The sequence below is a fragment of the Burkholderia dolosa genome, from assembly GCF_902499135.1.
GTDB lineage: Bacteria > Pseudomonadota > Gammaproteobacteria > Burkholderiales > Burkholderiaceae > Burkholderia > Burkholderia dolosa.
Genome location: NZ_CABVPR010000008.1, coordinates 1 through 113,686, shown reverse-complemented (window position 1 = coordinate 113,686; position 113,686 = coordinate 1). Strand labels below are relative to the sequence as shown.

The 113,686-nt window shown below is 66.6% G+C and carries 100 protein-coding genes and 4 pseudogenes (1 of these 104 cut by a window edge); 65 read left to right on the top strand and 39 right to left on the bottom strand.

The window, feature by feature from the left end; all coding sequences use genetic code 11:
- Positions 1-473, top strand: partial view of a tyrosine-type recombinase/integrase gene (locus tag BUB20358_RS06220; protein ID WP_006767018.1) — the 3' portion only. Its footprint begins 466 nt before the window's first position; 473 of the gene's 939 nt are visible here — the last part of the coding sequence; its start codon lies off the left edge, out of view; it ends in the stop codon at positions 471-473.
- A 34-nt stretch (positions 474-507) separates the two neighbouring features.
- Here BUB20358_RS06220 and BUB20358_RS06215 read toward each other — a convergent pair whose 3' ends face one another.
- The 3 genes from BUB20358_RS06215 to BUB20358_RS06205 all read right to left on the bottom strand — a co-directional run bounded on the left by BUB20358_RS06215 (position 508) and on the right by BUB20358_RS06205 (position 2,552).
- Positions 508-987, bottom strand: coding sequence for an RES family NAD+ phosphorylase (locus tag BUB20358_RS06215; protein WP_006767019.1), 480 nt, complete (start codon positions 985-987; stop codon positions 508-510).
- The gene (locus BUB20358_RS06210) at positions 984-1,439 is read right to left on the bottom strand and encodes an Xre family toxin-antitoxin system antitoxin (protein WP_006767020.1); all 456 of its coding nucleotides are present in this window, start codon (positions 1,437-1,439) and stop codon (positions 984-986) included. Before BUB20358_RS06210 ends, BUB20358_RS06215 begins: the two co-directional genes overlap by 4 nt.
- A gap of 471 nt (positions 1,440-1,910) precedes the next feature.
- Positions 1,911-2,552: an HD domain-containing protein gene (locus BUB20358_RS06205; RefSeq protein WP_006767021.1), complete on the bottom strand. Its 642-nt coding sequence runs from the start codon at positions 2,550-2,552 to the stop codon at positions 1,911-1,913.
- A 223-nt stretch (positions 2,553-2,775) separates the two neighbouring features.
- Here BUB20358_RS06205 and BUB20358_RS06200 point away from each other — a divergent pair, with 223 nt between their 5' ends.
- Together BUB20358_RS06200 and BUB20358_RS06195 are read left to right on the top strand one after the other, a co-directional pair.
- Complete coding sequence (locus BUB20358_RS06200) at positions 2,776-3,741, top strand: GlxA family transcriptional regulator (RefSeq protein ID WP_035975460.1); 966 nt, start codon at positions 2,776-2,778, stop codon at positions 3,739-3,741.
- Positions 3,742-4,139: 398 nt separating this feature from the next.
- On the top strand, positions 4,140-4,451 hold the full coding sequence (locus BUB20358_RS06195) for a DUF4148 domain-containing protein (protein WP_006767023.1): 312 nt from the start codon (positions 4,140-4,142) through the stop codon (positions 4,449-4,451).
- 72 nt (positions 4,452-4,523) lie between these two features.
- On the opposite strand, the gene BUB20358_RS06190 is transcribed toward BUB20358_RS06195, so the two are convergent.
- A complete protein-coding gene (locus BUB20358_RS06190; protein WP_046377155.1) occupies positions 4,524-4,757 on the bottom strand; it encodes a hypothetical protein in 234 nt (77 codons plus the stop codon).
- Here BUB20358_RS06190 and BUB20358_RS06185 point away from each other — a divergent pair.
- Positions 4,756-5,469, top strand: coding sequence for a dienelactone hydrolase family protein (locus BUB20358_RS06185; RefSeq protein WP_035976038.1), 714 nt, complete (start codon positions 4,756-4,758; stop codon positions 5,467-5,469). The genes BUB20358_RS06190 and BUB20358_RS06185 overlap by 2 nt on opposite strands.
- A gap of 188 nt (positions 5,470-5,657) precedes the next feature.
- On the opposite strand, the gene BUB20358_RS06180 is transcribed toward BUB20358_RS06185, so the two are convergent.
- The gene (locus BUB20358_RS06180; protein WP_035975461.1) at positions 5,658-6,599 is read right to left on the bottom strand and encodes a LysR family transcriptional regulator; all 942 of its coding nucleotides are present in this window, start codon (positions 6,597-6,599) and stop codon (positions 5,658-5,660) included.
- Between the two features lie 184 nt (positions 6,600-6,783).
- Positions 6,784-8,082, bottom strand: coding sequence for an adenylosuccinate synthase (locus tag BUB20358_RS06175; protein ID WP_006767026.1), 1,299 nt, complete (start codon positions 8,080-8,082; stop codon positions 6,784-6,786).
- Positions 8,083-8,223: 141 nt separating this feature from the next.
- Between BUB20358_RS06175 and gcvA the strand changes: the two genes are divergently transcribed.
- Positions 8,224-9,129 (top strand): transcriptional regulator GcvA, encoded by a 906-nt coding sequence (gcvA, locus tag BUB20358_RS06170; RefSeq protein ID WP_006767027.1) that lies wholly within the window; start codon positions 8,224-8,226, stop codon positions 9,127-9,129.
- 270 nt (positions 9,130-9,399) lie between these two features.
- Here the strand turns inward: gcvA and BUB20358_RS06165 are convergent, their stop codons facing one another.
- Positions 9,400-9,711: a hypothetical protein gene (locus tag BUB20358_RS06165; protein WP_035975462.1), complete on the bottom strand. Its 312-nt coding sequence runs from the start codon at positions 9,709-9,711 to the stop codon at positions 9,400-9,402.
- Between the two features lie 2,060 nt (positions 9,712-11,771).
- On the opposite strand from BUB20358_RS06165, the gene BUB20358_RS06160 reads away from it, so the two are divergent.
- Complete coding sequence (locus tag BUB20358_RS06160; protein WP_006767029.1) at positions 11,772-13,088, top strand: replication initiation protein; 1,317 nt, start codon at positions 11,772-11,774, stop codon at positions 13,086-13,088.
- A gap of 91 nt (positions 13,089-13,179) precedes the next feature.
- On the opposite strand, the gene BUB20358_RS06155 is transcribed toward BUB20358_RS06160, so the two are convergent.
- From BUB20358_RS06155 to BUB20358_RS06145, 3 genes are all read right to left on the bottom strand, one after another.
- On the bottom strand, positions 13,180-14,208 hold the full coding sequence (locus BUB20358_RS06155; RefSeq protein WP_006767030.1) for a ParB/RepB/Spo0J family partition protein: 1,029 nt from the start codon (positions 14,206-14,208) through the stop codon (positions 13,180-13,182).
- A complete protein-coding gene (locus tag BUB20358_RS06150) occupies positions 14,201-14,896 on the bottom strand; it encodes an AAA family ATPase (RefSeq protein ID WP_006767031.1) in 696 nt (231 codons plus the stop codon). Before BUB20358_RS06150 ends, BUB20358_RS06155 begins: the two co-directional genes overlap by 8 nt.
- Before the next feature lie 1,413 nt (positions 14,897-16,309).
- Positions 16,310-17,425, bottom strand: coding sequence for an MBL fold metallo-hydrolase (locus tag BUB20358_RS06145; protein ID WP_035976040.1), 1,116 nt, complete (start codon positions 17,423-17,425; stop codon positions 16,310-16,312).
- Positions 17,426-17,508: 83 nt separating this feature from the next.
- Between BUB20358_RS06145 and BUB20358_RS06140 the strand changes: the two genes are divergently transcribed.
- From BUB20358_RS06140 to BUB20358_RS06130, 3 genes are all read left to right on the top strand, one after another.
- On the top strand, positions 17,509-18,162 hold the full coding sequence (locus tag BUB20358_RS06140) for a TetR/AcrR family transcriptional regulator (protein WP_006767033.1): 654 nt from the start codon (positions 17,509-17,511) through the stop codon (positions 18,160-18,162).
- A gap of 202 nt (positions 18,163-18,364) precedes the next feature.
- Positions 18,365-18,856, top strand: a complete 492-nt coding sequence (locus BUB20358_RS06135; RefSeq protein WP_006767034.1) for a flavodoxin family protein — start codon at positions 18,365-18,367, stop codon at positions 18,854-18,856.
- 511 nt (positions 18,857-19,367) lie between these two features.
- Positions 19,368-20,021, top strand: a complete 654-nt coding sequence (locus BUB20358_RS06130; protein ID WP_006767035.1) for a ProQ/FinO family protein — start codon at positions 19,368-19,370, stop codon at positions 20,019-20,021.
- A gap of 401 nt (positions 20,022-20,422) precedes the next feature.
- Here BUB20358_RS06130 and BUB20358_RS06125 read toward each other — a convergent pair whose 3' ends face one another.
- The 6 genes from BUB20358_RS06125 to BUB20358_RS06100 all read right to left on the bottom strand — a co-directional run bounded on the left by BUB20358_RS06125 (position 20,423) and on the right by BUB20358_RS06100 (position 26,398).
- Positions 20,423-20,848 (bottom strand): TOBE domain-containing protein, encoded by a 426-nt coding sequence (locus BUB20358_RS06125; RefSeq protein ID WP_035975464.1) that lies wholly within the window; start codon positions 20,846-20,848, stop codon positions 20,423-20,425.
- Between the two features lie 164 nt (positions 20,849-21,012).
- Entirely contained in the window at positions 21,013-22,527 is a 1,515-nt protein-coding gene (locus BUB20358_RS06120) for an efflux transporter outer membrane subunit (protein ID WP_006767037.1), read from the bottom strand.
- Complete coding sequence (locus tag BUB20358_RS06115) at positions 22,524-23,507, bottom strand: efflux RND transporter periplasmic adaptor subunit (RefSeq protein ID WP_006767038.1); 984 nt, start codon at positions 23,505-23,507, stop codon at positions 22,524-22,526. Before BUB20358_RS06115 ends, BUB20358_RS06120 begins: the two co-directional genes overlap by 4 nt.
- A 5-nt stretch (positions 23,508-23,512) precedes the next feature.
- Complete coding sequence (locus BUB20358_RS06110; protein ID WP_006767039.1) at positions 23,513-23,725, bottom strand: DUF1656 domain-containing protein; 213 nt, start codon at positions 23,723-23,725, stop codon at positions 23,513-23,515.
- A 34-nt stretch (positions 23,726-23,759) separates the two neighbouring features.
- A complete protein-coding gene (locus BUB20358_RS06105) occupies positions 23,760-25,922 on the bottom strand; it encodes an FUSC family protein (protein WP_006767040.1) in 2,163 nt (720 codons plus the stop codon).
- Positions 25,919-26,398: a MarR family winged helix-turn-helix transcriptional regulator gene (locus BUB20358_RS06100; RefSeq protein WP_006767041.1), complete on the bottom strand. Its 480-nt coding sequence runs from the start codon at positions 26,396-26,398 to the stop codon at positions 25,919-25,921. The genes BUB20358_RS06105 and BUB20358_RS06100 overlap by 4 nt, the downstream gene beginning before the upstream one ends.
- A 435-nt stretch (positions 26,399-26,833) precedes the next feature.
- Here BUB20358_RS06100 and ehuR point away from each other — a divergent pair, with 435 nt between their 5' ends.
- The 9 genes from ehuR (at position 26,834) to BUB20358_RS06055 (ending at position 36,838) form a co-directional block, all read left to right on the top strand.
- Positions 26,834-28,246, top strand: a complete 1,413-nt coding sequence (gene ehuR, locus BUB20358_RS06095) for a MocR-like ectoine utilization transcription factor EhuR (protein ID WP_006767042.1) — start codon at positions 26,834-26,836, stop codon at positions 28,244-28,246.
- A gap of 107 nt (positions 28,247-28,353) precedes the next feature.
- Complete coding sequence (gene eutB, locus BUB20358_RS06090; protein ID WP_035975465.1) at positions 28,354-29,319, top strand: hydroxyectoine utilization dehydratase EutB; 966 nt, start codon at positions 28,354-28,356, stop codon at positions 29,317-29,319.
- A gap of 1 nt (position 29,320) precedes the next feature.
- Positions 29,321-30,325: a cyclodeaminase gene (locus BUB20358_RS06085; RefSeq protein WP_035975467.1), complete on the top strand. Its 1,005-nt coding sequence runs from the start codon at positions 29,321-29,323 to the stop codon at positions 30,323-30,325.
- Between the two features lie 10 nt (positions 30,326-30,335).
- A complete protein-coding gene (gene doeA / locus BUB20358_RS06080; RefSeq protein ID WP_006767045.1) occupies positions 30,336-31,544 on the top strand; it encodes an ectoine hydrolase DoeA in 1,209 nt (402 codons plus the stop codon).
- Between the two features lie 4 nt (positions 31,545-31,548).
- Positions 31,549-32,580, top strand: coding sequence for a N(2)-acetyl-L-2,4-diaminobutanoate deacetylase DoeB (doeB, locus tag BUB20358_RS06075; RefSeq protein ID WP_006767046.1), 1,032 nt, complete (start codon positions 31,549-31,551; stop codon positions 32,578-32,580).
- 1 nt (position 32,581) lies between these two features.
- The gene (locus BUB20358_RS06070; protein WP_006767047.1) at positions 32,582-33,052 is read left to right on the top strand and encodes an Lrp/AsnC family transcriptional regulator; all 471 of its coding nucleotides are present in this window, start codon (positions 32,582-32,584) and stop codon (positions 33,050-33,052) included.
- Between the two features lie 123 nt (positions 33,053-33,175).
- Complete coding sequence (locus tag BUB20358_RS06065; protein ID WP_035975468.1) at positions 33,176-34,654, top strand: NAD-dependent succinate-semialdehyde dehydrogenase; 1,479 nt, start codon at positions 33,176-33,178, stop codon at positions 34,652-34,654.
- Between the two features lie 20 nt (positions 34,655-34,674).
- Positions 34,675-36,069 (top strand): aspartate aminotransferase family protein, encoded by a 1,395-nt coding sequence (locus BUB20358_RS06060; protein ID WP_006767049.1) that lies wholly within the window; start codon positions 34,675-34,677, stop codon positions 36,067-36,069.
- A 544-nt stretch (positions 36,070-36,613) separates the two neighbouring features.
- Positions 36,614-36,838 carry a hypothetical protein gene (locus tag BUB20358_RS06055; RefSeq protein WP_123806789.1) on the top strand — a complete coding sequence of 75 codons (225 nt, stop codon included), beginning with the start codon at positions 36,614-36,616 and terminating at the stop codon, positions 36,836-36,838.
- 397 nt (positions 36,839-37,235) lie between these two features.
- Here BUB20358_RS06055 and BUB20358_RS06050 read toward each other — a convergent pair whose 3' ends face one another.
- Positions 37,236-38,621: an MFS transporter gene (locus tag BUB20358_RS06050; RefSeq protein ID WP_006767050.1), complete on the bottom strand. Its 1,386-nt coding sequence runs from the start codon at positions 38,619-38,621 to the stop codon at positions 37,236-37,238.
- A 282-nt stretch (positions 38,622-38,903) separates the two neighbouring features.
- On the opposite strand from BUB20358_RS06050, the gene BUB20358_RS06045 reads away from it, so the two are divergent.
- The gene (locus BUB20358_RS06045) at positions 38,904-39,191 is read left to right on the top strand and encodes a DUF1330 domain-containing protein (protein WP_006767051.1); all 288 of its coding nucleotides are present in this window, start codon (positions 38,904-38,906) and stop codon (positions 39,189-39,191) included.
- A 20-nt stretch (positions 39,192-39,211) separates the two neighbouring features.
- Here BUB20358_RS06045 and BUB20358_RS06040 read toward each other — a convergent pair.
- Positions 39,212-39,475 (bottom strand): annotated as a pseudogene (locus tag BUB20358_RS06040) (DAK2 domain-containing protein); the annotation flags it as partial.
- A 15-nt stretch (positions 39,476-39,490) separates the two neighbouring features.
- The gene (locus BUB20358_RS06035; RefSeq protein WP_174484779.1) at positions 39,491-39,628 is read right to left on the bottom strand and encodes a hypothetical protein; all 138 of its coding nucleotides are present in this window, start codon (positions 39,626-39,628) and stop codon (positions 39,491-39,493) included.
- Positions 39,629-40,094: 466 nt separating this feature from the next.
- Between BUB20358_RS06035 and BUB20358_RS06030 the strand changes: the two genes are divergently transcribed.
- From BUB20358_RS06030 to BUB20358_RS06000, 7 genes are read left to right on the top strand one after another with little or no spacing between them, the layout of a single operon-like run.
- On the top strand, positions 40,095-43,100 hold the full coding sequence (locus BUB20358_RS06030) for a type VI secretion system Vgr family protein (protein WP_006767052.1): 3,006 nt from the start codon (positions 40,095-40,097) through the stop codon (positions 43,098-43,100).
- Positions 43,100-43,969, top strand: coding sequence for an ankyrin repeat domain-containing protein (locus tag BUB20358_RS06025; protein WP_006767053.1), 870 nt, complete (start codon positions 43,100-43,102; stop codon positions 43,967-43,969). Before BUB20358_RS06030 ends, BUB20358_RS06025 begins: the two co-directional genes overlap by 1 nt.
- Positions 43,970-44,012: 43 nt before the next feature.
- The gene (locus tag BUB20358_RS06020) at positions 44,013-44,456 is read left to right on the top strand and encodes a hypothetical protein (protein ID WP_035975473.1); all 444 of its coding nucleotides are present in this window, start codon (positions 44,013-44,015) and stop codon (positions 44,454-44,456) included.
- 60 nt (positions 44,457-44,516) lie between these two features.
- Positions 44,517-44,975 carry a DUF1795 domain-containing protein gene (locus tag BUB20358_RS06015; protein WP_006767054.1) on the top strand — a complete coding sequence of 153 codons (459 nt, stop codon included), beginning with the start codon at positions 44,517-44,519 and terminating at the stop codon, positions 44,973-44,975.
- Between the two features lie 21 nt (positions 44,976-44,996).
- Positions 44,997-49,235, top strand: coding sequence for an RHS repeat-associated core domain-containing protein (locus BUB20358_RS06010; RefSeq protein ID WP_035975475.1), 4,239 nt, complete (start codon positions 44,997-44,999; stop codon positions 49,233-49,235).
- 6 nt (positions 49,236-49,241) lie between these two features.
- Complete coding sequence (locus BUB20358_RS06005) at positions 49,242-49,805, top strand: imm11 family protein (RefSeq protein WP_035975476.1); 564 nt, start codon at positions 49,242-49,244, stop codon at positions 49,803-49,805.
- Positions 49,771-50,031 (top strand): hypothetical protein, encoded by a 261-nt coding sequence (locus BUB20358_RS06000; RefSeq protein ID WP_046377156.1) that lies wholly within the window; start codon positions 49,771-49,773, stop codon positions 50,029-50,031. The genes BUB20358_RS06005 and BUB20358_RS06000 overlap by 35 nt, the downstream gene beginning before the upstream one ends.
- 27 nt (positions 50,032-50,058) lie before the next feature.
- Here BUB20358_RS06000 and BUB20358_RS05995 read toward each other — a convergent pair whose 3' ends face one another.
- Positions 50,059-50,946 carry a LysR substrate-binding domain-containing protein gene (locus BUB20358_RS05995; RefSeq protein WP_035975477.1) on the bottom strand — a complete coding sequence of 296 codons (888 nt, stop codon included), beginning with the start codon at positions 50,944-50,946 and terminating at the stop codon, positions 50,059-50,061.
- A 151-nt stretch (positions 50,947-51,097) separates the two neighbouring features.
- Between BUB20358_RS05995 and ydiJ the strand changes: the two genes are divergently transcribed.
- Positions 51,098-54,145, top strand: a complete 3,048-nt coding sequence (gene ydiJ, locus BUB20358_RS05990; RefSeq protein ID WP_035975478.1) for a D-2-hydroxyglutarate dehydrogenase YdiJ — start codon at positions 51,098-51,100, stop codon at positions 54,143-54,145.
- 75 nt (positions 54,146-54,220) lie between these two features.
- On the opposite strand, the gene BUB20358_RS05985 is transcribed toward ydiJ, so the two are convergent.
- Positions 54,221-54,523: a hypothetical protein gene (locus tag BUB20358_RS05985; RefSeq protein WP_006767057.1), complete on the bottom strand. Its 303-nt coding sequence runs from the start codon at positions 54,521-54,523 to the stop codon at positions 54,221-54,223.
- An 83-nt stretch (positions 54,524-54,606) separates the two neighbouring features.
- Entirely contained in the window at positions 54,607-55,761 is a 1,155-nt protein-coding gene (locus BUB20358_RS05980) for a branched-chain amino acid ABC transporter substrate-binding protein (RefSeq protein WP_006767058.1), read from the bottom strand.
- 822 nt (positions 55,762-56,583) lie between these two features.
- Here BUB20358_RS05980 and BUB20358_RS05975 point away from each other — a divergent pair.
- Together BUB20358_RS05975 and BUB20358_RS05970 are read left to right on the top strand one after the other, a co-directional pair.
- Complete coding sequence (locus BUB20358_RS05975) at positions 56,584-57,252, top strand: hypothetical protein (RefSeq protein ID WP_006767059.1); 669 nt, start codon at positions 56,584-56,586, stop codon at positions 57,250-57,252.
- The gene (locus tag BUB20358_RS05970; RefSeq protein ID WP_006767060.1) at positions 57,242-57,715 is read left to right on the top strand and encodes a hypothetical protein; all 474 of its coding nucleotides are present in this window, start codon (positions 57,242-57,244) and stop codon (positions 57,713-57,715) included. Before BUB20358_RS05975 ends, BUB20358_RS05970 begins: the two co-directional genes overlap by 11 nt.
- A 160-nt stretch (positions 57,716-57,875) precedes the next feature.
- Here BUB20358_RS05970 and BUB20358_RS05965 read toward each other — a convergent pair whose 3' ends face one another.
- A complete protein-coding gene (locus tag BUB20358_RS05965; protein WP_035975480.1) occupies positions 57,876-59,048 on the bottom strand; it encodes a porin in 1,173 nt (390 codons plus the stop codon).
- A 91-nt stretch (positions 59,049-59,139) separates the two neighbouring features.
- A complete protein-coding gene (locus BUB20358_RS05960) occupies positions 59,140-61,026 on the bottom strand; it encodes an ABC transporter ATP-binding protein (RefSeq protein ID WP_045552345.1) in 1,887 nt (628 codons plus the stop codon).
- A 309-nt stretch (positions 61,027-61,335) separates the two neighbouring features.
- Between BUB20358_RS05960 and BUB20358_RS05955 the strand changes: the two genes are divergently transcribed.
- The 6 genes from BUB20358_RS05955 to BUB20358_RS05930 all read left to right on the top strand — a co-directional run bounded on the left by BUB20358_RS05955 (position 61,336) and on the right by BUB20358_RS05930 (position 65,804).
- Positions 61,336-61,902 (top strand): TetR/AcrR family transcriptional regulator, encoded by a 567-nt coding sequence (locus tag BUB20358_RS05955; protein WP_006767063.1) that lies wholly within the window; start codon positions 61,336-61,338, stop codon positions 61,900-61,902.
- Between the two features lie 226 nt (positions 61,903-62,128).
- Positions 62,129-62,554, top strand: a complete 426-nt coding sequence (locus BUB20358_RS05950; RefSeq protein WP_006767064.1) for an organic hydroperoxide resistance protein — start codon at positions 62,129-62,131, stop codon at positions 62,552-62,554.
- Positions 62,555-62,621: 67 nt separating this feature from the next.
- Positions 62,622-63,650, top strand: a complete 1,029-nt coding sequence (locus BUB20358_RS05945) for an alpha/beta hydrolase (RefSeq protein WP_006767065.1) — start codon at positions 62,622-62,624, stop codon at positions 63,648-63,650.
- 601 nt (positions 63,651-64,251) lie between these two features.
- A complete protein-coding gene (locus BUB20358_RS05940; RefSeq protein WP_006767066.1) occupies positions 64,252-64,626 on the top strand; it encodes a CidA/LrgA family protein in 375 nt (124 codons plus the stop codon).
- Positions 64,623-65,357: an LrgB family protein gene (locus BUB20358_RS05935; protein ID WP_006767067.1), complete on the top strand. Its 735-nt coding sequence runs from the start codon at positions 64,623-64,625 to the stop codon at positions 65,355-65,357. Before BUB20358_RS05940 ends, BUB20358_RS05935 begins: the two co-directional genes overlap by 4 nt.
- 144 nt (positions 65,358-65,501) lie before the next feature.
- A complete protein-coding gene (locus BUB20358_RS05930; protein ID WP_035975481.1) occupies positions 65,502-65,804 on the top strand; it encodes a hypothetical protein in 303 nt (100 codons plus the stop codon).
- Between the two features lie 195 nt (positions 65,805-65,999).
- Here the strand turns inward: BUB20358_RS05930 and wrbA are convergent, their stop codons facing one another.
- Positions 66,000-66,602 (bottom strand): NAD(P)H:quinone oxidoreductase, encoded by a 603-nt coding sequence (gene wrbA, locus BUB20358_RS05925; RefSeq protein ID WP_006767068.1) that lies wholly within the window; start codon positions 66,600-66,602, stop codon positions 66,000-66,002.
- Positions 66,603-66,663: 61 nt separating this feature from the next.
- Positions 66,664-67,389 (bottom strand): pirin family protein, encoded by a 726-nt coding sequence (locus BUB20358_RS05920; RefSeq protein WP_006767069.1) that lies wholly within the window; start codon positions 67,387-67,389, stop codon positions 66,664-66,666.
- Between the two features lie 127 nt (positions 67,390-67,516).
- Here BUB20358_RS05920 and BUB20358_RS05915 point away from each other — a divergent pair, with 127 nt between their 5' ends.
- The 8 genes and pseudogenes from BUB20358_RS05915 to BUB20358_RS05880 all read left to right on the top strand — a co-directional run.
- On the top strand, positions 67,517-68,407 hold the full coding sequence (locus BUB20358_RS05915; RefSeq protein ID WP_035976045.1) for a LysR family transcriptional regulator: 891 nt from the start codon (positions 67,517-67,519) through the stop codon (positions 68,405-68,407).
- Between the two features lie 110 nt (positions 68,408-68,517).
- Positions 68,518-69,483, top strand: coding sequence for a dTDP-4-dehydrorhamnose reductase family protein (locus BUB20358_RS05910; protein ID WP_006767071.1), 966 nt, complete (start codon positions 68,518-68,520; stop codon positions 69,481-69,483).
- A gap of 249 nt (positions 69,484-69,732) precedes the next feature.
- The gene (locus BUB20358_RS05905; protein ID WP_035975482.1) at positions 69,733-71,082 is read left to right on the top strand and encodes a reverse transcriptase family protein; all 1,350 of its coding nucleotides are present in this window, start codon (positions 69,733-69,735) and stop codon (positions 71,080-71,082) included.
- Between the two features lie 342 nt (positions 71,083-71,424).
- On the top strand, positions 71,425-71,754 hold the full coding sequence (locus tag BUB20358_RS05900; RefSeq protein WP_035976047.1) for an H-NS histone family protein: 330 nt from the start codon (positions 71,425-71,427) through the stop codon (positions 71,752-71,754).
- 270 nt (positions 71,755-72,024) lie between these two features.
- Positions 72,025-73,269: an MFS transporter gene (locus tag BUB20358_RS05895; RefSeq protein ID WP_006767074.1), complete on the top strand. Its 1,245-nt coding sequence runs from the start codon at positions 72,025-72,027 to the stop codon at positions 73,267-73,269.
- Positions 73,270-73,597: 328 nt separating this feature from the next.
- Positions 73,598-73,945: a hypothetical protein gene (locus BUB20358_RS05890; RefSeq protein ID WP_123806787.1), complete on the top strand. Its 348-nt coding sequence runs from the start codon at positions 73,598-73,600 to the stop codon at positions 73,943-73,945.
- Positions 73,946-73,962: 17 nt separating this feature from the next.
- Positions 73,963-74,661, top strand: a complete 699-nt coding sequence (locus BUB20358_RS05885) for a carboxymuconolactone decarboxylase family protein (RefSeq protein ID WP_081293519.1) — start codon at positions 73,963-73,965, stop codon at positions 74,659-74,661.
- 126 nt (positions 74,662-74,787) lie between these two features.
- Positions 74,788-75,150, top strand: a pseudogene (locus tag BUB20358_RS05880) (LysR family transcriptional regulator); the annotation flags it as partial.
- Positions 75,151-75,328: 178 nt separating this feature from the next.
- Here BUB20358_RS05880 and BUB20358_RS05875 read toward each other — a convergent pair.
- Positions 75,329-75,868, bottom strand: a complete 540-nt coding sequence (locus BUB20358_RS05875; protein WP_035975486.1) for an Ohr family peroxiredoxin — start codon at positions 75,866-75,868, stop codon at positions 75,329-75,331.
- Between the two features lie 460 nt (positions 75,869-76,328).
- Between BUB20358_RS05875 and BUB20358_RS05870 the strand changes: the two are divergent.
- From BUB20358_RS05870 to ampC, 9 genes and pseudogenes are all read left to right on the top strand, one after another.
- A pseudogene (locus BUB20358_RS05870) lies at positions 76,329-77,339 on the top strand (LysR family transcriptional regulator).
- Positions 77,340-77,442: 103 nt separating this feature from the next.
- On the top strand, positions 77,443-78,291 hold the full coding sequence (locus BUB20358_RS05865; RefSeq protein WP_052688635.1) for a DedA family protein: 849 nt from the start codon (positions 77,443-77,445) through the stop codon (positions 78,289-78,291).
- Positions 78,292-78,814: 523 nt separating this feature from the next.
- Positions 78,815-79,459: a substrate binding domain-containing protein gene (locus tag BUB20358_RS05860; protein ID WP_223297005.1), complete on the top strand. Its 645-nt coding sequence runs from the start codon at positions 78,815-78,817 to the stop codon at positions 79,457-79,459.
- 160 nt (positions 79,460-79,619) lie between these two features.
- Positions 79,620-80,375 (top strand): SDR family oxidoreductase, encoded by a 756-nt coding sequence (locus BUB20358_RS05855; protein WP_035976059.1) that lies wholly within the window; start codon positions 79,620-79,622, stop codon positions 80,373-80,375.
- 205 nt (positions 80,376-80,580) lie between these two features.
- Positions 80,581-81,768, top strand: a complete 1,188-nt coding sequence (locus tag BUB20358_RS05850) for a beta-propeller fold lactonase family protein (RefSeq protein WP_035975487.1) — start codon at positions 80,581-80,583, stop codon at positions 81,766-81,768.
- Positions 81,769-81,783: 15 nt separating this feature from the next.
- Positions 81,784-82,023, top strand: coding sequence for a hypothetical protein (locus BUB20358_RS05845; RefSeq protein WP_162487087.1), 240 nt, complete (start codon positions 81,784-81,786; stop codon positions 82,021-82,023).
- 442 nt (positions 82,024-82,465) lie between these two features.
- On the top strand, positions 82,466-82,900 hold the full coding sequence (locus BUB20358_RS05840) for a hypothetical protein (RefSeq protein ID WP_035975488.1): 435 nt from the start codon (positions 82,466-82,468) through the stop codon (positions 82,898-82,900).
- Positions 82,901-82,960: 60 nt separating this feature from the next.
- Positions 82,961-83,296: pseudogene (locus BUB20358_RS05835) on the top strand (alpha/beta fold hydrolase); the annotation flags it as partial.
- Between the two features lie 200 nt (positions 83,297-83,496).
- Positions 83,497-84,666 (top strand): class C beta-lactamase, encoded by a 1,170-nt coding sequence (gene ampC, locus BUB20358_RS05830; RefSeq protein WP_006767083.1) that lies wholly within the window; start codon positions 83,497-83,499, stop codon positions 84,664-84,666.
- Positions 84,667-84,925: 259 nt separating this feature from the next.
- Here the strand turns inward: ampC and BUB20358_RS05825 are convergent, their stop codons facing one another.
- Genes BUB20358_RS05825 through BUB20358_RS05810 form a run of 4 tightly spaced genes read right to left on the bottom strand, consistent with a single transcriptional unit; the run spans position 84,926 to position 88,607 of the window.
- Positions 84,926-85,708: an ABC transporter substrate-binding protein gene (locus BUB20358_RS05825; RefSeq protein ID WP_006767084.1), complete on the bottom strand. Its 783-nt coding sequence runs from the start codon at positions 85,706-85,708 to the stop codon at positions 84,926-84,928.
- 49 nt (positions 85,709-85,757) lie between these two features.
- The gene (locus BUB20358_RS05820) at positions 85,758-87,194 is read right to left on the bottom strand and encodes an FAD/NAD(P)-dependent oxidoreductase (protein ID WP_035975491.1); all 1,437 of its coding nucleotides are present in this window, start codon (positions 87,192-87,194) and stop codon (positions 85,758-85,760) included.
- Complete coding sequence (locus BUB20358_RS05815; RefSeq protein ID WP_035975492.1) at positions 87,191-87,490, bottom strand: (2Fe-2S)-binding protein; 300 nt, start codon at positions 87,488-87,490, stop codon at positions 87,191-87,193. Before BUB20358_RS05815 ends, BUB20358_RS05820 begins: the two co-directional genes overlap by 4 nt.
- Complete coding sequence (locus BUB20358_RS05810; protein WP_006767085.1) at positions 87,483-88,607, bottom strand: NAD(P)/FAD-dependent oxidoreductase; 1,125 nt, start codon at positions 88,605-88,607, stop codon at positions 87,483-87,485. Before BUB20358_RS05810 ends, BUB20358_RS05815 begins: the two co-directional genes overlap by 8 nt.
- A 149-nt stretch (positions 88,608-88,756) precedes the next feature.
- On the opposite strand from BUB20358_RS05810, the gene BUB20358_RS05805 reads away from it, so the two are divergent.
- Together BUB20358_RS05805 and BUB20358_RS05800 are read left to right on the top strand one after the other, a co-directional pair.
- The gene (locus BUB20358_RS05805; protein ID WP_006767086.1) at positions 88,757-89,671 is read left to right on the top strand and encodes a LysR family transcriptional regulator; all 915 of its coding nucleotides are present in this window, start codon (positions 88,757-88,759) and stop codon (positions 89,669-89,671) included.
- A gap of 182 nt (positions 89,672-89,853) precedes the next feature.
- Positions 89,854-90,204 carry a cupin domain-containing protein gene (locus tag BUB20358_RS05800; protein ID WP_035975493.1) on the top strand — a complete coding sequence of 117 codons (351 nt, stop codon included), beginning with the start codon at positions 89,854-89,856 and terminating at the stop codon, positions 90,202-90,204.
- Between the two features lie 68 nt (positions 90,205-90,272).
- Here BUB20358_RS05800 and BUB20358_RS05795 read toward each other — a convergent pair whose 3' ends face one another.
- Together BUB20358_RS05795 and BUB20358_RS05790 are read right to left on the bottom strand one after the other, a co-directional pair.
- Entirely contained in the window at positions 90,273-90,677 is a 405-nt protein-coding gene (locus BUB20358_RS05795; RefSeq protein ID WP_006767088.1) for a cupin domain-containing protein, read from the bottom strand.
- A 4-nt stretch (positions 90,678-90,681) separates the two neighbouring features.
- Complete coding sequence (locus tag BUB20358_RS05790) at positions 90,682-91,161, bottom strand: carboxymuconolactone decarboxylase family protein (RefSeq protein ID WP_035975494.1); 480 nt, start codon at positions 91,159-91,161, stop codon at positions 90,682-90,684.
- 648 nt (positions 91,162-91,809) lie between these two features.
- Here BUB20358_RS05790 and BUB20358_RS05785 point away from each other — a divergent pair.
- From BUB20358_RS05785 to BUB20358_RS05775, 3 genes are all read left to right on the top strand, one after another.
- Entirely contained in the window at positions 91,810-93,384 is a 1,575-nt protein-coding gene (locus tag BUB20358_RS05785) for an efflux transporter outer membrane subunit (protein WP_006767090.1), read from the top strand.
- A gap of 33 nt (positions 93,385-93,417) precedes the next feature.
- Complete coding sequence (locus tag BUB20358_RS05780; protein WP_035975496.1) at positions 93,418-94,734, top strand: HlyD family secretion protein; 1,317 nt, start codon at positions 93,418-93,420, stop codon at positions 94,732-94,734.
- 99 nt (positions 94,735-94,833) lie between these two features.
- Complete coding sequence (locus BUB20358_RS05775; protein WP_035976063.1) at positions 94,834-96,402, top strand: DHA2 family efflux MFS transporter permease subunit; 1,569 nt, start codon at positions 94,834-94,836, stop codon at positions 96,400-96,402.
- A gap of 38 nt (positions 96,403-96,440) precedes the next feature.
- Here BUB20358_RS05775 and pdxR read toward each other — a convergent pair whose 3' ends face one another.
- Positions 96,441-97,973 carry a MocR-like pyridoxine biosynthesis transcription factor PdxR gene (gene pdxR, locus BUB20358_RS05770; RefSeq protein WP_035975497.1) on the bottom strand — a complete coding sequence of 511 codons (1,533 nt, stop codon included), beginning with the start codon at positions 97,971-97,973 and terminating at the stop codon, positions 96,441-96,443.
- A gap of 192 nt (positions 97,974-98,165) precedes the next feature.
- Here pdxR and BUB20358_RS05765 point away from each other — a divergent pair, with 192 nt between their 5' ends.
- Positions 98,166-98,909: an SDR family oxidoreductase gene (locus BUB20358_RS05765; RefSeq protein WP_006767094.1), complete on the top strand. Its 744-nt coding sequence runs from the start codon at positions 98,166-98,168 to the stop codon at positions 98,907-98,909.
- A gap of 94 nt (positions 98,910-99,003) precedes the next feature.
- Positions 99,004-100,041 carry a LysR family transcriptional regulator gene (locus BUB20358_RS05760; protein WP_035976064.1) on the top strand — a complete coding sequence of 346 codons (1,038 nt, stop codon included), beginning with the start codon at positions 99,004-99,006 and terminating at the stop codon, positions 100,039-100,041.
- A gap of 1 nt (position 100,042) precedes the next feature.
- Here the strand turns inward: BUB20358_RS05760 and BUB20358_RS05755 are convergent, their stop codons facing one another.
- Positions 100,043-100,240: a hypothetical protein gene (locus BUB20358_RS05755; protein WP_035975499.1), complete on the bottom strand. Its 198-nt coding sequence runs from the start codon at positions 100,238-100,240 to the stop codon at positions 100,043-100,045.
- A 164-nt stretch (positions 100,241-100,404) separates the two neighbouring features.
- On the bottom strand, positions 100,405-102,558 hold the full coding sequence (locus BUB20358_RS05750) for a glycoside hydrolase family 28 protein (RefSeq protein ID WP_045552346.1): 2,154 nt from the start codon (positions 102,556-102,558) through the stop codon (positions 100,405-100,407).
- 511 nt (positions 102,559-103,069) lie between these two features.
- Here BUB20358_RS05750 and BUB20358_RS05745 point away from each other — a divergent pair.
- The 6 genes from BUB20358_RS05745 (at position 103,070) to BUB20358_RS05720 (ending at position 109,924) form a co-directional block, all read left to right on the top strand.
- The gene (locus tag BUB20358_RS05745) at positions 103,070-104,056 is read left to right on the top strand and encodes a TRAP transporter substrate-binding protein (protein WP_035976070.1); all 987 of its coding nucleotides are present in this window, start codon (positions 103,070-103,072) and stop codon (positions 104,054-104,056) included.
- Positions 104,053-104,625 (top strand): TRAP transporter small permease, encoded by a 573-nt coding sequence (locus BUB20358_RS05740; protein ID WP_006767097.1) that lies wholly within the window; start codon positions 104,053-104,055, stop codon positions 104,623-104,625. The genes BUB20358_RS05745 and BUB20358_RS05740 overlap by 4 nt, the downstream gene beginning before the upstream one ends.
- A 5-nt stretch (positions 104,626-104,630) precedes the next feature.
- Positions 104,631-105,983, top strand: a complete 1,353-nt coding sequence (locus BUB20358_RS05735) for a TRAP transporter large permease (RefSeq protein WP_035975500.1) — start codon at positions 104,631-104,633, stop codon at positions 105,981-105,983.
- An 88-nt stretch (positions 105,984-106,071) separates the two neighbouring features.
- Positions 106,072-107,163: a lactonase family protein gene (locus BUB20358_RS05730; protein WP_035975501.1), complete on the top strand. Its 1,092-nt coding sequence runs from the start codon at positions 106,072-106,074 to the stop codon at positions 107,161-107,163.
- Positions 107,164-107,336: 173 nt separating this feature from the next.
- Positions 107,337-108,896, top strand: a complete 1,560-nt coding sequence (locus tag BUB20358_RS05725) for a methyl-accepting chemotaxis protein (protein ID WP_006767099.1) — start codon at positions 107,337-107,339, stop codon at positions 108,894-108,896.
- Positions 108,897-109,099: 203 nt separating this feature from the next.
- Positions 109,100-109,924 (top strand): alpha/beta fold hydrolase, encoded by an 825-nt coding sequence (locus BUB20358_RS05720; protein ID WP_006767100.1) that lies wholly within the window; start codon positions 109,100-109,102, stop codon positions 109,922-109,924.
- A 36-nt stretch (positions 109,925-109,960) separates the two neighbouring features.
- Here BUB20358_RS05720 and proP read toward each other — a convergent pair whose 3' ends face one another.
- From proP to BUB20358_RS05705, 3 genes are all read right to left on the bottom strand, one after another.
- Positions 109,961-111,430 (bottom strand): glycine betaine/L-proline transporter ProP, encoded by a 1,470-nt coding sequence (gene proP / locus BUB20358_RS05715; protein WP_045552377.1) that lies wholly within the window; start codon positions 111,428-111,430, stop codon positions 109,961-109,963.
- Positions 111,431-111,971: 541 nt separating this feature from the next.
- Complete coding sequence (locus BUB20358_RS05710) at positions 111,972-113,039, bottom strand: porin (RefSeq protein WP_035975503.1); 1,068 nt, start codon at positions 113,037-113,039, stop codon at positions 111,972-111,974.
- Positions 113,040-113,263: 224 nt separating this feature from the next.
- Positions 113,264-113,686: AMP-binding enzyme (locus tag BUB20358_RS05705; protein ID WP_425125543.1), on the bottom strand; the 423-nt coding region annotated here is incomplete at its 5' end.

Sequence of the window (113,686 nt, the reverse complement as noted above, 5' to 3'; positions counted from 1 at the left end):
CGCTGCTGCTTGCGACTGGCATCACGTCGGCCGAGATTCGCGCGGCGACGTACGACGCGCTCGATCTCGACGCAGAGCCGCCGACGCTTTCGGTGCCGCGGAATCGCGCGCGGCCGGCCCGCACGATCGAACTCGCGCCGTTCGCGCGCGCACCGCTTGCTGCGTGGCTCGCGCACTCGGCGGACAGGCCCGCATCGGCGCTGTTGTTTCCCGCCCCGCGCGGCGGTGGTGCGATGAACGACATGTTTCTGCTGCTCGTCGTGCGCGACGCGCTGACCGCGGTCGGCTTCCAGGCGACCGACATGAGCCCGCGCGTGCTGCGGAACACGTACGCGCGACGTCAGCTGCTGGACGGCTGCACCCATGCGGACGTCAACGCGAGGCTCGGGCTCGTCAGCTCACGAACGATCACGCGGATCCGCCACACACTCGCGCCGGATGGCGCCGCACGCCGCGCGGCAACGGAGCGCTGATCGGGCGTGCATATGCGCCGATGCGCAAGCCCGATCATTCGCCGGGATTCGACTGAATCAGCCGCAGGATGCGGCTGTCGTACGGCGATTGCATGATTTCGACGATGCGCGCGTGGGACGCGGCCGGGTGCAGCGGATTCAGCAGGAAGTTGTGTGCATGCGGCACGACCACGCTAGGCACCCGCAGCAATGCGCTCGGTTGCGTATGCAACCATTCGGTGCCGGCGCTGCGCGTCCAGTCGACGTTCGTGCGCCAGTCGGCCGGCGCGTCGTCTTCGGCAATCTCGGCGACGTCGATCGACTCGGGCACTTCGATGCGAAGCAACTGATATCCGCTCGGCAATTGACCGACGGTCGCGATCTCGAAGTGTACGAGCGTTTCGAGCAACGCAAGCGCGGGATGCTCGGCGAGATACACGACGGGCTGACCGGCAAAATGCCAGCGGCCGCCCGCGCGCAATCCGCCGATCCCTTTCAGATCCGCGTAATTGCTGATTCTCCACAACGTCGTCAAGCGAAGTAGCCCTCGTCGATCTGCGTGAGCGCTTCTTCGACGAGACGCGCGCCATGCTCGGTGCTCGCCATGTCGAGCGACGTGCGGCCGCCGAAGCGCTGAAGTCCGTTACGCAGCCACGCCATCGCCTTGTCCTGTTCGCCGAACGTGGCCGTTGCCTGCGCAACGATGCGCGCGAGACGAATCGCCTTGTCGGATTCCTCCGGCGACAGGCGTTCGTGCGCCTGCCGACGATGGCTCAATGTACGGCGCGGGATGATGAAGGCCAGTTCGTCGGATTTCAGGCCGCGCTCTGACAGCCGATCGATCACCGAGACATCCACGCGCGCGCTTGCCAGTTCGGCAAGGTCGGCCCCGGAACGGACAGGGACGGCCAGCAGTTGTTCGAGAATGGCGAATTCGGCTTGTCGCGGATGCGCGATGCCGGAAGGGTGAAAAGCGATGGTGCTCATGATGCGTCCTTGGCAATTTGCCCAACTATTATAGGCGTTTTGCCGAACGCATGCTCGTTTCACCGGAGAAGCGCGGGTGAACGCTGTCCCATGGTGGGAGATCGGCCGGGTTCCCGTTGGCAGCGGCGTTCAAGGGCGCGAATCGGAGATTCGCCTTGGAGGATCGTGGCTGTTGTTCAGTATATAAAGTCCAGGCATTCGTTACATCGTTGTCACGTAACAACCTTTTGCTTCGAAATTATTAGAACCATATCGTCGAAGTCCTCGTAACGTCGCTACCGGTACGCGGCTGCTCATACGTATCAGCCACCCGCCGTCGTATCGGGAACACGTCGGCGACCCATCGCGCCGATGCGTTCCCGCGATGCCTGTTCTTGCCGTCTCCGCTCCAGTCGCCGATGCGGATACTTGGCCGTCCGCACGACGCCATTGCCGGCATGCGCAATTAAAGAACTGGCGCAACGGCAATAGTCAGCCCGCCCATGCGGACGATCGGATCACGCTGCAGAAGTTGCCCGCGTGGAAATGCGGATCCTTGTCGGCCAGCACATCGGCCTTTACGTTGCCGAACGTCGTGTGGGGCTTGTGCTTGATGCCGTCGTAGAACGTTTGAATGATGTCTTCCTTGAAATGCGGCGTGCGCGGATGCGCGCAAACGACGGCTTCTCGTTCGACGTCGCTGTATTCCGAATATGCGAGACCGAGCACGTCCATCTCGACGCCGGCCGTCACGAGCGCTACGACCGGATGCATGTGCTGCGGAATGCCCGGCGTCGTGTGCAGCGCGATCGCAGTCCATACGACATCGATGTCCTGCTGCGAGATGCCCTTGCTCTTCAGGAAATCGCGAGCGGCGTTCGCACCGTCGACCTCGAAGCGCTCGCACGCACTGCTGTGCCGATGCGTGAGCCCCATGTCATGGAACATGCAGCCGCAATACAACAGCTCGGGATCGTATTTCAGCCCTCGGCGCTGCCCGGCCAGTGCAGCGAAGTAATACACGCGACTGGAGTGATGAAACAGCAACTCGGACTCGGTATCGCGTACCAGTTCGGTGATCTCGCGAGCCAGTTGGCTGTCGGGGATGGTGATGCCGGCGATATTGACAGTCATGATCGACCTCCATTGAACACACGATCAATTTTCCGGCCTCCCGCACATGTCATCAATCGACGTATCACGCCAAATTCTGCCATTTTGCGTGAACGACCGCCACGGCCGCGGGAACCGCGAACGAACACGCAGCCCGCGATCGCAGCGCCATGCCGGCACGTTCCGACCGCATCTATACTGCTACGCGTCACATTCGACACATCGCCACAACGCGCAACCGATCATGCCGAAGGTCGTTGGTATTTTTGCCGTCCCGGGCGTCCAGCTGCTCGACGTCTCCGCTCCGCTCGACGTATTCGCCCAGGCAAATGCCGAGTGCGGCAAGCCGTTCTATACGTTGCGTGTCATCGCGAGCGAGTCCGGTCCGATCCGCAGTTCGTCCGGCGCGCAACTGCTTGCGGACTGGATCGTTCCCGACATTCCCGAACGCATCGATACGCTGCTCGTCGCCGGTGCGCCGAGTGCCGGTCACGTGGCATTACGCGCCGACGTGCTCGCGTGGCTGCGCTCCGCCGCAGTGCAGAGCAGGCGGTACGGCTCGATCTGCACCGGCGCGTTCATCCTCGCTGCAACCGGGCTGCTGAAAGGACGCCGGCTCACGACACACTGGGCCGCTGCCGACGCGCTCGCCGAAGCCTATCCGTCGCTTGCCGTCGACGCCGATGCGCTGTACGTACGCGACGGCAAGCTGCGCACCGGCGCCGGCGTGACGGCCGGACTCGATCTCGCGCTCGCGCTGGTCGAGGAAGATCTCGGCCGCGACATCGCACGGCGCGTCGCCGCGCAGCTCGTCATGTTCTTCAAGCGTCCGGGCGGGCAATTGCAGTTCAGTCGCAAGGGAGAGGCGCGGCCGGCCGGACGTTCGGTTCTTCAGGAAGTGCAGCGCTGGGTCGCCGCCCATCCGGAACTCGAGCATTCGGTGGCCGATCTCGCAAAGCATGCGGGCATGAGCGCACGCCACTTCGCGCGGCTTTTTCGGGCGGAAGTCGGCATGACGCCGGCCGCTTGGGTCGAAGCGACCCGGATCGCAGCCGCCCGCCAATTGCTCGAGAACGGACACGACACGCCGAAACAGGTCGCCGCGAAATGCGGCTTTGCGAATGTCGATACGCTCAGGCGTTCGTTCGCGAAGCACGTCGGGATCACGCCCGCCGAATATCGGAAGCGTCAGGCCGTCTTGATCGAGTGATGCAAACGCTCGTGGACGCCCGACACGAAGCGGGACGGCGCTCGCCGAACCCCAATGCCCGTCGCATCGGCACGGCTCGATATCGCGTCGCTGATCATTCAGCGGTCCGTTTAGACGATCGTCGACGCCGCACAGCGACGCGCGATCCGTCGCGTACGCTCACGTCGCCGGTCCGCCGTCGGCTAACGCGGCGAACACGCGCATCACGCCGGCATATTTACGCCCCACACGTCGCCGGTAATCGTCCGACATGACCGCCGCTCCCCGCCGACTGTTTACCGTGTGACAACAGTTATTCATCAGAACGTGTATTTCCGACCGGTAGCGCGATCGCTACGATGCGCTCAACCGCTCGACGCAACACGCGACGCGCGAAGTCTACGAAACCGGAGGTCAACATGAAGTCGTTCGTCTACGCTGTCGTCGCCGTCACCACCCTGTCCGCGTCGTATCACGCATTCGCGCAGTCGAATTCGTCCGGACAGCTCACGCGCGAGCAAGTGCGCGCGGAACTCGTCGAGCTCGAACACGCGGGATACAAGCCTGAAGTCTCCGATCCCTACTATCCACAGGCGCTTCAGACTACACAGGCGCGCGTGACAAACACCGACGCAGCCGGCTACGGCGCGCAATCGGCAGCCGGCGTGCGCGCCGGCCGGGCGACCGCCGTCGGACAAAACCCGCGCGACTCGATCTATTTCGGTCAATAAGCGAAGCGGCCCATGCGCGCGTTTGCGCATTTCATCCGATACGCAGCGATCGACGCACCACCCCGCTCCCGTTCATCGGGGCGGGGTGATGCGTTTTTGGGCGTGCAAGATACGCAAACGCATGCTCGGGCGAAGCCGCTCGCCGCGGAACCGCTCGCGCAGCCTCTGCGCGTTTGCGCATAGAATGGCCGCGTGGTCGGCGCCGGCCGAAGCGTGCGCGCACGGAACGTCGAATCGGGCAACCTCATGCGCGCGCTGGCCGCCCGATGCCGCACTCATCGCATTTTTGAAAAGGAGCGGTTTCATGTCTCAAACTTCCGGTTCCACGATCACGTTTCGCCGCCCGGACGGCCAGGAACTGCACGGGTATCTCGCCACGCCGGAAAAGACCGAGGGCGCACCCGCAGTCGTCGTCATTCAGGAATGGTGGGGGCTGAACGACCAGATCCGCGGCGTCGCGGATCGACTCGCGCGCTGCGGGTACTTCGCGCTGGTGCCCGATCTGTATCGCGGCAAATCGACGGTCGAAGAAGAAGAAGCGCATCACCTGATGACCGGGCTCGATTTCGGCGACGCGGCTTCGCAGGACATTCCGGGCGCCGTCCAGTATCTGAAGACGCGCGCGTCGCGTGTAGCGATCACCGGCTTCTGCATGGGCGGCGCACTCACGCTGCTGTCGCTGCAGTTCGCCGACGCGGACGCTGGCGTCACGTGGTACGGCTTCCCGCCGCTCGATTATCTCGATCCGTCGAAGATCAAGGTGCCGCTGATGGGGCACTGGGGTACGCAGGACGCGTTCTTTGCGATCGATCAGGTCGATGCGCTCGAGAAGAAGCTGACCGAAGCGAAGGTCGACATCGAATTCCACCGCTATCTCGCGCATCACGCGTTCGCAAACGAAACGGCCGTCGGGAACGGACGCATCGCCGGTACGCAGTTCGATCCGGTGTGGTCGCAATTGGCGTGGGATCGCACGCTGACGTTCTTCGGGCGCACACTGTGGGGTCAGCAGCGGTAACGTCACGCGCAGTGCACGCGCGATCCGGTCGAGCTGTTTCGGTCGCGCGGACCGGATAGCGGGCGCGCATCCGCGCGGCACTTACAAACTATCTCGCGGAAAAAGCAACGCCACGGATCATCGTCCGTGGCGTTGCTTTTTCGGCGCGTGTAATGCGCGGCAATCGCATCACACGCGCCGCACCACGCTCACGCGTTGCACGAGCCGCGCAGCGCAGCCTCGTCGGTCGCCAGCATTTCCGGCACGCATTCCCGCAGGAAATCGACGAACGTGCGGATCTTCGCGTCGAGGTATTGTCGCGACGCATAGAGCGTGTAGACCGTCAGCTTCTGCAGCCGATATTCGGGCAGCACGCGAACGAGCGCACCACTCGCGAGCGCGGGCAGCGCAGTCGACATCGGCACTGCGCCGATCCCGACGCCCGCGCGCAGCGCGGCGCCGAGCGCTTCGGCGAGGTTCACCTGGAAATCCGGCAGCGGCAGTTCGAACGTCTCGCGACCGTCAGGGCCATCGAGATGCCAGCGATCGCGCGGAAAGATCGGCGTGACGATCTGCAGGCATGCGTGTCCTTCGAGATCGCGCACGGTACGCGGCGTGCCGCGCTCCTTCAGATAAGCAGGCGACGCACAAAGCACGCTGTGCACTTCGCCGAGCCGCTGCGACACCAGTCCCGAGTCGGGCAGTTCCGTCGTGCTCAGTTGCAGCGACACGTCGTAGCCTTCGTCGATGATGTCGGGGACGTGCTGCGACAACGTGAGTTCGACCGCCACCGACGGATAGCGCTGCCGGTATCGCACCACCGCGGGCACCACGTACGCCTGACCGAAACTCGTCGTCGCATGAACGTGCAGCCGTCCGGACGGCTTCGCCTGCGCGTCGGCCGCTTCGGCTTCCGCTTCGTCGATATAGCCGAGGATGCGCTGACAACGATCCAGATAGCGCTGTCCTGCATCGGTCAACGCGATCCGCCGCGTGCTGCGATTGAGCAGGCGTGTGCGCAGATGCGCTTCGAGTTGCGCGACCGAGCGCGATGCATACGCCGTCGTGATGTCCAGGCGCTGGGCCGCGCTCGTGAAGCTGCCCTCCTCCGCCACCCGGACGAAAATGCGCATCATCTGTAACGTGTCCATCGACATGTCCCCGCCGTTGAAATCGCATCGCGCCCGCGCGCTGCCGGCGCAGCAGGCCGGTCAGGCGCGAATTGTGCGGAACAGTACAGCAGCGGTGCAGGCGTGTCCAGTTCGCGCCATGTGATGGTGGCGTTACACGAAATCGTGCGCCGCACACGGTGCGAGTGCGCGGCACGCGCAGCGCTTACTCGGCCGTCGACGGATCGAACGGATTGCGCAGCACGATCGTGTCGTCGCGCTCCGCACCGGTCGTGATCATCGATACGGGCACACCGGCCACCGTCTCGATGCGGGCGATGAAGTCCTGCGCGGCGCGCGGCAGCGCCGCACGCTCGCGCAGGCCCTTCACCGTGCCGCGCCACCCGTCGAACCGTTCGTAGACCGGCTTCGCACGCCGCTGCGCATCGAGGCTCGCGGGCAGATGACCGACGCGCGCACCGTCGAGTTCATAGCCGACGCACAACGCGATCGATTCGAAGCCGTCGAGTACGTCGAGCTTCGTGAGCGCCAGCGAATCGATGCCCGAAATTCGCACGGCCTGGCGCAACTGTGCGGCGTCGAGCCAGCCGCAGCGCCGCGGCCGTCCGGTGTTCACGCCGAATTCCTGTCCGCGCGCACGCAGCGTTTCGCCGGTTTCGTCCGACAACTCGGTGAGAAACGGGCCGCCGCCGACTCGCGTCGCGTAGGCCTTCGCCACGCCCAGCACATGCCCGAGCTTCGATGCGCCGACGCCCGCGCCGGCAGCGGCGGCCGATGCGACCGTACCGGACGACGTCACGAACGGATAGCTGCCCCAATCGATATCGAGCATCACCGCCTGAGCGCCCTCGAACAGGATGCGCTCGCCGCGCGCGCTCGCTTCGTCGAGATCGGCCCAGACCGGGCGCACGAACGGCAGAATCTTCGGCGCGATATCGACGAGCGTCGCGAACATCGCATCGCGCGACCATTCTTCGAGGCCCAGGCCGCGAAACCACGCGTTGTGATGTTCGACCAGCACGTCGAGCTTCTCCGCGAGCCGGGCGGGCTCCGCGAGATCGCCGACGCGCAGCCCGCGGCGCCCGACCTTGTCCTCGTAAGCCGGCCCGATGCCGCGCAGCGTAGTGCCGATCGGTTCGCGCCGCAACCGCTCCTGCACACGGTCGATCTCGCGATGAATCGGCAGCACCAACGTCGCGTTCTCCGCGATAGACAGATTCCGGCACGTGACCGATAGCCCGAGTTCGGCCATTCGCCGGATCTCTGCGAGCAGCGCTTCCGGATCGAGCGCCACACCGTTGCCGATCACGCCGCGCTTACCGCGCACGATGCCGCTCGGCAGCAGCGCGAGCTTGTACGTCTTCTCGCCGACGACGAGCGTATGGCCCGCGTTGTGGCCGCCGTTGTAGCGCACGACGATGTCGGCGTGCGCCGCCAGCCAGTCCACGACGCGCCCCTTCCCTTCGTCGCCCCATTGAGCACCCACTACTGCCACGTTCGACATGCTTCATCGCTCCATGTGAGAAATCCAGACATCGGCGCCGATCCGGCCAACCGTTCTGTGCGATATTGGCGGAGCTGAACTCGCCGATCAAACGATTAAACCTCCGATATCTTGTGAACAAATTTCACACGAAGCACCATCATGCCCCGACGACTCCCTCCGCTGAATTCGCTACGCGCATTCGAAGCCGCCGCGCGGCTCGGCAGTTTCACGCTTGCCGCGGACGAGCTGTGCGTCACGCACGGCGCGATCAGCCGGCACGTGCAGCAGCTGGAAACGTGGCTGGGTCGGCCACTGTTCGAACGACATAATCGGCGCGTCGAGTTGACGGTGGTCGGCCGCGCGTATCTCGCGGAGGTCGGCGCATCGCTCGATCGAATCGCGCTCGCTACCGCGCAGCACTTCGGCCCGCGGCAGCAGCACGTGCTGCGCGTCAGTGCGCCGGCGACGTTTTCGCTGCGCTGGCTCGTCCCGAAGCTGTCGTCGTTCCAGGTCGCGCATCCGGGCATCGAGGTACGACTGTCGACGTCGAACGAACCGATCGAAAAGCTGCGCGACAGCGTCGACGTCATCGTGCGCGGCGGCCCGCAGACGGTCGACGGTTACGTTGCCGAAGAATTCCTGTCCGAGATTCGGTTGCCCGTGTGTGCGCCGAAGCTGCTCGAGGACAAGCCGTTGCGCACGCCGGCCGATCTCGCCGGCTTCACACTGCTGCATGCGGCCACCTATCCCGGCATGTGGCCTGAATGGCTTGCCGCGGCAGGCCACGCGGATCTCGTGCCGCGACACTCGCTCACGCTCGAGCATTTCTACCTGACGCTGCAAGGTGCACTCGACGGGCTCGGCGTCGCGATGGGCCCGATCGCGCTGGTCGCCGACGACATCGCGGAGGGTCGGCTCGTGCAGCCGTTCAGCGGGCCGGCACTGCCGCCGTGGCGCTACTTCACGTACGTAGCAACGGCGCGCGCGCAGGACGGTGCTGTACGTGCGTTCAAGGAATGGCTGAAGGTAGCGGGCCGTGGTGGTGCGTCAAGTGCGCAGGGTTGAGTGCGCCGGTGACGAGAATGCAAACGACGGCATCGCAACGATTGAGGATGTTCGCGCAAATCCATGCATAGGCGGACCGTTCGCGCTTGGGTGTTCATGCCCGCAGAAAAGGATTTTGAACCGGTCGGCATGGACGTGCGAACGAAGCCGCGTGTCGTGCGACTTTCCACCCGAACGAGCGACGCGCGCATCGCATCGCTGCAATAGATGCAAAGACGGTGCGCAAGCCGCGATTTACACCGCGGCTTGCCTTCATACGCGACGCAACGCTTACTGACTCGCGCCGACGCCCGCCTTTTTCTCCGCGTTTTGCAGGTCCTGCGGATAGTTCGGGTCGTTGGCCGACGGCTTGTATCCGGCGTCCTCGAGCTTCTTCAACTCGGCGTTGTTCTTCGCACGCGCGGCCTTGCGTTCCGCTTTGCGCTTGGCGCGTGCGGCCTTGCGCGCCTCGCTCTTCGCGGCCTTGGCGTCCTGGGCAGCCGGTGCGCTGGCCTCGGTCTGCGCGAACGCGGGAACAGCGGAGCCGCACAGGAAAGCGGCTGCAGTCGCAGCCAGCGTGAGTTTTTTGATCTGGATTCGCATCGCTGAACTCTCTCTTCTGATTGATGACGGTTTGAAAGTACGTCGAGATACCACCCCTGCCCCTGGCCGGCGGTCGTGTCGCGATCAGGGCTTCTGCATCATATCCGTGTCGCAAAAAACGTGACGCCAACGTGCGAGCGTCACGGGGACACACGGATAGGCGTCGTATCGCGACGGCGCGGTGCCGCCAGTTCGTGTCGATGCGTCGCGATTCAGCGCGGTGACGATGGATTTTCGTCAGTGGCGGTCACGACTATGGCTGCATGACTCCGTTGGTGAGCGATAGGATTTCCGACGCTCTGCGGCCTGTGCATTCTGTTCGCCGAGGATGCGGCTCGGACGGCGGTACTTCCCATAAACGGCCACGGATTGGTGGGGGAAGGTTGTTGAGAGGGAGCCGGCTGGAACGCTACCGTCTTCGTTGCCGGTGTCTGCTGACATCGGGCATCTCGACGCTTGCAGCCAGACGTTTGGGTTGTTGCGGGAGGCGACCGTCGCGGTCGGCACGTCTCGCGCCAGCAACTTCATGCCAACATTCGGCGCGCGCGTGGGCTTCCGTGGCCGCTCCCACCTTCATCAAGTCTTCCTTCGCTTAGTGGAACCTGGTTGACACCAACGCAAAGGTAGAAAATTTGCGGACCCAAAGTGGCCGGAGGGGCATCCACATTCTCGTGATCTGAGCTTGCGAAATGAAAGCAACAAGAACCGTCGGTATACGGCCGATGGAAATTCATCCTCGAGCGTGGCCGAAGTCCGAGAGGAAACGGCCGCTGATACATGAGAAACGGCGATTTCGTCCTGCCGGTAGAAGTACTGAGTGCTGTTGCCGCCCGTTTGGCTCGGTGCCCTCTTTGTCGCGCTCTAAGTAATTGACGCCCAAGCGACGATTCGGCGGCTCCCATAAACGGGAACCTATGTCCGGAAACAGGGGATTTCGTCCCATAAGTTTCTACGTTTTGGTACTCGTGAGTAGGTACTTACCCCGCCTGCAAGCCTTGTCTGGTCTGAAACCTTGTCGACAGTGGGCGCCACGATGCTCGGTTGACGAGCCATAAGGGGGTTCTCAGCGCTCGTAGACCGCTGAGCTCGTGGTTAGGTAGCGGTTTATGGGGGTTGTCTTTCTGCACAGGCACGCGTGTGTTTACATCTTTGAACAACCACGTTTACTTCTTTAATTACTTTTAGACGGCCCAAACCCTTGTCGCATAAGGGTTCGAGGGCTGTTCGGTACCCATTTATGGGAGTACAGGTAGAAAGGTTTGGGGCTTCAGGTCTGTGGATTTGGGGTATTGGGTACCGCGTTGTGGGAAAACCAGGGTGTGGATATGGGGCCAACGTACCCTGTTATGGGATTTCCGCTGAAAAACGCGCAAGGTAGCCGTCTATGGGGCCTCATTTGGGTAGCCGGTTATGGGGAGTATTTTCGCCATGTCCCCGGATAACTGCCGGCCGGCACTTCACACATCGGTAGCCCTTTATGGGGAATCTCAAAGGTAGCCGTTTATGGGCTACGCTCGGCCTGCGGATCCTTGTTCGATGACCGGTCATTTACGCAGGCTCCCATAAACAGGAACGCTGCGGGGCACAGGTAACCTTTTGTGGGAGTAGGGATAGGTTGCCTGCTATGGGAGCCATTTGCCCCCGCCGACATCATCCCGTGGACAAAAACAGCGGTGGAAGTCGCCGAAAGGTAGCCTTTCATGGGAACTCATCAAGGTAGCAAGTTATGGGAACGACTTGACTGGTGTTGCATGGCACCAAGCACCGACGCGTGCTGTCGATTCAACTGGTCGACTCCCATGGACGGGTACCTTCGCGTCGGCAAATGCCGTGCCGGATGCCGGCGACGCCGCATGACAGGTAGCGATTTTTGGGAGCTTATTTGAGTGAAAAGGTAGACGGATATGGGAAGACGCGCAGATCGTTGCGTCGTGATTTTCCCTTTTGTGTCTGTATCTTAGCTGCGATAGTGCAAGTGATACCGGAGCACGGACGTTGCTCCGCGGCTCGAAGAGGTATAAAGTCCGCTCTCAACACGGTCACCTTATCCGGACATCACGATGCCGCGCAAGCCCGCAAGCAAAGGCTCCGACAAACAGGTTTCGCTGTTTCAGACACCAGAGCCTCCCGACTTGCTGCGCAAGGCGGTTCAGGCGATTCATATCGCGCCGAAATCGGGAAAGATCGGTCTGCAGCAGCGCAAGATGTTCAGCTCGCTGATCAAGAACGCGCTTCGTCAGGAGGCGTTCGAACCCGGTCGAACCAGCTTTTCGATTTCGATTGCGGCGCTGTCGCACGAGAGCGGGCTGAACAGTAACAATACGAAGTACGTGAAGGACACGGTCAACTCGCTGATCAGTACGGTCGTCAACTGGGACTACCTCGCCGCGGACCGTTCGACGGTCTGGAAGGCATCGGGCCTGCTCGCCGGCGCGGAACTCGAACAGTCGGTGCTCAAGTACAGCTTCTCCGATCAGATTCGCAGCGAACTGCTCAATCCCGAGATCTACGCGCTCATCGACATGCGGATCGCACGTGAATTTCGCCGGTCGCATTCGCTCGCGCTGTGGGAAAACACGGTTCGCTACGAAGGGATCGGGATCACGGCGAAGATCCCGCTGCCCAAATTCCGCGACCTCATTCTCGGTCAGGACAAGGCGTCGCAGTCGTACAAGGAATACAAGCTGTTCAAGAGCAAGGTCCTGGTGCCATGCATTCAGGAGGTGAACGAAGTATCGGACCACACGCTCGAGTTGATTGAACACAAATCCGGCCGCAGCGTCGAGGCCGTGCAGTTCAAGGTGACCCGCAAGCAGAGCGCCGATACGGTGGAGGAAGGCGACGTCAGGAACGAAGCGCTGATCGACGAAGTCGCGAAGTTCGGGATTCCGCGCTCGGAAGCGCGCCGGTTGATTACGCAATACGGCGTGCAGCGCATCAAGGCCGCGATCGCCTATACGGTCAATCGGACCACGAAGAAGAACGCGGCGCCGATCGACAATGTGGCCGCGTACTTCCGCAAGGCGCTGACGCACGGCTATACGCTCGCCGAAGGGCAAGGCGCCGATGCTGCCGTGCCGGCGAAGGAATCGGCGCAGAGCAAGCAGGAACAGATTCGCGACAAGTACCTGGCCGCGAAGGTCGAAGAGGCCGGAGCGTACTTCCGTGAGTTGGAGATCGACGATCAGACCAAGCTGATCGAGCGCTACAACGAGACGGTGGCCGGATCGAAGGATCTGACGCTGTCGCCGAAAAAGAAAGCGAGCAAGCTCGCGCAAACGAACTTCTTCCGGTGGCTGGCACTGGATACGTGGGGCGAACCGACGTCGGACGACCTGCTCGAATTCCTGCTCAAAAGCAGTCTCGCTACCAGCTGAACGACGCCTCGCGTTCCAGTGTGCTGCGGACGCCGGACTCGATCCGGTATCGCTGCGCACCGAGGGTGCGAGGCGTTTTGCTTTGGCGCCCTTACTCTTGCACGTTCGTCGCCAATTCCGCGACGTACGCGTCGATGACACTCTTCAGCTTGTCCGCCAGCGCTTCTTGATGCGACGCGTCGACGCCTTTGAGCTGCAGATCCAGACGACCGTCCGGATAGGTCTTCAACTGACCGATTGCCCGCGATTCAACGGCGAAATCATGTCGGACGCTGTAGCGCGTGCGGCCCGTTTTCTTGTTGCCGTCGCTCTGTGCGCGCAGGAAGTTCTCGAGGTCGCGTACGGACTTTTTCCGTTCGATCACGGCCGTGAGCAATCGATCGGCTGTCGCTTCGCCGAGGCGCTCGAAGATCAGTTTCAGAAAGTAGGCCGCTTGCAGACCGACCACGTCGCTCGCGCTCGCCATGCGCTCGAGGAGCGTATTGGGCAGCGCGTTGAGTGACAGCGTCTTGCTGATCGATGCCTTGTCCTTGCCGATTTTCTCGGCGAGCGTGTTCTGGTCAGGAAAGACCTTCTCGTCGAGAAGGCGCTTCCACGCAACTGCATCGTCGAAGATCGTCTGGCGCTCGTGATCGTGATTGGCCCGATACGCGATCGTGTAGAGCTGCTCCGGCGTGTGATCGGTACGAAACGTCGCATTGATCGTCTCGTCGCCGTTGATGCTCGTCGCGCGCAGCCGGCGCTGTCCGTCGATGACGACCAGCTTGCCGGGAAATTCCGGGAGCCGCGTGACCTTGATCGGTTCGATCTGCCCTTCTCGCTTCAGCGTCAGCGCGAGCTCGTGCAGGCTCGACTCCGAATAAAACACTCGCGGGTTGAACGGGTTCGGGATGCAGTCCTTGACTGCCACTTTCTGCGGTGCGCCCAGGTCCTGGCTATCGGCGGACGCGGCCGTGCTTTGCATCGGAGCAGCGACCGTCGGTGCGGCCACGGCGGACGCCGAAGGTTCGGGGAGCCGGGTTTCGAGTGCAGCGTTTTCTTGCGCGAGCCCGCGCAATAGACCGGCCGCCAGATGCAGATTACCGGTCGACTTCTTGTCCTTCGAAGTGTCCTTAGCCATGGGCTGCTCCCGTAGCGCGCGTCGACGCGATGTATTGAGCCATTTCTGTGACCAGCTTCTCGATTTCGGCCCGGGCTTCCTTCAGTCCTTTGAGATAGCGATTGTGGTGATGGATCGTAGTGCCCAACGCGAACGTTTGACGATATACCTCGCGCTGGGCGATCTGGCTGTCAAGCAAATGTTCCCCAATTTCTTCTGCCTTTAGAATTTTTAAAATTTCTTCACGCATTTTTGTTTTTCCATTGACACTATTGAGCATAAGTGCAGAAGAAAGATTCGGGTTACGCATTGCCCGCATCGATTCGATCATGCGAATCATCGCCACGGTGCTGTACAGATCGGCCGGCGACGGCGATAGCGGTACGAGGCAGAAATCCGCTACCTCCAGGACAGATGCGATGCGAGGGTCCTCCAAGTTTCCGGGACAATCCACGACGATTACATCGAAATTTGCGTCCTGCTTCTTGATCTCTCCTCCAATACCGCGACCGGCGGGCGCGAGCGAAAGGACCGTCATCGGGAGTGTGTTCTCACCGCTCGTTACCCATCGCACAGACGTGCCTTGAGGGTCCGCATCGATGAGCGCGACTTTGTTGCCGCCCGCTTCGAACGCTGCCGCGATATTGACCGAGATGGTGGTCTTGCCGGTCCCACCTTTTTGATTACTCACCGCGATCTTGAAAGCCATTGCATTCCTCCAAGGAATTTTGCGTAATATATTCATTTATTGGGGAAATGTCTAGAAATCGAAGTCGGATCGTATGTGGGGGACGCTGTTGTTACGTGACAAGTCGTCCGAATGGCTGCTTAACGCGGGCGCGGACTAGCGTTTCGACTCGGCTCGTATGGCGAAGGATTAGCAGTGAAGGGCATCGTGTGTTTATCGGACGGCTAGACCGCGCCGCGGGGCAACGTCGCGCATAAGTTGCCGACTTTGACGCCCCTCAAACATCAAGACATAAAGTGCTTTGTTAAACGCGATTTCGCAAGCGCAAACCGGAGCGGCGCTCAAACGCTGAAGGTTTTCTTCGGAGCTGCCTGTTGTCGATGCGCGCGGTCACTTTGCTCAAGTAGTTGTCACGTAACAACGCTGCCCTCGAGCCTGCTACGCCGCGTTGAAGGAAGGTAAAAAAGCGCGTCTGCCGGTGTCGGCACATTGAGTACGCAATTAGAAGGTCGTGAGTAGGAACCGATGATGTCCTTCGGGTGCAGTTGTCACGTGACAACGTGAGGGTTCTAGCTTGGCGCGGTATCAGGATGAATGCGACGGAGCGTAGATGTCGCTTGTCGATTCGGCAGTACCTGTCTCGACCGGAAGGTGCTTACGTTGCTCTCGTGGCCGTTCAGTTTGATGCGTCCCCAATTATCTGGCGTGCACGGATACGGGTGCTACGCGGTCGGAGCAGGCGGGTACCAACTGTTGTTGGATAACTCGAGTTCGCTGCCGACGCCGGACTAAGCTTGCGAGGAAGCGTTCCCTTTGCGTCGTCCAGCGGAACTGGCAACAGAGTAACTAGGTGCGCTGGTCAACGTTGGCGTGAAACATCACCCAAAAACGACGGTAGGCTGTAAACCATTGTGTGACAAGGATTTGTCGCGCGTACTTCAAGTTGTTTCACGGGAAATCTGGTTGCGAGAGGCGAGGACGGGAGCGCATCCCCGCCAGCCGCGCATACTGGCCGCAAAATCGCACAACATGAAGTGGCGGTGTATTAAAAGACACGTACTTTGTAGTTTCTGATACTTTCGACGCGCTCGAAGATCCAGCAGGCGCCTGATAGCAGCGCGTAGGATGGCTTTGGGTCGACGGAGTCGTTGGCCCTCTATGTCGGTTGTCACGTAACAACGCGGCAGCCGCAGATACGCCGAGGATGCGGCACGCAACAGTATCAAAGAAAGTATCGGGCGGGGCGGGCCGCAAGTGGATTAATGAGTCGTCATGTCAGCTTCGCCGCCAACGAAGGGCCGACTGTAAGGTGAACGGCACGGGAAATATTAGATACGGCGCTGCTGGCTGAGCGAGCGCGACCGGCAGTTCGCCGCGCGATTTAGTCTTACGCGACGGCTTCGCGCTGGCCCGTGAGAGCACGGGTCTCTCACTTTATTCCGACGCACACGGCTGTCGCCAACGTGCTTTCGAGGTAGGCATCTTTGCGCGCTCATCCACCGTCCGCCACCATCGTTCTCCCCGGTGTGGTGCGCTAAGGTCGAGTCGTTCGCCCATCCGTGGCGTGGACAATTCAACACCCCGCACCATCGCCAGCGCCGTGACACGCTCGAACGGGTCTTGCCATCGGTGCCGCGCCAGATCGAACGTTCCGTTATGAATCGGTATCAGCCAGCGCCCGCGCAAATCGATGTGCGCTTGCACGGTTTCTTCCGGTTGCATATGCACATACGGCCATTGCGTATCGTACGCGCCAGTTTCCATCAGCGTTACATCGAACGGGCCGAATCGTTCGCCGATCATCCGGAATCCATCGAAGTAACCAGTGTCCCCGCTGAAGAACACGCGCAGGTCGTCGTCGACGATGACCCACGATGCCCATAACGTGCTGTTTCCGTCGAACAAGCTCCGACCAGAGAAGTGCTGTGCCGGAGTTGCAGTCAGCGTCAGGCCATCCGCGTCGACGCTCTGCCACCAGTCGAGCTGGCGGACTTTCCTTGCGTCGATACCCCATTCGATCAGACGATCGCCGACACCCAGCGGCGTGACGAACAAGTCCGTGGTAGCTGCAAGCGCGACTACGGTATCGCGATCAAGATGATCGTAATGGTCATGCGACAGGATTACCCCGCGCAGTGGCGGTAACTCTTCGAGCGTGATCGGCGAAGCATGGAAACGCTTCGGACCCATATGCCGAAATGGAGAAGCGCGCTCTGCAAACACGGGATCGGTCAACCAGAATCGACCGCGCAGTTTCAGCAGCAGCGTGGAATGCCCGAGACGGTACAGGCTGTGATCGGGCGCCGCATCGAGCTGCGCGCGCGTAAGAGAATCGACCGGTAACGCAGCGGTGGGCACTGTGTCGCGCGGCTTATCGAACAACATGTTCCACGCGATCCGCAGTATTTTGCCGATTCCTTCTTGCGGGCGCGGCGCAACATTGCTGAAGCGCTTGCCGTCATGCTGCGGTGATTGGCCGGACAATGTCCGACCACGCCGAGCGGCAGCAAAGCCGAGTACACGATGAACGAAAACGAGCGGAGAAGCCATCGTCGAGGTGCCCAATAAAAAGTACACCAATTAGTGTAGTTTGTTTGGCAAGAAAGTAAACTCATCGGTGTAAAATTTCGAGCATGGATACGAGTTCTTCCCCTCAACGGCTGACCGACCGAAAGCGCGCAGCCATTGTCGATGCCGCAATCGACGAGTTTCTCGCAGCCGGCTACGACGCGACCAGCATGGACCGGATCGCCGCGCGAGCGGGCGTGTCAAAGCGCACCGTCTACAACCATTTCCCCGGAAAGGAAGCGCTGTTTGCCGCGATCTTGCATCAGTTATGGGACGCCACGTGCACGGGTAGCGCGCCGGCCTATCGTTCGGATACGCCGCTCCGCGAGCAACTGATCGCATTGCTTCAGCGCAAATTGCGCTTGCTGAATGGTGACGCGTTTCTCGCGCTCGCTCGCGTCGCGATCGGCGCGGCGATTCATTCGCCGGAACGCGCGCGTGACATGGTCCAACGTCTCGGCGAGCGCGAGGAGGACGTAACGGCATGGGTGCGTGCGGCGGCGACGGCTGGCCGTCTGTCGGTTGCCGATCCGGTATTCGCCGCGCATCAACTGCATGGCCTCGTCAAGGCGTTCGCGTTCTGGCCGCAGGTAACGATGGGGCAGCCGCCGCTCGACGAACGCGAGCAACAGACGGTTGCTGAGTCCGCTGCAGACATGTTTCTTGCGCGCTACGCGTGCGCTGGCGACATCGGCATCCCCGATTCGAAGCACGAGTGACTTCGACACGGCGCATGTGAAGTACGAACGTGCGTCGATATCTCGGGAAAACGGGTGGCGGTGGGAACCGGCGAATCGGCGCGTAAAGAAGTCGAGAAGTCGACGAAGCAAGAACGAACTGAGGAGACCATACGCGCGCGGAGTCGAATGGGTATCCAGCGCACAGACACGAAGCCACGAAGCCGAATGCGAATGAATACGAATGAAGACGTTGTTGATCGTCTACCACACGATGACGGGCGGCACGCAGCAAATGGCCGAAGCGGCCGCGCGTGCCGCGCGCGAACACTCCGGCGTCGACGTCAAGTTGCAGCGCGCGGATGCGACCAGCCCGACGGACGTACTGGCTGCCGACGCATACCTGTTCGCCACGCCGGAAAATCTCGCAGCGATGTCGGGGCTGATGAAGGATTTCTTTGATCGCTGTTATTACGCAGCGCTGGATCGCATAAATGGGCGCCCGTACGCAGCGATGGTCTGTGCGGGCAGCGATGGGCAGAATGCGCTGCGGCAGATCGAGCGGATCGCGACCGGCTGGCGGCTGAGGAACGTGGCGCCGGGTTTGATCGTCTGCACCCATGCGCAAACGCCGGAGCGCATCCTGGCGCCCAAGACTATCGCTGCCGATGATCTGGCGCGCTGCGCGGAAATCGGCGCGGGTCTGGCCGCCGGGCTTGCACTGGGCGTGTTTTGAACGTCGCGCACTCGCGGAAACGTGACGGAACGAGGCGACGTGCATGTTGATCGCGCACGGACGACAACTTGAGCCGACGCAGAAAACGCGCTGACGTACTCGATCGCACTCATCTCAATAGTGGTCACATGGTCGTCACGGGCGTTGTCCGCGATCCCGTAACCAAACCGGACAAACCGGCCACAACCGACGAAACGCGCGCAGCACGCATTACCCGGCAAGCCATCCTGACAAATCGCCCAACAAATCCGCAAACACGACCGCGCGGACGCATTTATCGCGTCCCGACGACGCGACACACGAACCGCCGAGTCAGCCGACCGCCGCGCGTACCGGTATACTTCCCTCCTGCCTTGTCCGGCATCGTGTCGGGGTGCGTGAAAACAGCGGTTGGCGCGATGCGGTGACGCGGTGTCGTGCGTCGGCGGCAGACGGGCCGCAGACGATGCAGCAACGTCGATGCGCGCAGCAACTGCACGACCACACCTTATATTCCTGGTGGATTGAATTTATGGGTTTTGAACAACTTGCCGAATTGCGGGCGCAGCTCGCAGCAAAGGCCAAGCAGGAGCGCAACGCGAAGCGGCCCGCCGCGCAAGCGGATGCCGGCGGGAAACCGAAGTCCGGCGACCGGCCGTCCCGCGGGGCCAAATCGAATGCAGGGCCGAAGGCGTCGGCCGGTGCAAAACCCGTGGCGGCGAAACCGTCGGCGCCGGTCGATCCGGTGGTCGTCGCGATCGGCAAGCTGCAGCGGCGCTTTCCGCGCGCGTTCCCGAAGAATCCGGCGCCGAAAGTGCCGCTGAAGGTCGGCATCTGGGAAGATCTCGCTCGCGACGCGCAGTCGATCGGCCTGACTGAAGCGGAGCTGCGCGACGCAATGTCGACGTGGTGCCGCGGCAATCGCTACTGGTCGTGTCTCGTCGAAGATGCGGTGCGTGTCGATCTGAACGGCAACGAAGCAGGGCGCGTGACGCGCGACGATGCCGCACGTGCACGTCGGCTGAAAGCGCGCCGCCCCGGCAAGGGCGCCGCGCAGCAGGCAAAGGGCGCGCAGCAGGCGCCGAAGTCCGAGCAGCAGGCCGACCCTGCCGCGCCGCAAGCGGATGCACCGGCGCCGGCCGACGCTGCATCGCCGGCCGAGCAGCAGACGACGGCGAGCGAGTAACACGCTAGACGCCGCCGTGCACCTGCGCGGCGGCGAACCTTGCCCGCCGCGCATGCCGCGTTCGTGCCGCATGCCGATCTCCTTGCCGGTCACTTGCGCGACGACGCCTACTCTCGACGCGACCGATCTGCGCGCGACCACCGTCCGACACCGAACACACGCGCGACGCCGACGTAACCGATTCATCGACGCAGCGACGACATGCTCGCGATGCATTGGCGACGTTGCCACGTGGAACGGAAGACGACCGATAATCACGCGTTCACTCAATCACTCATCGCTCGGCTGCGCATCCTGCTTTGACAGAGATTGCGCGCGTCACATCGCGACAACGCCCGTGCGGCGCAGGCGAACGCGAACGCGCGACACGACGCGGCCCGCCGTTGCCACTCGACCCGCGTTCACTCGACGCCGACGATCACGCTCGACGCCTTGAACATCGCCGACGCGGCCTTGCCGCTCGCGAGCCCGAGCCGCTCGACGCTGTCGTTGGTGACGATCGCGGCGATTTCTGCGCCGCTAGCCGACTTGATCACCACTTCCGAATTGACCGCGCCTTTGGCGACCGACGACACGGTGCCCACGATGCAATTGCGGGCCGACACCTTGCTGCCGTCGACGTCGACCATCACGATCACCGACGATGCCTTCACGAGCGCGAACGCGTGCGTGCCGACCGTGAGCCCGAGCGCTGCTGCGCTGCCGTGCGTGATCACGGCGACGATCTCGAGGCCGTCCTGTGTACGAAGCGTGATTTCGTCGTTGACGGCACCGGCTTTGATGGCAGCGATTCGACCGACGAACTGATTGCGGGCGCTGGTTCGCATGGTGACTCTCCGGGAAACGGGCCGCACGGTCGCGGCGAACGAATGACAAAAAATCGCGGACGAGTTTACCGTCGATGCAAGAAGCATGCTGCGTAATCGAGCGGCGACGCCCGGTATTTCGACTCTTCGCGGTGCGCCAGGTCAGCGGAAACCGCGCGTCGCGTCTACTTGCTCGGGCCGCTCGCAGCAGGCGTTGCGGCCGGCGTCGCCCCGCGCGGCGTCGGCGCCTGTTGCATCGCATCGCTCGGTGCACCGTTCTCCCATCCGCCGCCGAGCGCGAGAAACAACCGCACCTGATCGGCCGCAACTTGAGCTTCGGCTGCCGCGACTTGCGCACGCACGCTCGTCAGCGTCCGCGTCGCATCGAGGTCGGAAATGAAGGACTCGCGGCCGGCGACATAGAGTCGATGCGTTTCGTCGGCGGAACTGCGTGCGGATTCATATGCGGTGCGCAGTGCGTCCGCACGTTGCACGTCGGCCGCGTAAGTGGCGAGGCTCGACTGCGTTTCGCGCAGTGCATTCAGCACGACCCCGTCGAAGTGCGCGAGCGCGCCGCCCGTCGCCGCTTCGGCTTCGCGTACGCGCGCGCGCTGGCCGTTCACCGGAAACGTCCAGCTGATCAGCGGCCCGAACGACCAGCGATTCGTCGTGGACGAGAACAGGTCCGCGGCGACGCCGACCGAGCCGGCCGACGCGCCGATGCTGACCGACGGATAAAGCGCGGCGGTCGCGACGCCGATCCGCGCGGTCGCGGCCGCGAGTTGCCGCTCGGCTTCCCGCACGTCCGGGCGGCGACGCAGCAGCGCCGCACCGTCGCCGATCGGGATCGGCTGGCGCAGCTTGGGTAGCCGCTCGCATTCGACGACCGCTTTCGGCAGGTCGGCCGGCGCGCGCGCGAGCAGCGCGGCAAGCTGGTATTGCGCGATCTTGCGGCGGCTCTCGAAACGCGGGATGTCGGCCGACAGCGTGCGCACCTGCGTGACGCCGCGTGTCACGTCGGTCTGGTTGCCGCGGCCGACGTCGCGCAGTCGCTGCGACAGCGCGACGCGCTGCCGCTGCAGTGCGAGCGACTGCTTCGCGATGGCGAGCTCGTCGCCGGCCGAGCACGATTCGACGTATGCGCGCACGACGTCCGCGACGACGGTGATGCGCGCGAGATCGCCGGCAGCCTGCACGGCCTCGCTGTCCGCGCGCGCGGCCTCGACGCCGCGCCGCAGCTTGCCGAACAGGTCCAATTCGTACGACACGTTCAGCCCGACCGTGCCCTCGTTGACCACCGGCAGCTTGTTTTCGAGCAGATACTGCTCGGCCGATTCCTGCGCGCGCTGCACCGCGGCTTCCGCGCGCCCGGAGAACCCGCTCTGTTCGTTCGCGACTTCCAGCGCCGCGCGCGAACGCGCGAGATTCGCTGCCGCGACGCGCAGGTCGGTATTCGACTTCAGCGCGCTGCGCACGAGGTCGTCGAGCACCGGATCGTCGTAGAGCTGCCACCAGTTGCCGGGCACGGCATCGTGCGTGACGAGCGTGCCGTTCGCGTCGTCGAGCGCGTGATTCGCGAGCGGCGCATTCACATACGCCTGTTGCGGCGGCCGATAGTCGGGACCGACGGATTTGCATGCGCCGAGTGCGAGCGCAAGCGGCGCGAGCGTCGCCGCGAGCCGGAGGCCGCGCCGCTTCATTGCGACGCTCCGGCCGTGCTTGCGGCGCTCGACGTCGGCGCGGCTGCCGCGGACGACGTTGCGGATGCAACCGATGCGCCGACGGCCGGCTTCGCACGATCGTTGTCGCGCGTGTCGGGCGAACGCACCGCGACGGTCGCGGTGCGGCCCGCGATCATCCGGAAGTCGTCGGGCACCTCGTCGAGCACGACGCGCACCGGTACGCGCTGCGCAAGCCGCACCCAGCTGAAGGCCGGGTTCACGTTCGGCAGCAGGTTCGCGCCTTGCGTGCGGTCGCGGTCCTCGATCGCCGCGACGATGCTCTGCACGTGGCCGCGCAGCGGATGCGGCTCGCCCATCACGACGATGTCGACGGGCTGGCCGATATGGATGCCGCGCAGCTTGGTTTCCTCGAAGTAGCCGTCGACGCGGAACGACTGGCGGTCGACGACCGACAGCACCGCGCGTCCGGCCGGCGCGAATTCGCCGACGCGCGGCGCGCGATCGTTCAGATAGCCGTCGACGGGACTGACGATTGTCGTGCGCTGCAGGTTCAGCTTCGCGGTGTCGAGCGACACCTGCGCATCGGCGACGGCCGCTTCGCCCTGCTCGACGCGCGTACGGCTTTCCTCGACCTGCTCGCTCGCGACGAGATTGCCGAGCTGCATGTTGCGCGCATACTCGCGCCGGGCCTGCGCGAGCGTCGCGCGGCGCTGTGCGAGCGTCGCCTCGGCGAGCCGTTGCGCGAGCGCGTAGCGCGCCTGGTCGATCACGAACAGCACCTGGCCGCGCCGGACTTCCTGATTGTCGGCAACCTGCACCGACGTGATGAGGCCCGACACGTCCGGCGCGACCTGGATCACGTCGGCGCGCACGTGGCCGTCGCGCGTCCACGGCGAGAACATGTAGTAGTTGACGATCCGCCACAGCACGAGCGCGGCCACGACGACGACGATCAGGGTGAGCAGGATCTGTCCTGCGGAGAGCCAGGTCTTTTTCACGTTGGTCAGGTAGCCGCGAGATGGTGGGATACGACCACGACGGCAGCGAACACGAACACGTAGATGCCGAGGTCGAAGATCGAGCGATGCCAGACGAGCCGATAAAAGCCGATGCGCTCGAGCGCGCCGCGCACGACGATGTTGATCAGGTAGGCGATCAGCATCAGCACGAGCGGTGCCGGCACGAATACGCCGAAGAGGTCGATTTCGCCGATCATGGTCGGGCTCGCAGAAGCGGGTGCAAAGGCCGGATCATGCCGACGCTCCGTCCGGTACGTGCGGCGGTTGCGCGGCTGCGGCCGGGTACAGCGACAGGCGCAGGCCGACGAGCGCGTGCAGCGTTTCGCGCAGCCTGCGGTGTGTAATCGGCGTAATCGGGGGCGTAAGCGGCGTAGTTGGCGCGGTCGGTGCCGCGCGCGCCGCATCGCCGCTCGCCGGTGCCGCGGGCGGCAAGTTGCTGCCGGCCACGCGATGCAGCGCGTCGTCGATCGACGCGAGCAGCGCGGGCGGCGCAGGCTGGCGTGCATTCGCCGCCGCGCAGCGCGTGTAGTGTTCGGTGACGCCGGCCAGCACGCGATCGATCGCCGCCGGCAACTCGCCGGTGAGCCGCCGGCGCGCGCGGCGCAGGTCCAGCGCGTTCAGCGCGATGCGCAGATCGCGGAAGCTTTCGATCGACGGGTGGCGATGATCGTCGGATGCGCCGAGGCGCGGCAGCAGTTGCGTGACGCGATCGAGCATCCGCGATGCATGGTTGCGCTGGTCGTCGAGCGGCTGCGTCGACGCCGAGCGCGCGACGTCTTCCCAACCGGAGCGCAGCAGGCGCCGTACCGCGAGCTCCGCGCCGAACGGTCGTGTCGCGCGCGTCCACACGAACGCGAACAGCAGCCCGGCGACGCCCGCGAGATTGCTGTTCAGAAACACGAAGAAGTCGGCATCGTACGCACTCTGGATGCTGATGAAGGTCGCGGTGTTCACCGCGACGAGCATCGTCACCATGTTGAACTGCGGGCGCGGCAGCAGCGTGCCGATCAGGATGAACGGCCCCGCGAACATCAGCACGAGCATCGGGAAGTCGTGCACGTGCGGCAGCACGGCGAACAGGTACAGGCCCGCGAACACGACGCTCGCGGCCGTCGCGAGGAAGAACTTGAACACCATCGGCGCAGGCTCGTCGAGCGCCGCGAAGAAGCTGCACGCGACGGCGACCAGCGTCACCGCGCCGGCCCCGTCGTGCCAGCCCGATTCGATCCACAGCCAGCACGCGAACACGATTGCGCCGACGACGGTCAGCGTCGAGAACAGCATCATCCCGCGATCGAAGAAGCGCTCGGTGCCGCCGAGCCGCCAGTGCCGGTAGCGCGGCTGCCACACGCCCGATTCGTTCGCGATCAGCGCGCGCAGCGACCGGCAGTCCTGCCAGATGTCGATGACCTGGCGCAGGCGCCACAGCGCGTTCGACAGCAGCGCGCCGTCCCAGCTCGTCAGCGCGCTGTCGGCCGGCTGCAGCGCGACGATGCGCTCGCGCAGACGATCGGCGACCGGATCGTGCGCCATGTCGCCGTCGGTGCCGGCCTTTACCGCCGGCAGCGGCGCATCGAACCATTTCGCCGCATCGGCGAGCAGCGCATCGAGGCCGGCGGGGCGCACGTGCAGGTCGCGCATCAGCGCGATCAGCGGATCGGCGAGCGACGACATCAGCGGCAGAAACAGCTGCATCCGGCCCGCGAGCGCCTGCGCACGCGCGAGCACGCGCGGATGCGCATGGTCGTAGCTCAACTGGCTCAGCAGGAATTCGAGGCCGGTGATGGTCGCCGCGAGACGCTGACGGCACGCGGACAGCGCCTCGCCCGCAATGTGGCCGGACAGCGTCTCGCGCCCGTAGAACGCAGCGTCCTTGAACCACGCGTCGGTGCGCTCGATCAGCGTCGGCGCGAGCCGGTTCGGAAATACGGTGCTGCCGACCACGCTCGCACAGACGATGCCGAGCACGATTTCCTCGGTGCGTGCGATTGCGACGTCGAATATCGTCGAAGGATCGGTGACCGTCGGCAGCGCGACGAGCGGCATCGTATAACCGGCGAGCATGAACACGTAGCTGCGCGCGGTGCGGTCCGAGATCGCGAGATAGAGCAGCGTGCCGCACCACGTCGCGACGATGATGCTGAACAGGATCGGCGTCTCGACGAACGGCGGCACGAACAGGATCGCGGCGGCCGCGCCGAGTGCGGTGCCGAGCGCGCGATACAGCGCCTTCGAGCGCGTTGCGCCGACGAACGGATTCGACACGATGTAGACGCTCGCCATCGCCCAGTACGGACGCGGCAGCTGGAAATACAGGCCGAGATACAGCGCGAGCATCGACGCGGCGAAGGTCTTGCCCGAAAACAGCCAGTCGCGAATGCTCGGCAACGTCATGATGCGGAATCGGCAGCGTCGGGCAGACGCGATGCGGGCGCTTGCGCATCGGACGCGTTGAACGCGTTCAGCACGCGCAGCGTCGCTTCGAGATCGGCGCGCGTGATGCCCTTGAGCACCTGTGCGCGCAGCGTGCGCAGGTCATCCTCCATCTTCGCGGTGACCGCGCGGCCGGCGGCCGTCAGCGAGATCGTCTTCGCGCGGCGATCGTTCGGGTCCTCGTCGCGGCGCGCGAGCCCTGCCGCGCACAACTGGTCGAGCAGCCGGACCAGCGATGGTCCTTCGATGCCGACGTACTCCGCCAGCGTGCCCTGGCGCACGCCTTCGCCGAGACGGCCGGCGATCAGCAGCGGCGTCGCGCACGCTTCCGACACGTTGTACGCGGTGAGCACGCTGTCGCTCGTGCGGCGCCATTTGCGCGCGGACAGCACGAGCAGGCTGCTGACGGCGAGGCGGAGATCGTGCAGGTTGGTCATGGGCGAGATGATAGGCACAAAGATGTTCGATAGCAAACTATCGTTTTTTGCCGTCCGGATGTCGCCTGCCGCACGGCGCCGCCCCGTATCGGGCAATGTAGGCGGCGTGCCGCAGTGGGTCAAGCGATCGCGCGGCGGCGCGGCGGCGCGGCGGCGCCCCGTACCGGAGTCGCCGACCGTAGCCGAACCGAATGGTCGGACGAGAACCGGCGCGCCGCGCAGCTCGTGCTGCCGAGCAAGAATCGCTCCCCGAATCGAATCGCGTGACGCGACGACAACCGACGCGGACGTAGCGGCGGCCCGGCTACCGGGCACGCGCGATGCACCGCTTCATTCCTCGCGTAACGTGCTGCTTTCGCGCGCGATTGCACTAGGACAATATTTTTCGGGTGTCTTTCTGAGCGACCATGCGGGAGCAACGACGGAGACAGCGAGATGGGACGGACCGAAGTATCGGCACGCTGGCACGACGCGATCGGCGCCGTGCATGGGATCGAGTCGAAATACAAGCGGCTCGTGAAGGCGATCGCCACCGACATCGAAAGCGGCGTGCTCGCGCCGGGCGCGCGGCTTGCGCCGCAGCGCGACGTCGCGTCGAGCCTCGGCGTCAGCGTGCAGACGGTGACCAACGCATACAAGGAGCTCGAACGGCAGGGGCTGATCCGTTGCGAAGTCGGACGCGGCAGCTTCGTGGCGGCGCGCGTGACCGAATCGATGTCGAACTACATCCTCGACACGACGGAGCGCGAACTCGTCGATTTCTCGATCGCGCGCATCGTCCATACGCCCGAGCACGACGCGGCGTGGCGCGACGTGTGCACGCAGCTGGCCGCCGCCGACGACCAGCCATGGATCCGCTCGTTCCGCCCGATCGCGGGGCTCGACGCGCATCGCGAGGCCGGCGCCGCATGGCTCGCGTCGCTGAACATGCCGGTGCATCCGGAGTCGCTGCTGATCACGAACGGCGCCGCGCACGGGATCTTTCTCGCGCTCGCGTCGATCGTCGGGCCCGGCGACACGGTGCTGTGCGAGAACCTGACCGATCACGGCGTGATCGGCTCCGCGAACGTGCTCGGGTTTACGCTGAAAGGGCTCGAGATGGACGAGCACGGAATCCGTCCCGAACATTTCGAGGAAATGTGCGACGGCGAGCGGATCAGCGCGCTCGTCTGCACGCCGACGCTGAACAACCCGACGGTGTCGATGATGTCCGATTCGCGGCGGCGCTCGATTGCGCGCATCGCGGCGCGCTACGGCGTCTACGTGATCGAGGACGACGTGTACGGCGCGCTGCCGGAGAAGACGGGCACGCCGATCGCGAGCCTGATCCCGGAACTCGGCTTCTACTGCACGAGCATGACGAAATCGGTGCTGACGGGATTGCGCACCGGCTATCTCGCGATGCCGAGGCGGCTCGCGCTGCGCGTCGAAAGCGTGCTGCGCGTGAGCAGCTGGATGGCGACGTCGCCGATCGCCGAGATCGCGACGCGCTGGATCGCCGACGGCACCGCGCGCCGGCTCGTCGAACTGCAGCGCCGACGGCTTGCGGTGCGCCAGCAGATGGTCAGAACCGCGCTCGGGCCGTACGTGCTCGGCGCTCATCCGAACGCGCTGTCCGCGTGGCTGCGCGTGCCCGACTACTGGCAGGCGGACCGGCTCGTGCGCGAGCTGCGGTCGCGCAAGATCGCGGTCACGTCGCCGGATCCGTTTCTCGTCGGCAGCACCGAGCGGCCGAACGCGGTGCGCGTGTGCATCGGCGCGGAGACGACGGACGCCGCGTGCAACGCCGCGCTCGAGACGATCGCCGGCGTGTTCGAGCAGTATCCGCACGTGCACGATTTCCACTGAAGCGCCGTTGCCGCGCAAAAGCGCTCGGCAATGTATCAGGACATTCGAAAGCGCAATTTGGAACATTAGACTGGATCGCACTACATCAATCGTGAGGCGTGCGTTTCATGTCCTTCCTGTCGCTGTCCGACGTCTATCGCGCGCGCCAACGCATTGCCGGGCATGCGAGCGTCACGCCGCTCGTGGCATCCGCCGCGCTGTCCGCGAAAGTCGGCGCGCCCGTCTACCTGAAGCTCGAAACGCTGCAGCCGACCGGCAGCTTCAAGCTGCGCGGCGCCACGCATGCGCTCGCTGAGCTCGCCGCGCAGCGCGTGACGCGGGTCGTCACCGCATCGACCGGCAATCACGGCCGCGCGGTCGCGCATGCCGCACGCGCGCTCGGCATCGAAGCGGCTGTCTGCATGTCGTCGCTCGTGCCGGCGAACAAGGTCGACGCGGTTGCCGCGCTCGGCGCACGCGTCGTGATCGCCGGCGACAGTCAGGACGACGCGCAGGCCGAAGCGCGGCGCCTCGTGCGTGACGACGGCTACGCGTACGTGCCGCCGTTCGACGATCCGCGCATCATCGCGGGCCAGGCGACGATCGGCGTCGAGATTCTCGAAGCGCTGCCCGACGCCGCGACGCTCGTCATCCCGTTGTCGGGCGGCGGCCTGTTCGGCGGCGTCGCGTTCGCCGCGAAGGCGATCCGGCCGTCGATCAGGACGATCGGCGTATCGATGGCGCGCGGTGCGGCAATGTATGCGAGCCTCGCGGCCGGTCGCCCGATCGACGTCGACGAATTGCCGACGCTCGCCGATTCGCTCGGCGGCGGCATCGGCGTCGACAACCGCTACACGTTCGCACTGACCCGCGCACTGGCCGACGACGTCGTGCTGCTCGACGAGGACGCGATCGCGCGCGGCATCGCGCACGCGTATCGCGACGAACGCCTCGTCGTCGAAGGGGCCGGCGCGGTCGGCATCGCGGCGCTGCTCGACGAACGGATCGCGCGCGGCGACGGGCCGATCGTCGTGGTCGTGAGCGGCGCGAACATCGACATGGCCGTGCATCGGCGGCTCGTCTCGGAGAACTGACATGGCCCATCCCGTTACGCTGCTCGGACGCGCGCAACTGCGCGCACTCGTGCCGCTCGATCTCGCGGCGATCGACCAGGTCGAAGCCGCGTTTGCATCGCTGGCGACCGAAGCCGTCGCGATGCCGCCGATCCTGAATCTCGCGCTGCCGGAGCGGCACGGCGAAGTCGATGTGAAAACGGCGTACCTGCCGCGCTTCGACAGCTTCGCGATCAAGGTGAGCCCCGGCTTCTTCGACAATCCGTCGCTCGGTCTGCCGAGCCTGAACGGGCTGATGCTCGTGCTGTCCGCACGCACCGGCCTGACCGAGGCCGTGCTGCTCGACAACGGCTATCTGACCGCCGTGCGCACCGCGGCGGCCGGCGCGGTCGCCGCGCGCCGGCTCGCGCGCGCCGATGCGCACCGCGCGGCGATCGTCGGCGCGGGCGAGCAGGCGCGGCTGCAGCTCGACGCGCTGATGCTCGTGCGCGAGATCACGCACGTGACGATCTGGGCGCGCGACGCCGCGCGTGCCGCACGCTTCGCGTCCGATGTGCGCGAAGCGCACGGCATCGATGCGATCGTTGCGCCGTCGGTGCATGCGGCGCTGGCCGACGCCGACATCGCGGTGACGACGACGCCGAGCCGCGAGCCGCTCGTCCACGCGCAAGACCTGCATCCGGGGCTGCACGTGACGGCGATGGGCTCCGATGCCGAGTACAAGACCGAGCTCGCGCCATCCGTGTTCGGCGTCGCGCGCTACTTCTGCGACCGTCTGCAGCAAACGCGCGTCGTCGGCGAACTGCGGCATGCGATCGCTGCCGGCGCGGTGCCGGCCGACGCAGTGTTTCCCGAACTCGGCGACGTGATCGCCGGCCGCAGCGACGGGCGCACGCACCGCGACGACATCACCGTCTGCGACCTGACCGGAACCGGCGCGCAGGACACCGCCATCGCCGTGCTCGCGCTCGAACGTGCGCGTGCGGCGGCGGCGGGGACGATTTTTCACAACGACCTCACGACCTGAGAGGAGACAGATGTCCGCAGTCATCGAAACCCATGAAGCCGCGCCGCGCCTCGCGTTCGCGCGCAGCGAATATGCGGCGCGCATCGCGAAGACGCGCGCGGCGATGCAGCGGGCCGGCATCGACCTGCTGATCGTCACCGATCCGACCAACATGGGCTGGCTGACCGGCTATGACGGCTGGTCGTTCTACGTGCATCAGTGCGTGCTGCTCGCGATGGACGGCGAACCCGTCTGGTTCGGCCGCGGCCAGGACGCGAACGGCGCGAAGCGCACTGCGTTCATGGCGCACGAGAACATCGTCGGCTATCCCGATCACTATGTGCAGTCGACGGCGCGCCATCCGATGGATTACCTGTCGACCGACGTGATCGCGGCGCGCGGCTGGAGCACGCTGCGCATCGGCGTCGAGCTCGACAACTACTACTTCAGCGCGGCGGCGTACGCGTCGTTGCAGAAGCATCTGCCGGCCGCGCGCTGGGTCGACGCGACCGCGCTCGTGAACTGGCAGCGCGCGGTGAAGTCGCCGCGCGAGATCGAGTACATGCGCGTCGCCGCACGCATCGTCGAGCGGATGCACGAGCATATCGTCGAGACGATCGAGCCCGGGATGAAGAAGAGCGATCTCGTCGCGCAGATCTATGCGACCGGCATCGGCGGCGTGGACGGCTTCGGCGGCGACTATCCGGCGATCGTTCCGCTGCTGCCGACCGGCGCCGACGCGGCCGCGCCGCACCTGACGTGGGACGACACCGCGTTCGCGCGCGGCGCGGGCACGTTCTTCGAGATCGCCGGCTGCTATCGCCGCTATCACTGCCCGCTGTCGCGCACCGTCTATCTCGGCAAGCCGCCCGCGCACTTCATCGAAGCGGAGCGCGCGGTCGTCGAAGGCATCGAGGCCGGGCTCGCGGCCGCGAAACCGGGCAACGTGTGCGAGGACATCGCGAACGCGTTCTTCGCGGTGCTGCGCCGCGCGGGCATCGAGAAGGACAGCCGCTGCGGCTATCCGATCGGCGCGAGCTATCCGCCCGACTGGGGCGAGCGCACGATGAGCCTGCGCCCGGGCGACCGCACGGTGCTCGAACCCGGCATGACGTTCCATTTCATGCCGGGCCTGTGGCTCGACGACTGGGGGCTGGAGATTACCGAAAGCATCCTGATCACCGACACCGGTGTCGAGACGTTCTGCAACACGCCGCGCAAGCTGTTCGTGAAGGAGTAGCACGATGCGAGCCTCTCCGATCACGCCGACCGTCGACTTCGATGCGGACGGCGAACAGCACGGCTTCCTGAAGCTGCCGTACTCGCGCGACGATTCCGCGTGGGGCGCGGTAATGATTCCGGTGACGGTCGTGAAGCGCGGCGACGGGCCGACCGCGCTGCTTACCGGCGGCAATCACGGCGACGAATACGAAGGGCCGGTCGCGCTCGCGAAGCTCGCCGGTTCGCTGAAGGCCGCGGACGTGACGGGCCGCGTGATCATCGTGCCGTTCATGAACTACCCGGCGTTCCGCGCGGGCTCGCGCACGTCGCCGATCGACGCCGGCAATCTGAATCGCAGCTTTCCGGGGCGGCCCGACGGCACCGTGACCGAGAAGATCGCCGACTACTTTCAGCGCCATCTGCTGCCGCTCGCGACGCACGTGCTCGACATTCATGCGGGCGGGCGCACGCTCGACTTCGTGCCGTTCGCCGCGATTCACGTGCTCGCCGATCGCGAGCAGGAAGCGCGCTGCGAACGCGCGATGCGCGCATTCGGCGCGCCGTACTCGATGCGGATGCTGGAACTCGACAACGTCGGCCTCTACGACACCGCTGCCGAAGAGGCCGGCAAGGTGTTCGTGTCGACCGAACTCGGCGGCGGCGGCACGTCGACGGCGGCGAGCGTCGCGATCGCGGAGCGCGGCGTGCGCGGCTTCCTCGCGCATGCGGGCGTGATCGCGAAGCACGACGGCGACGGCGTGCGCGCGGCGCCGCGCACGACGACGCTGCTCGACATGCCGGACGGCTCGTGCTTCACGACGAGCGAGCATCGCGGGCTGCTCGAGATGTGTTGCGATCTGGGCACCGAGGTCGAAGCCGGCGACGTGCTCGCGCGCGTGCACGACATCGACCGCACCGGCGTCGCGCCGATCGAGTACGTCGCGCGGCGGCGCGGGTTGCTCGCCGCGCGGCATTTCCCCGGCATCGTGCAGGCCGGCGACACGATCGCGGTGGTCGCGGACATCGTCGAACGCAACATCCCCGTGGCTGCCTGACGTGATCAAGCTGGACCGATACGATCTCGCGATCCTGCGCATCCTCGAGCGCGACGGGCGCATCACGAAATCGAAGCTCGCCGAGGCCGTGAACCTGTCGATCTCGCCCGCGTGGGAGCGCGTGCGCAAGCTCGAGGAAAGCGGCGTAATCCGCGGCTATCGCGCGGACGTCGACTGGGTCGGCACGTTCTCGGGCAGCCGCATCGTCGTCGAGGTGACGCTGTCGCGTCACACCGCGCACGACATGCGGCGCTTCGAGCAGCGCGTGAGCGCGGCGCCCGAGGTCGCGCAGTGCTACGCGACGGGCGGCGGCGTCGACTACGTGCTGCACGTGGTCGCGCGCGACATCGATCACTACCAGCGCTTCATCGATGCATTGCTGATGGAGGACCTCGGCATCGAACGCTACTTCACGTACATCGTGACGAAGGTCGTGAAGTGCGAGCCGGGCGGTGCGCCGGACTGGCAATGAAACTTCGCGCGGGCGCCGCGCAATACGGAAAAAACCGCAAGTTCGGGCCGTGCAAACCGAAATTTCCGCGCGCGGCGGCACGACAGAATGATGCTCGTGCCCACCGAAAAAAGGAGACGCAGCATGCTGCCCGGACACCCCGTTCTGTTCAAGTCGACCTGCTACGTCGACGGTCGCTGGATCCACAGCGACAGTGCCGCGACGGTCGCCGTCGTGAACCCGGCCGATCAGGCCGTGATCGGCCATGTGCCGATGCTCGAACGCGAGCAGATCGTCGCGGCGGTCGACGCCGCGCAGCGCGCGTTCGACACGTGGCGCTGGACGCCGCAGGCCGTGCGCAGTGCCGCGCTGCTGCGCTGGCATGCACTGATCCTGCGTCATCTCGAAGACCTCGCTGCGCTGCTCGCACTGGAGCAGGGCAAGCCGCTCGCCGAAGCGCGCGGCGAGATCCGCTATGCGGCAAGCTTCGTCGAATGGTTCGCGAACGAGGCGAAGCGCGCGGCAGGCCGCACGATCCCGACGCACATCGACGGCGCGCATCTGGGCACCGTGATGGAGCCGGTCGGCGTCGCCGCGCTGATCACGCCGTGGAATTTCCCGGCCGCGATGATCACGCGCAAGGCGGCCGCTGCGATCGCGATCGGCTGCACGACCGTCGTGAAGCCCGCGCACGAGACGCCGTTCTCGGCGCTCGCGCTCGCGCAGCTCGCGGACGAAGCCGGTTTTCCCGCGGGCGTGTTCAACGTCGTGCTCGGCGAGCCGCAGATGGCGATGGAGACGCTCGTCGGCGATCCGCGCGTGCGCGCGGTCAGCTTCACCGGGTCGACGCGCGTCGGCCGCCTCGTGACGGAAGTCGCCGCGCGCGCGGGCATCCGCAAGATTGCGCTCGAGCTGGGCGGCAACGCGCCGTTCATCGTGACCGACGACGCGGACGTCGACGACGCGGTGCGGATTGCCGTCGGCGCGAAGTTCCAGACGTCGGGCCAGGACTGCTGCGCGGCGAACCGGATCTTCGTCGCGCGGCCGCTCTATGACGCATTCGTCGAGCGTTATGCGCACGCGGTGCGCGAACTGAAGGTCGGCGCCGCATTCGAGTCGGGCGTCGACGTCGGGCCGCTGATGCATCAGGCGGCATTCGATGCGACGGTCGCGCGCGTCGACGACGCACGTGCGCGCGGCGCACGCATCGTTGCCGGCGGGCGGCCGCACGCGCTCGGCGGGTGGTTCTACGAGCCGACCGTGATCGCCGACGCCGCCCCCGGCATGCGCGTGTACGACGAGGAGAACTTCGCGCCGATCTCGGCCGTCAGCGCGTTCGACACGCTCGATGAAGTCGTACGGAAAGCGAACGACACGGAGTACGGACTCGCCGCATACGTGTGCGCGACGCGCATCGACACGATCTTCCAGCTCGTGCGGCGGCTCGACTTCGCGATGGTGTCGGTCAACGGCGTGAAGTTCACCGGCGCACCGATTCCGTTCGGCGGAATGAAGGCATCGGGTCTCGACCGCGAAGGCGGCACCGAAGGCTTCGAGCCGTTCACCGAAACCAAATACTTTTGCCTCGGCAATCTCGGCCTGCCCGTCGCGGCGACGGCCTGACCCATTCAAAGGAGCCCACCATGAAACAATCGTTCGACGCACTGCTGCGCGAGGATCGCGCCCACTTCATGCACCCGTCGACGCACGCGTACGACCACGAGAGCGGCGCGCTGCCCGGCAAGATCGTGCGCGGCGGCGAGGGCATCCGCATCGAGGATCACCAGGGCAAGCGCTACATCGACGCGTTCGCCGGCCTCTACTGCGTGAACATCGGCTACGGCCGCACCGAAGTCGCGGACGCGATGTACGAGCAAGCGAAGCAGCTCGCCTACTACCACACGTACGTCGGCCACTCGTCGGACGCGATCATCGAGCTGTCGTCGCGCATCATCGAATGGGCGCCGGCCGGGATGAAGAAGGTCTACTACGGGATGTCCGGCTCCGATGCGAACGAGACGCAGGTCAAGATCGTCTGGTACTACAACAACGTGCTCGGCCGCCCGAACAAGAAGAAGATCATCTCGCGCGAGCGCGGGTACCACGGCTCCGGCATCGTGACGGGCAGCCTAACCGGCCTGCCGAGCTTTCACCAGCACTTCGATTTGCCGATCGATCGCGTGAAGCACACAGTGTGTCCGCACTGGTACCGGAAGGCGCCGGCCGGGATGAACGAAGCGCAGTTCGTCGCGTATTGCGTCGACGAGCTCGAGAAGCTGATCGCGCGCGAGGGCGCCGACACGATCGCCGCATTCATCGCGGAGCCGGTGATGGGCACCGGCGGCATCATCGAGCCGCCGGCCGGCTACTGGCCGGCGATCCAGGCCGTGCTGCGCAAGCACGACATCCTGCTGATCTCGGACGAAGTCGTCTGCGGGTTCGGGCGTCTCGGCTCGAAGATGGGCGCGCAGCACTTCGGGATCGAACCGGATCTGATCACCGTCGCGAAGGGGCTGACGAGCGCATATGCGCCGCTGTCGGGCGTGATCGTCGGCGAAAAGGTGTGGGACGTGATCGCGCGGGGCTCGCAGGAGCACGGGCCGATGGGGCACGGCTGGACGTATTCCGGGCATCCGGTGTGCGCGGCCGCCGCGCTCGCGAACCTCGCGATCCTGGAGCGTGAGAATCTCGTCGGCAATGCGGCCGATGTCGGCGCGTATTTCGGTGCGAAGCTGCGCGATGCGTTCGGTGCGCATCCGCTCGTCGGCGAAGTGCGCAGCGTCGGCATGCTGGCCGCACTCGAATTCATGGCCGACAAGGATGCGCGCAAGCCGTTCGATCCCGCACTGAAGATCGGCGCGCAAGTGTCGGCGGCGGCCTTGCAGCGCGGCGTGATCGCGCGCGCGATGCCGCACGGCGACATTCTCGGCTTTGCGCCGCCGCTCGTGATGACGCGCGCGGAGGCCGACGAGATCGTCGCGATCGTACGGGAAGCGGTCGACGAAGTCGCGGAGCGGAATCTGGCGGTCGCCGGTTGAACGCGGTCCGGTAGCGCTGCGCGTTGCCGGCGCGCAGCAATGGACGCCGTCGCACGAAAGTGTGGCGGCGTTTTTGTTTGTGCGAGGGCGGTGTGTTGTCCGAGCGGCGGCTGCACGCGCCGGGAACATGCGATGAACGCGGGCACGACGGTCGGCGGCGTGCAGTCGGGCGGGCAAGCGTGTCTCGAGTGCAGGCGTGCAGTGCGAACGTCGGCCGCGCATATCGCGGGTAAGCGGGCTCGGCTGAAAGACCGGCCGTGCGTACGCTAGCGGACGCGATTGCAGTTCGAAGAATCGCGCCGCTGGTCGACGAAGAAGGTATCCTCGCCGCAGTGACAGTGACAGTGACAGTGACAGTGACAGCGACAGCGACAGCGACAGCGACAGCGACAGCGGTTACGGCTGCGGCGCACAGCAACGACCGAGTCCCGTTCACGCGAATGGTCCTTGCCGACCTCGACCGGCACGATGTTCCCGCAGCGCTAGAGCTGCGTTATATCCGATGTGCGTGCGCGATCCCGACCGTTGATCGGCACACGCATGCGTGAAGCAGATCACGCATAGCGCGCGAGAACAATTGAAGAAGCATGCCGAGCGCGCGCTGTGTACGTCGGCGCTCGAGCGAATCGGCGCGCGCCCGATGCGCTATGCGCGTATGCCACGTTGCGGCGACTCCGGCGTCACGCGGCGCGACACGCCGAGACTGCGGACCGACGGCTGCCGCGATTGCGACGCGACATTCGCCGAGCATGACCGGACAATCGAATGAGCGAGGCGTGCCTGCACGAAGATGCTTTCGATGCGTCGACAACGATCGCTTGCTCGACGACATCGGCATTCGACAGACGGTCCCGTTCTCACGCTGCCGCACAGCAACCGCTGAATCGCAAACTTCGGCCCGCAAAAACCGCAGCCCGTCGTCACCAGACCGACCTTCGAAATGCGCGACGCCCGCCGTCCGTTTCCGGCCGGCGGGCGTCGTGCTGATCGGCGACGGCTCGCGCAGCGCGTACTGAGCGCAAGCGCACGCCGCACGACGACGTGAATGCGAAAGGCGTGTTTTACGGGCTTACACCGGACACGCAGCGCGCCGATCTCGCGAGTGCGACGCTCGACGGCGTCCTGCTGAATCGAGCGGCGGCGCGAACGCACCGCCGCGGGCCGCATCATCCCGCCTGCCCGGGCACCGTGTCGCCGCGCAGCGAGCATCCGCGCGTCTCGATCACCGCGAACAGCGCGACGAGCCCGACCGCGCACGCGGCCATCATGTAGTACGCGGGAACCAGCGCATTGCCGGTCTTGCCGATCAGCCAGTCGTTGACGATCGGCGCGGTGCCGCCGAACAGCGACGTCGACACGTTGTACGCGATCGCCATCCCCGCATACCGGACGTGCGTCGGGAACATCGCCGGAAACATCGCGGAGATCGTCGCGAGCTGCGGCACGTACAGCACGCCGAGCACCGCGAAGCCGATGAATGCGCCGAGCACGCCGTGCGTCATCAGCGTGAACATCGGTACGGCCGCGATGAACAGCCCGACCAGCGAGAACCACCACATCGTCTTGCGGCCGACGTGGTCCGACAGCCAGCCTGCGAACGGCAGCAGCACCATCATCGCGAGCATGCCGATCAGCGGAATCAGCAGCGACATGTTCTCGCTGACGCCGAGTTCCTTGTGCATGTACGTCGGCATGTACGCGAGCAGCACGTAGTTGACGACGTTCAGCGCGACGACGAGCCCGCCGAGCAGCACCAGCGGCTTCGCGTAGCGCACCAGCAGTTGCGCGATCGGCATCGCGGACATCGCAGTCTTTTCGCGGCGATGCACTTGCTCTTCGAGTTCGCGGAACACCGGCGTTTCCTCCAGACGCGAGCGCAGATAGCAGCCGACGAGGCCGAGCGGCGCCGCGACGAGGAACGGCAGCCGCCAGCCCCACGCATGCATCGCCGTGTCGCCGAGCAGTAGCGCGAAGCCGAGCATCAGCAGTGCGCCCAGCGAGAAGCCGGCGAGCGTCGCGAATTCGAGGAAGCTGCCGCACAGTCCGCGCCGCGAGTCGGGCGCGTATTCGGCGATGAACGTCGCCGCGCCGCCGTACTCGCCGCCGGTCGAGAAGCCCTGCACCATGCGCAGCACGATCAGCGCGGCCGGCGCGAGCCAGCCGGCGGTCGCGTAGGTCGGCAGCAGACCGACGAGCAGCGTCGCGCCGGACATCGTCAGCACGGTCAGCGCGAGCACGCGCTTGCGGCCGAGCCGGTCGCCGAGCGGCCCCCAGAACAGCCCGCCGAGCGGCCGGATCAGGAACGAGATCGCGAACGTGCCGAGCGCGAACAGCGTCGCGCTGGCCGTGTTGCCGGGAAACAGCGCCGCGGAAATGTACGCGAGCCCGTACGCATAGATGCCGTAGTCGAACCATTCGGTCGCGTTGCCGAGCGCGGCGGCCGCGATCGCGACCCGCGGCAGGCTGTGCGGCGCGTCGCCGCGTTGGGACGTCGTCTCGTCGGCAACGGACGAGGCGTCGGAAACGGAAGTCCACGATGGAACGTATCGCATGAGGGATCCTCGCTATCAGCATGCGCCCGGACGGGCGCCGACGAGGATCAAAGTAATCCCGCCAATTTGCGATGCCGGATGTCATAGGACGATGTCGGGATCGGGGTTTTCCCGCGCCGTCGTTCCGCGCGGCGCTACCGATTCGGGTGCCAGCGCGCAATTCGCCGCGCCCCTATAATCGGCCGGCCCGGCGCCGCTGCCGGGCGGACGCGCGGCCCGCGAAAGGCGCTGCGCGCCCGATCTTCAACCGACCTCCAACCGTCCGACAAAGGGGCACGCATCGTGGCAACCTACATCGTATTTACGCGGGAAAGCACGCAGGACCAGCACGAACTCGACGTCTATCAGAGCAAGGTCGGCGCGACGCTCGCCGGTCATCCGGTGAAGGTGCTCGCCGCATACGGGCCGCAGGAGACGCTCGAAGGCGAAGGGCCGGAAGGCGTCGTGATCGTCGAGTTTCCGTCGAAGGCGGCCGCGCACGCGTGGTATCACGGTCCCGACTATCAGGCCGTCGTCCAGCACCGCTTCAAGGGCGCGCGCTATCGCGCGGTGCTGGTCGAAGGCGTCTGAGCCGCCGGTAACGGGCGCGCTTACCGCATGTGCGGCAGCAGCGCGCGGAGCCAGTACGACACCGCGACGGCGCCGCCGTCCGGCGTGCCGACCGCGCGTTCGCCCAGATAGCTCGCGCGTCCCGCGCGCGGCGTCATCTGCGCGGTGTCGCGGGCGCCCCGTTCGGCGGCTTCGACGGCCGCCGCCCATGCAGCCGCGGCGCCGGCACCGTCGTCCAGCGCGCGATCGAACGCATCGGCGGCCGGCAGCAGCGCGTCGAGCATCGTCCGATCGCCGGCGCGCGCGACGACGATCCCGCGTCAGCCCAGTTTGTCGTGCGCACCACGCAACGCGATCGCGAGTTCCATGTCGGGCGTCGCGCCGAGACCGTTGATCGGCAGCGCGACGCGCTCGCCGCGCTCGAGCACGAGATCGTGATGACCGGCCAAATGACTCACCTTCCCAAACTCGCTTTCGTGACGGCCGGGTGACGCGAACAGCGAGGCAGCGACTGAACCGAGCGAGAGTATTCGGCAGGTGTTCCGTACCGCAGGACAGCACGCTGGCGCCGTTGGCCCGTTTCGTCCGTCCACGACACGACATCGGCGGTAGCGCCGATGCAAGCGAGACAGCCCAGAGACCGTCGGCCTTCGGTCCATTACGCTGGAACTCGACCTCGCACGTGCCGACCACGAGCTTCGTGCAAATCCTGCTTCAGTCTGCCAGTACCGGCGCGACATCGACGCACGGCGCGCCTTTTCCGGGCCTCCAGGCGTCGGTTCGATGCGGGAGCCTGGCATGAAAGGAAATGGAAAGATTGTGTTTCCAGGACCTTTCACCTTGTCGGGATTTGTCCTACAGTAGCGGGGCCTCGGATTGCCGGTCTGTCGGGGCAGAACCTGAGACGAGAAGAAAGGAACAAGAATGAGTTTCGCGCCGAATGGCGGCATTCCGAGCGGTCTCGGAGGGAATGCGTTGGGCTCGCTCAGCGCGCTCGGCGGTCTTGCCGCCCCGATTGCATCCGCCGTGTCCGGCCAAATCGGCCCGCTTGCCGGCGTCGCCGGTCATCTCGATACCGTGCAGCGCGCGGTTCAGCTGGCGCAGACGGGTTTCTCGTTGATGAACAAGACGCCCGCTGCGATTGCGGATGCGCTCAACAATGCGACGGGCGGCGTCGCTCGCCTGACGCAGCTGAACCGGTACGTGACGATCGAATCGCCGCTCGGACCCGACGTGTTGCTGGTCGGCGCCGCGGTCATAGACGAGCACGTCAACCGCTTGCCGGAAATTCACCTCGATTTGCTGTCGCACCAGCATGACCTTACGCCGGATCATCTGATCGGCCAGCAAGTCAAGCTGCGGCTCGATCATGACGCTCGGCAGTCGACTCTCGAGCGCATCGTGATGTCCGGCGGAGCCGACAACAACCGCTATTTCGACGGCTACGTCGCGTCGTTCGATCGTGCCGGCAATCCGGGGCGGGTCACGCAGTACCACATGACCGTGGTGCCGTGGTTCTGGTTCCTGACGCGCTCGACCGACTGTCGCATTTTCCAGAACAAGACTTCGCAGGATATTCTCAGCGAGATTTTCCAGGATCACGGGTTCACCGACTTCGAGTTCGACATCCGTACCGCGCACAAGCCCATCGACTACATCGTGATGTACCAGGAGTTGTATTACAACTTCTGCGCGCGGCTCATGGAGCAGGAAGGGCTGATCTGGACGCACCGTTACGAGAAAGACAAGCACATTCTCGTGATTGGCGATACCAACTTCGTGTTCCGCCCGATCGACGGACTCGCGACGGTTCCTTACGCGGACAGCGAAGCCAGCGAATTCAACGGTATCGACCAATTGCACGAAGGGCGGCGTTTCGGCGTCGGCAAGGTAACGTTCCAGGATTTCAACCACCAGAATCCGTCGTCGCCGCTGATGCTCGTACAAGCCGAGGCGCAGACGTTGCGACACGCGCGGCTCGACGCAACCGAACGTTTCGAGCATCAGTCGCTTTACGACCACGGCGACGACGGGAATCGCTACGCGCGCATCGCGATGCAGGCCGAGGAGGCGCATGCGCATCGATATACCGGCGGCGGCTACGCATGGCGGATGACCGCTGCCGGCAGTGTGACGGTAGCGAACCATCCCGTGATGGCGAACAATCAGGAATATGTGATCCTGCATGTCCGGCACGAAGCGGTGAACGACTATACGCAACACGCCGCGAAAATGCCGTATCGCAATTCGTTCGCGCTTTTGCCGCAGAAGATTCCGTACCGTGCCCCCCGTAACACGCCGAAGCCGGTGATCCACGGCACGCAGTCGGCGATCGTTGTCGGCCCGAAAGGTGAGCAGATCCACACGAACGGCAGTTGCGTGAAGGTCCACTTCTTGTGGGATCGCCGCGGTCAGATGGACGGATCGGATTCGATGTGGATTCGCGTTTCGCAGCCGTGGGCGGGTGCGGGCTGGGGCGCAGCTGCAATTCCGCGAATCGGCCAGGAAGTCCTGGTCTCGTTCAATCAGGGGGATCCCGATAATCCTGTCATTGTCGGGCGCGTCTTCAACGGCGAGCAAGGCAACCCGTACCACGGCGCGGCGGGCCAGACGATGGGGATCAAGAGTCAGACGCACAAAGGGCAGGGCTCGAACGAGTTGCGGTTTTCCGACGTGAACGGTGCTCAGGAAGTCTTTCTGCACGCGCAGAAGGACATGAAGACCGTGATCAAGGATTCCGAGACGCATACGGTCGAAGCCGGCGCGCGCACCGTGTCGTTGCTCAAGGGCAGCGAAACGAAGCAGATCGCGCAAGGCGGGCTGACCGAAACCATCGCGCTGACGCGCGACACTACGGCCAACGTTATCAACACGAAGGCAATTGCGAGCAAGGCCGGACCCGGCATGCAGAGCCACCAGGCCAGCGATGGCATCGAGCATCGCGTGGGCGAAAGTGTCGTGGTGATGACGCCCGACAGCATCAAATTGACGCATGGCGCTTCGTCGATTCTGATCAATGCGAATGGCATCTATATCGACGGGCCAGTGATTCACCTGAACCAGGGCAGCGCCCAGGCGCCCGAACAGGCGCTTGCGCTTCAGTGGGCAGCTGCGCAGGCGATGATCGCCGAGGGACTCGCGAGTCCCGATCCGGCAACCCGCGCGGCCGCGGTGAAGTACGCGAACTCGCTCAAGGCGCAGCAAATGGCGAAACTCGCCGATCACGTCTACCACCCGAACGATCCGCCACCGACGGGATGGAAGATGGCCACCGACGATCCGGACGCGCTGAAGGCATTCGGCCTCAAGCCCGACAACTTTCATATCGACGGCAGCAACTTCGGTTCACAGATGTACGTTCCCGATCCGAAGGTTTTCGGCGACAGCATGAAGCCGACGATCGCATTCAAGGGAACGCAGAGCCTCAACCCGTTCGGCGACGATATGTCCAACAACATGGCGCAAGGGCTCGGCGACGAATCTCCGTATTATCGGAAAGCCGTGACGATCGGCAGCCGGCTCGAACAGTCAGGTGCGGCGTCAGCTGTCGATTTCACCGGGCACTCGCTCGGCGGAGGAATGGCCTCCGCTGCGGCGGAGGCGAGCGGCGGTTCGGCCATCACGTTCAATGCAGCCGGCCTCAATCCGGAAACCGTCGCGCAATACGGCGGTACGGTTCAGCCGACCAGCATTACGGCGTACCGCGTCCACGGCGACATTCTGACCGGGCTTCAGGAGGGCGGGCTCGGCCCGATCAGCGACGGGACTGCGCAGCTCATGCCAAAAGCGGCGGGTACTCCGGTCGCGCTCGACGGGCAGAGCATTACCACGGTCGGCCGGCACATGATGGGTGACGTGACGAACGGGATGAACCAGCAAGTCGCGAAGGACGAATCGGACCTGGTTTCACAACTGAATTCATCACACTGATGCGATACAAAAAAGCGATAACCGTCGGCGCCGTTGCCGCACTCGTGGGAGTGAGTTCGCCGTTGTGGTGGCCCACTCAAGCTCAAGGGACGAACATGACTGGCTTTAAACGTTACGCGCCGGAAGAATTTTTTTCGGGACAACAGCTCACGCTTGCTCAAGCCATTCACGACGGAGACCTTGCGCGCGTGCAGCAGCTCGCGCCGAAGACCGACCTGAACGCGCCCGGTGCGAAGAATACGACGCTGCTGTCTTACGCCGTACAGGAGATCGTGCCGGTCAAGAACGATGCGTCGAACACCCGCTACCAGATCATCTCGGTGCTGCTCAAGAACGGTGCGGATCCGAAGGCGCCGGTCGGGGCCAGTGGAGGAACGGTCGTCTATGCGGCGTTGCATGCCGATACGCCGAATCTGCTTCGCGTGCTGCTGGACGGCGGTCTCGATCCGAACTGGCGACCAAGCGGCGACACGCCGATGATCTTCGAAGTCGCCGAAAACAAGCTGCTGCCGCAGTTGAAGCTTCTGGTAGAGCACAACGCGAACGTGAACCTTCGCGATTCGCTCGGCGCGACGGCCATCTTCGATGCGACGTCGCTTCAGCAGTGGGACGCGGTCGATTATCTGCTTGCGCACGGCGCGGACCCGAAAGTCGCAAATCAGCTCGGTGTCTCGTACGGCTGGGTCCTGCAGACCACGCTCGAGAAACATACGACGCCGGGTTCGCCGGGACGTGCGCGTATCGACGACATCCGCCGCAAGATTGTCGCGGCCGGCGCGCCATGGCCACCAGTGGATCCGAAAGCGCAGCGGGCAGCGATGCGTGCGCGCGGCGAAAAAGTGGTGACGCCGGCCGGGCAGACGGAATGAGCGCGCGGTTGGCGTTCGCGGGTCATGCCAATGGATTCGAGGCATGAGCGGTGCCGTCGATTCGTTGGCGCGCGTTAGGCGGGAAGCCGTGCTGTGGACGTCGATCGCGCTGTACGTTGCCTCGCTGTTCCTGCCAGCGATGTATTTCGAAAGGGAATCGCCGCTCACGGGAATGTCTGTTCTGGCTCAAGGCTGGTGGGGCCTGCTGATGCTCAATCCGTCGTGGCTCGCGAATCCGCTTTACGTGATCGCCGTCGTCATGTTTGCCCGCCGCCGGTACACATGCGCGGCTCCGTTCGCCGGTACCGCAGTGGCATGTGCGCTTTGTTCGCTGCTGACGACGAAGTGGTACTTCAATGAAGCCGATGCGACTCCGATCCGAAGTCTCGGCATTGCCTTTTACACGTGGGCGATCGCACCGATGGTGTTGCTGCTTGGCAGCCTGCGTATGCGCCGTGACGTTGTCGCCGCGCAGCCGGGCGATTGAGCGCGAGGCCCGCGCAAGCGCCCCGGCTGTTTCTGAACTACCCGTTTCCCGAGATAAAGCATGACCGATTCCGACAACCGCATCCGGATTCACGAAGGCAGCATAGTGCTGCCGGATGGCTTCGAGGATCGTACGACCAACCTGTTCGTCCCGGCCGACCTGGCCACGCAGCCGAATCTCAGCGTCGCGCGTGACCGACTCAACGAAGGCGAGACCCTCGCTCCCTACATCGACCGCCAGCTGACGATGCTCAAGTCACGTTTGCAAGGTCATCGGCTGCTCTCGCGTCAGACCGAGCGGCTCGGGCCGGACGCGCACGCGACGCCGGGCGAGCGCATCGACACGGCGTACCGCAACGGCGCGAGGATGGTCTTTCAGCGGCAAGCGGCGTTCATCGTGGCGCCGGGCCGAGTGCTGATTTTCACGGCATCGAGCGGGAAGACCTTCAGCGAAGCGTTCGACACGTTCTGGCGGAATTGGCTCGACAGCTATTTGCCAGCCGAGCCGGCAACAGCATAACAACAAGAAAGGACATGAACCATGTACGAAGCCGCGCGCGTCACTGATCCGATCGAGCACACCAGTGCGCTCACAGGCTTTCTTGTCGGCGCCGTGTTGGGAATCGCGCTGATCGCGACCGTCGCATTCGTGACATTCTCATGCGGCTTCGGCGCGGCGCTGCTCGCCGGCATGGCGGCTGGCATCGGCGCACAGGGACTGCTTTCATTGGGAGAGGCGATCGGCCGGATGTCCAGCGCGCCGTCCGGCAACATCGTCACGGGCTCGTCGGACGTCTATGTCAACGGGAAGCCGGCCGCATACGCGACGTTGAGCGGCGTCGCGTGCAGCAAGCATAATCCCATTCCGCTCGTCGCACAGGGCTCGACGAACATCTTCATCAATGGGCGGCCCGCGGCCCGCAAGGGCGACAAGATCACGTGCGGAGCGACGATCGGCGACGGCTCGCACGATACTTTTTTCCACGGCGGCACACAGACGTATCTCCCTGTCGCCGACGAAGTGCCGCCGTGGCTTCGGACCGCAACGGACTGGGCGTTTGCGCTCGCGGGCCTGGTCGGCGGATTGGGCGGACTGCTGAGGCAGGCCGGCGGCCTGTCGCGCGCGGTGCTGCCGTGCGCGGCGAAGTTCATTGGCGGGTATGTGCTCGGTGAAGCGGTCGGGCGTTACGTCGCCGGTCCTGCGATCAACAAGGCGATAGGCGGATTGTTCGGCAATCCGGTCGACGTGACGACCGGCAGAAAGGTGCTGCTGGCCGATTCGGAAATCGACTATGTCATTCCGAGCCCGATGCCTGTCGCGATCAAGCGGTTCTACTCGAGCAGCCTCGAGTATGCGGGCACCCTCGGTCGTGGCTGGGTGCTGCCGTGGGAGCTTCGTCTTCATGCACGCGACGGACGCCTCAGGTACACGGACGCGCAGGGACGGGAGACCGGATTTCCGCTGCTGCGCGCGGGTCAGGCGGCGTACAGTGAAGCCGAGCAGCGATATCTGTCGTGCACGCCGGATGGGCGGTACATTCTCCACGACATCGGCGAGACGTATTACGATTTCGGCCGATATGAGCCGGATTCCGGCCGTGTCGCGTGGGTACGTCGCATTGAAGATCAGGCAGGGCAGTGGTGCCAGTTCGAGCGCGACAGCCGCGGCCGCGTCAGCGAAATCCTGACCTGCGGCGGACTGCAGGCCGTGCTCGACTACGAGTCCGGGCACGGGCGTCTTGGCGCGATTACGCTCGTTCATGGTGAAGCGCGCAGGCGTGCGGTGGCCTATGGATACGACGAAAACGGACAGTTGGCGTCGGTAACGGATGCCAACGGAGCGGTCACGCGCCGGTTCACATACGACAACGGCCTGATGTCGAGCCACGCGAATGCGCTTGGCTTTACGTCGAGCTACGTATGGTCGGCAATCGAAGGGCAGCATCGAGTCGTCGCCACACGTACCAGCGAAGGCGAGGCGTGGACGTTCGACTACGATATCGAAGATCGACAGACCCGCGTCCGTCACGCCGACGGTCGCACTGCGCATTGGCGCTACGACGCACGGTTCCAGATCGTCCAATACACGGACTTCGACGGCGCGCTTCACCGGATCAGGTACAACGACGCCGGCATGCCGGTGATGCTGTTGCTGCCCGGCGAGCGTACGGTCGAGTTCGAATACGACGATGCGGGCCGCATCGTGGTCGAAACCGACCCGCTCGGCCGTGCAACGCGTACGCGCTATGACGGCAACAGCATGCGGCCGGTAGAGATCGTCGGACCCGATGGCGGTGCTTGGCGTGCTGAATACGATCCGCAAGGTCGCCTGTTGGCAAGCCAGGATCCGTTGGGTCGCGAAAATCGCTACGAGTACCCCAAGGGCCTGACCGCGCTCCCGATCGCGCATATCGACGCGCGCGGCGGCCGCAAGACCTTCGAATGGAATCGGCTCGGAGAACTGGTCAGCTACACGGATTGTTCGGGCAAAACGACGCGCAATAGCTTCGACGCGTTCGGCGTACCGCTCGCGCAAGAAAACGCGTTGGGGCAGCGCATCACGTACGACATGCGCGCGACGGGCGAGCCGCGCCGAATCACCTATCCGGACGGCAGCGCCGAGTTCTTCGAATACGATGCCGCTGGATTGGTGGTGCGGCACGTCGGCCTCGGCGGACGAATCCACCAGAAGCTGCGCAATGCGCGTGGGCAGCTCGTTGAAGCGATCGATCCGGCCGGCCGGCGGACACGCTATCGCTACGATGCGGAAGGACGGCTCCGGGAGCTGCGGCAGGACCATGCCCGCTATGCGTTCGCATACAGTGCCGGCGGCCGGCTTACTTCGGAAATTCGGCCGGACGGTGTCGAGCGGCGCTTCGCGTACGGAGAAGCAGGCGAGCTGCTGGCGCTGGATGTTGTCGGCACGCCTGACGGCAACACGGCTGGCAGCCGGGCGATCCGCACGATCCGCTTCGAACGCGACCGCATGGGCAATCTCAAGGTCCAGCACACCGCGACCGAGGTGACCCGTTACGAGCGCGACAGTGGCGACCGGCTGGTGAAGGTCGAGCGCGTGCCGACTGCCGCGGGGCTTGCGCTCGGCATCGTTCGCGATACTGTCGAATTCGAGTACGACAAGGCCGGTCGCCTGATTGCCGAGCATGGCGCAAACGGGACCGTGAAGTACACGCTCGACGAGCTCGACAACGTGACGATGCTCGAGCTGCCGCACGAGCAGACGCTCCAGATGCTGCGCTATGGTTCTGGTCACGTGCATCAGATCCGCTGCGGCGATCAGGTGGTGAGCGACTTCGAGCGCGACGATCTGCATCGCGAGATCACGCGTACTCAGGGCCGTCTGATTGAGCAGTCCGCTTACGATCCGCTGGGCCGCAAGGTATGGCAATCGGCGGGATTCCACGCTGAAGCGCTGGGGCGCGGGCGCGGCCAGTTCTGGCGGAGCTACGGATACGACGCCGCGGGCGAACTGATCGAGACGAGCGACAACCTGCGCGGAAACACGCAGTACAGCTACGATCCGGCCGGGCAACTGACCCGCCGGGTGAACACCGCGGATCGACAATTCGAGGAGTTTGCCTGGGATGCCGCCGGCAATCTGCTTGACGACGTGCAACGCGCAAGTCGTGGCTACGTCGAGGGCAACCGATTGCGCATGTGGCAGAACCTGCGCTTCGAGTACGACCCGTTCGGCAACCTGACGACAAAGCTGCGCGGGCCGAACCAGGCCCAGAGGTTCACCTACGACGGGCAGGACAGGTTGATCGCGGTGCGCACGCAGCACGCGCGCGGCGTCGTGGAAAGCCGATTCGCGTACGATCCGCTCGGGCGGCGTGTGGCGAAGACCGATACTTCGTTCGACGTGCGCGGCATAAAGCTGCGCACAGAAACCAAGCGTTTCGTATGGGCAGGGTTGCGGCTTGCACAGGAAGTCCGTGAGACCGGTGTGAGCAGCTATGTGTACAGTCCGGATGCGCGTTATTCTCCGGCCGCGCGCGTCGACGCGCTGATTGCAGAATCGCTGGCGGCAGCGGCGATCGACTCGGCAAAGCGCGCGGCAAGGATTTATCACTTCCATACCGACTTGGTCGGCGCGCCGCTCGAGGTTACCGACGAAGGCGGCGAACTGGCGTGGGCCGGGCAATATACCGCATGGGGCAAGGTTGAGCACGGAGGTCGCTCACTCACCGAGGCTCGGATCGATCAGCCGCTCCGCTACGCGGGACAGTATGCAGACGACAGCACGGGGCTGCATTACAACACGTTCCGGTTCTATGACCCGGACGTGGGGCGGTTTATCAGCCACGATCCGATTGGGCTATACGGCGGTAGCAACTTATACGCGTATGGTCCCAATTCGCAGAAATGGGTCGACCCGTGGGGGTGGTGTTCTGTCAAATTGAGCAATAATCTCGAGAAATCGGGAGTGCCTCGTCCCGCCAATTCTGCGGCGCACCACATCGTCGGCGACACTGCGAAGGAAGCTGCTCCGGCACGGGCCATTCTGGCAAAACATGGCATCGATGTTGATTCCGAGTTGAACGGCGTATTCTTACCGAATCGAAACAATACCGACGGGCTCGGAGGTATATTGCACAACGGCAAACATCCGAACGCATACTTTCAGAAGATCAATCAATTGCTGCAAGACGCGGATTTGGGGGGCAAGCAAGCTGTTCTCGATCAGCTTCAAACAATCAGAGAAACGTTGCAGAACGCATCGCGCGATATGCCATGGAAATCAGTGCTTTCAGAATTGTGAGTCGGTATGAATAGAATCTATTGTTTGAGACAAGGCGATACTTATCAGGCGTTGGTTCAAGTCGACGAGAGTGGGGAGATTCCCTATGACAAGAGTATTGCGATTCAGGCGACGGCGCTTTGTGGTCAGGAGTTTGGGTCAAAGTACAATGTGGTCAAGTTGTCATGGGGAACGCCTCGAAAAAAGAAAGACAGTGACGTTCAAACCCTGCTGTCGCCTTTTGTGATGTTTAGTTCGAAAGCTCTCGAGGTTCTTGATCCTCTCCTTAAGAGCAATGGTGAGATTCTGCCCATCGACTCGCCGGTCCAAGGTTTTCATGGATTTCACGTGACCAACGTGCTCGATGGCGCCGTCGATTTGGAAGCATCCAAATTCAAGGTTTATCCGACTGCGACCGTATTCGCCAAGATTGTTCTTTTGGAAAGTCGTGTGCAGGGAGTCAATATATTCCGTCTCAAAGAGAAGCCGTCGACTGTATTTGTTTCCGAAGCGTTCAGGAAACTGGTGGAGGACAACAAGCTGAAGGGATTTGATTTTGACGAGACGATTTCCCTTTCCCCGGAAAAATGAACCGCCTTCGCGCGCTTTCGCGTCGCCGCGCCCGGCACGTACCGACGCGAACGTATTTTGGTGCTCCAACCGGCGCAATGTCGATTGTTCAAAGCTGCAGATCATCGTCGACATCGCCTGGGCAGGCAAGGTCGCGCCGTTCGATCCGCTCGATTTCGCTTCGCGCGACTGCGCTCCCGCACGTACGCCGAGCAATCACCTCACCGAGCAGATTCTCGCCGAATAACGTGCATGATCGAACGCCGGTCGCGCATCAGCACGACTTCAGCAGCCAGTCCCGGAACGCGACGAGCGACGGCAGCGTGTCGTTCTCCGGCGGATAGACGAGGTAGTAGCTGCGCTCGCTGGTGATCGCGTCGCCGATCGACACCAGCTCGTTGCGGCTCAGTTCGTCCTCGACCAGCACCTTCGGCACGAGCCCGATTCCCATGCCGGCCCGAACGGCCTGGATCAGATGCGACGTCAGCTCGAAGCTCGGGCCGATCCGCATCCGCCGATGATCGAGCCGATAGTGCGAAAACCATTCGGCCCACGCATGCTGATTGCTCGTCACGCCGAGCAGCGTCTGCCCGATCGCCCACGCGGGCGCGCGAGCGGCAGCGCGGCGGCCGGCAGTGTCCGGGCTCGCGATCGCGATCAGGAACTCGTTGTACAGGCGATGCGCGTGCAAGCCGGGCCAGTTGCCGGCGCCCACCGTGATCGCCGCGTCGATGTCGTCGGTGTGGAAGTCGATCGCGCCGATCCGCGAGTGCAGATGCACGGTCACGCCCGGGTGCGCGGCGTAGAAACCGTGCAAATGCGGCAGCAACCATTTCGAGCCGAACGTCGGCAACGTCGCGAGCCGCAGCGTGCCGGCGCCTGCCTGATGCGACATCGCCTGCAGCGTGGCGCCGCGGATGCGCCCGAGCGCGCCGCCGAGTTCGACGAAGTAGCGGCGCCCGACCTCGGTGAGCTTCACCGCACGGCCTTCGCGCCGGAACAGCGGCACGCCGAGCTGGCTCTCGAGCGTCTGGACCTGCCGGCTGATCGCGCTCTGGCTCAGTGACAGCTCGTCGGCCGCGCGCGTGTAGCTCTCGTGCCGTGCGGCCGCCTCGAACGCGAGCAGCAGCGACATCGACGGGGTCAGGCGACGGTAATTCATGAGTTTTATGCAAGTGTTGGCGGCCGAGAATTCGTTTGTTCGCCGCAAAAATCCCGAAGATACTTGAATCGCCGGCCGCCGGAAAGCTTGCCAATAACTCATGCTTGATCGTGCGGTTCACCGGTTACCGTTCACCTTGCCCGTCCGCACCATGTCGATCGCTCCGTTGCCCCGTCCCGTCAGCCCGCCCGCAGCGCGTTACCGCGACTTTCTGGCCGCCCTGCGCGCGGCGGGCTTTGCCGGCGACATCCATGCGGACCACGCGAACCGCACGGTGCAGGCGACGGACAACTCGATCTACCAGCGCTTGCCGCAGGCGGTGATCTGCCCGGCGCATGCGGAAGACGTCGGCATCGTGGCCGCGCTGCTCGCGAAGCCCGCATTTCGCGGCGTCGCGGTAGCGGCGCGCGGCGGCGGCACCGGCACCAACGGCCAGTCGCTGACCGACGGCGTGGTCGTCGACTTGTCGCGAAACATGAACCGCATCATCGAGATCAATGCGCGCGAGCGCTGGGTGCGGGTGCAGGCGGGCGTCGTGAAGGATCAGCTCAATGCCGCGCTGAAGCCGCACGGTCTCTTTTTCGCGCCCGAGCTGTCGACGTCGAACCGCGCGACTGTCGGCGGGATGATCAACACCGACGCGAGCGGGCAGGGCAGCTGCACGTACGGCAAGACGCGCGATCACGTGCTGGCGCTCGACTTCGTGCTGCCGGGCGGCGAGCGATTGCACAGCGCGGCGCTCGACGACGACGAGCTGGCGCGCATGTGCGCGCGGCAGGATCGTATCGGCAACGTGTATCGCGTCGCGCGCCGCATCCGCGACGAGCACGCGGCGCTGATCGACGCGAAGTTTCCGAAGCTCAACCGCTGCCTGACCGGCTACGATCTCGCGCACCTGCGCGAGCCCGACCGGCGCTTCAATCTGAACAGCGTGCTGTGCGGCGCCGAAGGCTCGCTCGGCTTCGTCGTCGAGGCGAAGCTCAACGTGCTGCCGATCCCGAAAGTATCGGTGCTCGTCAACGTGCGCTATGCGGGATTCATGGACGCGCTGCGCGACGCGCGCGCGCTGCTCGAACACAAGCCGCTGTCGATCGAGACGGTCGATTCGAAGGTGCTGATGCTCGCGATGAAGGACTTCGTATGGAGCAGCGTCGCCGAGTATTTTCCGCAGGACGACCGGCGCCCGACGCTCGGCATCAATCTGATCGAATTCAGCGGCGACGATGCGGACGAAGTCGATGCGCGCGTGCGTGCGTTCGTCGATCATCTGCGCACCGATACGACGGTCGAGCGGCTCGGCCATACGCTCGCCGTCGGCGACGACGCGGTCACGCGCGTCTACGCGATGCGCAAGCGCGCGGTCGGCCTGCTCGGCAACGTGCAGGGCGAGGCGCGTCCGCAGCCGTTCGTCGAGGACACCGCGGTGCCGCCCGAAAACCTCGCCGCGTACATCGCCGAATTCCGCGCGCTGCTCGACGCGCACGGGCTGCAGTACGGGATGTTCGGCCACGTCGATGCCGGCGTGCTGCACGTGCGCCCGGCGCTCGACATGAAGGACCCGCGGCAGGCCGCGCTGGTGCGGCCCGTATCGGACGCGGTGGCCGAGCTCACGCGCCGCCATGGCGGACTGCTGTGGGGCGAGCACGGCAAGGGCGTGCGCTCCGAATATGCGCCGGCGTTCTTCGGCGAACTGTATCCGGCGCTGCAGCGGCTGAAGGCCGCGTTCGATCCGCACAACCAGTTCAATCCGGGAAAGATCGCGACGCCGCCCGACAACGCGCTGCGGCTGCTGAAGATCGACGAAGTGCCGACGCGCGGCGACCACGACCGGCAGATCGACGAGCGTGTATGGCAGAGCTACGGCACCGCGATGCACTGCAACGGCAACGGCGCGTGCTACAACTTCGACCCGGACGACGCGATGTGTCCGTCGTGGAAGGCGACGCGCGAACGCGTGCATTCGCCGAAAGGGCGCGCGTCGCTGCTGCGCGAATGGTTGCGCCTGCAATCGCAGGCGGGCGTCGACGTGCTCGACGCGGCGCGCGCGCCGCAGCCGCTGCTGCGCGGCTTCGTCGCGCGGTGGCGCAACAGCCGCGCCGCGCGACGCGGCGAAGCCGATTTCTCGCACGACGTGTACGACGCGATGGCCGGGTGTCTCGCATGCAAGTCGTGCGCGGGTCAATGTCCGGTCAAGGTCAACGTGCCGGAGTTCCGCTCGCGCTTTCTCGAGCTGTATCACCGCCGCTATTTGCGGCCGGTGCGCGACTACCTGATCGGCTCGCTGGAATTCACGATGCCGTGGGTCGCACGAGCGCCGGGCCTGTACAACCGCGTGATGCGCAGCGAATGGGTCCGCACGTGGCTGGAGCGGCATGTCGGGATGGTCGACAGCCCGCTGCTGAGCCGCTTCGATCTCGCGACCGTGCTGCGGCAATGGCGCGTGCGGCCCGCCGATCCGCATGCGCTCGCCGCGCTGACCGACGCGCAGCGCGCGCGCAGCGTCGTCGTCGTGCAGGACACGTTCACGCGCTATTTCGATACCGTGCAGCTCGCCGCGTTGATCGAACTGGCGGCGCGGCTCGGTTTCGACGTGTGGCTTGCGCCGCTCGTGCCGAACGGCAAGGCGCTGCACGTGCACGGCTTTCTGCGTGCGTTCGAGAAGGCGGCGATCCGCCATGCGGCGCAACTCACTGCGCTCGCACGCTCGGGTGTCGCGCTCGTCGGCGTCGATCCGGCGATGACGCTCACGTATCGACAGGAATATCGGAAGGTGCCGGGGCTCGCCGACGTGCCGGAAGTCGCGCTGCCGCAGGAGTGGCTGCTGCACGTGCTGCCGCAAGCCGATGCAGGCGGCGCGGCTGCGTCGTATCGGCTGCTGCCGCACTGTACCGAGCGGACCAATGCGCCGGACAGCGGCAAGCAGTGGGCGCAGGTCTTCGCCCGCCGCGGACTGCGTCTGCACGTGCAGGCCGCCGGATGCTGCGGGATGTCGGGCACTTATGGTCACGAGGCGCGCAATGTCGATACGTCGAAGACGATTTACGCGCAATCGTGGGCGTCGCATGTCGATGCGCCGCACGCCGACGGCGAAGCACTGGCGACCGGATATTCATGCCGCAGTCAGGTGAAGCGCCTGTCGGCGCGGCAGTTGCGGCATCCGCTGCAGGTGTTGCTCGATCACGTTCGAGCGGCGGGGTGAGCGTCGAAGACGCGATGGCGCCGATGCAGGCGCATCGGCGTGAACGCGTGTATGGCTGCCGGCGAACGTCGCCGCTTACTCGTCGTTGCGGCCGGTCTTTCGCGCGCGGGCGCCGCCTGCCGCCGGAAACGCGCCGACGCCGCGCGGCCGCTTCGGCTCGATCCGCGTCTGGCCGATCACGTGACGAAAATCGATCTCGTGCGCGGCCAGTGCGCCGATCAGCGTCGCGATGACCGCAAGATGCGACGGAACCGTGCCCTTGCTCGAATAGTTGGTGATCGAGCTCTCGTTCATCCTGATCAGACGCGCGAACTCGCGCGCGGTCAGCTGCGCCTTTCTCAGCTCCTTCTGAAAGTCCGCGTACGCCATTGCACACATGCTGCTTCGTCTCCGTCATCCAGCGTTCGCGCGCGGCGCCGGCGCCGGCGGGCGGAGATACCCGTCGTGCCGGCGCGCCGCGCTTACATCTTGACCTGATCGAGGAAGGTCTTCTTGCCGCTCTTGTAGCCGTAGATCGAGATGATCCCGTGCGTCAGGTCGCCCTTCGAATCGAAGGTCGTCGTGCCGATCACGCCGTCATACTTCGTCGACGGCATCGCGGCGAGGATCTTCGCGGGATCGGTCGAATTCGCGCGCTTCATCGCGTCGACGACGATGTAGACCGCGTCGTACGCGAACGGCGCGTCGAACTTGATGCCCTGATTGAAGCGCTTCTCGTACTTCGCGACGAATGCCGCGCCGCCCGGCATCTTCTCGAGCGCCGCGCCCGCCTGCGAGCACAGCACGTTGTCGGCCGCCGGGCCGGCGAGCTGCGCGAGCTGGTCGGTACACACACCGTCGCCGGACAGGATCTTCGCGCGCAGGCCGAGCTGCTTCGCCTGCTTCGCGAGCGGCCCGCCGGTTGCGTCCATGCCGCCGTACATGATCGCGTCCGGATTCTCGCCCTTGATCTTCGTCAGAATCGCGCGGAAGTCGACCGCCTTGTCGTTCGTCGCGTCGTGCGACAAAACCTTCAGACCGAGCGCCTTCGCCTTCTTCTCGAATTCGTTCGCGAGGCCCTGGCCGTACGCGGTCGAATCGTCGACGACCGCGACGGTCTTCACGCCCTTCGACTGCGCATAGCTTGCGAGCGCCGGGCCTTGCTGCGCGTCGGTCGCGACCACCCGGTACGTGGTCTTGAAGCCTTGCTGCGTGTAGGTCGGGTTCGTCGCCGACGGCGAAATCTGCACGATGCCCGCATCGCTGTAGATCTTCGACGCGGGGATCGACGTGCCCGAATTCAGATGGCCGATCACGGCGACGACCTTGTCGTCGACGAGCTTCTGCGCAACCTGCGTGGCCTGGCGCGGGTCGGCCGCGTCGTCCTGCGCGTCCAGCTGCAGCGTGATCTTCTTGCCGCCGATCGTCAGCCCTTTCGCGTTGATTTCCTCGACCGCGAGACGTGCGCCGTTCTCGTTGTCCTTGCCGAGGTGGGCGATGCCGCCCGTCGTCGGTTCGACGCTGCCGATCTTCACGACCTGGTCGGCCATCGCGCCCGACGCGGCCGCGAACGCGGCGGCGGCCAGTGCAACGGTGATCAGGGGTTTGCAGCGCATGCCGACAATGCTTCGTTCCATCTGCCATCTCCGAATGATTGGTATTTCTGTTGGCGTCCGGCCGACCGACGGCCCTCGTGAGGCGACCGGCGCGGGTGGACGAGTCTCCATGACCCATGACGGGTTGGGCTTGCATGCCGCCCGGCTGCAGATTCCGCCGAATGGCTGCTCTGCGTGCGGCCCGAGCGAGCGGGCGAGCGCTTTCTCCAGACGATATGCAACGGGTGTGAATATATCCGAACCCGTTCGCGCCCGCTTCGGCAAATCGCGTAGTCGCGCGTGCCGACGCGCGCGATCGGGCAGGGCCGGCCACGCGGCACGCGTCGATCGATCCGATTATTCGGTCGCGCGTCGGCCGATGACCATGGACAGTGCGGTGCAATCCATCGGGAACTGTTCGGGTCGATTCGTCTGCACACTTGCGCTGTTTGCGATTGCGCAGCGACGTTCGATGGTCTGCGCGGCATCCGACGTGTTTGTCGCAACTAACGGTCGAGTCCGCCAGCGCCGCCGAATGGCACGGGATATCGAGCGCCGACAGGTTGCGCCAGGTTTGACAGCGCGTGGGGTGGCCGAGGTCGCTGGTGTCGCGCGGGTGAGCGAGCGGCGCGATGCAGGTTGCACGAACGAGGAACGTGCTGACGCAGCGTCGACGCAGCGAACGCGAAAGGCTGCGATGAACGTTCTTGCGCGCCGGCCTCGCCCATCGCGCGGCAACACGATCGAATTCGCCGAAAAAAGACCGCCAGTCGCGTTCGTGCTTAAATTTGCTACACGGCAGCGGCGCGTGCGGCACGCACGTCCGCGTTCGCCGTGTCAATCCATTTATGCAAGAGGCAAGTGATGAATAGACCGGACAAGTCGGCAAAGGCGCGTGCGGCACTCGATCAGCTGTTCTCGGGCGGCGCGCCCGCGGACGCGCAGCGCGCGTCGCGTCCGGGCAATCCGTTCGAAACGGCAGCGGACGACGCGTCCGCTGCTTCCGGCGCACACGGCCGCGTCGACGTCACGCTGTCGACGCGGATCCAGCTGCGCGGCTATCCGAACGCGCGCGCGTTCATGGACCGTATGGCTCAAGCGTGGGGGCTCGCGTGGGGAATGTACGACAACGTCCGCGCGATCGCGACGCTGCCCGCCGGATGGCGCGCGCGGCGGCTGCCGGAAGTGACGCAGATCGTCGATGCGCACGACGTGTTGCGAGCGGAGAGCAGCCTGCAGGGCGGCGAAATGTCGTATCTGAAGGTCTACCCGCGATACTACATCGATGCGCGCAAGGGGCTCGGGTGGAACAAGTCGCCGAAGGCGTCCGACGATCCGGACCTGGACGGCCCGGACTGGAACTGCTTCGTGATCGATCGGGAAAAATCCGTCGAAGTCCACGAGCTGACGACGTCGGCGTCGAAAGCCGATCTCGACAATGCGCGCGCGGCGTTGTTGAAGTGGCTCGACGAGCATTACCCGAATCATCGCGATCCGTTCGCATACTGGAGCGACTGCGAGCGTGCATCGTAGCGCCGCGCGGCGGTTGCCGCTTCTGTCGGCCGCGTTCGGCGCGGCGATCGCATCGAGCGTCGTCGAGCTGCCGCTGTGGTCGCTCGCCGGCGACGACGCGATGCAGAATCTCTATCGCGACGCGCGCCTGACGGCCGCGATCGTGATGGGGCGACGCGTGCTCGATTCGGCCGGCGGGTTCGATCCGCTGATCATGGGCGTCGCGACACTGGTGCACGCGTTGCTGTCGGTCGCCTATGCGGCGCTGCTGACGACGATGACGCGCGGCCGGTCGTTCGCGCCCGCGCTGCTCGCCGGTGCCGCGTTCGGCGTCGTTCTGTACGGCGTGAATCTGTACGCGTTTACCGCGATCTTCCCGTGGTTCGTTCCGGTCCGCGGCGCGGTGACGCTGATTGCGCATCTGGTATTCGGGATTACCGCGGCGGCAGTCCATCACATCGCAGAAAGACGCGTTCGGCGCTGACGGTATGCGCTTTGCGCGGCGCCGTTCGTGCCCGCGTCGCTGGACCGGGCCTCAGGCGACCCGACGCGAACACCGAATGCCCGCGACGCCGACCGCGCACGGATGGTTGCGGTCGCAACGGCCACGCATGCGTGCCGACCGTCGCGACGCTGCCGCGCGATCAGAACTTGTGCCGAATCCCGACGATCGCGAGCTCCTGCGTATCGGTACCCGCATTCGCGCCGTACGAGCCGACCGAAGCGGCCGCCTTCACGAGCGCGCCGCTCGCATTCAGCGTATTGCCGCTCGCCTTCTGATAGCCGAACAGCGCATACAGATCGGTGCGCTTCGACAGTGCGTAATCGGCGCCGACGTTGACCTGGTTGTAATGCGCGGACGCCGGACCCGTCAGCGACGTGTAGTTGTAGCCCACGCCCGCGCGCAGCGCCGGCGAGAACTGCCAGTTGAAGAACGCCGAGCCGTTGTTGAATTTCGCGTTCTGGCGGAACGCCGACAGCGTATCGGCACCGTACTGCGTATTCGAATACGCGAGCCCGAACGTCGCCGCGCCGAGCACGTACTGGCCGGCCGCACGCACGATCTGAATCGACTTCGCGCTCGAAAAGCCCTGATTGATCACCGTGTTGAACAGCGTGTCCGAGCTGCTCGACCACGTGCGCACGCCGTTCGCGACCGTCGAGCCGCCGTTCGCGAAGAAGTAGCCGGCGCCGAGCGACAGCGGGCCGTTCGCGTAGCTCAGGCCGAAGCTGTACGTGCGGCCGCTGCCGGTCGCGCCCGCGACGCCGCCGAAGCCGTACAGCGCGGCGAACTGGAAGCCCGAGATCAGCGGGCTCGTGTACTTCACCGAGTTGCTGACGCGCAGGCTGTTGTCGTAGTTGTCGAGGTCGCCGGGCGTCGCGAACACGCCGCCGAAGTAGTTGTCCTCGGTGAGGCCCTGCACGAGATCGACGACCGGATCGTACTGGCGGCCGAACGTCACGGTGCCGTACGTGCTGCTCGCGAGCCCGACGACGGCCTTGCGGCCGAATTCGCGCTGCCCTTGACCGAGCGCGCCGGTGCCGATGTTGAAGCCGTTCTCGAGCTGGAACAGCGCGGACAGCCCGCTGCCGAGATCCTCGATCCCGCGCAGCCCCCAGCGGCTGCCCGACAGGTTGCCGCTGCTGAACTTGACGAGGTTCGACGCGTTGCCGCCGTTCGCGTCCTGCACGTTGTGCACGTACGCGATGCCGGCATCGGCGATCCCGTACAGCGTGACGCTGCTTTGCGCGTGCGCGCCGGCCGCATGGAGCGCGACCGGCAGCGCGAGCAGCGCGAATGATCCGATTCGTTTCATGGCTGGATTCCCCGTTGGTCGATGAGTTCTGACGAGCGGGTGAACGATACGGAGCCCGCGCTGCCGAGGGAACCAATAAATTGTCGAATCGTTATGAAGCCGTTGCGCGAGCAACCGGTTCGGCCGGCTGCGCCGCGCTCTGCGCGTCGACCGTTTCGCCGAGGAAGCCGCCGCTCTGGTGCGCCCACAGCGCCGCATAGATGCCGCCTGCCTGCAGCAGTTGCTGATGCGTGCCTTCTTCGACGATGCGGCCTTCGTCGAGCACGATCAGCCGGTCCATCGCGGCGATCGTCGACAGCCGGTGCGCGATCGCGATCACGGTCTTGCCGTTCATCAGGCTGTCGAGGCTGCGCTGGATCGCGACCTCGACTTCGGAATCGAGCGCGCTCGTCGCTTCGTCGAGCACGAGAATCGGCGCATCCTTCAACATCACGCGCGCGATCGCGACGCGCTGCCGCTGGCCGCCCGACAGCTTCACGCCGCGCTCGCCGACTTCGACGTCGTAGCCGCTGCGCCCATGACGGTCGCGCAGCCGTTCGATGAACTCCGCGGCCTCGGCACGCACGGCCGCGTCGTGCATTTCGCGCTCGGTCGCGTCCGGGCGGCCGTACAGGATGTTCTCGCGCATCGTCCGGTGCAGCAGCGACGTGTCCTGCGTGACCATCCCGATCGCGGCGCGCAGGCTGTCCTGCGTGACGTGCGCGATGTCCTGCCCGTCGATCCGGATGGCGCCGCCGTCCACGTCGTAGAAGCGCAGCAGCAGATTCACGAGCGTCGACTTGCCGGCGCCCGAGCGGCCGATCAGTCCGATCCGCTCGCCGGGCCGGATCGTCAGGCTCAGCCCGTCGAACACGGGCTCGTCGTTGTCGTCGTGCACGAAGCGCACGTTGTCGAACACGATCTCGCCGCGCCGCACGACGAGCGGCTTCGCATCGGGCGCGTCGACGACGCTGCGCACCTTCGTCAGCGTGTTGATGCCGTCCTGGATCGTGCCGACGTTCTCGAACAGTTCGGTCATTTCCCACATGATCCAGTGCGAATAGCTGGACAGGCGCAGCGCCATCGCGATCACCGCCGCGACGACGCCCGAGCTGGCTTCGCCGTGCATCCACAGATACAGCGCGAGGCCGGCCGAGCCGATCAGCAGCAGCGTCGACAGCAGATGATTGACGATCTCGAACGTGCTGACCAGACGCATCTGCGCATCGCCCGTCACCTTGAACGCCTCCATCGCGCGGCGTGCGTGATCGGCTTCCCGCCGCGTGTGCGAGAAGAGCTTCACCGTCGTGATGTTCGAATACGCGTCGGTGATGCGGCCGGTCATCAGCGCGCGCGCGTCGGCCTGCTGGCTGCCGACGTGTCCGAGGCGCGGCACGAAGTACGCGCACGCCGCACCGTAGCCGAGCGCCCACAGCGCGAGCGGGATCATCAGCCGCCAGTCGAAGCTCGCGGCGAGCGCGAGGATGCCGATCAGATAGGCGCTGACGCCGATCACGACGTCGACCGACATGAACAGCGCGTCGCGCACCGCGAGCGCGGTCTGCATGATCTTCGTCGTGACGCGGCCCGCGAACTCGTTCGCATAGAACGACAGGCTCTGGTCGAGCATCAGCCGGTGGAACAGCCAGCGCAGACGCATCGGAAAGTTGATCGCGAGCACCTGGTGCTTGACCATCGTGTGCAGCGCGATCAACAGCGCACTGCCGGCGAGGATCGCCGCGAAACCGGCGAGCGTGCCGACGTGCCGGCCGCCGAAATCGGCGGGCGTCGACGACGACAGCCAGTCGACCATGCGCCCCATCATCGCGAACAGCGCGGCCTCGTACGCGGCGAGCGCGGCGGACGTCAGCGCGATCAGCAGCAGCCAGCCGCGTGCGCCTTTCGTGCACGCCCAGACGAACGAAAAGAAGCCCTTCGGCGGCGTGACGGGGTCTTCGAGCGGGAATGTCGGCAGGCGCCGTTCAAACCACGGATACATGAAACCTTCTCCTTGATGCGGTCCGGCCGTGAGGCCGGACCGGAATTGCGCGTGTCGCGAACGACGCGATCCGCGTGCGCTCGCGCGGCGCGACGATACGGATGCGTGTCGCGCGACGGGCGGGCATCCGAAGTCGGGCGTTCGCACCGCAGGACGGACGCGCGTCGTTCGCGTGCGAGTGTCGCATCGTTCGCAACAGCCTGCTTGCCGGTTGCGGCGCGCCGCCGCCGCAACGGCGCTCGACACGTTTTTCGCATCGGTCGAAAAAAGTCCTTGACTATCTACCTATGAGTAGATAAAGTTCGACCCATGGAAACGAAAACGACCGTCCGCGAACAGATTCTCGACCACGCGATCACGCTGATGATGCTGCGCGGTTACAACGGCTTCAGTTATCGCGATCTGTCGGAGCTGGTGGGCGTGAAGACGTCGAGCATCCATTACTACTTCCCGTCGAAGGACGATCTGGTGATGGAAGCGGTGGCCGCCTACAGCGACGAAGTGCTCGCGGCGGTGCGCGCGATCGATCCGGCGCTGCCGGCCGACGTGAAGCTGAGCCTGTACACGAAGCTGTTCGGTCGTACGCTCGGCGACGGCAACCAGATCTGTCTGTGCGGGATGCTCGCGGCGGACATCGAATCGTTGCCCGACAACGTGCGGCAGGCCGTGCAGGCGTTTTTCAACGCGAACGAGAAGTGGCTCGCGGGCGTGCTCGAACAGGGCGCGAACGAAGGGTCGCTGGCCTTCAGCGGCAAGCCCGACGCGGCGGCGCGCACGTTGTACGCGGCGTTCCAGGGCAGCGTGCTGGCGAGCCGGCTGTTTCATACGCGGGCGCGGCTCGAGGACGTCGAAGCGGTGTGGAAAGCCCGGTCGTAACGACCGGAGCGGCAGTAACGCAAGGCGGTTCGCCGCCTTTTGTCGGGATTGATTGTCTATCTGGTGATAGATAGATTTTTAGGGCAGACGAATAGATCGTCTGCATTTTTTAGGGATGTTTGTCTACCTATGAGTAGATAAATCTCCGCAAGTCCGCAGGCGACACCTGCGGCGTGCGGACCGGTTTTGAACGCTGTTCCACTTACCTGTTGAAAAGGAGTCTGTCATGTCGATCGAAAAAGTCCTGTACCGCGCTCATGCAAAGGCAACCGGCGGCCGCGACGGCCGTGCGACGGTCGCCGAAAGCAATCTCGACTTCAAGCTGACCACGCCGCGCGAGCTCGGCGGCGCCGGCGGCGCGGGCGCGAACCCCGAGCAGCTGTTCGCGGCCGGCTACAGCGCGTGTTTCATCGGTGCGATGAAGTTCGTCGCGGCGCGCGACAAGATCGCGATGCCGGCGGACGCGTCGATCGAAGGCAGCGTCGGGATCGGCGCGATTCAGAACGGCTTCGGGATCGAGGTCGAACTGAAGATCTCGCTGCCCGGTCTCGATCGCGACGTCGCACAGACGCTGATCGATCGCGCACACGTCGTCTGTCCGTATTCGAACGCGACGCGCGGCAACATCGACGTCACGCTCACGCTCGTCTGACCGCACGCATCGACCGAACCATTCATCGAATCATCGCCATTCATCGATTACGCGAAGGAGTTTCACCATGAAGATCGTCAAGCCGCTGCTGATCGCTGCCGTTGTCGCGGCGTTGTCGTCCACCGTCTCCGCGGCGTCCGCGGCCGAGCCTGTCCGGCCCGATGCGAAGACGAGCGCATTCCTCGCTGCGCTGAACGCGCAGAAGGGCCCGGGCCTCGAAACGCTGAGCCCCGCGAAGGCGCGCCAGGTGCTGGCCGACGCGCAGAACGGCGTGAAGGTCGACGTGTCGGGCATCGACGTGTCGAACCGGACGATCGAGCAGGACGGGCTGTCGGTGCCGATCACGATCGTGCGCCCGCAACAGGTGTCCGGCACGCCGCCGGTATTCATGTTCTTCCACGGCGGCGGCTGGATTCTCGGCGACTTCCCGACGCACGAGCGTCTGGTGCGCGATCTGGTCGTGCAGTCGGGCGCCGTCGCGGTGTTCGTCAACTACACGCCGTCGCCGGAAGCGCACTATCCGGTCGCGATCAACCAGGCGTATGCGGCGACGAAGTGGGTCGCCGCGCACGGCGCGGACATCGGCGTGGACGGCAGTCGCCTCGCGGTGGTAGGCAACAGCGTCGGTGGCAACATGGCGGCGGTCGTGTCGTTGATGGCGAAGGACAAGGGCGGCCCGGCGATCCGCTTCCAGGGCCTGCTGTGGCCGGTTACCGATCACGACTTCAACACGGGTTCGTACAGTGCATACCGGCAGGATCACTTCCTGACGCGCCCGATGATGAAGTGGTTCTGGGACGCATACACGAAGAACGAAGCGCAACGCAACGACATCTATGCGTCGCCGCTGCGTGCGAGCACCGCGCAGCTGAAGGGCCTGCCGCCGGCGCTGATCCAGGTCGCGCAGTTCGACGTGCTGCGCGACGAGGGCGAAGCGTACGGACGCAAGCTGGATGCGGCCGGCGTCGATGCGACGACCACGCGCTACGACGGCACGATTCACGACTTCGGGTTGCTCAACGCGCTGGCCGACGACGCGCCGACGAAGGCCGCGCTGAAGGCGATGGCCAACGAGATCGCGACGCGGCTGAAGTAACGCGACGGCGCGCGGGCGCGCCGGCGAATCGACGATGAAACGGCGGGCCGCGGCCCGCCGTTTCGGTTTGCGTGCGCCGTGCACGCAAGCCACACGTGCCGGCACACCGCTCGTTCACGCGCTGCACGGCTTCGCGCGGGCACTTGTCGTGCGTGTCGACCGGTTTCCGCGGAGCGAGTCCGCGGATCAAACTCGTCGTCACGGCCGGCGATCGCGCAATCGGGTTCCGTACAAGAAGACTTCGATCTTGCGCTGCGCACATATCCGGCCGCGTTCGCGTCCGCGTCGGGCACGGGACGCGGCGCGACGGCGTCGGGTCCGCGCCGAATCTGCGGACGCGCCGCGAGCGCACGAGCGGCGACATCGCGCTCACGCGCATGGATCGACGGGCGGCTACGACCGATGGATGCCGCGACGAGCAACCGTTCGCGAACGTGCGCGCGGACCGGCGTGCCGCCGCCCGTCCATCGCCGCGCAGCCGCGCGCTCCGCACGACTTCGTATTGTTGGTACGATCGCGCGTATCGTTCACGCCGGCGGCGCTTCGCTCGCCGGCTCACCGGTCGCGCGGCGGCGCGGCCACGTTCGGGGAGAAGCGGTTCATGCTGCAGGCGTTCGCGGTCTTGCTGACCTTTCAGTGTCTCGGGGAAGGCGCGTCCTATCTGTTCGGGCTGCCGGTGCCGGGCCCGGTGATCGGGATGCTGCTGCTGTTCGGCTTCGTGATGCTGCGCCCACAGGTTGCCGACGCGATCGAGCCGACCGCGCTCGAACTGCTGCGTCATCTGTCGCTGCTGTTCGTGCCGGCCGGCGTCGGGATCATGGTGTCGGCCGAGCGCGTGCGCGGCGATGCGGCCGCGGTGATCGCCGCGCTCGCCGTCAGCACCACGCTCGCGATCGCGGTGACGGCGCTCGTCACGCGCGCATTGCTGCGCCGGCAGCAGCGCGCCGGCCACGGCGGCGCGGAGGGCGCGCAATGACGGCGTTCCCGACGCTCGGCGCAATCTGGGTTTATCTCGCGGCCAGCCCGTTGCTGGGCCTGACGATCACGCTGCTCGCGTATCTCGTCGCGCAGGCCGTCTATGCGCGGTCGCGCTTCAACCCGCTCGCGAATCCGGTGCTGATCGCGGTCGCGCTGATCGTCGTGCTGCTGACGCTCACGCATACGCGTTATCCGACGTACTTCGAAGGCGCGCAGTTCGTCCACTTCCTGCTCGGCCCGGCGACCGTCGCGCTCGCGTTGCCGCTGTATCGGCAGTGGTCGAAGCTGCGGCGCAGCGCGCTGCCGCTGCTCGTCGGGCTGCTCGCCGGTTCGCTGACCGCGATCGCGTCGGCGGTCGGCGTGGCCGCGCTGTTCGGCGCGTCGCATCAGACGATCGCGTCGCTCGCGCCGAAGTCCGCGACGACGCCGATCGCGATGGCCGTCGCCGCCGAGATCGGCGGGATTCCATCGCTGACTGCCGTGCTGGTGATCTCGACCGGGATTTTCGGCGCCGTGTCGGCGCGCGCGATCCTCAACGCGCTGCGCATCGACGAGCCGGCCGTGCGGGGCTTCGCGCTCGGCGTCGCGTCGCACGGGATCGGCACCGCGCGCGCATTCCAGGTGAGCGAGGAGGCCGGCGCGTTCGCCGGGCTCGGAATGGGGCTGAACGGCGTGCTGACCGCATTCGTCGTACCGATCCTGCTGCCGCTGCTGTCGCGCTGGATCTGACGTCGCCGCACGTATGCGGGCCGTTATCGGAAGAATTCAGGAACGCACGCGGACATTCGCGCGGCGATCGGCTAACGTTGCATCGGCGCCGCGTTGCAAGCCGGCGGCCGATCCACAACCCACATCGACAAGGAGAATCCGGCCATGAAGCAGTCCCGCGTGGTTTCGGTGGCAGTTGCAGTAACGGCGTCGCTCGGTCTGCTGTCGACCGCCGCGCCGAGTGCGTTCGCGCAGGATGCGGCGTCCGCGCCGACGCAGAAGCAGCTCGACAAGGCGCAGAAGAAGGCCGCGCGCAAGGCCGCCCGCGCGAAACGCGACAAGGATCTGAACGCGATCGGCCACGACGGCTACCGGCTCACCGGCGACCAGAGCAACTATCCGCAGAACGCCGCGCAGAAGCCGGCGGCGACCAACGCCGCGCCCGCGGCGCCGGCATCCGCGCAGTAACGGCCGGCATGCACGAAACGCGCGGCGTCGGTCGGATCGGCGCCGCGCGGTTACGCCCGCTGCCGAACGCGACGCGTTCAGCGGCGGGTGACTTCCGCGGCTTCGGAAGCGGCGGTGCGGCCACGGCCGCAATCCGCAGCCTACAGCTTGCGGCCCGCCGCGCCCGCGACCCCGCGATCAAATGAACCCCGCGCGTTACGACGCGAGCTTGCTCGCGAGCTCCGCGACGTGCTTGCCCTGATAGCGCGCGATGTCGAGCTCGTTCGCGCTCGGCTGGCGGCTGCCGTCCGCACCCGCGAGCGTCGTTGCGCCGTACGGCGTGCCGCCGGTGATCTCGTTCATGTTGACGAGCCCGCTGCACGCATACGGGACGCCGACGATCACCATCCCGTGATGCAGCAGCGTCGTATGGAACGACGTGATCGTCGTTTCCTGGCCGCCGTGCTGCGTGCCGGTCGACGCGAACACGCTGCCGATCTTGCCGACGAGCGCGCCCTTCATCCACAGGCCGCCGGTCTGGTCGAGAAACGTGCGCATCTGGCCGGCCATGTTGCCGAAGCGGGTCGGCGTGCCGAAGATGATCGCGTCGTAGTTCGCGAGTTCGTCGACCGTCGCGACCGGCGCGGCCTGGTCGAGCTTGATGCCGATCGCCTTCGCCTGGTCGGCCGGGATGGTTTCCGGCACGCGCTTGAGCGTGACCTCGACGCCGGGCACCGATTTCGCGCCGTCCGCGACGTGCTGCGCCATCGTTTCGACGTGCCCGTAGGACGAGTAGTAAAGAACGAGTACCTTGGCCATGTTGCGAATCTCCGATTAAAAAGGCCCCGCGTTCAGCGGGGCCCGGTTTCCCGAGCAGGCGTCATGCCCACTCGGCGGTCACTTCGACCGGACGCAGGTCGAATACGAGCACTTCGGCATCGTTGCCGTCGGCGAACGTCAGCGCCTGCTCGCCGCGGATCCGCGCGCCGTCGCCTTCGCCGAGCGTCACGCCGTTCACGCTCACGCTGCCGCGTGCGACGTGCACGTAGGCGTAGCGGTTCGGTGCGAGTTCGAGCGTCGCGCGTTCGTCGCCGTCGAACAGCCCCGCATAGATCCGCGTGTCCTGCCGGATCTTCAGCGAACCGGCGGCGCCGTCGGGCGACACGACGAGCGCGAGCTTGCCGCGCTTGTCGTCGGTTGCGACGTTCGTCTGCTGATAGCGCGGCTCGGCACCCTTGTCGGCCGGCCCGACCCAGATCTGCAGGAAGTGGACCGGCGTGTCGTGCGAGTGGTTGAACTCGCTGTGGCGCACGCCGGTGCCCGCGCTCATCAACTGCACGTCGCCCGGCACGATCACCGAGCCGGTACCCATCGAATCCTTGTGCTCCAGCGCGCCGTCGAGCACGTAAGACAGGATTTCCATGTCGCGGTGCGGATGCGTGCCGAAGCCGCGGCCCGGCGCGACGCGGTCGTCGTTGATCACGAGCAGGTCGGAGAAGCCGACTTGCTTCGGGTCGTAGTAATTCGCGAACGAAAACGTGTGACGGGAGCTCAGCCAGCCATGCTCGGCACGGCCACGTTGGTTTGCTGCGCGGATCTCGATCATGATTTTTTCCTCGATGTCGGCGAGCCTCGGAAGTGGGCCCGGCCGTTCGTTGAGATGAATCTTAGGTCAATCGATTTGACAAATAAATCGCGCTGGAGATAATGACTGTCCCCGTGGAGTGGACAATATGGAACTCAACGATCTCAGGATCTTCGTCGCGACCGTCGATGCGGGAAGCTTCACCGCGGCCGCGGATCAACTGATGCTGTCCAAGCAGTTCGTGAGCCGGCGCACGATGGCGCTCGAGGCGTCGCTCGGCGTGCGGCTGCTGCACCGGAACACGCGCAATCTCGCGGTGACGGAATCCGGACACGAGTTCTATGCGCGCGCGCAGCGGATCCTGGCCGAAGTCGCGGACGCCGAGCAGGCGATGTCGGTGCGCAGCACCGAGCTGCACGGTTCGCTGAAGATCAGCGCGCCGCTGTCGTTCGGCATCACGCACGTATCGCCGCTGATCGCCGAATTCCTGTCCGCGCATCCGGCGGTGCGGCTCAATCTCGATCTGACCGACCGGCGCGTCGACGTAATCGGCGAGGGCTTCGACCTCGTGCTGCGGATCGGCGCGCTCGAGGATTCGACGCTGATCGCGCGGCCGCTCGGCGCGTGGAAGATGATCGCGTGCGCGAGCCCCGCGTATCTGAAGCGTCGCGGCACGCCGGCGACGCCGGCCGATCTCGCCGGCCACACGTGCCTGCTGTACGGGCGCGAGCGGCGCGTCGGGTGGGAGTTCCGCGTCGACGGCGCGGCGCGCACGTTCGGCGTGCAGGGGCCGCTCGTCGCGAACAACGGCGAAGTGGTGCGCGACGCGGCGATCGCGGGGCTCGGCATCGCGCTGCTGCCGCATTTCATCGTCGGCGCGGCGATCGAGCGCGGTGCGCTCGTGCCCGTGCTCGACGCGTACGCGCCTTCGCCGATCACGCTGAACGCCGTGTATCCGCAGCATCGCGAAGGATTCGTCACGCTGCGCACGTTCATCGGGTTTTTGGCGGAGCGGCTGGCGCAGGCCGACGCAGCGTGAGCGCGCGGCGCGATCGCGCGCTGGGGCGACGACGCGAGCGGATCGCAATCGCGTAAACTGGGCGGCACCCGAACGCTGCTGCGTTCGCTCCTCGACCCGACCTGCCCGCCATGCCAAGCCCGACTCCATCGACCGAACAATCGACCGTCCTGCTGATCGGCGCCTCCGGCCTGCTCGGCCGCGCGATCGCCGCAGCGCTCGCCCGCGAAGCGTCGCTGACGCTGCTCGCCACCGTCAGGGATCCGGCGAGCGCCCGCGCGCGCCTTCTCGCGTTGCCGCCGGAAAACGTCGCGACGCTCGACGTGCTCGACGAGCCGGCGCTCGAACGTCTGTTCGACGCGCGCAAACCGGCCGCGGTCATCATCTGTGCGGCCGAACGGCGCCCGGACGTGTGCGAACGCGATCCGGCCGCGGCCCGCGCGATCAACGTCGACGCACCGGCCCGCATCGCCGCGCTGGCCGCGCGCTACGACGCGTGGACGCTCGGCATCTCGACCGACTACGTGTTCGACGGCAGCGCGGCGCCGTATCGCGAAGATGCCGCACCGAACCCGCTGAACGTGTACGGCCGCACGAAGCTCGAAGGCGAGGCTGCGCTGCTCGCGGCGTCGCCGCGCTCGTGCGTGCTGCGCGTGCCGCTGCTGTACGGCCCGATCGCGAACTGGAGCGAGTCGTCCGTCACGAGCCTCGTGCCGGCGATCGTCGCGTCGGCCCGCCCCGGTGCGCGCGCGGTCGGCATGGACGCATGGGCGATCCGCTATCCGACCTTTACGCCCGACGTCGCAGCGGTGATCCGCGACCTGACGCTCCGCCATCTGGCCGGCTCGCCGGTCACGGGCCTCTGTCACTGGTCGGCCGACGAGCCGATGACGAAGTACGACATCGCGCGACGGATCGCCGCGGCGCTCGGCATCGAAGCGGCGCTCGAGCCGATCGACAAGCCGACCGATGCGACGCCTCGTCCGTACGATTGCCACCTCGACGCGTCGCGCGTGCGCGCACTCGGCATCGCTTACGCGACGCCGTTCGACACCGCATTGCGCGCGGTGCTGCGCGATGCGCCGGGCGGGCTGTAGGATCGCGCGCGTCACGCTCGACACATCCGACGCGTTTGACACCGCGCGTCGACGGCCTTTAAAGTCGCGTCGCGGGGCGGTGGGTCAAGCACACGCCCGGAACAGGCAGTCGATGTTCCAGGACTACGGGGCTACCCCGTGGATGAGACCGACACCCCGATGCGTCGCAAGAGCGCAGGTTGCGCGTTGCGCAACGACTGCTCTCGCAGCACCCGTCACGTTGACTCATCGTCCCGCCCATTCATCGACATGCGCGCGTCCCTGTCCGACACCGTCCGCACGATCGCCGAAGCGATGCTGGCCGGCTTGCCCGAACGCGGCGGCGTCGCGTCCCGCATCGCAGCCGTGCTCGGCGATGCGCCGCCGTGGGCGCACGAGCTCGCGGATGCCGCGATCGCGCGCTTCGGCCCGAACTGGGCCGACGCCGACATCGATGCGCTCGCACGGTTCGTCGCCGATGCGCCGGGCTTCGTTCGCGCGTGGCACGGCGATCGCCGCCCGGGCGTGATGCGCGTCGTGCGGCGCGCGCCGGTCCAGCGGCCGTTGCCCGCACCGCTTGCCGCCTCTGACGTGCCGCAATGGCCGACCTGCGGCGATCTTGCCGCGTGGCTCGGCGTGAGCGCGTCCGAGCTCGAATGGCTGTCCGACCGCTGGCGCGTCGATGCGCGCAGCAGCGGCTCGCCGCTGCATCACTACACGTACGTCGCATACGACAAGCGCCGTGGCGGATGCCGGCTGATCGAGATTCCGAAGGGCCGATTGCGCGAAGCGCAGCGCCGCGTGCTGCACGGGCTGCTCGATCGCGTGCCGCCGCACGATGCGGTGCACGGCTTTCGCAAGGGCCGCGGGATCGTATCGTTCGCTGCGCCGCATGCGGATCGCGACGTCGTCGTGCGCTTCGATCTCGCGGACTTCTTCGTGTCCGTGCACGCGGCGCGCGTTCATGCGTTGTTCGACACGCTCGGCTATCCGGCCGAAGTCGCGCGCACGCTGACCGCGCTCTGCACCAACCGCGTACCGTCGGCGCGACTGCTCGCGCCGGACCTGCGCGAGCGGCTCGACTGGGCCACGCGCCAGCGCTATCGCAACCGGCATCTGCCGCAGGGCGCGCCGACGTCGCCCGCGCTCGCGAACCTGTGCGCGTTCCGGTTCGACATGCGGCTCGCCGCACTCGCACGCACGCTCGACGCAACCTATACGCGCTATGCGGACGATCTCGCGTTCTCCGGCGGCGCCGCACTCGCGCGCAACGCCGAGCGGCTCGAAGTGAAGGTCGCCGCGATCGCGCTCGACGAAGGCTTCGCGCTGCAACTGCGCAAGACGCGCGTGATGCGGCGCGGCGTGCGGCAGCAACTGGCCGGCGTGGTCGTCAATCGGCATCCGAACGTTGCGCGCGACGAGTTCGATCGGCTGAAGGCGATCCTGACCAACTGTATCCGTCACGGACCCGCGTCGCAGAACCGCGACGCGCATCCGGATTTCCGCGCGCATCTGGCCGGACGCGTTGCGCACGCAACGGCGCTGAACGCCGCACGCGGTGCGAAGCTGCACGCGCTGTTCGGCCGGATCGCGTGGGATGCCGGCGGGTTCGACACATAGTCGCCGCGCGCCGCATGCGTGGCGTCGGCCGATCGTGCGCGTTCGGAACCGGATTCGGCGACGCGCGGCAAGCATGCCCGCGCGCACTGCTATCATTCGCGCCATGCCGCGCCGGTGCCGGACGCGGCGTCCGCCGGCGCGGACATCGCCGCATGCGCCCGGCAACACGGTCCAGCGCGGCACGGAAACGCGCGGCCGTTCCGGCCGCCTTCCGCGAATCGCCAGACGGCGGCGCGTGTCCCGTGCCCGGACTCGCGCAAGCCGCTCGCGGATCGATGGAACTTCGTGATAGCTTCGGCCATCGGAGTTCTTTGCAAAAACATGCCCAAAGAGGATGAATACATGACCCAGGCCCTGCAGGAACTCGAAGCACAACTTCGGGACCTGAACATCAAGCTGGCGGAAGCGAAGCAGAAGGAAAAACAGGCCGCGCTCGCGGCGTTCAAGGAGCAAGTCGAGCTGTTGGGGATTTCGCAGCAGGAAGTGCTGAGCGCGCTCGGCTACATCGTCCAGCGAAAACGCAAGGCGCCGGCGAAGTACTACGATCCGACGACCGGGCGCTCGTGGTCCGGCCGCGGCCCGAAGCCGAAGTGGCTCGAAGGCAAGGATCTCGACGCGCTGCTCGTCGACCGCGCGGCCAAGACGTGGTGGCCGGGCGAAGACCAGGATTGACGCGGCGCGGCTACGAACGTCTGCGGCACTGGCGCAGTCCGCCCGCACGGATGCTGCGACAACACGCGTCCCGCACGCTGCGGTTCTTTCGGTAGCCGGCGCGATGCAATCGCGCCGGTACGCGATCCCGCGGTTCATTGCATCGGATCCCTCCGCACACGCGCGGCGACCGCGTGCCGCGTATCCGCCGACGCACGCCACGCACCGCGCGCCGGCCGTACCCGCGACAACACGCCGTAGAATGTCGCCCGGACATTTCGGCGGAACACGATGGCAGCACACCTCAAATCTTCGGCGCTCGACGAGCCGGCGGCGCGCGTCGGCCAGGTCGGGCCTTATGCGTGGAAGGCGCTCGCCGGGTCGGCGCTCGGCTATGCGATGGACGGCTTCGATCTGCTGATCCTCGGCTTCATGCTGCCCGCGATTGCCGCGGCGCTGCGACTGACGCCCGCGCAGAGCGGCGCGCTGGTGACGTGGACGCTGATCGGCGCGGTGGCCGGCGGCATCCTGTTCGGCGCATTGAGCGATCGCTACGGACGCGTGCGCGTGCTGACGTGGACGATTCTGCTGTTCGCGATCTTCACCGGGCTGTGCGCATTCGCACGCGGCTTCTCGGATCTGCTCGTCTATCGCACCATCGCCGGCATCGGGCTCGGCGGCGAGTTCGGGATCGGCATGGCGCTCGCCGCCGAAGCGTGGCCGGCGAGCAAGCGCGCACGCGTGTCGTGCTACGTCGCGCTCGGCTGGCAGGCGGGGGTGCTGCTCGCCGCGCTGCTGACGCCGTTGCTGCTGCTTCATATCGGCTGGCGCGGGATGTTCGTCGTCGGTGTGCTGCCTGCGCTGCTCGCATGGGTACTGCGCAACCGGCTGCATGAGCCGGACGTGTTCGTGCAGCGTGCGACGCATCCGCGGTCCAGCGCGTTCCGCATGCTCGTCGCGGACGCACGCACGGCCCGCACGAGCGTCGGCATCGCGATCCTGTGCTCGGTCCAGAATTTCGGCTACTACGGGATCATGATCTGGCTGCCGACGTTCCTGTCGAAGCAGCTCGGCTTCTCGCTGACGAAATCGGGGCTGTGGACGGCCGCGACCGTCGTCGGCATGATGATCGGCGTGTGGGTATTCGGGCAGCTCGCCGATCGTATCGGGCGCAAGCCGACGTTCCTGCTGTACCAGTTCGGCTGCGTCGCGACGGTCGTCGCGTATGCGCAGTTGTCCGATCCGACCGCGATGCTGTGGGCCGGCGCGTTGATGGGCATGTTCGTCAACGGCATGGTCGGCGGTTACGGGACGCTGATGTCCGAAGGCTATCCGACCGCCGCACGCGCGACCGCGCAGAACGTGCTGTGGAATATCGGCCGTGCGGTGGGCGGCTTCGGCCCCGTGGCGGTCGGCGCGCTGGCCGCGCGCTATTCGTTTCAGGTCGCGATCGCGCTACTCGCCGCGCTGTATGTACTCGACATGGTCGCGACGCTGTTTCTGATTCCGGAGCTCAAGGGCGTCGAACTCGAATAGCCGAAGCAGCGGCTTCGCCGGTGTGCGGCGTGTGAAACCTTCGCATGCCCGCGGCGGCCGCGCCGCTCGGTTACCGCTGCGGGCCGCGCGCGATATCCACGCGACGCCATTTCTTTTTTCTTCACCGACGATCGCGGCTGGCCGAGCACGTTCAGCACGTCGAGCGCTCGTGCGCGGTCGAGCCGCAGCAGCCTTTCCCTACGCCGCGCGATACGGCAATCGGCGGCCGCGCCGCACGACATACCGATTGTTGCCACGCGGGCAACACGATGAGCTAGCCGCGAGCGCTTTCGCGCTTTGCGCGCTGCGCCTACGATTTGCTCCGGCGATGAGCGTGCGCTTTGGCGCGACCGATCGCGAGCGGACCATTCTTTTCGATGCGCGCTTGCCGAGTCGTTCGCCGCATGACGCGGACACGGCGCCATACGCGGAAAGGCTTGCCGCAAGGCTGGCGCTGCAACCTGTCGAGGAGCGAATCGTGGCCAATGAAAACATTCGCAGCAACGCATTCACGGCGGCGTCAGCGTTCGCGCATATCTGCGACCGCTGCTCGCCTTCGCTTGCACTTCATCGCTCGCGAGTACCGGTTCGTCGCGTGCGGCGCGGACATCGACACGATGCGCAGCCGTTGCCGGCCTGCTCGCGCGCATCAGCCTCGCAGTTGACCAACGGTTGACGTAGCGCGTAGAGCGCATGGCGATCTCGGTTCGAGCACGGCGCGCGAATGCAGCAACAGCGGCCTCGACGATATTCGGCGCTCGTTCGTTCACCCATCGGGCTCGACATTGCGGAAACGGAAACCGGCTACGCCACGCACGACGCGCATCGCCGGCGTCAGGAGAACAACGACACGTTCGGCCCTGTCCGGGCGCGCGCTTCGCGGATCCGGCGCGGTGCCGAGCGCAAACGTTACGCGGAGGAAAACGCATGGAACGCATCATCGATTTGCCGCGGCAGGCTCGTCAAAGCGCGGCCGATCGCGCGCGCATGCTCGTGGCACCTGCCGCGGCGCGAGCGTCGGGCGGACTGGTCGACGCTCGCCTGATCGCGCTGCTCGACCTGCGCGCTGCGCAGATCAACGGCTGTCGGTTGTGCGTGCATCATTACGCATTGCGCGCGCGCAGGGCCGGCGTCGCCGACGACAAAATCGACGGCATCGAAACCTGGCGACGCACCGGCCTGTTCAGTGCGTCGGAGCAGGCCGCGCTCGGCTGGGCCGAGCACCGCGCGGCGCCGCCGCGATCGCCGGACGCGGCAGCCATCGGTCCGGACGTCGCCCGGTATTTTTCCGCCGCGCAAATGACCGTGCTGGAGCGGTACTGGGACGGCAGCGAGCTGTGGTCGGCCGACGACGTGCTGCGCGGTTGCGCGGCGAGCGACCGAAGCCGGTGACGGCCGGCGATACGTTCGCGCAGTCGGCTGCGCGCGCGGCGCTGCGCTGCACAGGTCGAGCGCGGCGCGTCACAAACACGCGCATCGAACCGTCTAGTCATCCGGAACAACACGATTCTTGGATTCATGACAGACAATCGATTGCGCGAGCGCGACGATATCGCCGATCCGCTGGCGATCAGCTTCACGACGAGTTACGCGGGCATCGTTTCGTTTCTCGCCGTCGCGGACGAGGGCGGTTTTGCACGGGCCGGCGACCGTCTCGGCATCGGCCGCTCGTCGGTGAGCCGCAACATCCAGAGGCTGGAGGCGCAGCTCGGCGTGCAGCTGTTCGTGCGCACCACGCGCAGCACCGTGCTCACGCGCGAAGGCGCGCATTTCTATGAACATTGCCGGTCGGGTCTCGGCCGCATCGCGCAAGCGCTCCAGTGCGTACACGCGCTACGCGACGGTTCGGGTTGCGATCGCGCAGACATCGAATCGCCGCCGCAGCCGTGCGAGTACGCGGGGGACGTGCCCGACCGGGCGTGCGCCGACGATGCGCGGCTTATCGCGCGGCGCGTGATGTCCGACACGCTGGAGCAGCAGGCATGACGCTGCCGTTGCCGGTTCGCGCACCGCGGGCTGCGCGCCGCGCGCCGTGCGACCGGCCGGCATTCTTCATGCGTCAGCGCGCGTCGCCGGACGAACCCGACCCTTGGCCGGCCGGCGGGTCGACATGCAGCGCGATCACGCTGGTGATCCCTTGTCGGGCCATCTTCGCGTACGGGCACACGCGTTCGGTGCTGCGAACCAGCTGCTCGGCGAGCGCGCGTTCGACGCCGGGCAGATGAATGCGGACGTCGGCGGTCAACATGTACATGCCGTCGACGGGGTCGCGCCCGAACGTGACGGCGGCATCGACGGCCACGTCGCGCAGCGCGATGCCGTTCTTCGCGGCGATCAGCACGAGTGCGCCGTGAAAGCACGCCGCGTAGCCTGCCGCGAACAGCTGCTCGGGATTCGTGCCGCCGCCGGGGCCGCCGAGCGCTTCGGGCAGACGCAGGTTCAGGTCGAGATTGCCGTCGTCGGAGCGCACGACGCCCGATGCCCTGCCGTGCTCGGCTTCGCCGCCCGTCACGCGTATCCGCGCCGTGTACATCTGTTGGAAGTCGGGCCCGTAGTATTTGTCGAGCAGCGTCAGCGGCGGCGGCGTCAGTTTGTCCATGGTGTCGATTCGATGTTTTCGTGCTGTCGGAGGGAGGCCGGGGCCGCATCGTAACCGCGATGCGCGGCGCGCGCCCACCGCCGATCGTAGACGTGTCGACGCGCGGAAAAAAGCGCCGCGGCGGCACGCACGATGTTGCCTGAAAGGCAACAATCGGCGGGGGCGCAGCCGGGACTTTGTTCCGTTTTCCGGCACGATGTCCGGAGAGCTGCGACGGCGCTTGTCATCGCTGTAAGCGATGCGTATAAATACGAATTCGACAATGCTGGCGTTCATCGAATACCGGACTGCTGCCATCGCGGTTCACGACGTCAGCGCTCCAACGTTTCGTCTGCCGGAAGCATCGTTCCGCGTTTCGGTGCCGCTTCCGTTTGCGCGTGTCGCGCAGCGCGTTGGCCGCCGCATCCCAGCCGCACGCGCTCGCCTCGTCGCCCGTAAAACTGAACGGTGGAAACAGCGCATGGTTGCCTCGACCGGTTTGACGACCGCCTCTTCCTCCGCCGCCGGCGAGGACTCGCTCGCATTCAGCTTCGCGACGAGCTACGCCGGTGTGATCGCCTTTCTCGCCGTCGTCAGCGAGGGCAGCTTCGCGAAGGCCGGCGACCGCCTCGGCATCGGCCGCTCGGCCGTCAGCCGCAACGTGCAGAAGCTCGAAGCGCAGCTCGATGCGCGGCTGTTCCTGCGAACGACGCGCAACACGGCGCTCACCCGCGAGGGCGAGCTGTTCTATCAGAACTGCAATCCGGGCGTGGAGCGCATCATGCAGGCGCTCGAGGAAATGCGCGAATTGCGCCAGGGTCCGCCGCGCGGTCAGCTGCGCATCTGCTCGACGACGGGTTTCGGCCGCAAGATCGTCGCGCCGCTGCTCAACGGTTTTCATGCGGCGTACCCGGAGATCGCGATCGACTTCATGCTGAAGGACGGTCCGGCCGATTTCACGTCCGAGCGCATCGACGTCGCGTTCCGCGACGGCAAGATGGACGACAGCCAGATCGTCGCGAAGTAGCTGATCCCGATGCAGATGGTCGTGTGCGCGTCGCCCGAATATGCGCGCGAGCACGGGCTGCCGGATACCGTCGACGCGCTCGACGCTCATCGCTGCATCAATTTCCGGCTCGCGTCGGGGCGCGTCGCGGAATGGGAATTCAAGGTCGCCGGCGTGAGCCGCAAAGTAACGCCGAGCGCGCTGCACGTGTTCAACGATGCGGAGCTGGTGCTGCAGGCGGTGCTGGACGGCCACGGCATCGCGCAACTCGCCGCCTATCAGGTCAACGAGCTGCTGCGCGAGCGCCGTCTGCATGCGTGCCTGTCGCAGTACGCGCCGGACGATCGCGGTCATTACGCGTGCTATCTGAGCCGCAAGCACCTGCCGGCGCGCATCCGCGTGTTCGTCGACTACATGACCGAACGGATCCGCGCGCTCGATCTGCATTGCCCGACCGAACTCGTTTCGCTGCCCGTTCTCTCCTGATTGTTGATGCGATGACAACACGGTGAGCCTGCCGCGAGGGCTACTGCCGCGCGTGCGCGGTCTCTACGATTTCTCCTGACGCCGCCACGCGAAGGAGAAACCCATGTTGTCCCACGAACTGATCGCGCGATACGGCGCGCTGATCGTATTCCTGAACGTGTTCGCGTCGTCGCTCGGCTTGCCGGTTCCCGCCGCGCCGACGCTCGTCATGGTCGGCGCCGGCATGTCGCTCGCCGCGGGCGACGTCGCGTCCACACTCGCGCAGCTCGGCACGACGGTCGGCGCGGCGGCGATCGGCGGCGTGCTCGGCGATCTCGTCTGGTTCCAAGGCGGCAAGCGCTACGGCGAACGCGCGCTGCATGGCGTGTTCGCGCTGCTGATGCTGCGTCCGACGTGCGTCCGGTACATGGAACGCTTCTTCACGCGATGGGGCGTGCGCGTGCTCGTCGTGTCGCGCTTCGTGCCGGGGCTCGCACTCGTATCGGTGCCGCTGTGCGGCGCGATGGCCGTGCGGTTGCGCGCGTTCATGCTGCACGATTGCGCGGGCATCGGGTTGTGGGCGTCGGCCACCGTCGCCGCCGGCGCGATCTTCGCGCCGCAGATCGACCGCACGGCGGCCCTGGCCACGCGCTTCGGCTGGCATGCGCTGGCCGCCGCCGCGTTCGCGCTCGCGCTGTACGTGCCGTACCGGCATTTCCGGCGCGCGATCGGCGAAAGCGGTCCCGAGCGAATCGGGGCGGGCGCGGACGCCGCGGACGAACCGGCGTTCGCCGGCGCTGCGCCGCGCACGAGCGGCGCGCCGGAGGCCGGCGCAGCGTATGCGCCGGCGTTTCGACGCACGACGGCGCACGCACCGTGCGGAGCGTGGAGCGCGCTTGCGCACGCCGCGCGGCCGCCGGCGGCCTTTCACGCGCTGCCGACGGGTCGCCGGCGCAGGTGGCGGCGCGCGTAGCGCACATCGCGCTCGCCGGTGCGGCACGTCCGATGCGTCGGATTGCGCCGCGGTTCGGCCCGCGATGCCGACCGATCGATTGGTGCACAAAGAGCAACATGATGAGCCCGTCGCTGTGCCTACCGCGACCGGCGTCACGTTCCTAAGATGCCGGATGCGGTCGCTTCCCGTTCGCGACAGCCACGGCGCCGCATTCGATCGTTTCCGTGCGGAGACACCATGATGACGCTGCGCCGTAGCGACGGTCGGCGGTTGCCGTCGTGGCGCTCGGCATTTCGCACGGGCGGCGATCTTGTGCGAGCGGCATGCGTCGCGCGTTTCGCCGGTTTCCCGCACGGGCTCGCGGTTCGTCCGCCTGCGCGTGCCGGATTGGAATCCGTTGCACGCGCAACGTCGCGATCGTTCGACGGGCATGCACGGGCTCACGACCGGCATCGCGGCCATTCGGCTGCGAACCGGGCGTTCTTCACGACAACCGCCAGCGTGGTCTGGCACGCCGCACGCGCAGGAAGATATGCGGGACATGCTTACCGGGTCGCGTTGCGGCCGCCTCCGCATCCTGTCGACGCCGGGATTCGGGCGCAAGATCGTTGCGCCGCTGTTGAGCGACTTTCACGCGCGGCATCCGCGGATCGTGCTGGAACTGGTGTTGAGCGGTGACGTCGTCGACTTCGACGACGACGGCATCGACGTGTGGATCATCGACGGCCGCGTGAAACGCGCGGCGATCGTTGCGCGCAAGCTGATGCCGCTGCAGTTGGTCGTCTGCGCATCGCACGCATACGCGCACCTGCACGGACTGCCGCAACGCATCGACGATCTGGCCGACCACCGATGCATCAATTTTCGCGAAGCGTCGGGGCGCGTCCGCGACTGGCGCTTCAAGGTCGACGACCGCATGCAGCGGCACCGTCCGGTCGCACGCCATACGTTCAACGATGCCGACCTGATCGTGCAGGCCGTGCTCGACGGCCTCGGCATTGCGCAATTGCCCGTGTATCAGGTGTGCGCGCTGCTCGCGGAAGGCAGGCTGATTCGCTGTCTTGCGCGGTACGCGCCCGATGACGGCGCCCATTACCTGTGCTATCGGCGCGAACGGCCTTTGCCCGCCCACGTTCGTGCGTTCGTCGACTACGTGACGGTACGCATGCACGCACTGCACGCGTAGCGCGCATTGGTGTGCCGCAGGCAACACGATGGGTCCGTTCGCGGCGCTACTGCAGCGCGCGGCGCGTACGTACCATGCATCGTACGGGCCGCGCATCGCGCGGGCGCCGGAACCAGGAACTGCGGCGCATGCGCGTCGCGCATCGCTGACGGAGAGCATCATGAAGATTGTCGTAATCGGTGGAACGGGCTTGATCGGAAGCAAGGTCGTGAAGCAGCTCGCGGCGCGCGGACACGACGTCGTTGCGGCATCGCCCGCGACCGGCGTGAACACGATGACCGGCGAAGGGCTGCGCGACGCATTGACGAACGCGAGCGTCGTGGTCGACCTCGCCAATTCGCCGTCGTTCGACGATGCGGCGGTACTCGAATTCTTCGAGACGTCGGGCCGCAACCTGCTCGATGCCGAGCGCGACGCGGGTGTGTCGCATCATGTCGCGCTGTCGGTGGTCGGCACCGACCGTCTCGCGCAGAGCGGCTATTTCCGCGGCAAGATCGCGCAGGAAAAGCTGATCCGCGAATCGGGCATACCGTACACGATCGTTCATTCGACGCAGTTCTTCGAATTTCTCGGCGGCATTGCGCAAGCGGGCGGCGACGGCGATCGGATCCGGATCTCGCCGGCGTTCTTCCAGCCGATCTCGTCGGACGACGTGGCAGCCGCGGTCACCGAGTTCGCGATCGGCGCGCCGCACAACGGCGTCGTCGAAATCGCGGGGCCGGACAAAGTGCGGCTCGCGGAACTCGTTCAGCGCTTTCTCGATGCGACGCACGACGCGCGCACGGTGGTGCCGGATTCGGCCGCGCGCTATTTCGGTGCGGAGCTGCGCGACGATACGCTGCTGCCGGGCCCGAACGCGCGGCTCGGTGCGATCGGTTTCGACGCGTGGTTCGAGCGCGCGCAGCCCGCGCATTGACCGACGGACCGGACGGCGATCGCTGCGGCGGTCGACGGATGCGACGTTCGTTCGTCGGCGGCCTGCGCGGCACCGGCTCACGATGTAGCCGATCGTGCCGCGCCGGATGCGCACGCTTTCGTGCATGATGCGATTGCATCGACCCGTCGAGCAGCAGGGTCGTGCGAGTCATTGCGTCTGCAACCGATCCGGAGAACCGACCGCCATGCATTCGAATCCTTTCCGTTTTCGTCACGCGCGCCTGCTCGCCGCGCTGACGCTTGCCGCTACTGCCAATGCCGTACACGCTGCCGACTGGATCGTCTCCGGCAACGACGGCAAGTATCAGCGCGTCGAGGGCCGCGATACGTATCTCGCGTCGCCGCCCGCCGACACGCTCACGCTGCTCGATGCGAGCGTGTTTCCGCCGAAAGTCGCGCTGCAGGTCGATGTCGAGAACGGCATCCAGGGACCGCCGCAAGCGGTCGCGATCGCGCCGGGCGCGGCGCTCGCGCTGGTAGGCGCGCCGACGCGCTACGATGCCGCCGCGAAGCAGCTCGTGTACGACACGTTCGTCCAGGCGGTGAATCTGCGCGCATCGCCGGCCGTTATCACGCGCATCGAGCTCGGCACGCATCCGCAAGGCATTGCGATCGACCGCGCGGGCCGGCTCGCGCTCGTCGCGAACGTCGACGGCAGCGTGTCGATCCTGCGCATCGACGGCACGCAGGTGTCGCTCGACGGCAGCCTGAAGATCGGCAAGAAGCGGCTCGCCGGGATCAGCTTCACGCACGACGGCAAGCATGCGCTGGTGTCGCTGCGCGACGAGCAGGGCGTCGCGGTGCTGAACGTCGACGACGGCAAGGTGACCGACAGCGGCACCCGGCTGAGCACGGGCGTTGCGCCCTACACGATCGACGTGTCGAGCGATAACCGCTGGGCCGTGGTCGGCAACGTCGGATTGGCCGGCCTGCCGGGCTACACGGGCACGCTCGCGGGCGATGCCGATTCGGTCGCGTTGATCGACGTATCGCGCGTGCCGTTTCGCACGGTCCAGTATCTGACGGTGCCGTCGCTGCCGGAAGGCGTCGCGATTTCGCCGGACGGCAGATGGATCGCGGTGCAGGCGATGGACGGCTCGAACCTGACCGCCGACAACCCGGGGCGTCACACACGCGGGAAGGTGCTGCTGTTCGAAATTCGCGACGGCCGCGCGGTACAGACGAGCGAGGCGCCCGGCGGCGAAGCGGCGCAGGGCATTGTGTTTACCGCGGACAGCCGGCACGTGATCGTGCAGTTCAACGTCGAGCGGCAGCTGGCGTTTTATGCGGTCGACGGCGGCAGGCTGCGCGATACCGGCAAGCGCATCGCGCTGACGGGCGGCCCGTCTTCGCTGCGGACGTTGCCTCGGTGAACGACGAACGCCGCGATGCGCGACGAGCACGGCCGCATGCGGCGGCCGCTTTCGGCGCGCGTTTCGGCGTTCGCCGATGCGCGCCGTACCTTACGGCCGCAGCAGATCGAAGCCGCCGAACACGACTACGCCGCTGAGCACGATCATCGCGACGGAATGCTGGCCGAAATAGAGAATCGCGGCCGCAAGCCACGTCGTGATGCAGAAGGCGCCGATGCGGGCCATCGTGGGTTCCTCGAATACATGATGAAGTGAACGCGTGCCGCGCTCGACGCATGGGCCGGCTTGCGTGCCGCATCGCATTCGTCGCCGGAAGCGGCGGGCGCAGTGCGATGGCGGACGACGAAGGCGGCGTGCGAAGCGGCGACCGGGCCGCTGCCGGATCACGGCATCGTCGGCATGGCGGGCCGCGCGTGAATGCGCGGGCGGCGATGCCGGCGTGTGGGCATTGCCGGCGCGGGTGCGGATCCGCCGGGCGAAGCGGTGATTTTACCAGCGCGAGCCGCGAATTCATCCGGCCCCTTCGCGACGAATGCGGGAACCGTCGCGCGTCGATCCGATTGCCGCGGCTTGGTGCACCCGCGATGCACGACCGGCACGCAACCTCAAGTTTCGTGTGACGAATGCCGTAAACAAGTTGCAAGCCGTCCGATGCAAAACGGCTGCGATTCGTTTTCATCTACTACGGACCGATACGATGCAGATCGATTTCTCCTCGGCCACGCGTTCGCCGTTGGCCACGACTGGCCCCAGCGCCGACACGACGGGCGCAGCGTCGACTGCCGCTACCGCACCGGCCGCGACCGCCGGCGGCGCGAACGGTTCGCCCGGCGCGGCATCGGCCGGCGACGCGCTCGGCGCATCGAGCGCCGCGCCCGAAGATCCGGCCGTCAAGCAGCTGAAGGCGCTGATCGAGCGGCTGCAAAAGCAGCTGGCCGCCGTCCAGCAGCAGATCGCGACCGTCGCGCAGCGCGCGAAGCAGGACCCGGCGGCCGCGGTCGAACAGCAGTCGCTGAGCGCGCAGGCCGGCACGCTGTCGGCCGCACTGTCGACGGCGATCGCGCAGCTCGCGCAGGCGATCCAGAAGTCGGGCGGCTCGTCGTCCGGCGGGCTGGTATCGACGCAGGCCTGACCGGTTTCGGGCGCCGCGGCCGTCCGCCCGACGATCGCAAGCTCGTCTGCGTCGATACGACCGCTGATTGATCGCCGCTTCGCGCGGCATCGTACGCATTACGCGCGGCTGTCCGCGACGCCCGGCCGACTCGTGTTCGCCGCGACCGTCGGCGAAACGATGCACACGCAACCGAATTTCACGCCGCCGATCTCGCGGCGATCGCCGTGCCGGTCGCGATCGTGCAGGGCGATCGCCATCAATTCATCCGTGCCGAACATGCGGCGTATCTCGTCGTGCCTGATTCCGGCTGCGACACTGACGATCCTGCCCGGCGTCGGGCACGTCGCGCCGTTGCAGCGGCCGGTGCAGTTCGACGCGGCGATGCTCGCGTTTCCCGATCGGCCGCCCGGCTGATCGCGTCGCCGTGGCCGCATCGACGCATCACATAAGATTTTCTTTCTGCTGACGAAAAAAATCGTCGATTGCCGGCGGCGACGCGGCAGCGGATAGTCCTGCGTCGACACGCTAGCCGCCGCGGCCGCGTACATCTCGTCACGCCGCGTCGCGAAGCGGGCGCTCGCCCGTCCACACCCACACAACGAAGGAACGACCCTATGCGTTTGAACGCGACACGCTTTGCCGCGACGCTGCTCGCCGCCGTCTGCGCGCTTCTGGCGGCCGGCCGCGCGGCTGCATTCACCGAGGACGGCATACGCGACGTCGTCGGCCGACACGTCGCACCGCTGATGAAGCGATACGGCATTCCCGGGATGGCGATCGGCATCGTCGCCGACGGCAAGCCGTACGTATTCGACTACGGCGTGATGTCGACGCAGACCGGCAAGCCGGTGGCCGGCGACACGCTGTTCGAAATCGGCTCCGTCAGCAAGACGCTGACCGCGACGCTCGCCGCCGATGCCGAAGAAGGCGGCGAGCTGTCGCTGTCGGATCCGGCCGGCAAGTATTGGCCGGCGCTGCAGCACACGCCGTTCGGCGGCGTCACGCTGCTCGAGCTCGGCACGCATACGCCGGGCGGCATGCCGCTGCAGGTGCCGGACGACATTCGCGACGACGCGGCGCTGATGCGCTATCTGGCCGCATGGCGTCCCGCGTATGCGCCGGGCTCGCGCCGCACATATTCGAACGTCGCGATCGGCATGCTCGGGCGGCTCACGGCGAACGCGATGAACCGCGACTTCACGTCGCTGATGGAGCAGCGGCTGTTCCCCGCGCTCGGGATGATGCACACGTATATCGACGTGCCGGCCGCGCGCATCGGCGACTACGCGCAGGGCTATACGGAGAACGGCAAGCCGATCCGGATGGCGGGCGGCATGCTGTGGCAGCCGGCGTACGGCGTGCGGACGACGGCCGCCGATCTGCTGCGCTTCGTGCAGGCGAACATGGGGCTCGTCGACACGGCACCGCGGCTGCGGCGCGCGCTCGAACGCACGCATACGGGCTACTTCCGCGCGGGGCCGCTGACGCAGGACCTGATCTGGGAACAGTATCCGTATCCGGTCGCGTTGCCGACGCTGCTCGAAGGGAACGCGCCGAAGATGCTGTTCGACGCGATGCCGGCCACTGCGATCGACCCGCCGCTTGCACCGCGCGACGACGTATGGATCAACAAGACCGGCTCGACGAACGGCTTCAGCACGTACGTCGCGTTCGTTCCGGCGAAGCGGCTCGCGATCGTGATGCTCGCGAACCGCAGCTTTCCGATCGAGGATCGCGTGAAGACTGCGTACGCGATTCTGTCGTCGTTGGGCGGCGAGCGGTGACGCGCGATGCGTGACCCGTCGTGCGATGAAGAACGGCGCCGCGCTTCGCCCGCTTCGGCGCGCGTCGTTCTGCGCACGCGGCGGCGACATTCCCGCGCGACACACCCACGCACCGCATTACGCCGCATCGATGAAGCATGAAGACGGCGCGCGCAACGTTCGACCCGAGCGGTTTGCTGCGACCGCCGCGCAACGGCGCGCGACGTAGGCCGCGAGCGGCGCGCAGCATCGCGTGCTCCGCTCCGCCCGCATCGCGCACTCACTTCCCGTACATGTCGAAGTCGAAGTACTTCGACTGAATCCGATCGTACGTGCCGTCGCTGCGGATCTGCGCGATCGCGCGATTCAGCGCGTCGCGCAGGTCGGTGTCGGTCTTGCGCACGCCGGCCGCGTCGCCGTTGCCCATGATCTTCGCGTCGTAGACGACGCCGCCCGCGAACGAGAAGCCCTTGCCGCGCGGCGTCGCGAGAAAGCCGAGCTGGCCCTGCACCGCATCCATCAGCACGCCGTCCACGCGGCCGGTGACGAGGTCCGCATACGCCTGGTCGTAGCTCGGATACGGGACGATCTCGACCTTCGCGGCCGCCCATTTCTCGCGCGCATAGGTTTCCTGAACCGTGCCCTGTTCGACCGCGATGCGCTTGCCGGCGAGCTTCGACGCTTCGGGCAGCAGCCCCGAGCCGGTGCGTGCGATCAGGCGCGTCTGGTTGCGATAGAGCCGATCGGTGAAGTCGATCTGCTGACGGCGCTGCTCGGTCGCCGCCATCGACGACAGGATCACGTCGAACTTGCGCGCCTGCAGCCCCGGAATCAGTCCGTCGAAGCTGCTCGACACCCATACGCATTTCGCGTTGAGCTTCGCGCACAGCGCATTGCCGAGATCGATGTCGAAGCCTTTCACGCTGCCGTCGGTCGCCGTCGATTCGAACGGCGGATAGGTCGGATCGACGCCGATGCGGATGGTCGTCCATTCCTTCGCCGAAGCGAGCGTGGCAAAGGCCATCGCGGCCGCGGAGAGGAGAATCGTGATGCGCGTCTTCATGGTCAGGCTCCGTTCGTGTGGGCAAGGATAGGCATGCGCGGGCCGCAATTCAGCTCGGGAATTCGCCGCGCCGGAAGTCGTCCGACAGTTCGAGCGCGTCGGCCATTTCGCCGACGGTGATCGGCTTGATCGGCGCGCGGATCCGGTAATGACCGACGTCGCCGACGTCGCGCTGCTGCACGTCGGCGATCAGCTCGCCGACCGTCGTGCCGCACCAGCGTCCCTGGCACGGCCCCATGCCGCAGCGCGTGAACGCCTTCATCTGGTTCGGCCCCTGGCAGCCGAGCGCCGCGAGTTCGCGGATCTCGCCGGCCGTCACTTCCTCGCAGCGGCACACGATCGTGTCGCCGTCCGGGCGACGCAGCGCGGCCGGTGGCGTGTACAGCGCATCGAGCAGCGGACGCACCGCGAGATGGCGGCGCAGCGCGCGCATGGCCGGCCGTTCGCGCGCCGCTTGTTCGGCCCGGTCGAGCGCGCCGAGCGCGGTAGCGACGTCGAGCGCCGATACGGTGCCCGCGAGCGACGCGGCCTGTGCGCCGCCGATTCCCGCGCCGTCGCCTGCGATCCATACGTGCGGCACGCTGCTGCGTCCGCGCGCGTCGCATTGCGGACGCCAGCACGCGGTGGCGGCATCCCATTCGTGTGCGCAGCCGAGCGAGCGGGCGAGCTGCGTCGACGGTATGACGCCTTGATGGAGCAGCACGAGCGACGCGTCGAGCGTGTGCGCGATGCCGTCCGCGTCGCGAAACCGGATGCATTCGGCGCGGCCGTCGCCGTCGATGCGCACGTCGGTTGCGCCGCGATAGACGGGAATGCCGGCACGGCGCACCGCGCGCAGCATCCGCAAGCCTTTCAGCAGATAGTCGGCGCCGCGCAGCGCCGGCAGAACGTGCACGGCCGCGCGGCGCCATGCATCGCGCGGCGTCGTGTCGACCAGCGCGCGCACGCGCCGGCCCGCGTTCAGCAGCTGCGCGGCGAACAGCCACAGCAGCGGACCGCTGCCGGCGAGCACCGTGTCGGCCGACGGTGCGAGGCCGGCGGATTTGAGCAGCGTTTGCGCGGCGCCGACGCCCATCACGCCGGGCAGCGTCCAGCCGCGCACCGGCCACGGACGTTCCTGCGCGCCGGTCGCGATCAGCACGGCGCGCGCGCCGATTTCGAGCGTGCCGCCCGATGCGCCGGCCTGCGTGAGCATCGCGACGGGCTCGGGTTCGAACGCGATCTGCCATACGACGCTGCGCGGCAGATAATGCGCGCCGCTCGCGTGCAGCGCGTCGACGAGCGGCCGGCCGGCCGCGTAGTCGCTGCCGAGCCATTGCGCGAGCGTCGGCGGCGCATCGGCGACGTTGCGGTAGATCTGCCCGCCGGGCGCGGAGCCTTCGTCCGCGACGACGACCGACAGTCCGGCCGCGCGCGCGGCGACGGCAGCCGCCATGCCGGCCGGCCCGGCGCCGACGATCAGCAGGTCGCAACGGCGGCGCGTCATGCGAGCCTCGCTTTGCCGCGCATCGCGCGAACCTGCATGCCGTCGCGCACGGGCGTCATGCAGCCCTGCACGTTCGGCACGCCGTCGATTTCGACGAGACAGTCGAAGCAGACGCCCATCATGCAGAACGGGCCGCGCGGCGCACCGCTCACCGCGCTGGTGCGGCATGCGGCGGCACCGGCGGCCAGCATGGCGGCGGCGACGCTGTAGTGCGCGGGCACGTCGTGCGGTGCGCCGTCGATATGGATGCGCACGCGCTCGTCCGTCGCGGCGGCGGGAACGATCGGTTCAAACATGGCGGGCCTCCGTGCGCGCGTCGAAGCGCGCGGTGCTGAATGCCGACAGATCGGCGGGCGCGTCGTCTGCCGCGATCCACGGCGCGACGAGGTCCGTGTGCGCGGCGGCGAGCGTCACGCCGCTGTGGCAGATCGCGATGAACGCGCCGGGATGCGTGCGCGATGCCTCGTACACCGGCAAGCCGTCCGGCGTCATGATCCGCAGCGCGCCCCACGCGCGGACGATGCGCGCATGCGCGAGTGCGGGGAACGCGGTGCGCGCGCGGCGCGCGATGTCGACCATCGCAGGGCGCGTCTGGCCGTCGTCGAAGCCGACGTCCTCGGCCGAGTCGCCGAGCAGCACCGACCCTTCGCGCGTTTGCCGGACGACGAGCGTCGGATAGTCGAGAAACGGCGCGAGCCGTTCGGTCACCATGATCTGGCCGCGCAGCGGGGCGATCGGCGCGTGCATGTCCACCATCGGCGCGAGCCGCGCGTTGTCGAGGCCGGCCGCGAGCACCACGCGTTCGGCGTCGAGCGTGCTGCCGCGCGTGTCGATCTCGAAGCGGCCGGCGCGCGGACGAATCTCGTCGACCGCGTTGCGCGGCAGATAGACGCCGCCGCGCTGCAGGAACGCGTGCAGCATCGCGCGCAGCGTGTAGAGCGGATTCGCGTGGCCGTCGTTCGGCGACCACAGCGCGCCGGCGAGCGCCGCGGACGCGGCCGGGATGCGCGCACGCAGCGCTGCCGGATCGAGCACCTCGTACGACAGCGCGGCATCCTGCCGGCGCAGCGATTCGAGCAGGCCGGCCGCGCTGTCGAGTTCCGCGGCGTGCTCGAAGAGTTCGATGCCGCCGGGCCGTTCGAAACCGCAATCCACGCCGGTTTCGCGCTGCAACTGAGCGGCGAACGCGGCCCAGCGCTCGGACGACTCGCGCGACCAGCGCGCGTACGGCACGCAGCGTGCGCCCTTGCCCTGCACCCACACCAGCCCGAAATTGCCGCGCGCCGCGCGGAACGCGATGTCGTCGCCGTCGCACACCGCGACGCGCCGGCCGAGCCGTGCGATGCCCCACGCGATCGCCATCCCGACGAGGCCGCCGCCCGCGACGACGACGTCGAAGCTGCGCGCGTTCATCGGCGGCTCCGGTTGCGCCGGTTCGGCGGTTGCGTGTTATATCGCATGATCGCGGGGTTCCTTGCGTCGTTTACGTAGCGGAACCGATGTTCGGACACGCAAAATCCGCTGTCCAATACAGCTTGTTCAATCATCCATAAGGCAATGTTATGACGACGCCTTCGCTCAGAATCCGCCAGATCGAAGCGTTTCGCGCGGTGATGCAGCGCCATACCGTCACGCGCGCCGCGCACGAGCTGCACATCTCGCAGCCGGCCGTGAGCCGGCTGATCGCCGATCTCGAGGCGCGCGTCGGCTTCGTGCTGTTCGAGCGGCAGCAGGGACGCTTCACGCCGACCGCGCAGGCGCGCGTGCTGTACGAGGAAGTCGAGCGCGCGTTCGTCGGGCTGGACCGCGTCGCGCAGGCCGCCGAGCAGATCCGCGCGATGCGGCGCGGCACGCTGCGCGTGGCCGGCTCGCCGGCCGTTGCGCTCGATCTGCTGCCGGAAGTCGTCACGCGGTTCGCGCACGCGCATCCGGGCGTCGACGTCACGCTGCTCGCGCACAGCGCGTCCACGGTCGTCGACAAGGTCGCGTCCGGGCAGTGCGACGTCGGGTTGATCGCCGAACCGGTGCCGCATCCGGCAGTGCGCGGCGAGCCGCTCGCGGAAGCGGCGATGCGCTGCATCGTGCCGCGCACGCATCGGCTCGCGCGCAAGCGCGTCGTGCGGCCGGCCGACCTGCGCGACGAGCCGTTCATCTCGTTTCCGCCGAGCTTCGAGTCGCGCAGCGCGATCGACCGCGTGTTCGTCGAGGCCGGCGTGTCGCGCGCGCTGTCGATCGAGGCGCAGCTGTCGCAGACGATCGTCGCGTTCGTCGCGAACGGCGCCGGCGTCGCGCTGATCGATCCGGTGACGGCCGCGTATGCGCGCCATCGCGTGGCCGTCAAGCCGTTCGAGCCGGTCGTGCCCGATCACTTCTATCTGGTGACGTCCGCGTCGCAGCCGCTGTCGATGATCGGCGATGCGTTCTGTGCGGACTTGCGCGACGCGTTCGCACGCGTGCGGCGCATCGCGCGCGAGTAGGTGCGGGGCGGCCGGGCGGGCGGCTTCGGCGTCGGTGGCGTGGCTCCGATGGCCGGACTTCCTGCGTCGAGAAACGACGTCTTGACGCTTCGAGCGCCAGCGAATTCCGGGCGTCGACACGAGCGGCAACGTCGGCGGCACCGGATTTGCTACGGCGAGGTATCTCGTTCCGGAGGCAGGATATGCAGATCGTCGACGTTCTGGGCATTGCCGGGCAGATCGACGTCCGGTACTTCAATCGTGTCGTCGCACGCAGCGGCGATCAGGTGGTTCGGATGAGCGTCATGACGGAGCCGTTCGGATGGCACCGTCACGACAATGCGGACGAAGTCTTCGTCGGCATCGACGGCACGTTGGTGCTCGAAGTGCTCGAAGGCGACGCGGTCGCGTGCGTTCGGCTGCAGCGCGGACAGCTCGCGACCGTGCCGCGCGGAACCGTGCATCGCACGCGTCCGGAGGGCGGCCGCTCGGTGAACCTGACCGTCGAAAGTGCCGACGCGTCGACCGAGTGGTGCGACGGGCCCGCGACGTAGCGCGACGCGCGGGCCGCCGCGCGCGTCGCGCCGTGATCGTCGGCAGCGGCCGCTCGCGATGCGACGCGCTACTTGACAGGCGTGAGCACCGGCGCGCCCTGGTTCTTGATCAGCAGCACGACGAACTTCGCCGGCTTCGTGCTGCTCGCATTGCGGCCCATCGTGTGGATGTCGTTCGGACCTTCGTGGAACGTGTCGCCCGCATGCAGCGTGACTTCGTTGCCGCCGTTCAGCGCCATCACGATGCTGCCTTCGAGCACATAGACGAACGCGTGCGCGTCGTGACGATGAACCGGGTCGACACTGCCGGGCGGGTATTCGACGACGATCATCTCGGCTTCCTTGCCCGGATACTCGGGCAGCGGTTCGGTGCTGAGCGTCGTGACCTTGGCGTGCGGCGCGGCGGCGGCCGGCTGCGCGACCATCGACAGCGACGCGATCAGCGCGGCCAGAACGAGCGTGATGTGTTTCATGTCGTCACTCCAGGTTCGCCTTGTCGAGTCCGAACATCTTGTCGAACGAGCCCGGCACGGTGCGGAACGCGACGTTCAGCCGGTTCCAGTGGTTGATCGCGCCGACGAGGAACGTCAGGTCCGACAGCTCCTTGTCGGAGAAGTACTCGCGTGCGCGCTCGTACACGTCGTCCGGCACGCCGTGAGCTGGCAGGTGCGTGAGCACGTCGGTCCATTCGAGTGCCGCGCGCTCGCGCGGCGAGAACAGCGTCGACTCCCGCCAGATCGCGACGTGATGCAGGCGCAGCTCGCGCTCGCCGTGGATCTTCGCGGTCTTCACGTGCATGTCGACGCAGAACGCGCAGCCGTTGAGCTGCGACGCACGAATCTCGACGAGTTCGCGAATCGGCGCGTCGATCGTCGTCTTGTGGAATAGCGCGTCGAGTTCGACGAGCTTTTTGGACAGCTCCGGCGATTGCTGAAAGTAGTTGATGCGTTGGCTCATCACGTGCTCCTGTGTTGGGACGGCTGCCGAACCTGCATCGCGACGCGGTGCAGAGGCTGCTTGCGAAGCATCGTAGTGGCGCGTGTATGCATCCGGTAGAGCCGCACAGGTGCGCACGCTGTTGCCGCTTTCGCACCAATCGTGCGTCGCGGCGGGCGCGCTCGGCATGCGTCGGCGCAGCGGCGATCGGCCGCCGTGCGGCCGAATGTACGGCAACGGAACGCCGCTGCCGGTTCGCCATCGGCGCGGCCGCGTCGCGCTGCGACGTACGTCAGGTGCGACGAATCGAATCGCCGCCGCTCGCGCGGCGCGCGATGCGCAGTGGCGATTGGTGCGCTCGAGGAACCGCACAGTGTTCCATTGGAGGTCTACCCGCGTACGGGCCGCCCACCTAGGATGCCGACATGGCAACGCGGCCGCTGTCGACGACGACGACGTTTTCGTTCCGATGCGCACGGTGAACGCGTGTTTGCTCGCGCTGCGCCGCTGCAAGCGATCGCCGACACGCGACGACGACGCTCGCGCACGTAGCGTCGATCCGGCCGGCGTTGCCTTCGACCCGACAGACGACATTCGCGTCGCCCCGTGCAGGGGCGACGTGCGTCGACGCTGCCGGACGCTGCACACGCTCGATAGGAACGACTCGCGATGGAAACGTTGAACCCCGATCGGCCAATCGCTTCGCCGGACGAATGCGCGCCGCCGAGCCGCATCGCGATCGTGCGGCGTCGTGCGTCGCGCGCGGCCGGCGCCGCCGCGCTGGCGACGGCGGCTGCGCTGTCGGCGTGCGTGAATTACGCGGGCATTCATGGCGACGCAACGGCAGCCGATCCGCAGCGGTACGCGACGCGCGACAGTCTTCCGGCCGAGCGCGGGCGCTGGCCCGATGCGAACTGGGCCGACCAGTTCGGCGACGATCAGCTGAAGGCGCTGCTCGACGAAGCGCTGAAAGACAGCCCGACGCTCGAGCAGGCGCGGGCGCGCGTCGCGGCGGCATCCGCTTATCGCGAGTCGGCGAACGCCGGGACGATGCCGCGCGTCGATGCGCGTTACGCGCTCGCACGCGAGCAGTTCTCCGGCACGGCGCTCGTGCCGCCGCCGTACGGCGGGTCGTGGCAGACCGAGAACAGCGGCGTCGTGAGCGCGTCGTACGAACTGGACCTGTGGGGCAAGAAGCGCGAGGCGCTGAGGGCTGCGGTATCGCGCGTCCACGCGAGCCGCGCCGATGCCGAAGCGGTCAGGCTCGCGCTCACGACGTCGATCGCACGCACGTACAACCGCCTCGCGCGCCTGTACGTGCTGCACGACATCGCACAGCAGGAGATCGCGCGACGCGAGCAGATCGATCGCATCACCGCGGGGCGAATCGCGACGGGGCTCGACACGCAGGTCGAGCGCAAGACCGCGCTTGCCGATCTCGCGACGAGCCGCGCCGCGCTGAAATCGCTCGACGGACAGATGATCGCGACGCGCTATCAACTCGCCGCGCTGCTCGGCGCGGGTCCGGACCGCGGTTTGCGAATCGCGCGCCCGGCGCTCGGCACGGGCGACGACGTCCGGCTTCCCGATCACCTGCCCGCCGATCTCGTGAGCCGGCGCCCGGACATCGTGGCCGCGCGCTGGAGCGTCGATGCGCTCGCGCACGACGTGAAGCAGGCGAAAGCCGAGTTCTATCCCGACATCAACCTCAGCGCCGCGATCGGTCTGGACGCGTTCGGGTTCGGCCGCTTCCTGACCGCGGCGAGCCGCACCGCGTCGATCGGCCCGGCCATTCATCTGCCGATCTTCGATGCCGGCGGCCTGCGTGCCCAGCTGAAGGGGCGCTATGCCGAATTCGACCACGCGGTCGCCGCATACAACGCGACGCTCGTGACGGCGCTCGCCGACGTTGCGACGCAACTTGCCGACGTGCGCTCGACCGACGCGCAGCTCGTCGACGCACTGGCCGCGCAGCAGGCGGCGCGCGAGGCCGCGACGCTCGCGCTCGTTCAGTACCGCGCGGGGCTCACGAATCAGCTGACCGTATTGAACGCCGACGTCAACGCGCTGGCGGCCGATCAGGCCGTCGCGAATCTGCGGATGAACCGGCGCGATCGGCAGATCGCGCTGGCGTCCGCACTCGGCGGCGGATTCGTCGACACGGCTGCGGCCGACACCGCCGCCGTCGTCGCCGCGGCGAACCGTGCGGCGCGGACGCCCGACGCGCACGCCGACGCGCACTGAGCGGCGCACCCCCGAACCTCGAGGAGAATCGAAATGAGCGAGATCAACACGTCCGGGCGCGCGGCGGCCGACGCGGCCGACGCGCAGCGCGGGCCGGCGCCGCCGGGACGAAGCGACGCGTCGAACGAACATGCGACGCGCATGCGCAGGATGCTGCTCGCGCTGCTCGGCGTCGCGGTCGTCGCGGCCGCCGCCGCATATGGCGCGTACTACCTGCTGTACGCGCGCTACCACGAAGCCACGGACGACGCGTACGTGAGCGGTAACCTCGTGCAGCTGACGCCGCAGGTCACGGGCACCGTCGTCGCGGTGAATGCCGACGACACGCAGATCGTCAAGGCGGGCGAGCCCGTCGTCGTGCTCGACGACGCCGATGCAAGGATCGCGCTCGGCAACGCGGAGGCGACGCTCGGCCAGATCGTTCGTCAAGTGAGCGGGCTGTACGCGAACGACGCGTTCTATGCGGCGACCGTCGCCCAGAAGCAATCCGATCTCGCGCGTGCGCAGCAGGATCTGCGTCGCCGGATCGCGGTCGCCGACACGGGCGCGGTATCCGCCGAAGACATCGCGCACGCGCGCGATGCGGTCGCCGCCGCGCAGGCGGCGCTCGATGCGGCGCGCCGGCAGGCGCAGGCGAACCGCGCGCTGACCGGGCGCACGACGATCGATCGGCATCCGAGCGTGCTCGCCGCCGCGTCCAGGGTGCGCGACGCGTATCTCGCATACGCGCGCAACGTGCTGCCCGCACCCGTCACCGGCTACGTCGCGAAGCGTTCGGTGCAGGTCGGCCAGCGCGTGTCGCCGGGCGCGCCGCTGATGGCCATCGTGCCGCTCGACGGCGTATGGGTCGATGCGAACTACAAGGAAAGCCAGCTGCGCAACATGCGGATCGGACAACCGGTCACGCTGACGGCCGACGTGTACGGCGACAAGGTCAGGTATCACGGGCGCGTCGTCGGTTTCTCGGCCGGCACCGGCGGCGCGTTCGCGACGCTGCCCGCGCAGAATGCGACCGGCAACTGGATCAAGATCGTGCAGCGTCTGCCCGCGCGCATCCAGCTCGATCGAAAGGAACTCGAAGCGCATCCGCTGCGTATCGGGCTGTCGATGGAGGTCGACGTCGATACGCACGACGACACGGGGCCGCAGCTCGGCGCCGGTGCGAACACCGTGTATCGGACCGACGTGTTCGAGGCGTACGGCGCGCAGGCCGACGACGAGATTCGCCGGATCATCGCGCAGAACGTCGCGGCTCCCGATGCCGGTGCGGCCGGCGACACCGTGTCGTCGCTGCGTCCGCGAACGCGCGACGCGGGCGAGCGGCGCGGCGCCGGCCGGCGCGCGAGCTAGGCGAAGGGCCGGGGCGCGAGCGCGGCCCGGCGCGTTCAATCGTTTCGCACCGGCCGCGCATGCGGCGCGCCCGTCGAAACCCACCGGATGGCCAATACGATGACTGCCTCGACACACGCGGTGCCGCCGCCACCGCCGCCGCCGCTCGTCGGCGCCAAGCGCGTGCTCGCGACGTTTGCGGTCGCGCTCGCGACGTTCATGAACGTGCTCGATTCGTCGATCGCGAACGTTGCGATTCCAACCATCTCGGGCAACCTCGGCGTATCGGTCGACGAAGGCACGTGGGTGATCACGCTGTTTTCGGCGGCCAATGCGGTCGCCATTCCGCTGACCGGCTGGTTCACGCAGCGCGTCGGCCAGATCAGGCTGTTCGTCGCCGCGATCGTGCTGTTCGTGCTGTCGTCGTGGCTGTGCGGCATCGCGCCGAATCTGCTCGTGCTGCTGATCGCGCGCGTGCTGCAGGGGCTCGTCGCCGGCCCGCTGATTCCGCTGTCGCAGGCGATCCTGCTCGGCTCGTATCCGAAGGAGAAGAGCGCGACCGCGCTGGCGCTGTGGTCGATGACGGCGACCGTCGGCCCGATCGCCGGCCCCGCGCTCGGCGGCTGGATTACCGACAGCTACAGCTGGTCGTGGATCTTCTACATCAACATTCCGGTCGGCCTGTTCGCGGCGGGCGCGACGTGGATGATCTATCGCGACCGCGAATCGCCGACACGCCGGCTGCCGATCGACAAGGTCGGCCTCGTCGCGCTGATCGTGTGGGTCGCGTCGCTGCAGATCATGCTCGACAAGGGCAAGGATCTCGACTGGTTCAGCTCGCCGGCGATCTGCGCGCTCGCGGCCGTCGCCGCGGTCGGCTTTCTGTTCTTCCTGATCTGGGAGCTCACGGAGAAGAACCCGATCGTCGACATCCGGCTTTTCTCGGTCGGCAATTTCCGCGGCGGCACGATCGCGATATCGGTCGCATACGCGGTGTTCTTCGCGAATCTGGTCATCCTGCCGCAGTGGATCCAGGGCTATCTCGGCTACCGGTCCGTCGATGCGGGACTCGTGACGGCGCCGCTCGGCATTTTCGCGGTCCTGCTCGCGCCGGTGATGGCGAAGCTCATGCCGAAGTCGGATGCGCGCGTGCTGGCGACGCTCGCGTTCGCCGGCTATGCGGGCGTGTTCTTCCTGCGCTCCCGCTACACGACCGGCGTCGATCCGTGGACGCTGATCGTGCCGACGCTGCTGCAAGGCATTCCGACCGCGCTGTTCTTCGTGCCGCTGACTGCGATCATCCTGTCGGGCCTGCCGGCGGACAGGATTCCGGCCGCGGCCGGGCTGTCGAACTTCGTGCGCGTGTTCGCGGGCGGTGTCGGCACGTCGCTCGTGACGACCGGCTGGAACAACCGGACGATCCTGCATCACGCTCAGCTCGCCGAGCACTCGAGCGCGAACGATCCGCTCTATGCGGGCGCGCTCGACACGCTGCGCGCGACGCTCGGCGGCAGCGCGGGCCAGGCGAGCGCGTTCTTCGAGCAGTCGCTCAACGCGCAGGCCGCGATGCTCGGGCTGAACGACATCTTCTGGCTGTCGTCGATGATCTTCGTCGCGATCATTCCGCTGATCTGGCTGACGAAGCCGGGGAAGGGCGCGGGCGGCGCGGCGGCCGCGGGCGCGCATTGAAGCGTGGCGACCGGCGTGCGTCGGCGCGCGGCGCCGCGTCAGCCGCGCTCGCCATCGCGCAGGCAGTCGCACAGCGTATTCGCGAGGCGGCGCGCGTCGCCGGCATCGACAACGTTCGCGAATCCGACGATGAGCCCGCGCCGCGTCTGCTGCGTGCGGCCGTTCGCGTACCAGATCGACAGCGGCAGCACCGCGAGCCCCGCGTCGCGCGCGCGTGCGGCGACCGCGACGTCGTCGACCGGGCCGTCGGCAGCGTCGGGAAACTGCACCGCGAACTGGATGCCGCCTGGCGGCGGCTCGACGATCAGCCGGTCGCCGAACGCGTGCTGCAGCGCGTGCACGATCAGCGTGCGCCGTTCGCCGTACAGCGCGCGCATGCGCTTCAGATGCCGCGCGAAATGTCCGTGCTCGATGAAGTCGGCGGTGGCCGCCTGCAGCAGCGTCGGCGCGCCGGCGTTCATGCTGCAGGCGACGCGCTCGACGCGTTCGACCGCGCGCTCGGGCACGACCGCATACGCGAGCCGCAAGCCCGGATACATCACCTTGCTGAACGTGCTGCAGTAGATCACGTGATCGCGCCGGTCGAGGCTCTTCAGCGCTGGCAGCGGGCGGCCCACGTAGCGGAATTCGCTGTCGTAGTCGTCCTCGACGATCCATGCGGACGCCTTCTCCGCCCAGTCGAGCAATGCGATGCGCCGGGCGAGCGACAGCGTATGGCCGAGCGGGCTCTGATGCGACGGCGTGACGAGCGCGAAGCGTGCGTGCGCATCCAGCTGCACGCCGCGCGCGACGTCCAGCCCTTCGGCGTCCACCGGCACCGGGACGAGCTGCACGCCGGTCTCCGACAGGAAGCTGCGGGCGAGCAGATAGCCGGGATCCTCGAACCACACGCGATCGTTCGGACGCGCGAGGCTGCGCAGCACCAGCTCCAGCGTCGCGCGATAGCCGCCGGTGACGAACACCTGCTCGGGCACGCACGTGACGCCGCGGGACAGCGCGAGATACGTCGCGATGTGCTCGCGCAGCGGCCGATAGCCGGCCGGATTCGGATAGCCGAGCAGTGCGCGTTCGCCGCTGCGCGCGCGCTGCGACACGAGCCGGTGCCACACCTTGCGCGGAAACGCGTCGAGCGCCGGCAACCCCGGCTGCAGCGGGCGCGGCTCGCCGCTCATCGCGACCGCGATCGGCGGCTGGCGCGGCGGCGGCGCATCCGCGCGCGCGTCGCGCGATGCGGGCACGCCGGCCGCGTCGATGCGTTGCATCCGGTTCGGCGTCCGTGCGGGCGCGGCGGCGCGCGTCAGCGCTGCGGGCAGCGACGGCGACACGAACGTGCCGGCCGCCCCGCGCATCTGCAGATAGCCTTCGTCGACGAGGATCGTGTACGCCTGTTCGACGGTGCCGCGCGCCGTGTTCAGCTGCGTCGCGAGACCGCGCAGCGCCGGCACGCGATCGCCGGGCCGCAGATGGCCCGCCGCGATCGCGGTCCGGAACCGCTCGCAGATCTGCAGATAGATCGGCAATTGGTGCCGCCGGTCGATTTCGATGGTGAGGGTGGGCGCTGGTGCGGTCATCGCAGTCTCGCGGAACGGGGAGCCGATACGGGATGGATCAGTCGGATCGACGATTCTTGGCACTTAACGATAGGACATGATTCTTCCACACTTGCGTCACGCGATGCGGCAGTGGCGACGAGCGCGGTCCGCGCGGGCACCCATCGTCCATCCGCGTGTTCGAATGCATCCCTTTCGTCAGGAGAATTTGCGATGAAGATCGTTGTAATCGGCGGTTCCGGGCTGATCGGCTCGCGTGTCGTCACGCTGCTCGGCGAAGCCGGCCATCAGGCGCTTGCCGCGTCGCCGCGTACCGGCGTCGACACCGTCACCGGCGAAGGGCTGACCGACGCGCTGACGGGCGCGGACGTCGTCGTCGACGTGTCGAACGCGCCGTCATGGGAGCCGCAGGCCGTGCTCGATTTCTTCCGCACGTCGGCGCGCAATCTCGGCAAGGCCGAAGTGGCCGCGGGCGTGCGCCATCACGTCGCGCTGTCGATCGTCGGCTGCGACCGCATGCCGGACAACGGCTACTTTGCGGCCAAGGTCGCGCAGGAGCAGGCGATCGAAGCGGCGGGCGTGCCGTACACGATCGTGCGGGCGACGCAGTTCATGGAGTTCATCGGCGGCATCGCGGACGCCGGTACGGACGGCGGCACGGTGCGCATCGGCGACGGTCTGTTTCAGCCGATCGCGGCGGAAGACGTCGCGCTGATGGTCGCGCGGACCGCGCTCGCCGTGCCGCTGAACGGCACGATCGACATCGCGGGCCCGGACCGCGCGCCGTTCGCGCAGATCGTCGCGCGCTATCTGAAGTCCGTCGGCGATCCGCGCACGGTGCTCACCGATCCGCAAGCGCGCTACTACGGCGGACGCGTCGAGGAAAAGTCGCTGGTGCCGCTCGGCGATGCGCGACTGGGCCGCATCGGCGTCGATCAGTGGCTCGCGACACGCTGAGCCGCGATTCGCGCGGGTACGCGCGTCGATGCGCCGGCGGCTGCCGGCACTCGCGCAGCGTTCGGATCGAACGACATCGGTGGGGGCAGCGATCATGAATCAGTCGAACAAACCGGGATGCGGCGTTCGTGTCGAGCTGCCCGGCGGCGCGGACGCATTGTCGACGAGCTTCGGTGCGAGCTACGCGGGCATCGTCGCATTCGTCGCGGTCGCGAGCGAAGGGAGCTTCACGAAGGCCGCCGAGCGGCTCGGCGTCGGCCGTCCCGCGGTGAGCCGCAACGTGCAGAAGCTCGAAGCGCAGTTGAGCACGCGGCTCTTTCAGCGCACCACGCGCACGACGGAGCTCACGTGCGAAGGGCAGCGCTTCTTCGAGAACTGCCACCCGGGCGTCGCGCAGATCGTCGAGGCGATGAACGACATGCTCGAGCTGCGGCAGGGCCCGCCGCGCGGGCTGCTCCGTATCGGCTCGGCGGTCGGCTTCGGCAGAAAGGTCGTGGCGCCGCTGCTCGAGAAATTCGCGAACGCGTACCCGGACATCGTCATCGATCTGCTGCTCGACGACCGGCCGCTCGATCTGGTGTCGGAGCGCATCGACGTGTCGTTTCGCAACGGACGCATCGAGGACTCGAGCATCATCGCGCGGCAGCTGATTCCGATGCAGATGGCGCTGTGCGCGGCGCCGTCGTATGTCGCGGCGCACGGGCTGCCGCGCAGCGTGGAAGACCTCGGCCGCCACGCGTGCATCAACTTTCGCGCGTCGAACGGCCGCGTGTCGGAATGGGAGTTCAAGGTGGACGGCCGCGTGCAGAAGTACACGCCGACCGCGCGACTGACGTTCAACGACGCGGATCTCGTGCTGCGCGCGGTGCTCGACGGCGCGGGCCTCGCGCAGCTCGCCGGCTATCAGGTGCGCGACCCGGTCGCGCGCGGCGAGCTCGTCGTCGCGCTCGCGAATCACGCGCCGGACGATCGCGGTCATTACATCTGCTATCTGAGCCGCCAGCATCTGCCGACGCGCATTCGCGTGTTCGTCGATTTCATGACCGAGCAGATCCGCGCGCTCGACCTGGACTGCATCTCGTGGCTGGGTGCGACCGGCAGCGACGTGGCGTCGGCGGGCCTGGCCGCGTGAGTCAGCCTCCGCCGATTCCCTGCAGTACTTTGCCGGTGCCGCCGCATACCGTGCACGCGCGGCCTTCGACGGTGCCGGTGCCGTGACACGCGCCGCACAGATCCTCGCCGACGCCCGGCGCATCGGCCGGCCCTTCGTCGCCGGGATTCAGCGGACGCTCGTGCGGCGGTTGTTCGCCTGAACGCTGGTTCGTCTGCATCGCACACCTCCTGTCGCGTTTCGTGCGTCGTTGGGCGACGCATCGCGCGTGCCTGTGCGGCGGCACGCGCGCGCGTTCGCAGCGGACGCGCGCGCAAGACGCGCCGAGCGCGCGGACGGGGACGTCCGGGCGAGCGCCGCCGTCCCCGTGCAGGCGCGCGAAAGTTACAACGACGGTGCCCAGGTCGTGCCGAACGGGTTCGACTGATCGATGCCGGGGAAGTCGACGAACGCCTTGCTGCAGTCGACGACGTTCGCGGGGCGCGCGTTGCGCGTCGCCTCGCCGTTTACGACGACGCGATTCGCGGTCGACGCGAACACCGGCAGGTTCACGTTGTGCAGCGTGAGGTTCGCATCCGACGCGATCACCGAGATGCCGTCAGGCGTGTCGGCCACCACGTCGCTGAGCGACATCACGAGCGGGAACGCCGGCTCGCCGTAGCCGCCCGTATTCGCTTCGAAGCCCTGCAGCTTCACGCCTGCGTCGCCCATGATCATCACGTTCGCGATCGAGATGTCGTGGAAGTTCGGATACAGCGGACCGCCGGCCGGCACTGCCTTCGTGCTGTAGTACGGCGTGAACAGCAGCGCGTTCTTCGCATCGCGGATGCAGATGTTCGAGTAGCGGATGTTGCTGACTTCGCCGCCGCGCGCGTAGTCGGACTTGATCCGCAATCCTTCCTCGGAATCCCAGAACGCGTTGTCGTACACCTGCACGTTGGTCACGCCGCCGTTCGTTTCGCTGCCGATCGAGACGCCGTGCCCCCAGTAGATGTGGTTGTGCGCGATCACGACACCCCACTTGCGGTCGGCGCGCACGTCGCGATTGCCGTCGATGCCGAACAGCTGCGAACCGGCCGGCGACGGGTTGTTGCTGCCCTTGAGCGCGATGTCGTCGTCGCCGGTGCTCACGTAGTTGTACGCGAACACGAAGTTCTTCAGATAGCCGTCGAACGAAACCGGCGCGGCCGACGTCGTCGTGCTGCCGGTCGACAGTGCCGCCGAAATGGGCTTCGACGCGGAGCCCGGATCGAACGCATCGGTGTTTTTCACGTTGTCCGCGTTGAACGTCTGCCCGTTGTACAGCGGGTTGCCGTTGCCGGCCGGGTTCGCGAACGCGGCGAGCGTCGGCGTCTGCACCCTCACGTTCCAGATCGTCAGGCCGTCCACGCCGCTCGGTACCACGTGGAAATTCGGGCTGTTGTTCAGCGTGATCCGATACAGCGTCAGGTTTTTCGCGTAGTTGAACACCATCAGCCGGAAGTTCGACTGCGAGCCGAAGCCGGTCGTGCCGTTCTGCACCATATTGCCGAGGTACGCGAGATCCCACCACGTCATGTTGCGCACGGTCGACTTCGAATCGACGACGGTCCCGCCGTTGTCGCACGCGGTGCCGTCCGGCGCGACGGTGCCGTTCCTGTATGCGGCGTACGTGTTCGAGCACGTCATGTCGACCTTCATCAGCGGATACTTCGCGTCGGACGTCACGAGTTCCGCGTAGCCGCGCCCGTCGATGCGGCCGTCGCCGACCACCGCCGAATTCACGAGGTTCGTGCCGGTGATCAGCGCGGCGCAGTTCGACGAGCTGCCGGCCTTCGTCGCGCTGACCGCGGTGTTTCCGCAATACGGGCCGGCGACGTTCGGTGCGTACGCCTTCACGTCGCGCGACGCATACAGCGTGACGCCCTTGTCGATCCACAGCGTGACGCCGGACGGCAGCGTGAGCGGCCCGCTGATGAAGCCGTTGCCCGGCCCCGCATGATTGACGACGAGGCGCACCGCGAACTTGCTCGCACGGTACTGCGGCTTCGCGAGCTCCTCGCCCGACGCGCCGGCGATGTTCACGTTCGGCACGGCCGCCGCCTTCTGCGCGGCGGTGGCCGCGGCATCGGCTGCTGCGATCGCTGCGCCGACTTCGGCGTCCACGGCGGCGCCGCATGCGTCGAGCGCGGCCTGAATGCGCGCCTGATCGGGGTTCGCGGTCGCGCTCGACACCGCCTTGCCGACGCCCGGCGTCGACGGGTCGGCCTCCGGCGGCAGCGAGCCGTCCGGACGGCTGACGAGTGTATTGGCCGCCTCCAGCGTGCTGCAGACCTGCGTGTCGGTGGGCAGCGCGGGTTCGGCCGGCAGGTTCGGATCGACGGTGGTCGTGCCGACCTGGAACGCGGTGGACGCAGGCGGCGCGGTGGCGGCCACGTTGCCGGCCGTACTGGAATCGTCGCCGCCGCATGCGCTCAGCGCGGCGGCGCTCGCGAGCAATGCGGCGAGCAGGCCGAGCACGCGCGTGCGTCCGGCCGGCCGGAAAAGTCGGGGTGTCATGACGGATGTCTCCTGGTATGGCATGGCCTGCGGCCACGCCGGTTGAATATCGGATCGCGTCGGCGCGGGCCGCGGCGCGGGTTGCCGCGGTGGTGTGACGGGCGCGCTCGCGCCGAGCGCGCCGCACGGCCGACGCGTGCTTGTGGCACCGCGCAACCGTGTTGTTATTGTGGTCAGTCATCCTATAACGACGAACGGTTTGAGCGAAAGATGGGCGTCGATTGCGGTGAAATCGCATCGTCGCCGGATCGTTCGAGCTCGCCCGTATTTCCGGAAAACGTTTCGCTCGCTGCCTATAAAACAGAGAAGGCTGTTCCCCTTATTCGGTCAAAAGCCCGCTACAGCGCTGCTTATAGGGGTATGCACCAAGTGAGTTAAACGGTTAACCGACGTAAAGTTGCCGAACACGTCATACGACGTATGACTCTGCGACGCGGAGCCGCGCATGGCCGACCTCGCGCATGCCGACGGATCGCCGCGCAACAACGATCAACCATCCAGGAGACTGACGATGAAGCACCGATTCACCCGCTCCCGTGTCGCACTGGCCGTCGCGCTGATGGCCGGCTTCGCCGTGTCCGCGCACGCACGCGTGTTCCGCTCGGCCGACGTGCACGGCGACAACTTCCCGACCAACATGGCGGTGAAGTACATGGGCGAAGAGCTGTCGAAGCTCACGGGCGGCAAGGATTCAATCAAGGTGTTCGGCAACAGCGCGCTCGGTTCGGAGAAGGACACGGTCGATCAGGTCCGCATCGGCGCGATCGACATGGCGCGCGTGAACGGCGCGTCGTTCAACGAGATCGTGCCGGAGTCGCTGATCCCGTCGCTGCCGTTCCTGTTCCGCGACATCGACCATTTCCGCAAGGCGATGTACGGCCCGGCCGGCCAGAAGATCCTCGATGCGTTCGCGGCGAAGGGGATGATCGCGCTGACGTTCTACGAGAGCGGCGCGCGCTCGATCTACGCGAAGCGCCCGGTGCGCTCGCCGGCCGACATGAAGGGGCTGAAGGTGCGCGTGCAACCGTCCGACCTGATGGTCGACGAAATCAAGGCGATGGGCGGCACGCCGACGCCGATGCCGTTCGCCGAGGTCTACACGGGCCTGAAGACCGGCCTCGTCGACGCGGCGGAAAACAACCTGCCGTCGTACGAGGAAACGAAGCACTTCGAGGTCGCGCCCGACTACTCGGAAACGCAGCATGCGATGACGCCCGAAGTGCTGGTGTTCTCGAAGAAGGTGTGGGACAAGCTGACGCCGGAAGAGCAGGCGGCGATCAAGAAGGCGGCGGCCGACTCGGTGCCGTACTACCAGAAGCTGTGGACCGCGCGCGAGGCGTCCGCGCAGCAGATCGTCACGAAGGGCGGCGCGAAGATCGTGCCGGCGTCGCAGATCGACCGCGCGGCATTCGTGAAGGCGATGCAGCCGCTGTGGGCGAAGTACGAGAAGACGCCGCAGATGAAGCAGATCGTCGACGAGATCGAGGCCATCAAGTGACGCGTCACACTTCCCTGGACAGCGCGGCGGCCGCCGGCTCGTCGGCCGGCGCTGCCGGCGACGGCACCGCAGCCGCCCGCCCGCCGGCGGTGCCGTTTCTGCGCGGCGTGAACGACGTGCTGTTTCGCACGCTCGCGGTGATCGCGTCGCTCTGTCTCGCCGCGCTTACCGTGCTGGTGTTCTACGCGGTCGTGATGCGCTACGTGTTCGAGAACGCGCCGGACTTCGTCGAGCCGATCGCGCTGCTGCTCGTGATCGTGATCGCGATGTTCGGTGCGGCGATGAAGGTGCGCGACGGCGGCCACATCGGTCTCGATTCGTTCGTGCGGCGCCTGTCGCCGCGCGCGCGCGACGTGGTCGTCGCGATTCAGCATCTGAGCCTGATCGCGTTCGCCGTCGCGATTCTGACCGGCTGCGGCAGCATGGCCGCGGAGACGATGGGCGATCGCATTCCGATCATCGGACTGCCCGAAGGCGTGCGCTACCTGATCACGATCCCCGCGGCGGTCGCGATCATCCTGTTCTCGCTCGAGCACCTGCTCGCGCTTCGTCGCGCTTCAACACACTAAACGCCATGGAACTCGCGATCCTGTCCGTCAGTTTTCTGATTTTCCTCGTGCTCGGCGTGCCCGTGTCGTTCGCGCTCGGGATAGCGTGCGTGCTCACCTACATGGTCGAAGGGCTGCCGATCGCGACCGCGATGCAGGCGATGATCTCGGGGATGAACGCGTTCTCGTTCCTCGCGGTGCCGTTCTTCATCTTCTCCGGCGAACTGATGCTGCACGGCGGCATCGCCGATCGCATCCTGCGGTTCGCGCAGGCGACCGTCGGCCACTTCCGCGGCGGGCTCGGGATGGCGAACGTCGTCGCGTGCACGCTGTTCGGCGGCGTGTCGGGTTCGCCGACCGCCGATACGTCCGCGATGGGCGGCGTGGTGATCCCGCTGATGAAGCGCGAAGGCTACAGCGCCGCGTACGCGGTCAACGTGACCACGCACGCGTCGCTGGCCGGCGCGCTGATGCCGACGTCGACCAACATGATCATCTACGCGTTCGCCGCGCAGGGAATCACCGGCGTGCTGAACGGTCAGCCGGTCAGCGGCGTGTCGATCGGCGATCTGCTGTTCTCCGGACTGCTGCCGGTGCTGTGGGTGATGGGCTTCGTGCTCGCCGCCGCGTACTGGCAAGCGGTGCGTCACGGCTATCCGCGCCGCGCGGACGGTTCGTCGGCGCTGCCCGCGTTCCCCGGCTGGTATGCGGTGGCGCGCAGCTTCGTCGGCGCGGTGCCGGGGCTGATGGTGATCGCGATCATCCTCGTGTGCGTCGCGAAGGGCATTGCGACCGCGACCGAAGCGGCCGCGATCGCCGTCGTCTACTCGCTCGTGCTGACCGCGATCGTCTACCGGACGCTGACCGTCGAGAAGCTGCGCCGCGCACTGTCGCATGCGGCGCGCACGACCGGTGTCGTGCTGCTGCTGATCGCGGTGTCCAACATGCTGCGCTTCCAGATGTCGTATCTGGAGATTCCGGACGCGATCGAGGGGCTGCTGAAGCAGTCGACCGCCGCGCCGTGGCTGATGCTGCTGTACATCAACATCATCCAGGTGTTTCTCGGCACGTTCGTCGACATGGCCGCGCACATCCTGATCACGACGCCGCTGTTCCTGCCGATCGCGATGGCGTGCGGCGTCGGGCCCGTGCAGTTCGGGATCATGCTGCTGCTGAACTGCTCGCTCGGCCTCGTGCATCCGCCGATCGGCTCCGTGCAGTTCGTCGGCTGCGCGATCGGCAACGTGTCGATCGGCGAGACGACGAAGATGGCGTGGCCTTACTACATCGCGATCTTCAGCGCGATCAACATCGTCACGTATCTGCCGTTCTTCTCGACGTGGCTGCCGAGCCTGATCAGCGGGCATCCGGTGTATTGATCGACTGCATGCCGCCGGCCGCGGCGCCGCACGACTCCGGTCGATCGGCGCCGCGCCGCGCTGCGCTCCCTTCCGACTTCCGAAGCCCATGAAAACGAACTCTCTCGTGCGCGCCGTTGCGGCAGCCGCATTCGCGATGGCCGCGTCGCTCGCGCACGCGGCCACGTATGCGTACGTATCGAACAGCGACAGCCGCGACATCTCGGTGTTCGGCGTCGACGCGTCGAACGGCACGCTGACCGCGATCGAAACCGTGCCGGTCGACGGCACCGTGATGCCGATGACGCTGTCGCCGGATCATCGTCGCCTCTATGCGGCGCTGCGCTCGACGCCGTATCGCGTCGTCAGCTTCGCGATCAATCCGCTCGACGGCCGGCTGAGCGAGCTCGGTCGCGCGCCGCTCGCCGACAGCATGGCGTACGTGTCGACCGACGCGTCGGGCCGCTATCTGTTTTCCGCGTCGTACGGCGGCAACCTGCTCGCGGTGAACCGGATCGCCGAGAACGGCGTCGCCGGCGACGTGCAGCAGACGGTGAAGACCGGCCCGATGGCGCATGCGATTCGACAGTCGCCGGACGGCCGGCACGTATTCGCATCGGTGCTCGGCGCGGATGCGTGGCTGCGGCTGCCGTTCGACGCATCGACCGGCAGGCTCGCCGACGTCGCGACGCCTGCGTACCGGCTGCCGGAAAAATCGGGCCCGCGCCATTTCGTGTTTTCGTCGAACGGGCGCTTCGCGTACCTGATCGACGAACTCGACGGCAAGCTGCACGTGCTCGCGCTGTCGCGTGGCGGCGACGACGTGCGGCCGATTCAGACGGTGTCGATCCTGCCGCCCGACTTCAACGGCGACAAGCCGTGGGGCGCCGACCTGCATCTGACGCCGGACGGCAAATTCCTGTATGCGTCGGAGCGCACGTCGAGCACGCTCGCCGCGTACCGCGTCGATTCCGCGTCGGGCAAGCTCGCGCGCATCGGCACGTTCGCGACCGAGAAGCAGCCGCGCGGCTTCGCGATCGATCCGTCGGGCAAGTATCTGCTCGCGGCCGGCCAACTGTCGCCGACGCTCGCCGTATACCGGATCGACGCGAACACGGGCCGTCTCGACGAGATCGGCAAGTATCCGGTCGGCAAGGGCGCGAACTGGGTCGAGATCGTCACGTACGACGGGACCAACTGACGGGTGCGACGCGGCGCGCAGCCCCGGCGGCTTGCCGGTCGGCGCGCGCGTCGCCGTTCGGCGAATCTCGTGTCGCGAGGTGCGATCGCACGTCGAAATATTAGTGAATCGAATCAAGTTGCCGCGATCGGTGCCGTTAACCGATAAGGTAAAACTCCACGAGCCGATTCACCATGCGCGACCTGAAGGTAAAAAACAGTTTGCTCGCCGTTCTGGCGACCTTTGCGACGATGATCGTCATCGGCGGCGCCGTCGGGATCGTCGCGCTCGGCAATGCGAATACGAACGCGAAGCGGCTGCATGAAATCGCCGCGCAGACGTTGATCGTCAACGACGCGTACAAGGACAGCACGCGCACGCGTTCGGCGCTCGTGCGCGCGTACGCGGCGCTGAAGGAACACAACGACCCGGCGCAGCGCGATTCGGCGCTGCAGAGTGCGCAGCGCACGTTCGATCTGTCCGCGAAGGAAACGCAGGCCTTCCAGAGCATGCCGACGATCGACGGCGTCGATGCGGACCTGAAGCGCGCGCTCGTCGATTCGTCGACGCAGCTCGCGACCATTCTCGCGCGCGCGGCCGACGCGCTGCGCAGCGGCGACACCGCTGCGTACGCAACCATCAACGACAAGGAGATCACGATCGCCGGGCAGGTCTATTCGGCGAACGTCGAGAAATTCCAGCGCGTCGCGAACAAGCTGTCGGAGGACACGATCGCCGACGACAACGCCGCGTACACGCGCATCATCGCGATGGTCGGCATCGGCGTCGCACTCGCGCTCGCGCTGATCGTCGCGACGCACTTCGCGCTGCGCCGGATCGTGTCGCAGCCGCTCGCGAACGCCGCCGCGCTGCTCGACCGCATCGCGTCGAACGACCTGACCGTGAACGTGCCCGACGCCGGCCGAAACGAGATCGGCCAGTTGTTCGCCGCGATGAAGCGCATGCGGGCCGGACTCGCGGCGACGGTGGCCGGAATGCGCGACAGCAGCGATGCGATCCATACGGCCGCGCGCGAAATCGCGGCGGGCAACCTCGATCTGTCGAGCCGCACCGAAGAGCAGTCCGCGTCGCTCGAGGAAACCGCCGCGAGCATGGAGCAGCTGACGTCGACGGTGCGCCAGAACGCGGACAACGCGCAGCAGGCGAGCACGCTCGCCGCGAGCGCGGCCGATCTCGCGCAGCAGGGCGGCGAGCTCGTCGGCCGTGCGGTCGACATGATGGGCGTGATCAATGCGAGCTCGCAGAAGATCGCGGAAATCACCGCGATGATCGACGGAATCGCGTTCCAGACCAACATCCTCGCGCTGAACGCGGCAGTCGAATCGGCGCGCGCGGGCGAGCACGGGCGCGGCTTCGCGGTCGTCGCGGGCGAGGTGCGCACGCTCGCGCAGCGCAGTGCCAGCGCCGCGCGCGAGATCCGTCAATTGATCGGCGCGTCGATCGACGACGTGCGCAACGGCAACGAACTGGTGTCGCAGGCCGGCCGCGCAATGGACGAGATCGTATCGTCGGTGCGGCGCGTCGCGACGATCATGACCGAGATCACGACCGCGACGGTCGAGCAGAGCGCGGGCATCGATCAGGTCGGACAGGCGGTCACGCAGATGGACCGGATGACGCAGCAGAACGCGGCGCTCGTCGAGCAGGCGAGCGCGGCCGCGACCGCGCTCGAGAATCAGGCAAGCTCGATGCAGGCTGCGATGTCGGTGTTTCGTATCGCGCACGCGCGCTGAAGCGGCGGGCAAACAGGCGGGGGCGCGGCGACGTCGGACGGGCGCCGATGCGAAGCGACGCGTCGCCGCGCGAACCGGCGTGCACGTGTCACGCACGTTTTTTCGCGCTGTGCGATAATGCGCGGCGCCGCGTCGCTCGTCGCGCGGCACTGACCGGCGCCCGCTCGCGGGCCGCCGCCGATCGTCCCGACACCGGAGGCCCGATGCCCGCTCATACCGTTCGACACAGCACGCTGCACTACCAGGATCACGGCACCGGATTTCCGGTGCTGCTCGGACATAGCTATTTGTGGGACGCGGCGATGTGGGCGCCGCAGATCGACGCGCTGTCGCGCCGGTATCGCGTGATCGTGCCCGACCTGTGGGGGCACGGCGCATCCGGCGCGCTGCCGGACGGCACGCAGACGCTCGACGATCTCGCCGCGCACGCGAGCGCGCTGCTCGATGCGCTGCAGATCGACCGATGTGCGGTCGTCGGGCTCAGCGTCGGCGGCATGTGGGGCGCACGGCTCGCGCTGCGCGAGCCGCAGCGCGTGCGTTCGCTCGTGATCATGGATGCGTCGCTGGAGGCCGAGCCCGTCGCGACGCGCACGCGCTACTTCGCGATGCTGGACGCGATCGAGGCCGCCGGCCGCATCGCGCCCGCGCTGCTCGACGCGATCGTGCCGCTGTTCTTCCGGCCGGGCGCGAATCTGGCGGACCCGGTGCCGGCCGCGTTTCGCCGGGCGCTCGAGAGCTTGCCGGAAGACCGGCTGCGGCAGTCGATCGTCCCGCTCGGCCGGCTGATCTTCGGGCGGCCCGACACGCTGTCGACGCTGTCCGCGCTCGATCCCGCGCGCACGCTGCTGATGTGCGGCGCCGGCGACGTCGCGCGTCCGCCGTCGGAAACCGAGAAGATGGCGGGCGTGATCGGCTGCCGGCATCTGCTCGTGCCGGATGCGGGCCACATCTCGAATCTGGAGAATCCGGCATTCGTCACGCGCGCGCTGCTCGACTGGTTCGACGAGCAGCAGCTCGCGGCGAGCTGACGCGCGAACGGGCGAGCCGCGCGGCCTCGCGCCGCATCACACGCGTTCGCCGATCGGCGTGAACTTGCGCTCGCGCACGCGCACGTCGCCGGCATCGCCGCGCAGCAGGCTCAGCGCTTCCGCGCGGCTCGACACGCACGGGCCGGAGCCCGGCAGCGGCTGGCGCGCGGTCTCGCGCAGCGCGAGCACCGACACGATCCCGATGAACGACGCGCCCATCAGGTAGTACGCGGGCATCATCAGGTCGCCGGTGCGATCGACGAGCCACGCGGTCACGAGCGGCGTCGTGCCGCCGAACAGCGACACCGACACGTTGAAGCCGATCGCGAGCGCGCCGTAGCGGATCCGCGTCGGAAACAGCGCGGGCAGCGCGGACGGCATCACGCCGGTGAACGTCGACAGCAGCGTGCCGTAGATCATCATCCCGCCGAACACGGCGAGCGTGCCGCCGGTGCGGATCAGCAGCAGCGCCGGCACCGACAGCACGAGCAAACCCACGCAGCCGAACATCATCACCGGCTTGCGGCCGAGCTTGTCCGACAGATGCCCGGCGTACAGCGTCATCGGCATCATCAGCACCATCACGAGCAGCACCAGGAACAGCCCGTGCGATTCGTCGAAGTGCAGCGTCGCCGACAGATAGCTCGGCAGATACGACAACGCCATGTAGTCGGTCACATTGAAGATCAGCACGAGCCCGACGCACTGGAGCAGCGGCTTCCATTGCTCGGCGAGCAGCGTGCCGAAGCGCTGTTTCGGGCGCGCGCGTTCGTCGGCCTCGCGCGCTTCGGCTTCCTTTTTGAACGCCGGCGTTTCCTCGAGCTTCAGCCGCACGTACAGGCCGACGAGGCCGAGCGGGCCGGCGATGAAGAACGGCACGCGCCAGCCCCACGACAGCAGTGCGTCGTGCGACAGCGTCGCGGTCAGCGCGGCAACGGTGGCCGCGCCGAGCGTGTAGCCGATCAGCGTACCGAATTCGAGGAAGCTGCCCATGAAGCCGCGGCGCTTGTCGGTCGAGAATTCGGCGATGAAGGTCGCGGCGCCGCCGTATTCGCCGCCGGTCGAAAAGCCCTGCACGAGGCGGGCGACGAGCAGCAGCACCGGCGCCATGATGCCGATCGACGCGTAGCTCGGAATCAGGCCGATCGCGAACGTGCCGACGGCCATCATGATCATCGTCGCAGCGAGCACGCGCTGGCGGCCGATGCGATCGCCGAGCGGGCCGAACACCATGCCGCCGAGCGGGCGCACGACAAACGCGGCCGCGAACGTGCCGAAGGTCGCGAGCAGCTGCGCGGACGGACTGCTGGACGGGAAGAACACCTTGCCGAGCGTGACGGCGATGTAGCTGTACACGCCGAAGTCGAACCACTCCATCGCATTGCCGAACGCCATTGCGCCGACCGCACGCTTGAGGACCGCGGGGTCGACGATCGTGATGTCATCCAGCTTGACGGACTGGCGCGAAGATCGGGCTTTCGCGCGGTGCGCTTGCGATGAACTCAATGAAGTCTCCTGAATGGGCTCGGCGACCGGCCGCGCGGCGCGCGCGTGCTGCGCGCCGACCGTCGGGGACGCAGACGGATGTGTCGGGATCGCGCCGATGTCGGCATGACGGCGCGCGGCCGGCGACATCGGGCAGGCATGTTGTGTGAAGCAGTGTAGAGAAACGAGCGAGGGCGACTATCGGTCATGCGCCCGGAAATCGGTCGTAAACGACACGGATGGCGGCGGCGGACAACACGCCGCTTACGACGGCCGGCAACGGGAACGGCGGTTCGTGCTGCAGCGACGGCGGCCTATACCGGATACCGGACGTGCGCGAATCGCGGTCGTCGCGAGGGCGGCGGGGCCTACGCGATGCCGACGATCGACATGTCGCGCTCCGGTTTGCGCTCCGACCTGCAAGCTGACCCGCAAACCGACTGGCACACCGCTCGAGCCGCGCGGAGCGATGGCGTACCGTCGCAGCAGGCATTCCGAAACCGACGAGCGACCCGCGAACGCCGGGCGGCGGCCGCCGACCCGCACAGCCGCCGCCCACGCGTCAGAACGTATGCCGGATCCCGACGTTCGCGCCGACGGTCGTGCCGGCGACCGCATAAAGCGCGTTGGTGATCCCGAGCCCGGTGTTCATCGCGCCGTGGTTGTCGACCATCGCGACCTGCGCGTACAGCGCGGTCGCCTTCGACAGACTGTAGGTCGCGCCGAGCGCCGCGAGCAGCGAGTGATTCGCCGTGTCGTTGCGATCGCGGGTGAACCACACGCCGCTGTTCAGGTCGACGGCCGGCGTCGCCTGATAGTCGAGGCCGCCGCCGTACACGTTGTTGCTGAACGAGCCGCCGACCTTGTAGCTCGCGAACGATGCCTTTGCAGTGACCGGGCCGAACCGGTACGCGGCGCCGATCGTGCGGCCGACGAACGCGACGGTGCTCGGCGTCGGCGTCGGGCTCGTGCCGTCGTTGCCGTCGTAGAACGCGGCGTTGATCATGAAGCCGCCGTGCTCGTACTTGACGCTCGCCGAATACTGGCGGCCGGCCTGGAAGTCGCCGGCCTTGCCGCCGAACGCGAACATCGCGCTGCCGGTGAGGCCGGCGATCGTCGGGCTCGTATACGACACGGCGTTCGGATTGAACAGGCCCGTCACGAGCACGTTGTCGACGTAGTTGACGAGCCCGCTGCCGAAGTGCGAAAAACCGCGCGGATCCGAATCGAACAGTGCGAGCAGGAACGGCGAATACTGGACGCCGGCCTTGAGCGTGCCGAAGCCACCGTCGAGCCCGACCCATGCCTGGCGGCCGAAGAAGTTGCCGTTCGAATGGGCGAACGCGCCGTTGGTGACGGCGAAGCCGCTTTCGAGCTGGAATTTCGCTTTGAGGCCGCCGCCGAGATCTTCGGTGCCCATCATCCCGAACGTCGTCGGCGTCATGCCGGTGTCGGTCATCGCGAACTGATGGCCTGCGTTCTTGCCCGTCGCCGAGTCCAGCGTCTTGCTCGTATACAGCAACGCGGCGTCGAGGTTGCCGTACAGCGTCACGCTGCTTTGCGCGAAGCCGGCGGTACTGGTCAGTGCGCCCGCGAGCGCGGCGCAGCCGATCACGATCTTGTTTCTCATCGGGTGTCTCCGGTGTTGTTGTACGTCGATGCATCGAACAGGGAATTCGACGGACGCCCGCGCAGCGGTGTCCGTCGCGCAGGCCGCGCATGCAGGTGGCGCGCGGCGGGACGCACGTATGCGGCCGGTGCCGGTCGCGGGTTGCGAGTTCGTGGCGGAGATGGGCGCCGGAACGCGCGTGCGTCGAGGATGTCGGGTGAGGCCGGCGATGCCGGCCTCGTCGTTCAGAGCGACCGGCCGAGCTGCTCGAGAATCGCCGGATTCTCGAGCGTGGACGTGTCCTGCGTGATCGCCTCGCCCTTCGCGAGCGAGCGCAGCAGACGCCGCATGATCTTGCCCGAGCGCGTTTTCGGCAGGTTGTCGCCGAAGCGGATGTCCTTCGGCTTCGCGATCGGCCCGATCTGCTTGCCGACCCAGTCGCGCAGATCCTTCGCCAGCGCCTTCGCCTCTTCGCCCTCCGGCCGCGAACGCTTGAGCACCACGAACGCGACCACCGCCTCGCCGGTCGTGTCGTCCGGTCGGCCGACCACCGCCGCCTCCGCCACCAGCTCGTGCGCAACCAGCGCCGACTCGATCTCCATCGTGCCCAGGCGGTGACCCGACACGTTCAGCACGTCGTCGATGCGGCCCATGATCGTGAAGTAGCC

What these genes read in the sequence shown, in the direction of transcription:
- BUB20358_RS05860 (WP_223297005.1), top strand. Translation starts at nt 78,815, where the DNA reads ATGCTTACCGGGTCGCGTTGCGGCCGCCTCCGCATCCTGTCGACGCCG.
- doeB (WP_006767046.1), top strand. Translation starts at nt 31,549, where the DNA reads ATGCGAGCCTCTCCGATCACGCCGACCGTCGACTTCGATGCGGACGGC.
- BUB20358_RS05985 (WP_006767057.1), bottom strand. Translation starts at nt 54,523, where the DNA reads ATGTGTGCAATGGCGTACGCGGACTTTCAGAAGGAGCTGAGAAAGGCG.
- eutB (WP_035975465.1), top strand. Translation starts at nt 28,354, where the DNA reads ATGTCCTTCCTGTCGCTGTCCGACGTCTATCGCGCGCGCCAACGCATT.
- BUB20358_RS06015 (WP_006767054.1), top strand. Translation starts at nt 44,517, where the DNA reads ATGACCGATTCCGACAACCGCATCCGGATTCACGAAGGCAGCATAGTG.
- BUB20358_RS05940 (WP_006767066.1), top strand. Translation starts at nt 64,252, where the DNA reads ATGCTGCAGGCGTTCGCGGTCTTGCTGACCTTTCAGTGTCTCGGGGAA.
- BUB20358_RS06210 (WP_006767020.1), bottom strand. Translation starts at nt 1,439, where the DNA reads ATGAGCACCATCGCTTTTCACCCTTCCGGCATCGCGCATCCGCGACAA.
- BUB20358_RS06065 (WP_035975468.1), top strand. Translation starts at nt 33,176, where the DNA reads ATGCTGCCCGGACACCCCGTTCTGTTCAAGTCGACCTGCTACGTCGAC.
- BUB20358_RS06030 (WP_006767052.1), top strand. Translation starts at nt 40,095, where the DNA reads ATGAGTTTCGCGCCGAATGGCGGCATTCCGAGCGGTCTCGGAGGGAAT.
- BUB20358_RS06190 (WP_046377155.1), bottom strand. Translation starts at nt 4,757, where the DNA reads ATGAAACCGCTCCTTTTCAAAAATGCGATGAGTGCGGCATCGGGCGGC.
- BUB20358_RS05820 (WP_035975491.1), bottom strand. Translation starts at nt 87,194, where the DNA reads ATGACGCGCCGCCGTTGCGACCTGCTGATCGTCGGCGCCGGGCCGGCC.
- BUB20358_RS05975 (WP_006767059.1), top strand. Translation starts at nt 56,584, where the DNA reads ATGAATAGACCGGACAAGTCGGCAAAGGCGCGTGCGGCACTCGATCAG.
- BUB20358_RS05910 (WP_006767071.1), top strand. Translation starts at nt 68,518, where the DNA reads ATGCCAAGCCCGACTCCATCGACCGAACAATCGACCGTCCTGCTGATC.
- BUB20358_RS06180 (WP_035975461.1), bottom strand. Translation starts at nt 6,599, where the DNA reads ATGGACACGTTACAGATGATGCGCATTTTCGTCCGGGTGGCGGAGGAG.
- BUB20358_RS05930 (WP_035975481.1), top strand. Translation starts at nt 65,502, where the DNA reads ATGAAGCAGTCCCGCGTGGTTTCGGTGGCAGTTGCAGTAACGGCGTCG.
- BUB20358_RS05760 (WP_035976064.1), top strand. Translation starts at nt 99,004, where the DNA reads ATGAATCAGTCGAACAAACCGGGATGCGGCGTTCGTGTCGAGCTGCCC.
- BUB20358_RS06120 (WP_006767037.1), bottom strand. Translation starts at nt 22,527, where the DNA reads ATGAAGCGGCGCGGCCTCCGGCTCGCGGCGACGCTCGCGCCGCTTGCG.
- BUB20358_RS06205 (WP_006767021.1), bottom strand. Translation starts at nt 2,552, where the DNA reads ATGACTGTCAATATCGCCGGCATCACCATCCCCGACAGCCAACTGGCT.
- BUB20358_RS05720 (WP_006767100.1), top strand. Translation starts at nt 109,100, where the DNA reads ATGCCCGCTCATACCGTTCGACACAGCACGCTGCACTACCAGGATCAC.
- BUB20358_RS05980 (WP_006767058.1), bottom strand. Translation starts at nt 55,761, where the DNA reads ATGGAACGAAGCATTGTCGGCATGCGCTGCAAACCCCTGATCACCGTT.
- BUB20358_RS05995 (WP_035975477.1), bottom strand. Translation starts at nt 50,946, where the DNA reads ATGAATTACCGTCGCCTGACCCCGTCGATGTCGCTGCTGCTCGCGTTC.
- BUB20358_RS06165 (WP_035975462.1), bottom strand. Translation starts at nt 9,711, where the DNA reads ATGCGAATCCAGATCAAAAAACTCACGCTGGCTGCGACTGCAGCCGCT.
- BUB20358_RS05955 (WP_006767063.1), top strand. Translation starts at nt 61,336, where the DNA reads ATGGAAACGAAAACGACCGTCCGCGAACAGATTCTCGACCACGCGATC.
- BUB20358_RS05920 (WP_006767069.1), bottom strand. Translation starts at nt 67,389, where the DNA reads ATGATCGAGATCCGCGCAGCAAACCAACGTGGCCGTGCCGAGCATGGC.
- BUB20358_RS05890 (WP_123806787.1), top strand. Translation starts at nt 73,598, where the DNA reads ATGAGCGTGCGCTTTGGCGCGACCGATCGCGAGCGGACCATTCTTTTC.
- doeA (WP_006767045.1), top strand. Translation starts at nt 30,336, where the DNA reads ATGTCCGCAGTCATCGAAACCCATGAAGCCGCGCCGCGCCTCGCGTTC.
- BUB20358_RS06135 (WP_006767034.1), top strand. Translation starts at nt 18,365, where the DNA reads ATGAAGACGTTGTTGATCGTCTACCACACGATGACGGGCGGCACGCAG.
- BUB20358_RS05905 (WP_035975482.1), top strand. Translation starts at nt 69,733, where the DNA reads ATGCGCGCGTCCCTGTCCGACACCGTCCGCACGATCGCCGAAGCGATG.
- BUB20358_RS06145 (WP_035976040.1), bottom strand. Translation starts at nt 17,425, where the DNA reads ATGGCTTCTCCGCTCGTTTTCGTTCATCGTGTACTCGGCTTTGCTGCC.
- BUB20358_RS05725 (WP_006767099.1), top strand. Translation starts at nt 107,337, where the DNA reads ATGCGCGACCTGAAGGTAAAAAACAGTTTGCTCGCCGTTCTGGCGACC.
- BUB20358_RS05875 (WP_035975486.1), bottom strand. Translation starts at nt 75,868, where the DNA reads ATGGACAAACTGACGCCGCCGCCGCTGACGCTGCTCGACAAATACTAC.
- BUB20358_RS05745 (WP_035976070.1), top strand. Translation starts at nt 103,070, where the DNA reads ATGAAGCACCGATTCACCCGCTCCCGTGTCGCACTGGCCGTCGCGCTG.
- BUB20358_RS05945 (WP_006767065.1), top strand. Translation starts at nt 62,622, where the DNA reads ATGAAGATCGTCAAGCCGCTGCTGATCGCTGCCGTTGTCGCGGCGTTG.
- BUB20358_RS05755 (WP_035975499.1), bottom strand. Translation starts at nt 100,240, where the DNA reads ATGCAGACGAACCAGCGTTCAGGCGAACAACCGCCGCACGAGCGTCCG.
- BUB20358_RS06100 (WP_006767041.1), bottom strand. Translation starts at nt 26,398, where the DNA reads ATGACCAACCTGCACGATCTCCGCCTCGCCGTCAGCAGCCTGCTCGTG.
- BUB20358_RS06105 (WP_006767040.1), bottom strand. Translation starts at nt 25,922, where the DNA reads ATGACGTTGCCGAGCATTCGCGACTGGCTGTTTTCGGGCAAGACCTTC.
- BUB20358_RS05865 (WP_052688635.1), top strand. Translation starts at nt 77,443, where the DNA reads ATGTTGTCCCACGAACTGATCGCGCGATACGGCGCGCTGATCGTATTC.
- BUB20358_RS05750 (WP_045552346.1), bottom strand. Translation starts at nt 102,558, where the DNA reads ATGACACCCCGACTTTTCCGGCCGGCCGGACGCACGCGCGTGCTCGGC.
- ehuR (WP_006767042.1), top strand. Translation starts at nt 26,834, where the DNA reads ATGGGACGGACCGAAGTATCGGCACGCTGGCACGACGCGATCGGCGCC.
- BUB20358_RS05790 (WP_035975494.1), bottom strand. Translation starts at nt 91,161, where the DNA reads ATGAGCCAACGCATCAACTACTTTCAGCAATCGCCGGAGCTGTCCAAA.
- BUB20358_RS05935 (WP_006767067.1), top strand. Translation starts at nt 64,623, where the DNA reads ATGACGGCGTTCCCGACGCTCGGCGCAATCTGGGTTTATCTCGCGGCC.
- BUB20358_RS05840 (WP_035975488.1), top strand. Translation starts at nt 82,466, where the DNA reads ATGCAGATCGATTTCTCCTCGGCCACGCGTTCGCCGTTGGCCACGACT.
- BUB20358_RS06140 (WP_006767033.1), top strand. Translation starts at nt 17,509, where the DNA reads ATGGATACGAGTTCTTCCCCTCAACGGCTGACCGACCGAAAGCGCGCA.
- BUB20358_RS05965 (WP_035975480.1), bottom strand. Translation starts at nt 59,048, where the DNA reads ATGAAACGAATCGGATCATTCGCGCTGCTCGCGCTGCCGGTCGCGCTC.
- gcvA (WP_006767027.1), top strand. Translation starts at nt 8,224, where the DNA reads ATGCCCCGACGACTCCCTCCGCTGAATTCGCTACGCGCATTCGAAGCC.
- BUB20358_RS05950 (WP_006767064.1), top strand. Translation starts at nt 62,129, where the DNA reads ATGTCGATCGAAAAAGTCCTGTACCGCGCTCATGCAAAGGCAACCGGC.
- BUB20358_RS06195 (WP_006767023.1), top strand. Translation starts at nt 4,140, where the DNA reads ATGAAGTCGTTCGTCTACGCTGTCGTCGCCGTCACCACCCTGTCCGCG.
- BUB20358_RS05710 (WP_035975503.1), bottom strand. Translation starts at nt 113,039, where the DNA reads ATGAGAAACAAGATCGTGATCGGCTGCGCCGCGCTCGCGGGCGCACTG.
- BUB20358_RS05780 (WP_035975496.1), top strand. Translation starts at nt 93,418, where the DNA reads ATGAGCGAGATCAACACGTCCGGGCGCGCGGCGGCCGACGCGGCCGAC.
- BUB20358_RS06085 (WP_035975467.1), top strand. Translation starts at nt 29,321, where the DNA reads ATGGCCCATCCCGTTACGCTGCTCGGACGCGCGCAACTGCGCGCACTC.
- BUB20358_RS06155 (WP_006767030.1), bottom strand. Translation starts at nt 14,208, where the DNA reads ATGGCTAAGGACACTTCGAAGGACAAGAAGTCGACCGGTAATCTGCAT.
- BUB20358_RS05765 (WP_006767094.1), top strand. Translation starts at nt 98,166, where the DNA reads ATGAAGATCGTTGTAATCGGCGGTTCCGGGCTGATCGGCTCGCGTGTC.
- BUB20358_RS05895 (WP_006767074.1), top strand. Translation starts at nt 72,025, where the DNA reads ATGGCAGCACACCTCAAATCTTCGGCGCTCGACGAGCCGGCGGCGCGC.
- BUB20358_RS06130 (WP_006767035.1), top strand. Translation starts at nt 19,368, where the DNA reads ATGGGTTTTGAACAACTTGCCGAATTGCGGGCGCAGCTCGCAGCAAAG.
- BUB20358_RS05810 (WP_006767085.1), bottom strand. Translation starts at nt 88,607, where the DNA reads ATGAACGCGCGCAGCTTCGACGTCGTCGTCGCGGGCGGCGGCCTCGTC.
- BUB20358_RS05845 (WP_162487087.1), top strand. Translation starts at nt 81,784, where the DNA reads ATGCGCGACGAGCACGGCCGCATGCGGCGGCCGCTTTCGGCGCGCGTT.
- BUB20358_RS05800 (WP_035975493.1), top strand. Translation starts at nt 89,854, where the DNA reads ATGCAGATCGTCGACGTTCTGGGCATTGCCGGGCAGATCGACGTCCGG.
- BUB20358_RS06110 (WP_006767039.1), bottom strand. Translation starts at nt 23,725, where the DNA reads ATGATCGGCGAAATCGACCTCTTCGGCGTATTCGTGCCGGCACCGCTC.
- BUB20358_RS05735 (WP_035975500.1), top strand. Translation starts at nt 104,631, where the DNA reads ATGGAACTCGCGATCCTGTCCGTCAGTTTTCTGATTTTCCTCGTGCTC.
- BUB20358_RS06050 (WP_006767050.1), bottom strand. Translation starts at nt 38,621, where the DNA reads ATGCGATACGTTCCATCGTGGACTTCCGTTTCCGACGCCTCGTCCGTT.
- wrbA (WP_006767068.1), bottom strand. Translation starts at nt 66,602, where the DNA reads ATGGCCAAGGTACTCGTTCTTTACTACTCGTCCTACGGGCACGTCGAA.
- BUB20358_RS05795 (WP_006767088.1), bottom strand. Translation starts at nt 90,677, where the DNA reads ATGAAACACATCACGCTCGTTCTGGCCGCGCTGATCGCGTCGCTGTCG.
- BUB20358_RS05850 (WP_035975487.1), top strand. Translation starts at nt 80,581, where the DNA reads ATGCATTCGAATCCTTTCCGTTTTCGTCACGCGCGCCTGCTCGCCGCG.
- BUB20358_RS05885 (WP_081293519.1), top strand. Translation starts at nt 73,963, where the DNA reads ATGGCGATCTCGGTTCGAGCACGGCGCGCGAATGCAGCAACAGCGGCC.
- ampC (WP_006767083.1), top strand. Translation starts at nt 83,497, where the DNA reads ATGCGTTTGAACGCGACACGCTTTGCCGCGACGCTGCTCGCCGCCGTC.
- BUB20358_RS05900 (WP_035976047.1), top strand. Translation starts at nt 71,425, where the DNA reads ATGACCCAGGCCCTGCAGGAACTCGAAGCACAACTTCGGGACCTGAAC.
- BUB20358_RS05915 (WP_035976045.1), top strand. Translation starts at nt 67,517, where the DNA reads ATGGAACTCAACGATCTCAGGATCTTCGTCGCGACCGTCGATGCGGGA.
- BUB20358_RS05855 (WP_035976059.1), top strand. Translation starts at nt 79,620, where the DNA reads ATGAAGATTGTCGTAATCGGTGGAACGGGCTTGATCGGAAGCAAGGTC.
- BUB20358_RS05805 (WP_006767086.1), top strand. Translation starts at nt 88,757, where the DNA reads ATGACGACGCCTTCGCTCAGAATCCGCCAGATCGAAGCGTTTCGCGCG.
- ydiJ (WP_035975478.1), top strand. Translation starts at nt 51,098, where the DNA reads ATGTCGATCGCTCCGTTGCCCCGTCCCGTCAGCCCGCCCGCAGCGCGT.
- BUB20358_RS05785 (WP_006767090.1), top strand. Translation starts at nt 91,810, where the DNA reads ATGGAAACGTTGAACCCCGATCGGCCAATCGCTTCGCCGGACGAATGC.
- BUB20358_RS05815 (WP_035975492.1), bottom strand. Translation starts at nt 87,490, where the DNA reads ATGTTTGAACCGATCGTTCCCGCCGCCGCGACGGACGAGCGCGTGCGC.
- BUB20358_RS06200 (WP_035975460.1), top strand. Translation starts at nt 2,776, where the DNA reads ATGCCGAAGGTCGTTGGTATTTTTGCCGTCCCGGGCGTCCAGCTGCTC.
- BUB20358_RS06020 (WP_035975473.1), top strand. Translation starts at nt 44,013, where the DNA reads ATGAGCGGTGCCGTCGATTCGTTGGCGCGCGTTAGGCGGGAAGCCGTG.
- BUB20358_RS06150 (WP_006767031.1), bottom strand. Translation starts at nt 14,896, where the DNA reads ATGGCTTTCAAGATCGCGGTGAGTAATCAAAAAGGTGGGACCGGCAAG.
- BUB20358_RS06125 (WP_035975464.1), bottom strand. Translation starts at nt 20,848, where the DNA reads ATGCGAACCAGCGCCCGCAATCAGTTCGTCGGTCGAATCGCTGCCATC.
- BUB20358_RS05730 (WP_035975501.1), top strand. Translation starts at nt 106,072, where the DNA reads ATGAAAACGAACTCTCTCGTGCGCGCCGTTGCGGCAGCCGCATTCGCG.
- pdxR (WP_035975497.1), bottom strand. Translation starts at nt 97,973, where the DNA reads ATGACCGCACCAGCGCCCACCCTCACCATCGAAATCGACCGGCGGCAC.
- BUB20358_RS05825 (WP_006767084.1), bottom strand. Translation starts at nt 85,708, where the DNA reads ATGAAGACGCGCATCACGATTCTCCTCTCCGCGGCCGCGATGGCCTTT.
- BUB20358_RS06160 (WP_006767029.1), top strand. Translation starts at nt 11,772, where the DNA reads ATGCCGCGCAAGCCCGCAAGCAAAGGCTCCGACAAACAGGTTTCGCTG.
- BUB20358_RS06185 (WP_035976038.1), top strand. Translation starts at nt 4,756, where the DNA reads ATGTCTCAAACTTCCGGTTCCACGATCACGTTTCGCCGCCCGGACGGC.
- BUB20358_RS06005 (WP_035975476.1), top strand. Translation starts at nt 49,242, where the DNA reads ATGAATAGAATCTATTGTTTGAGACAAGGCGATACTTATCAGGCGTTG.
- BUB20358_RS06010 (WP_035975475.1), top strand. Translation starts at nt 44,997, where the DNA reads ATGTACGAAGCCGCGCGCGTCACTGATCCGATCGAGCACACCAGTGCG.
- BUB20358_RS06060 (WP_006767049.1), top strand. Translation starts at nt 34,675, where the DNA reads ATGAAACAATCGTTCGACGCACTGCTGCGCGAGGATCGCGCCCACTTC.
- BUB20358_RS06175 (WP_006767026.1), bottom strand. Translation starts at nt 8,082, where the DNA reads ATGTCGAACGTGGCAGTAGTGGGTGCTCAATGGGGCGACGAAGGGAAG.
- BUB20358_RS05775 (WP_035976063.1), top strand. Translation starts at nt 94,834, where the DNA reads ATGACTGCCTCGACACACGCGGTGCCGCCGCCACCGCCGCCGCCGCTC.
- BUB20358_RS06025 (WP_006767053.1), top strand. Translation starts at nt 43,100, where the DNA reads ATGCGATACAAAAAAGCGATAACCGTCGGCGCCGTTGCCGCACTCGTG.
- BUB20358_RS05960 (WP_045552345.1), bottom strand. Translation starts at nt 61,026, where the DNA reads ATGTATCCGTGGTTTGAACGGCGCCTGCCGACATTCCCGCTCGAAGAC.